This window comes from Leucobacter alluvii, from assembly GCF_039530485.1.
Taxonomy (GTDB): domain Bacteria; phylum Actinomycetota; class Actinomycetes; order Actinomycetales; family Microbacteriaceae; genus Leucobacter; species Leucobacter alluvii.
Window position 1 is genome coordinate 197,997 of the sequence record NZ_BAAAOP010000001.1, and the last position, 113,786, is coordinate 311,782.

101 protein-coding genes and 1 tRNA gene (1 of these 102 only partly in view) are annotated in these 113,786 nt (G+C 69.0%); 53 read left to right on the forward strand and 49 right to left on the reverse strand.

Annotated elements, in window-relative coordinates; genetic code table 11:
- The first annotated feature begins 69 nt into the window (after nt 1-69).
- On the forward strand, nt 70-588 hold the full coding sequence (locus ABFX18_RS00920) for an amino-acid N-acetyltransferase (protein WP_090150960.1): 519 nt from the start codon (nt 70-72) through the stop codon (nt 586-588).
- Between the two features lie 26 nt (nt 589-614).
- Nucleotides 615-1,250 carry a hypothetical protein gene (locus tag ABFX18_RS00925; protein ID WP_346057072.1) on the forward strand — a complete coding sequence of 212 codons (636 nt, stop codon included), beginning with the start codon at nt 615-617 and terminating at the stop codon, nt 1,248-1,250.
- On the opposite strand, the gene ABFX18_RS00930 is transcribed toward ABFX18_RS00925, so the two are convergent.
- Entirely contained in the window at nt 1,244-2,803 is a 1,560-nt protein-coding gene (locus ABFX18_RS00930; RefSeq protein ID WP_346057073.1) for a PucR family transcriptional regulator, read from the reverse strand. The two genes, ABFX18_RS00925 and ABFX18_RS00930, sit on opposite strands and share 7 nt — an antisense overlap.
- A 154-nt stretch (nt 2,804-2,957) precedes the next feature.
- Between ABFX18_RS00930 and ABFX18_RS00935 the strand changes: the two genes are divergently transcribed.
- From ABFX18_RS00935 to ABFX18_RS00945, 3 genes are all read left to right on the forward strand, one after another.
- Nucleotides 2,958-4,181 (forward strand): CaiB/BaiF CoA transferase family protein, encoded by a 1,224-nt coding sequence (locus ABFX18_RS00935; RefSeq protein ID WP_346057074.1) that lies wholly within the window; start codon nt 2,958-2,960, stop codon nt 4,179-4,181.
- Nucleotides 4,182-4,229: 48 nt separating this feature from the next.
- Entirely contained in the window at nt 4,230-5,393 is a 1,164-nt protein-coding gene (locus ABFX18_RS00940) for an acyl-CoA dehydrogenase family protein (RefSeq protein ID WP_090150945.1), read from the forward strand.
- A 110-nt stretch (nt 5,394-5,503) separates the two neighbouring features.
- Nucleotides 5,504-6,607 carry a CPBP family intramembrane glutamic endopeptidase gene (locus tag ABFX18_RS00945; protein ID WP_346057075.1) on the forward strand — a complete coding sequence of 368 codons (1,104 nt, stop codon included), beginning with the start codon at nt 5,504-5,506 and terminating at the stop codon, nt 6,605-6,607.
- Here the strand turns inward: ABFX18_RS00945 and ABFX18_RS00950 are convergent.
- From ABFX18_RS00950 to mtnA, 6 genes are all read right to left on the reverse strand, one after another.
- Nucleotides 6,547-7,062, reverse strand: a complete 516-nt coding sequence (locus tag ABFX18_RS00950) for a cupin domain-containing protein (protein ID WP_346057076.1) — start codon at nt 7,060-7,062, stop codon at nt 6,547-6,549. The genes ABFX18_RS00945 and ABFX18_RS00950 overlap by 61 nt on opposite strands.
- Entirely contained in the window at nt 7,059-7,973 is a 915-nt protein-coding gene (locus tag ABFX18_RS00955; protein ID WP_090150938.1) for an ABC transporter permease, read from the reverse strand. The genes ABFX18_RS00950 and ABFX18_RS00955 overlap by 4 nt, the downstream gene beginning before the upstream one ends.
- Complete coding sequence (locus ABFX18_RS00960) at nt 7,970-9,196, reverse strand: ABC transporter permease (RefSeq protein ID WP_200331361.1); 1,227 nt, start codon at nt 9,194-9,196, stop codon at nt 7,970-7,972. The genes ABFX18_RS00955 and ABFX18_RS00960 overlap by 4 nt, the downstream gene beginning before the upstream one ends.
- The gene (locus tag ABFX18_RS00965) at nt 9,193-10,794 is read right to left on the reverse strand and encodes an ABC transporter ATP-binding protein (RefSeq protein WP_346057077.1); all 1,602 of its coding nucleotides are present in this window, start codon (nt 10,792-10,794) and stop codon (nt 9,193-9,195) included. The genes ABFX18_RS00960 and ABFX18_RS00965 overlap by 4 nt, the downstream gene beginning before the upstream one ends.
- A gap of 123 nt (nt 10,795-10,917) precedes the next feature.
- A complete protein-coding gene (locus ABFX18_RS00970; RefSeq protein ID WP_090150926.1) occupies nt 10,918-11,970 on the reverse strand; it encodes a BMP family ABC transporter substrate-binding protein in 1,053 nt (350 codons plus the stop codon).
- A 35-nt stretch (nt 11,971-12,005) separates the two neighbouring features.
- Complete coding sequence (mtnA, locus tag ABFX18_RS00975) at nt 12,006-13,049, reverse strand: S-methyl-5-thioribose-1-phosphate isomerase (RefSeq protein ID WP_346057078.1); 1,044 nt, start codon at nt 13,047-13,049, stop codon at nt 12,006-12,008.
- Between the two features lie 470 nt (nt 13,050-13,519).
- On the opposite strand from mtnA, the gene phoH2 reads away from it, so the two are divergent.
- On the forward strand, nt 13,520-14,827 hold the full coding sequence (gene phoH2, locus ABFX18_RS00980; RefSeq protein WP_234037467.1) for an RNA 5'-3' helicase PhoH2: 1,308 nt from the start codon (nt 13,520-13,522) through the stop codon (nt 14,825-14,827).
- A gap of 48 nt (nt 14,828-14,875) precedes the next feature.
- Here the strand turns inward: phoH2 and ABFX18_RS00985 are convergent, their stop codons facing one another.
- The 8 genes from ABFX18_RS00985 to ABFX18_RS01020 all read right to left on the reverse strand — a co-directional run bounded on the left by ABFX18_RS00985 (nt 14,876) and on the right by ABFX18_RS01020 (nt 22,486).
- Entirely contained in the window at nt 14,876-15,634 is a 759-nt protein-coding gene (locus ABFX18_RS00985; protein ID WP_346057079.1) for an SGNH/GDSL hydrolase family protein, read from the reverse strand.
- Nucleotides 15,635-15,764: 130 nt separating this feature from the next.
- Entirely contained in the window at nt 15,765-17,192 is a 1,428-nt protein-coding gene (locus ABFX18_RS00990) for a class II fumarate hydratase (protein ID WP_336662483.1), read from the reverse strand.
- A gap of 64 nt (nt 17,193-17,256) precedes the next feature.
- Nucleotides 17,257-17,940, reverse strand: coding sequence for a carbonic anhydrase (locus ABFX18_RS00995; RefSeq protein ID WP_090150916.1), 684 nt, complete (start codon nt 17,938-17,940; stop codon nt 17,257-17,259).
- Nucleotides 17,937-18,620, reverse strand: a complete 684-nt coding sequence (locus ABFX18_RS01000; protein WP_336662484.1) for a DUF4245 family protein — start codon at nt 18,618-18,620, stop codon at nt 17,937-17,939. Before ABFX18_RS01000 ends, ABFX18_RS00995 begins: the two co-directional genes overlap by 4 nt.
- A 3-nt stretch (nt 18,621-18,623) precedes the next feature.
- Complete coding sequence (locus ABFX18_RS01005) at nt 18,624-18,863, reverse strand: exodeoxyribonuclease VII small subunit (protein WP_090150910.1); 240 nt, start codon at nt 18,861-18,863, stop codon at nt 18,624-18,626.
- A 44-nt stretch (nt 18,864-18,907) separates the two neighbouring features.
- Complete coding sequence (locus ABFX18_RS01010; protein WP_211648838.1) at nt 18,908-19,942, reverse strand: ABC transporter permease; 1,035 nt, start codon at nt 19,940-19,942, stop codon at nt 18,908-18,910.
- Nucleotides 19,943-19,953: 11 nt separating this feature from the next.
- Nucleotides 19,954-21,426: an ATP-binding cassette domain-containing protein gene (locus tag ABFX18_RS01015; RefSeq protein ID WP_346057080.1), complete on the reverse strand. Its 1,473-nt coding sequence runs from the start codon at nt 21,424-21,426 to the stop codon at nt 19,954-19,956.
- Between the two features lie 73 nt (nt 21,427-21,499).
- The gene (locus tag ABFX18_RS01020) at nt 21,500-22,486 is read right to left on the reverse strand and encodes a sugar ABC transporter substrate-binding protein (RefSeq protein WP_346057081.1); all 987 of its coding nucleotides are present in this window, start codon (nt 22,484-22,486) and stop codon (nt 21,500-21,502) included.
- 252 nt (nt 22,487-22,738) lie between these two features.
- Here ABFX18_RS01020 and ABFX18_RS01025 point away from each other — a divergent pair, with 252 nt between their 5' ends.
- Nucleotides 22,739-23,872 carry a class II histone deacetylase gene (locus ABFX18_RS01025; protein ID WP_090150898.1) on the forward strand — a complete coding sequence of 378 codons (1,134 nt, stop codon included), beginning with the start codon at nt 22,739-22,741 and terminating at the stop codon, nt 23,870-23,872.
- 57 nt (nt 23,873-23,929) lie between these two features.
- Here ABFX18_RS01025 and ABFX18_RS01030 read toward each other — a convergent pair whose 3' ends face one another.
- Together ABFX18_RS01030 and xseA are read right to left on the reverse strand one after the other, a co-directional pair.
- A complete protein-coding gene (locus ABFX18_RS01030; RefSeq protein WP_090150895.1) occupies nt 23,930-24,451 on the reverse strand; it encodes an Lrp/AsnC family transcriptional regulator in 522 nt (173 codons plus the stop codon).
- 51 nt (nt 24,452-24,502) lie between these two features.
- On the reverse strand, nt 24,503-25,738 hold the full coding sequence (xseA, locus tag ABFX18_RS01035; RefSeq protein WP_090150890.1) for an exodeoxyribonuclease VII large subunit: 1,236 nt from the start codon (nt 25,736-25,738) through the stop codon (nt 24,503-24,505).
- Between the two features lie 134 nt (nt 25,739-25,872).
- On the opposite strand from xseA, the gene ABFX18_RS01040 reads away from it, so the two are divergent.
- Nucleotides 25,873-26,904 (forward strand): 4-hydroxy-3-methylbut-2-enyl diphosphate reductase, encoded by a 1,032-nt coding sequence (locus ABFX18_RS01040; protein WP_200331899.1) that lies wholly within the window; start codon nt 25,873-25,875, stop codon nt 26,902-26,904.
- Between the two features lie 48 nt (nt 26,905-26,952).
- On the opposite strand, the gene ABFX18_RS01045 is transcribed toward ABFX18_RS01040, so the two are convergent.
- A complete protein-coding gene (locus ABFX18_RS01045; RefSeq protein WP_346057082.1) occupies nt 26,953-27,717 on the reverse strand; it encodes a DUF6264 family protein in 765 nt (254 codons plus the stop codon).
- Nucleotides 27,717-28,745: a class II fructose-bisphosphate aldolase gene (fbaA, locus tag ABFX18_RS01050; RefSeq protein ID WP_346057083.1), complete on the reverse strand. Its 1,029-nt coding sequence runs from the start codon at nt 28,743-28,745 to the stop codon at nt 27,717-27,719. Before fbaA ends, ABFX18_RS01045 begins: the two co-directional genes overlap by 1 nt.
- 64 nt (nt 28,746-28,809) lie before the next feature.
- On the opposite strand from fbaA, the gene glpX reads away from it, so the two are divergent.
- Entirely contained in the window at nt 28,810-29,793 is a 984-nt protein-coding gene (gene glpX / locus ABFX18_RS01055) for a class II fructose-bisphosphatase (protein WP_090150878.1), read from the forward strand.
- 75 nt (nt 29,794-29,868) lie between these two features.
- Here the strand turns inward: glpX and ABFX18_RS01060 are convergent, their stop codons facing one another.
- From ABFX18_RS01060 to ABFX18_RS01070, 3 genes are all read right to left on the reverse strand, one after another.
- Nucleotides 29,869-30,747 (reverse strand): HAD hydrolase family protein, encoded by an 879-nt coding sequence (locus ABFX18_RS01060; RefSeq protein ID WP_346057084.1) that lies wholly within the window; start codon nt 30,745-30,747, stop codon nt 29,869-29,871.
- 49 nt (nt 30,748-30,796) lie between these two features.
- Complete coding sequence (locus ABFX18_RS01065; protein ID WP_346057085.1) at nt 30,797-32,221, reverse strand: DNA recombination protein RmuC; 1,425 nt, start codon at nt 32,219-32,221, stop codon at nt 30,797-30,799.
- A gap of 70 nt (nt 32,222-32,291) precedes the next feature.
- The gene (locus ABFX18_RS01070; protein ID WP_346057086.1) at nt 32,292-32,876 is read right to left on the reverse strand and encodes a 3'-5' exonuclease; all 585 of its coding nucleotides are present in this window, start codon (nt 32,874-32,876) and stop codon (nt 32,292-32,294) included.
- Between the two features lie 144 nt (nt 32,877-33,020).
- Between ABFX18_RS01070 and ABFX18_RS01075 the strand changes: the two genes are divergently transcribed.
- The 3 genes from ABFX18_RS01075 (at nt 33,021) to ABFX18_RS01085 (ending at nt 36,453) form a co-directional block, all read left to right on the forward strand.
- On the forward strand, nt 33,021-33,380 hold the full coding sequence (locus ABFX18_RS01075; RefSeq protein ID WP_346057087.1) for a DUF2200 domain-containing protein: 360 nt from the start codon (nt 33,021-33,023) through the stop codon (nt 33,378-33,380).
- A gap of 95 nt (nt 33,381-33,475) precedes the next feature.
- A complete protein-coding gene (gene ychF / locus ABFX18_RS01080) occupies nt 33,476-34,549 on the forward strand; it encodes a redox-regulated ATPase YchF (protein ID WP_211648827.1) in 1,074 nt (357 codons plus the stop codon).
- 656 nt (nt 34,550-35,205) lie between these two features.
- A complete protein-coding gene (locus ABFX18_RS01085) occupies nt 35,206-36,453 on the forward strand; it encodes an AAA family ATPase (RefSeq protein ID WP_346057088.1) in 1,248 nt (415 codons plus the stop codon).
- Nucleotides 36,454-36,534: 81 nt separating this feature from the next.
- Here the strand turns inward: ABFX18_RS01085 and ABFX18_RS01090 are convergent, their stop codons facing one another.
- Nucleotides 36,535-38,013, reverse strand: a complete 1,479-nt coding sequence (locus ABFX18_RS01090) for a peptide MFS transporter (protein ID WP_090151397.1) — start codon at nt 38,011-38,013, stop codon at nt 36,535-36,537.
- 141 nt (nt 38,014-38,154) lie between these two features.
- On the opposite strand from ABFX18_RS01090, the gene ABFX18_RS01095 reads away from it, so the two are divergent.
- Together ABFX18_RS01095 and ABFX18_RS01100 are read left to right on the forward strand one after the other, a co-directional pair.
- Entirely contained in the window at nt 38,155-38,388 is a 234-nt protein-coding gene (locus ABFX18_RS01095; protein ID WP_428833611.1) for a DUF4287 domain-containing protein, read from the forward strand.
- A 76-nt stretch (nt 38,389-38,464) separates the two neighbouring features.
- The gene (locus tag ABFX18_RS01100; RefSeq protein ID WP_090150807.1) at nt 38,465-39,217 is read left to right on the forward strand and encodes a GTP pyrophosphokinase; all 753 of its coding nucleotides are present in this window, start codon (nt 38,465-38,467) and stop codon (nt 39,215-39,217) included.
- Between the two features lie 53 nt (nt 39,218-39,270).
- Here the strand turns inward: ABFX18_RS01100 and ABFX18_RS01105 are convergent, their stop codons facing one another.
- Nucleotides 39,271-40,509: a multidrug effflux MFS transporter gene (locus ABFX18_RS01105; protein WP_346057089.1), complete on the reverse strand. Its 1,239-nt coding sequence runs from the start codon at nt 40,507-40,509 to the stop codon at nt 39,271-39,273.
- A gap of 51 nt (nt 40,510-40,560) precedes the next feature.
- Between ABFX18_RS01105 and ABFX18_RS01110 the strand changes: the two genes are divergently transcribed.
- The 4 genes from ABFX18_RS01110 to ABFX18_RS01125 are packed head-to-tail and all read left to right on the forward strand — an operon-like array spanning nt 40,561 to nt 43,525.
- Nucleotides 40,561-41,016 carry a MarR family winged helix-turn-helix transcriptional regulator gene (locus ABFX18_RS01110; RefSeq protein ID WP_090150801.1) on the forward strand — a complete coding sequence of 152 codons (456 nt, stop codon included), beginning with the start codon at nt 40,561-40,563 and terminating at the stop codon, nt 41,014-41,016.
- Nucleotides 41,017-41,063: 47 nt separating this feature from the next.
- Nucleotides 41,064-41,855 carry a phosphotransferase gene (locus ABFX18_RS01115; protein WP_346057090.1) on the forward strand — a complete coding sequence of 264 codons (792 nt, stop codon included), beginning with the start codon at nt 41,064-41,066 and terminating at the stop codon, nt 41,853-41,855.
- Nucleotides 41,852-42,787 carry a homocysteine S-methyltransferase family protein gene (locus ABFX18_RS01120; RefSeq protein ID WP_346057091.1) on the forward strand — a complete coding sequence of 312 codons (936 nt, stop codon included), beginning with the start codon at nt 41,852-41,854 and terminating at the stop codon, nt 42,785-42,787. The genes ABFX18_RS01115 and ABFX18_RS01120 overlap by 4 nt, the downstream gene beginning before the upstream one ends.
- Before the next feature lie 9 nt (nt 42,788-42,796).
- On the forward strand, nt 42,797-43,525 hold the full coding sequence (locus tag ABFX18_RS01125; protein ID WP_336662494.1) for a hypothetical protein: 729 nt from the start codon (nt 42,797-42,799) through the stop codon (nt 43,523-43,525).
- A gap of 30 nt (nt 43,526-43,555) precedes the next feature.
- On the opposite strand, the gene ABFX18_RS01130 is transcribed toward ABFX18_RS01125, so the two are convergent.
- On the reverse strand, nt 43,556-44,347 hold the full coding sequence (locus ABFX18_RS01130; RefSeq protein WP_346057092.1) for a CPBP family intramembrane glutamic endopeptidase: 792 nt from the start codon (nt 44,345-44,347) through the stop codon (nt 43,556-43,558).
- A gap of 238 nt (nt 44,348-44,585) precedes the next feature.
- Between ABFX18_RS01130 and ABFX18_RS01135 the strand changes: the two genes are divergently transcribed.
- The 14 genes from ABFX18_RS01135 to ABFX18_RS01200 all read left to right on the forward strand — a co-directional run bounded on the left by ABFX18_RS01135 (nt 44,586) and on the right by ABFX18_RS01200 (nt 62,272).
- Nucleotides 44,586-46,196, forward strand: coding sequence for an ABC transporter substrate-binding protein (locus tag ABFX18_RS01135; RefSeq protein WP_176698364.1), 1,611 nt, complete (start codon nt 44,586-44,588; stop codon nt 46,194-46,196).
- A 178-nt stretch (nt 46,197-46,374) separates the two neighbouring features.
- Nucleotides 46,375-47,301: an ABC transporter permease gene (locus ABFX18_RS01140; protein WP_090150790.1), complete on the forward strand. Its 927-nt coding sequence runs from the start codon at nt 46,375-46,377 to the stop codon at nt 47,299-47,301.
- A complete protein-coding gene (locus tag ABFX18_RS01145; RefSeq protein ID WP_090150788.1) occupies nt 47,294-48,277 on the forward strand; it encodes an ABC transporter permease in 984 nt (327 codons plus the stop codon). Before ABFX18_RS01140 ends, ABFX18_RS01145 begins: the two co-directional genes overlap by 8 nt.
- A gap of 11 nt (nt 48,278-48,288) precedes the next feature.
- Entirely contained in the window at nt 48,289-50,004 is a 1,716-nt protein-coding gene (locus ABFX18_RS01150) for a dipeptide ABC transporter ATP-binding protein (protein ID WP_090150786.1), read from the forward strand.
- Nucleotides 50,005-50,143: 139 nt separating this feature from the next.
- A complete protein-coding gene (gene hutU, locus ABFX18_RS01155) occupies nt 50,144-51,841 on the forward strand; it encodes a urocanate hydratase (protein WP_346057093.1) in 1,698 nt (565 codons plus the stop codon).
- Nucleotides 51,842-51,845: 4 nt separating this feature from the next.
- Complete coding sequence (locus ABFX18_RS01160; RefSeq protein ID WP_346057094.1) at nt 51,846-53,078, forward strand: amidohydrolase family protein; 1,233 nt, start codon at nt 51,846-51,848, stop codon at nt 53,076-53,078.
- 182 nt (nt 53,079-53,260) lie between these two features.
- Nucleotides 53,261-54,862, forward strand: coding sequence for an ABC transporter substrate-binding protein (locus ABFX18_RS01165; protein WP_346057095.1), 1,602 nt, complete (start codon nt 53,261-53,263; stop codon nt 54,860-54,862).
- Nucleotides 54,863-54,935: 73 nt separating this feature from the next.
- Entirely contained in the window at nt 54,936-56,003 is a 1,068-nt protein-coding gene (locus ABFX18_RS01170; protein ID WP_090150780.1) for an ABC transporter permease subunit, read from the forward strand.
- A gap of 2 nt (nt 56,004-56,005) precedes the next feature.
- On the forward strand, nt 56,006-56,992 hold the full coding sequence (locus ABFX18_RS01175; protein WP_346057096.1) for an ABC transporter permease: 987 nt from the start codon (nt 56,006-56,008) through the stop codon (nt 56,990-56,992).
- The gene (locus ABFX18_RS01180; protein ID WP_346057097.1) at nt 56,989-58,686 is read left to right on the forward strand and encodes a dipeptide ABC transporter ATP-binding protein; all 1,698 of its coding nucleotides are present in this window, start codon (nt 56,989-56,991) and stop codon (nt 58,684-58,686) included. The genes ABFX18_RS01175 and ABFX18_RS01180 overlap by 4 nt, the downstream gene beginning before the upstream one ends.
- Nucleotides 58,687-58,894: 208 nt before the next feature.
- Nucleotides 58,895-60,799 carry a translational GTPase TypA gene (gene typA / locus ABFX18_RS01185; RefSeq protein ID WP_090150771.1) on the forward strand — a complete coding sequence of 635 codons (1,905 nt, stop codon included), beginning with the start codon at nt 58,895-58,897 and terminating at the stop codon, nt 60,797-60,799.
- Nucleotides 60,800-60,905: 106 nt separating this feature from the next.
- Nucleotides 60,906-61,541 carry a CG0192-related protein gene (locus ABFX18_RS01190; protein ID WP_346057098.1) on the forward strand — a complete coding sequence of 212 codons (636 nt, stop codon included), beginning with the start codon at nt 60,906-60,908 and terminating at the stop codon, nt 61,539-61,541.
- 218 nt (nt 61,542-61,759) lie between these two features.
- Nucleotides 61,760-61,833, forward strand: a tRNA-Pro gene (locus ABFX18_RS01195).
- Between the two features lie 94 nt (nt 61,834-61,927).
- Complete coding sequence (locus tag ABFX18_RS01200; protein ID WP_211648813.1) at nt 61,928-62,272, forward strand: TraR/DksA family transcriptional regulator; 345 nt, start codon at nt 61,928-61,930, stop codon at nt 62,270-62,272.
- A 9-nt stretch (nt 62,273-62,281) separates the two neighbouring features.
- Here the strand turns inward: ABFX18_RS01200 and ABFX18_RS01205 are convergent, their stop codons facing one another.
- The 4 genes from ABFX18_RS01205 to ABFX18_RS01220 form a co-directional block, all read right to left on the reverse strand.
- Nucleotides 62,282-64,786, reverse strand: coding sequence for a transglutaminase TgpA family protein (locus ABFX18_RS01205; protein ID WP_346057099.1), 2,505 nt, complete (start codon nt 64,784-64,786; stop codon nt 62,282-62,284).
- Nucleotides 64,783-65,904, reverse strand: coding sequence for a DUF58 domain-containing protein (locus tag ABFX18_RS01210; protein WP_346057100.1), 1,122 nt, complete (start codon nt 65,902-65,904; stop codon nt 64,783-64,785). The genes ABFX18_RS01205 and ABFX18_RS01210 overlap by 4 nt, the downstream gene beginning before the upstream one ends.
- Nucleotides 65,904-66,896, reverse strand: a complete 993-nt coding sequence (locus ABFX18_RS01215; RefSeq protein WP_346057101.1) for an AAA family ATPase — start codon at nt 66,894-66,896, stop codon at nt 65,904-65,906. The genes ABFX18_RS01210 and ABFX18_RS01215 overlap by 1 nt, the downstream gene beginning before the upstream one ends.
- 108 nt (nt 66,897-67,004) lie before the next feature.
- Complete coding sequence (locus tag ABFX18_RS01220) at nt 67,005-68,567, reverse strand: SulP family inorganic anion transporter (RefSeq protein ID WP_200331414.1); 1,563 nt, start codon at nt 68,565-68,567, stop codon at nt 67,005-67,007.
- Nucleotides 68,568-68,645: 78 nt separating this feature from the next.
- On the opposite strand from ABFX18_RS01220, the gene ABFX18_RS01225 reads away from it, so the two are divergent.
- The 5 genes from ABFX18_RS01225 (at nt 68,646) to ABFX18_RS01245 (ending at nt 74,003) form a co-directional block, all read left to right on the forward strand.
- Nucleotides 68,646-70,946 carry a bifunctional alpha,alpha-trehalose-phosphate synthase (UDP-forming)/trehalose-phosphatase gene (locus ABFX18_RS01225; RefSeq protein WP_090150749.1) on the forward strand — a complete coding sequence of 767 codons (2,301 nt, stop codon included), beginning with the start codon at nt 68,646-68,648 and terminating at the stop codon, nt 70,944-70,946.
- 179 nt (nt 70,947-71,125) lie between these two features.
- Complete coding sequence (locus tag ABFX18_RS01230; RefSeq protein ID WP_346057102.1) at nt 71,126-71,599, forward strand: SRPBCC family protein; 474 nt, start codon at nt 71,126-71,128, stop codon at nt 71,597-71,599.
- 42 nt (nt 71,600-71,641) lie between these two features.
- Entirely contained in the window at nt 71,642-71,875 is a 234-nt protein-coding gene (locus ABFX18_RS01235) for a hypothetical protein (RefSeq protein WP_090150742.1), read from the forward strand.
- Nucleotides 71,876-71,877: 2 nt separating this feature from the next.
- Nucleotides 71,878-72,990, forward strand: a complete 1,113-nt coding sequence (locus tag ABFX18_RS01240) for a carboxylate-amine ligase (protein ID WP_346057103.1) — start codon at nt 71,878-71,880, stop codon at nt 72,988-72,990.
- The gene (locus ABFX18_RS01245) at nt 72,987-74,003 is read left to right on the forward strand and encodes a DNA topoisomerase IB (protein ID WP_200331418.1); all 1,017 of its coding nucleotides are present in this window, start codon (nt 72,987-72,989) and stop codon (nt 74,001-74,003) included. The genes ABFX18_RS01240 and ABFX18_RS01245 overlap by 4 nt, the downstream gene beginning before the upstream one ends.
- Nucleotides 74,004-74,027: 24 nt before the next feature.
- Here the strand turns inward: ABFX18_RS01245 and ABFX18_RS01250 are convergent, their stop codons facing one another.
- Nucleotides 74,028-75,167 carry a DUF2795 domain-containing protein gene (locus tag ABFX18_RS01250; protein ID WP_346057104.1) on the reverse strand — a complete coding sequence of 380 codons (1,140 nt, stop codon included), beginning with the start codon at nt 75,165-75,167 and terminating at the stop codon, nt 74,028-74,030.
- A gap of 23 nt (nt 75,168-75,190) precedes the next feature.
- A complete protein-coding gene (locus ABFX18_RS01255; RefSeq protein WP_346057105.1) occupies nt 75,191-76,651 on the reverse strand; it encodes a PfkB family carbohydrate kinase in 1,461 nt (486 codons plus the stop codon).
- A gap of 122 nt (nt 76,652-76,773) precedes the next feature.
- Between ABFX18_RS01255 and ABFX18_RS01260 the strand changes: the two genes are divergently transcribed.
- Complete coding sequence (locus ABFX18_RS01260; protein ID WP_346057106.1) at nt 76,774-77,952, forward strand: glycosyltransferase family 9 protein; 1,179 nt, start codon at nt 76,774-76,776, stop codon at nt 77,950-77,952.
- A 26-nt stretch (nt 77,953-77,978) separates the two neighbouring features.
- Here ABFX18_RS01260 and ABFX18_RS01265 read toward each other — a convergent pair whose 3' ends face one another.
- From ABFX18_RS01265 to ABFX18_RS01295, 7 genes are all read right to left on the reverse strand, one after another.
- Nucleotides 77,979-78,689, reverse strand: a complete 711-nt coding sequence (locus ABFX18_RS01265; protein WP_346057107.1) for an SDR family oxidoreductase — start codon at nt 78,687-78,689, stop codon at nt 77,979-77,981.
- A gap of 66 nt (nt 78,690-78,755) precedes the next feature.
- The gene (rfaE2, locus tag ABFX18_RS01270) at nt 78,756-80,111 is read right to left on the reverse strand and encodes a D-glycero-beta-D-manno-heptose 1-phosphate adenylyltransferase (RefSeq protein WP_346057108.1); all 1,356 of its coding nucleotides are present in this window, start codon (nt 80,109-80,111) and stop codon (nt 78,756-78,758) included.
- Entirely contained in the window at nt 80,108-80,731 is a 624-nt protein-coding gene (locus ABFX18_RS01275) for a D-sedoheptulose-7-phosphate isomerase (RefSeq protein WP_200331431.1), read from the reverse strand. The genes rfaE2 and ABFX18_RS01275 overlap by 4 nt, the downstream gene beginning before the upstream one ends.
- Entirely contained in the window at nt 80,728-81,996 is a 1,269-nt protein-coding gene (locus tag ABFX18_RS01280) for a glycosyltransferase (RefSeq protein ID WP_346057109.1), read from the reverse strand. Before ABFX18_RS01280 ends, ABFX18_RS01275 begins: the two co-directional genes overlap by 4 nt.
- Complete coding sequence (locus ABFX18_RS01285) at nt 81,993-83,000, reverse strand: glycosyltransferase (RefSeq protein ID WP_346057110.1); 1,008 nt, start codon at nt 82,998-83,000, stop codon at nt 81,993-81,995. The genes ABFX18_RS01280 and ABFX18_RS01285 overlap by 4 nt, the downstream gene beginning before the upstream one ends.
- Nucleotides 82,997-84,094, reverse strand: a complete 1,098-nt coding sequence (locus ABFX18_RS01290; RefSeq protein ID WP_346057111.1) for a glycosyltransferase family 9 protein — start codon at nt 84,092-84,094, stop codon at nt 82,997-82,999. The genes ABFX18_RS01285 and ABFX18_RS01290 overlap by 4 nt, the downstream gene beginning before the upstream one ends.
- Complete coding sequence (locus ABFX18_RS01295; RefSeq protein WP_346057112.1) at nt 84,091-84,639, reverse strand: D-glycero-alpha-D-manno-heptose-1,7-bisphosphate 7-phosphatase; 549 nt, start codon at nt 84,637-84,639, stop codon at nt 84,091-84,093. Before ABFX18_RS01295 ends, ABFX18_RS01290 begins: the two co-directional genes overlap by 4 nt.
- A gap of 142 nt (nt 84,640-84,781) precedes the next feature.
- On the opposite strand from ABFX18_RS01295, the gene ABFX18_RS01300 reads away from it, so the two are divergent.
- A complete protein-coding gene (locus tag ABFX18_RS01300; protein WP_346057113.1) occupies nt 84,782-85,879 on the forward strand; it encodes a glycosyltransferase family 9 protein in 1,098 nt (365 codons plus the stop codon).
- Here the strand turns inward: ABFX18_RS01300 and ABFX18_RS01305 are convergent.
- Complete coding sequence (locus tag ABFX18_RS01305) at nt 85,811-86,653, reverse strand: sigma-70 family RNA polymerase sigma factor (RefSeq protein WP_346057114.1); 843 nt, start codon at nt 86,651-86,653, stop codon at nt 85,811-85,813. The two genes, ABFX18_RS01300 and ABFX18_RS01305, sit on opposite strands and share 69 nt — an antisense overlap.
- A gap of 259 nt (nt 86,654-86,912) precedes the next feature.
- Here ABFX18_RS01305 and ABFX18_RS01310 point away from each other — a divergent pair, with 259 nt between their 5' ends.
- The 4 genes from ABFX18_RS01310 to ABFX18_RS01325 all read left to right on the forward strand — a co-directional run bounded on the left by ABFX18_RS01310 (nt 86,913) and on the right by ABFX18_RS01325 (nt 90,363).
- A complete protein-coding gene (locus ABFX18_RS01310) occupies nt 86,913-88,436 on the forward strand; it encodes an FAD-dependent oxidoreductase (RefSeq protein WP_346057115.1) in 1,524 nt (507 codons plus the stop codon).
- 95 nt (nt 88,437-88,531) lie between these two features.
- The gene (locus tag ABFX18_RS01315; RefSeq protein ID WP_200331447.1) at nt 88,532-88,798 is read left to right on the forward strand and encodes a DUF7218 family protein; all 267 of its coding nucleotides are present in this window, start codon (nt 88,532-88,534) and stop codon (nt 88,796-88,798) included.
- A 64-nt stretch (nt 88,799-88,862) separates the two neighbouring features.
- Nucleotides 88,863-89,744: an SDR family oxidoreductase gene (locus ABFX18_RS01320; protein WP_090150698.1), complete on the forward strand. Its 882-nt coding sequence runs from the start codon at nt 88,863-88,865 to the stop codon at nt 89,742-89,744.
- Nucleotides 89,745-89,793: 49 nt separating this feature from the next.
- Nucleotides 89,794-90,363, forward strand: a complete 570-nt coding sequence (locus ABFX18_RS01325) for a TetR/AcrR family transcriptional regulator (RefSeq protein WP_200331450.1) — start codon at nt 89,794-89,796, stop codon at nt 90,361-90,363.
- On the opposite strand, the gene ABFX18_RS01330 is transcribed toward ABFX18_RS01325, so the two are convergent.
- From ABFX18_RS01330 to ABFX18_RS01345, 4 genes are all read right to left on the reverse strand, one after another.
- Nucleotides 90,360-91,826, reverse strand: coding sequence for an MFS transporter (locus ABFX18_RS01330; protein WP_346057116.1), 1,467 nt, complete (start codon nt 91,824-91,826; stop codon nt 90,360-90,362). The two genes, ABFX18_RS01325 and ABFX18_RS01330, sit on opposite strands and share 4 nt — an antisense overlap.
- Nucleotides 91,823-93,166: a M20/M25/M40 family metallo-hydrolase gene (locus ABFX18_RS01335; protein WP_346057117.1), complete on the reverse strand. Its 1,344-nt coding sequence runs from the start codon at nt 93,164-93,166 to the stop codon at nt 91,823-91,825. The genes ABFX18_RS01330 and ABFX18_RS01335 overlap by 4 nt, the downstream gene beginning before the upstream one ends.
- Nucleotides 93,167-93,175: 9 nt before the next feature.
- Nucleotides 93,176-95,203 (reverse strand): oxidoreductase, encoded by a 2,028-nt coding sequence (locus ABFX18_RS01340; RefSeq protein ID WP_346057118.1) that lies wholly within the window; start codon nt 95,201-95,203, stop codon nt 93,176-93,178.
- A gap of 131 nt (nt 95,204-95,334) precedes the next feature.
- Nucleotides 95,335-95,538, reverse strand: a complete 204-nt coding sequence (locus ABFX18_RS01345; protein WP_090150682.1) for a cold-shock protein — start codon at nt 95,536-95,538, stop codon at nt 95,335-95,337.
- Nucleotides 95,539-95,858: 320 nt separating this feature from the next.
- Between ABFX18_RS01345 and ABFX18_RS01350 the strand changes: the two genes are divergently transcribed.
- Genes ABFX18_RS01350 through ABFX18_RS01370 form a run of 5 tightly spaced genes read left to right on the forward strand, consistent with a single transcriptional unit; the run spans nt 95,859 to nt 101,887 of the window.
- The gene (locus ABFX18_RS01350) at nt 95,859-96,773 is read left to right on the forward strand and encodes an NUDIX domain-containing protein (protein WP_346057119.1); all 915 of its coding nucleotides are present in this window, start codon (nt 95,859-95,861) and stop codon (nt 96,771-96,773) included.
- Entirely contained in the window at nt 96,770-98,110 is a 1,341-nt protein-coding gene (gene nadA, locus ABFX18_RS01355) for a quinolinate synthase NadA (protein ID WP_346057120.1), read from the forward strand. The genes ABFX18_RS01350 and nadA overlap by 4 nt, the downstream gene beginning before the upstream one ends.
- Entirely contained in the window at nt 98,107-99,783 is a 1,677-nt protein-coding gene (locus tag ABFX18_RS01360) for an L-aspartate oxidase (protein WP_346057121.1), read from the forward strand. The genes nadA and ABFX18_RS01360 overlap by 4 nt, the downstream gene beginning before the upstream one ends.
- A complete protein-coding gene (gene nadC / locus ABFX18_RS01365) occupies nt 99,777-100,625 on the forward strand; it encodes a carboxylating nicotinate-nucleotide diphosphorylase (RefSeq protein WP_346057122.1) in 849 nt (282 codons plus the stop codon). The genes ABFX18_RS01360 and nadC overlap by 7 nt, the downstream gene beginning before the upstream one ends.
- A 29-nt stretch (nt 100,626-100,654) precedes the next feature.
- Nucleotides 100,655-101,887, forward strand: a complete 1,233-nt coding sequence (locus ABFX18_RS01370) for a cysteine desulfurase family protein (protein WP_346057123.1) — start codon at nt 100,655-100,657, stop codon at nt 101,885-101,887.
- Here ABFX18_RS01370 and ABFX18_RS01375 read toward each other — a convergent pair.
- Nucleotides 101,817-103,139 carry a DUF4192 family protein gene (locus tag ABFX18_RS01375; protein ID WP_346057124.1) on the reverse strand — a complete coding sequence of 441 codons (1,323 nt, stop codon included), beginning with the start codon at nt 103,137-103,139 and terminating at the stop codon, nt 101,817-101,819. The two genes, ABFX18_RS01370 and ABFX18_RS01375, sit on opposite strands and share 71 nt — an antisense overlap.
- Before the next feature lie 158 nt (nt 103,140-103,297).
- Nucleotides 103,298-105,085: an FAD-binding protein gene (locus ABFX18_RS01380; protein ID WP_346057125.1), complete on the reverse strand. Its 1,788-nt coding sequence runs from the start codon at nt 105,083-105,085 to the stop codon at nt 103,298-103,300.
- 77 nt (nt 105,086-105,162) lie between these two features.
- Between ABFX18_RS01380 and ABFX18_RS01385 the strand changes: the two genes are divergently transcribed.
- Nucleotides 105,163-106,170, forward strand: coding sequence for a LysR family transcriptional regulator (locus tag ABFX18_RS01385; protein WP_090150667.1), 1,008 nt, complete (start codon nt 105,163-105,165; stop codon nt 106,168-106,170).
- Here ABFX18_RS01385 and sufU read toward each other — a convergent pair.
- The 4 genes from sufU to ABFX18_RS01405 are packed head-to-tail and all read right to left on the reverse strand — an operon-like array spanning nt 106,142 to nt 110,382.
- Nucleotides 106,142-106,612, reverse strand: a complete 471-nt coding sequence (sufU, locus tag ABFX18_RS01390; protein ID WP_090150664.1) for a Fe-S cluster assembly sulfur transfer protein SufU — start codon at nt 106,610-106,612, stop codon at nt 106,142-106,144. The genes ABFX18_RS01385 and sufU overlap by 29 nt on opposite strands.
- Nucleotides 106,609-107,928, reverse strand: a complete 1,320-nt coding sequence (locus ABFX18_RS01395) for an aminotransferase class V-fold PLP-dependent enzyme (protein ID WP_346057126.1) — start codon at nt 107,926-107,928, stop codon at nt 106,609-106,611. Before ABFX18_RS01395 ends, sufU begins: the two co-directional genes overlap by 4 nt.
- A 58-nt stretch (nt 107,929-107,986) precedes the next feature.
- The gene (locus ABFX18_RS01400; protein WP_346057127.1) at nt 107,987-109,279 is read right to left on the reverse strand and encodes an MFS transporter; all 1,293 of its coding nucleotides are present in this window, start codon (nt 109,277-109,279) and stop codon (nt 107,987-107,989) included.
- A gap of 23 nt (nt 109,280-109,302) precedes the next feature.
- Nucleotides 109,303-110,382 carry a DsbA family protein gene (locus tag ABFX18_RS01405; RefSeq protein WP_346057128.1) on the reverse strand — a complete coding sequence of 360 codons (1,080 nt, stop codon included), beginning with the start codon at nt 110,380-110,382 and terminating at the stop codon, nt 109,303-109,305.
- A gap of 82 nt (nt 110,383-110,464) precedes the next feature.
- On the opposite strand from ABFX18_RS01405, the gene rsmI reads away from it, so the two are divergent.
- The 4 genes from rsmI to ABFX18_RS01425 form a co-directional block, all read left to right on the forward strand.
- Complete coding sequence (gene rsmI / locus ABFX18_RS01410; protein WP_211648773.1) at nt 110,465-111,283, forward strand: 16S rRNA (cytidine(1402)-2'-O)-methyltransferase; 819 nt, start codon at nt 110,465-110,467, stop codon at nt 111,281-111,283.
- 172 nt (nt 111,284-111,455) lie between these two features.
- Complete coding sequence (locus ABFX18_RS01415; protein ID WP_346057129.1) at nt 111,456-112,499, forward strand: FKBP-type peptidyl-prolyl cis-trans isomerase; 1,044 nt, start codon at nt 111,456-111,458, stop codon at nt 112,497-112,499.
- A 9-nt stretch (nt 112,500-112,508) separates the two neighbouring features.
- Complete coding sequence (gene dxr / locus ABFX18_RS01420) at nt 112,509-113,597, forward strand: 1-deoxy-D-xylulose-5-phosphate reductoisomerase (RefSeq protein ID WP_346057130.1); 1,089 nt, start codon at nt 112,509-112,511, stop codon at nt 113,595-113,597.
- Nucleotides 113,598-113,694: 97 nt separating this feature from the next.
- Nucleotides 113,695-113,786: the start of a M50 family metallopeptidase gene (locus ABFX18_RS01425; RefSeq protein ID WP_346057131.1), read on the forward strand. The gene runs 1,303 nt beyond the window's last position; 92 of the gene's 1,395 nt are visible here — the first part of the coding sequence; it begins with the start codon at nt 113,695-113,697; its stop codon lies beyond the right edge, outside the window.

A 113,786-nucleotide genomic window follows, 5' to 3' on the forward strand; every position in this document is an offset into this window, starting at 1 on the left:
CCCCTTCTGCGTCTGCGGGAGCGCACGCCGCGAGGCGGGGCGCGGGCACCCCGGGCGTAGACTGGAACGATGAGCGCCGCACCTGAGATCAGCATCCGCAGCGCGCGCACGGGAGACGTGCCGCAGATGGTCGCACTGATGGAGCCGCTCGTCGCGAGACGCATTCTTCTCGGCAAGGACCTCGTCGATCTCTACGCCGCCGTGCCGGAGTTCCTGGTCGCGGTCGACGTCGACGACGCCGTCGTGGGGTACGGAGCCGTGCACGTCATGTGGGAGCAGCTGGGCGAGGTGCGCACGCTCGGGGTGGCCGAAGCGCTGCTCGGGCGGGGGGTGGGGCATCTCCTGCTCACCGCGCTCGAAGAACGAGCACGCTCCCTCGGACTCGCGCAGCTCTTCTGCCTCACGTTCGAAACCGAGTTCTTCGGCAAGCACGGCTTCGAGCGCATGAGCGAAGACACCGAGCTCATCGCCGCCGAGGTGTACGCCGAGCTGCTGCGCTCGAGCGATGAGGGCGTCGCGGAGTTCCTGGACCTGGCGAGGGTGAAACCGAACACGCTGGGCAACACGCGCATGCTGAAGCACCTGTAGGGCGCGAACGCCGCTACGCTGACGCCATGTCGACACTGAGGGATCCGGTGGGGCCGAAAGACCGCAAGGTGTACGTCCGCCGTCGGCTGATCGTGCTGCTGGTGCTGCTCGCCGTGGTCGCGGTCGTCGTGCTGATCATCGTGCGACCGGGGTCGAGCGGGGGCGTGGCCAGCGCGGGCGAGGTCGAAGTGCCCGAAGACCTCGTCGAATCCCCGGCACCCGATTCCGACGACGCCGACGGCGCCGGAGACGGCGACGTCGCAGCCTGCAGCGCGGGCCAGTTCTCGGTGGCCCCGGCGACCGACAAGGGGGACTACGCCGCGGGTGAGCTGCCTCAGCTCTCGCTCAGCGTCGAGAACACCGGCGAGGAGCCGTGCTCCGCCGACCTCGGCAGCGCGAACCTGCAGTTCGTCATCGTCAGCGGTGATGACGAGGTGTGGCGGTCGGCGGATTGCCAGGAGAACGCGGAGCACCTCGCCGTGATCCTCGAACCCGGCAAGCCACTCGACACCGAGGCGATTCCCTGGGATCGCACCCGGTCGAGCCCCGAGACCTGCGACATCTCCCGCGATCCGGTCGCCGCTGGCGGCGCGTCGTATCACCTCCGCGCCACCGCCGCTGGAACGCAGGGCACGGGCACCGCTCAGTTCCTCCTCTACTGAGACCGCTCCGGCGCGACGGCCGCCTCGAGTCGCAGCGCGATCCAGAGCTCCGCCCGGTCGTCGGGATCGCTGACGGAGCGGGCGGTCACGCGCTCGATGCGGGCGACGCGATCGCGAAGCGTGTTGCGGTGGATCCCGAGGGTTGCCGCCGTTGGGCCTCGCTGACCGTTCGCGGCGAAGAGCGCATGGAGCGTCTCGCGGAGCATGGCGCGATCCTCGGCGCTCATCGCATCCGGGGCGAGCGCGTCGTATGACTCGGAGAGCGGGCCGAGTACCCGCTGCGACATCGGTGCGGCGCCGGATCCCGCCGCGCCCGTGCCCGCATCAGACCCTGCGGCGTCGCGGGCGTCTGCGGCGTCGAGCTCCAGGAGGGCTTCGAGAATCGGCGTATCGCGATCCGCCCAGATGACCGCTGGCACCCGCGGCGCCGTGTAGAGGGGTGCGGTGGGGGAGAGGGCGCGCAATCGGCCCGCCGCCGACCGCCGGCTCTGCACGGCGTCTGCGAGCGGTGAGGGGCGGCCGACGACGACATCGAGGTTGCACGACGCGGCGGTCGCGAGTGCAGTGTCGAGCGCTCCGGGGTGGTCGTCGACGATCTGCCAGGCGCGGCCGACGCCCGGCGCGGGGGCCGGGGCATCGTTGGGGGCGACGAGCCGGTCGAGACCCGAACGCGGCTTCCTGCGCCACGATGCCAGATCTTCCGCCGTGCCCTGCACGGCGAGCACGCGCACGCGATCCGGGGGCTCGAGACCGGGCGCGAGGATCCCGAAACCTTGGACGGCCGAGCCCCGCGCGAGGAGCGCAGCGGTCAATCGTTCCCATCGCTCCCGCTCTCGGGCATTCTCGGCTCGGTTCTCGCCCAGGGCGAGGCCGAGCACCATGGCGCCCGCTGCGACGATCGAGCGCCCCTCCGCCGAGAGCGGGGACCCGCCCGCGATGGCCAGCTGAAAACGGCCGCCGGCGTCGAGGTCGATGACCTCGGCCTCGGCCGCCTCCGCAGCGGAGGCGAATCCGGCGGTGGCCGCAAGCGTGCCGCCGTCGGATCCCAGCAGCGCGAGGTGCTTGCCGGTCGCTTGAGCGAGGCTCGCGAGCACCTCGGCGGGTTGCTGCTCCCCGCGCGCGCCCTCGAGCAGGCGCTGCTGGGCCTGCAGTGCCCCGCGCGCAGCACCGAGATCGTCAGCGCGCAACAGCTCGGCGACGGCCTTGCTCACCGCGATGAAGGGGACGGGAAGCGGGACTTCGAAGAGCGCGACCCGGTACGCACTCGCCGCCTGGACGAGGGGTTTCGGGATGCGCTCGTGATTGACTCCGATCCCGAAACCGATGGCGGCGACGCGCGCCCGATTGAGGCCGGCGACGAAGTCGCGCCACCGGCGGTCGTCGTGTGCGAGGGCGAGCCCGGTGGTCAGCACGATCTCTCCGCCTTCGAGGTACGAACCGAGGTCGAGCAGCTCGGTGTTCGACACCCACGTGATCGTGGGATCGCCCGCGCCCGATTGCACGAGGCGCAGGTGCAGGTGGGGTATCGCGAGGAGCTGCGAGAAGGCGACCATGATGCGATTCTTGCACAGGTCACCCACGTTGGGATATGCAAGCCTGCCGCGGGCAGCGGGCAGGCCTGCGCCTACACTGGCGGTACGGGAACGGCGCACCGCACCGACGTCCGCTCCGCCCCCGCACGAGCAGCAGACGATGAGGAGCGCACCGATGACGGGCACCGGGCAGCCGAGGCACGAGAACGAGTCCACCGAACGCGTGCCGCGGGGGGCCCTCCACGGCATCCGCGTCGCGGACTTCTCGCGAGTGCTGGCCGGTCCGCACGCGACGATGATCCTCGCCGATCTCGGCGCCGATGTCATCAAGATCGAGAGCCCGGAGGGCGATGGCACCCGCCAGTGGAACCCTCCGGTCAACGCGGTCGGGCAGAGCACCTACTTCGCGGGGGTCAACCGAGGCAAGCGCTCCGTCGTCTGCGATCTGCGCGACGAAGCAGGGCTCGCTCGCGCACGCGAACTCGCCCGCACGGCAGACGTCGTCATCGAGAACTTCAAGCCGGGCACGATGGAGAGATTCGGCCTCGGATACGACGCCGTCGCGGCCGAGAACCCCGGAGTGGTGTTCTGCTCGATCTCAGGATTCGGCGACACCGAGGGGCGCGACCTCCCGGGGTACGATCTGCTCGTGCAGGCCGTCGGCGGCTTGATGAGCATCACGGGCCAGGCCGACGACGCCGGGGGAGAGCCGACCAAGGTCGGCGTGGCCCTCGTCGACATCCTCACCGGGCTCAACTCCGTGATCGGGATCCAGGCGGCGCTCCGCGCTCGCGACTCCGCGGAGTCTCCCACCGCCGGTCGCGGCCAGCACGTCAAAGTCACACTGCTCGGATCGCTGCTCTCGGCGCTCGCGAACCAGGCGTCCTCCACCCTCGAGACGGGCGTCGCGCCCGGCCGAATGGGCAACGCGCATCCGTCGATCGCGCCGTACGAGACCTTCGCCGCCGCCGATCAGTCGATCGCCCTCGCCGTCGGCACTGACGGGCAGTTCGCGCGGCTCTGCGACGTACTCGGCATCGCCGAACTCGCCCGTGACGATCGCTTCGCCACGAACCCGCAGCGCGTCGCACACCGGGTCGAGCTGCGCACAGAGCTCGAGACGGCATTGAGGGAGCGATCCGCAGCCGACTGGATCGCCGCCTTCACTGCCGCCAGCATCCCCGCCGGCCGTGTCAACTCCATCGCGCAGGCACTCGACCTCGCCGAATCACTCGGCCTGGAACCGGTCGCGGCGACCGCGGCGACGGCTCCCGACGGTTCCGAGCAGACGGTGCGCTCCGTGGCGACGCCGATCTCGCTCTCGGAGACGCCGGCCCGCTACGAGGTGCCGCCGCCGGGCATCGGCGAGCACCAGGACGCCAGCTGGCTCCCGCGGTAAACGCACCCCATTCTCACCCCTTCGCCCGAACCTTCCCCGAGGAGCACCATGACCACCACCATCGATCAGCTGTTCGACGTCGCCGACTTCGTCACCGAGGAAGAGCGCGAGTGGCAGCTCAAAGCCCGTGAGTTCGCGCAGACGCGCATTCGCCCCATCATCGACCAGGCCTTCGAAGATCGCCGCCTCCCCGTGGAACTGCTGCCCGAGGTCGGCGAGTTCGGGGCGTTCGGCATGTACCTCGACGGCTACGGCCTGCGCGGCGCATCCTCCGTCGCCTACGGCCTGGTCGCCATGGAATTCGAGGCGGTCGACTCCGGCTTCCGCACCGCACTCTCCGTGCAGGGCTCGCTCGCGATGGGTGCGATCTACAAGTTCGGCTCGGAAGAGCAGAAGCAGCGCTGGCTGCCGCTCATGGGCCGCGGCGAAGCGATCGGCTTCTTCGGGCTCACCGAACCGCAGGGCGGCTCCGACCCCAACACCATGCTGACGACCGCGCGACGCGAGGGCGACGAGTGGGTGCTGAACGGCAAGAAGCGCTGGATCGGCCTCGCCACCATCGCGCAGCTCGGCGTCATCTGGGCGAAGGACGACGAGGGCATCGTGCGCGGCTTCATCGTGGAGACCGACACCCCCGGCTTCACCGCCACCGCGATCGAGAACAAGCTGTCGATGCGGGCCTCGCTGCAGACCGAGATCGTGCTCGAAGACGTGCGCATTCCGGCCGATGCGATCCTCCCCGGCTCGAAGGGGCTCTCGTCGCCGTTCAAATGCCTGAACGAGGCGCGCTACGGCATCGCGTGGGGCGTCATGGGCGCGGCCCGATCCTGCCTCGAGGTCGCAGTCGAGCGCTCGCAGACCCGCGAGGTCTTCGGTGCGCCCATCGGAGGCAAGCAGATCATCCAGGCGAAGCTCGCCGACATGTTCCTCGAGTACCAGAAGGGCCTGCTGCTCGCACTGCACCTCGGGCGTCTGAAGGATGCTGGCAACCTCACCTACGGGCAGATCTCCGTCGGCAAGCTGAACAATGTGCGCGAGGCCATCAAGATCGCCGGTGCCGCCCGCTCGATTCTCGGCGGCGACGGCATCACCTCGGAGTTCCCCGTCATGCGCCACATGGCGAACCTCGAGTCGGTGCGCACCTACGAGGGCACGGACGAGGTGCACCAGCTGGTCATCGGACGCGAGCTGACGGGTATCGCAGCCTTCTAGTCGGTCGGGCGGGCGCGGCCTCGATCCGCCCTCCTGCCTGCCCCTCCCGGTGTCGTGGCCGCGCGGATCGCCCGTGAGCTAGGGTGACTGGCGGACGGAAGGAGCACGTGGTGGATGTGAAACGGGTGAGGGCGGCGACGGCAGGCCGGGTCGGGAGCTCAGATCGGGCGGACCGCCTCGAGCGGGTGCCGTGGGCGGCGGTCGCCATGTTCGTGGTGCTGTCGTTCGGTCTCGCCTGGCTGATCGCGATGCCGCTCTGGCGCATGGGCACCGACGCCGACGCATACACGCTGTGGTTCGGCCTCCTCGCGGCAGCGATGATGTTCACCCCGGCGATCGCAACCGCGGTGGCGCTCTTCGTGATGCGTGCGCCGCGACGGGAGCGCCTCCGCTTTCTCGGCATGTGGCCCCTGCGCCCGGCGCGCCGGGTCGTCTGGTTCACGGTCGCAGCACTCGTCGCGCCGCTCATCGTCGTGCTGGCCGCCGTCGGCGTATCGGTGCTGTTCGGCTGGGCGCGCCTCGACCTCGTGAACTTCTCCGGTTTCCAGGCGACCCTCGACGCGCAGTTCGCCTCGCTCGACGCCGAGCTCGCCGAGCTCGCACAGCAGAGCATGCCGCCGCTCGGATGGCTCGTCGCTCTGCAGGTGCTGCTCGTGCCGATCGGCGGCCTCGCGAACAGCCTGCTGGCGTTCGGGGAGGAGATCGGATGGCGGGGATGGCTGCTCACGGCGCTGCGTCCGCTCGGCACTTCGCCGGCGATCGTCATCACCGGGGTGATCTGGGGGCTCTGGCACTCGCCCCTCATCCTGCTCGGGTACAACTTCGGGCTCACCGACTGGCGGGGCGTCGCTCTCATGACCGGAGGCTGCGTGGCGTGGGGCGCGCTGCTCGCCTGGTCGCGACTGCGCAGCGGGTCGGTATGGCCGGCAGTGATCGGCCACGGGGCGCTCAACGCCTCTGCCGGCATGATCGTGGTGCTCGCGGCCGCAGATGCGCCGATCGATCCCGCGCTGGCCATGCCGTTGGGGGTATCGGGGTGGATCGTGATCGCGGTCGTGGTGGCGGTGCTCGTCGCCACGGGGCAGTTCCGCGAGGATCACCAGCCCCCGCTCGCCCCGCGCGCCCGACGAGGAGGCGGAGAGGGCGGCGCGACCTATGACGCTGCAGGCTCTGAGCGCGTCAACGCGACGATGCGGTCCGAAACGTCGGGGTAGCGCGCGCGCAGCGCGTCGCGCTCGCCGAGTGCGAATCCGTTCCACGCGAACGGCGGCGACATCGTCGTGCCGACCAGGCTCCACGCTCCGAGCGATGAGGAGCCCTGCATGACGCCGGCCGGCACGACGAGCTGGGGCAGCTGGCCGGCATCCGGGTCAGGGCCCAGCAGCCGCTCCTCGGCGCGGCCGTCGGGGTGCAGGAGGAGTACTCGCATCGGGTCGCCGGCGTACCAGTGGTACACCTCGACCGAAGCGAGAGCATGCAGCGCCGAGAAGTCCGGGTCGGCCAGCAGGTAGTAGATCGCGCTCGAGTGGTCGTCGAGGTGCATGCGGCGGAAGAGGCCGCCCTCGTGCTCGAGCGGTTCGAGCGAGAGGCGCTCGACCCAGCGCGCCGCCTCCTCAGGGAGCGGAGGCGTGTCGGAGCGGTGCGCGGGGGACGCCGGCGACGCGTTCACGCGAGCGCGGCTTCGCGGGTCTTGCGGAACCGCTTGCTGAGCAGGATGAGCACAATGAGCGTCACGACGTACGGGCCGGCATCGGTCAACTGCTGCGGCAGGCCGAACGACTGCAGGCGGAATCCGATGGCGTCCGCGAAGCCGAAGAGCAGCGCGGCGCCGAGCACTCCGACGGGATGTGCGCGGGCCAGCATCACGGCGACCACGGCGATCCATCCGCGACCGGCCGACATGTTCTCGGTGAACTGCACCACATTTCCGAGGGCGAGCTGCGCTCCGCCGAGCCCGGCGAGCGCGCCGGAGACGATGACGGCACCCAGCTGGTACCGCTGCGGGTCGACGCCCATGGTGGCCGCGGCGAGCGGGCGTTCACCGACGCCGCGCAGACGGAGGCCGAGGGGGGTGCGGAAGAGCACGATCCAGAGCGTCGGCACCAGCAGCAGCGCGAGGTACCCGAGCGGTGTCAGCGCGAAGAGCTGGCCGATCCAGGGGATGTCGGCGAGCACGGGGATGCGCCACACGGGAATGCCGACGATGCCCGGATCCTGGAACACGCCCTGCACGTCGAAGATCGCGACGAGGAGGAAGCTCGTCATGCCGACGGCGAGGATGTTCATGGCGACCGCGAGAACGATCGGGTCGCCCTTGCGGTAGACCGCACCGTACCCCAGGATGAGCGAGAACAGCGCCCCGGCGATCATGGCGACGATCACTCCGAGCAGCCAACTGTGCGTGAAGAACGATGCCGCGACACCGGCGAATGCGCCGACGAGGATCATGCCCTCGAGGCCGATGTTGAAGATGCCGGCCCGTTCGGCGATCATGCCGCCGAGTGCGGCGAGCAGGATCGGGATGAGCGACCGGAGGACGGACCCGATGAGGTCCTGGTCGAAGAGTTCGAGGACGTTCATCGATCCGACTCCTTCGTCTCGGTGCCGGCACCGGGCACCGGAGCATGCGGTTCGGCGATCGCCGCCTCGTTCAACGGCGGCTCGGCCGTCGGCGGCCCCGAGGATGCTCCGTCAGCTGAGCCGCGTCTGCGGAACCGGGGAAGCGCCACGCGGAACGCGAGCAGTACGATGACGAGCGCTTGAATCACGGCGGCGATCTGCGGCGAGAGCCCGAGTTCGCGTCCCATCGCATCGCTGCCGACCATGATCGCCGCGAAGAACAGACCGGCGATGGCCGTGCCGATGGGCCGGTAGAGGGCCAGCAGCGTGACGAGCAGCGCGGTGAAGGCGTAGTTCGTCTGCACGAAGTACCCCTCGATGAGTCGGGTGCTCGGGGCCCCGATGATGAGCATGACGCCGAAGAGCCCGGCGAGGCCGCCGGAGAGCGCCATCGTGCGCGTGACGAGCGGGCCCGGCTTCACGCCTCCGTAGCGCACGAATTCCGCGTTCTGGCCGCTGAGACCCGACTCGAAGCCGAACCGGGTGCGACGATTCACGAAGACGGCGCCCGCGATGACGACGATGAGCACGATGATCGACCAGTTGACTCCGGTGAGCACCGCGGTGACCGGGCTCGTGGGCCCGAACGTCGATCGCAGCGTCTCGGCGAAGGAGGAATCCTTCGGCACGAGCATGCCGAGCTGCACCTCGGGTCGCAGCTGCTGGGTCGCGACGAGGTCCGTGCTCGGGTCGTTCAACTGGAACCGGATCAGCCACGAGGAGAAGTAGCGAGCGGGGTAGTTCAGCAGCAGCGTCGAGAGCAGGATCGGCACCCCGAGCAGATTCTGGAGGAGCGCCGAGATGAGCCCCCACGCCGCGCCGGTCGCAATCGCGACGATGAAGGCGAGCGGCACGATGAGGATCGCCGGGCCAGGGACGTAGACCGCGACGATGCCGCCGGTCAGCGCCCCCAGGCCGGCCTGTCCCTCGGTGCCGAGGTTGAGCACTCCGGCACGGAAGGCGACCGCGATCGCGATGCCGATACCGATGATGGGAACGGCGCGCTGGAGCGTGTTCGCGAGTCCCGAACCGGTGCCGAACGATCCCTGGAGCATCGCGACGTATCCGCTGATCGGATCGACGCCTGCGATGAGCATGAAGCAGGCGCCGATGAGCAGGGCGAGCACCACCGATACCGGGATGGGGCCTGCGAGCCAGCGACCCGCTGTGCGTGCGGCATTCATCGTGCGGTCCCCTTCTCGGTGACATCAGGGCGTGGAGCGTCGTCGGTGCGGTCGCGCAGCGCGTCGAACGATCCGGGTCGATGGCGCTCCTCGGGTGCGTGCCCTGCCATGTAGAGGCCGAGCAGCGCCTCGCTCGCTTCGGCTTTCGGCACCTCGGCCACGATGCGACCCTCGAACATCACGACGATACGCGACGAGAGCGACATGATCTCGCTCAGCTCGGCGGAGATCAGGAGCAGCGCGCCACCCGTGTCGCGGTACTCGCAGAGCTCGCGGTGAATCGATTCGATCGCTCCGATGTCGACGCCGCGCGTCGGCTGCTCGGCGATGAGCAGCGGAGAGCCGTAGTCGAGCTCACGAGCGACCACGACCTTCTGGAGGTTGCCGCCGGAGAGCGTGCCGACCCGCGTCGTCGGGCCGGCGATCTTGACGCCGAAACGGCTGATCAACCGTTTCGAGTGCTCGAGCATGGCCGATCGCGAGAGCAGGCCCCGCTTCAGGAGGGGGGCGCGCCGATGATGGCCGAGTGCGAGGTTGTCGATCGCGTCGGCACCGCCGGCACTGCCGACGGCATGGCGATCCTCCGGGATATAGGCGATTCCGCCGTCGCGACGCTGAGCGATCGACGAGGCGCTGAGATCGCGTCCCACGACCGACACGGTGCCCTCGTCGGCCTTGCGCATGCCGATGATCGCCTCGGCGAGTTCGACCTGGCCGTTGCCCGCGACGCCCGCGATGCCGACGACCTCGTTGCGGCGCACGAACACACTGGCATCCGAGACGGCGTCGCGCCCGCCCGACCCCGGCACGGTCAATCCGCGAACATCGAGCACCACGTCGCCCGGTGCGTGCGCGGGGGGCGGGGTGGCGAGGTTGACATCGCGACCGGTCATGTGGCGGGTGATCTCATCGGGAGAGCTGTCGGCCGTGACGAGTTGCGCCACATTGCGCCCGTCGCGCAGCACGGTGACGCGGTCTGAGATGGCCATGACCTCGCCGAGCTTGTGGGTGATGAGGATGATCGTGCGTCCATCGGCTTTGAGCGCCCGGAGCACGTCGAAGAGGCGCTCGGTCTCTTGCGGGGTGAGTACCGCGGTCGGCTCGTCGAGAATGAGCACGCGAGCCTCGCGGTAGAGCGCCTTCACGATCTCGACGCGCTGCAGCACGCCGACCGGCACGGAATCCACTCGCGCCGCGGGGTCGAGGGAGAGGCCGTAGCGCTCGGCGATCTCCGCAACGGCGCGGTTCGCCTCTGCGCGATCGATGAGCCCGCGCTTCCTCGGCTCGCTGCGGAACACGACGTTCTCCGCGATGGTGAGCGACGGGAAGAGTTTGAACGACTGGAACACCATGCCGATGCCGGCATCGATGGCGTCGAGGGGTGAGGAGAATTCTCGTCGCTCGCCCCTGATGTAGATATCGCCCTCATCGGGCTGATAGACGCCGGCGAGCTGCGACATCAAGATCGACTTGCCCGCCCCGTTCTCGCCCATGAGCGCGTGGATCTCACCGGCTTCGACCTCGAAGTCGACGCGATCGTCGGCGAGTACGCCGGGGAAGCGCTTGGTGATCCCGCGCATCGAGACTTCGGCGACCATCCGTGTTCCTTTTCTTGGTGGTGCATGAAACTCGCCGGTTGAGCGAGCGCGGGAAGACGAGACCCAGGGTACTGCGAAACGGTCTCGACTTCGGCGCGCTCGGCTCAACCGGCGATCCGGGGGTTATGCGAGCGGGTCGGTGACCTTGATCTTGCCCGAGACGATGTCGTCGCGCGCCTGGGTCACCTCATCGAGCACATCCTGGTGCTCCATGATCGTGCACTGCGAATCAGCGGCATCCTCGGTGAGGCTGACGATGGTCATGCCCTCCTCCTTGAGGCCGAAGGAGCTCGTCGCATCCTTCGAGCTCTTGCCGTCCATGATCTCGCCGACGACGGTCTCCACGACGCGGTTGACCGACTTCACCGTGCCGTCGACGACCGACCCGGGTGCGATCGGGCACTGGTTCGCGTCGACGCCGTAGGCGGAGAAGCCCTTTTCAGCTGCGGCCTCCATGATGCCGCCGTTCGAGGCAGCGCCGACGGCGAAGACCTCGTCCACGCCGCTCGCTGCGAACGCGAGGGCCTGCTCCTTGCCGCGCGCCGGATCGGCGAACGGGTTGTCGCCGCCGATGACCTGCGGAGCCACCGTGTCGACATCCTCGTTCACGCTCTTGGCGCCTTCGGCGAAGCCGTCGGAGTACTTCTTCAGCAGTTCGTTGTCGACCGAGATGACCGAGCCGACCTTGTTCGCCTCGGTGAGGAGCCCGGCTTCCATGCCGAGCAGGTACGACGGCTCCTGCTCGCGGAACGTCGCCTGGTAGAGGTTGTCGGGGGCGCCCTCGACGAACGTGTCGATGAGCATGAAGTTCTGCTGCGGGTTCTGCTCGGCGAGCTCCTTGGCGACGTCGCCGAACTGGAAGCCGAGCATCACGACGACCTCGGGAGCTTCGGCGATCGCGGCTTCCAGGTTGGAACGGCGCGTCGCATCGTCCTTCGATTCGAAGGTCTTCGCGGTGCCCTCGAAGGTCTCGGCGACCGATTCGATGCCGACCTTGCCCGACTTCAAGAACTCGTTCTGGCCGATCGGATCGCTCGTGATGTAGATGAAGCTGGGGCCGTCGCTGGCCGCCTCATCCGAGGTGCCGCCGCCGCCGGAGCAGGACGTGAGCAGCAGTGCAGCGGATGCCGCGCCTGCGACGAGAGCCGCGCGAACGCGACGCTGGGTGAAGAACATGGGTGTTCCTTTCGAACGGGAGGGTTGGGGTGAGCTTACGAACGGAGCGACTCGAGCGACACGTTTTCGAGCGTCTCGCCGCGGCTGAGCAGGATCACCCGGCGCTCGGTGACGATCGCCGTGATGAGGTCGTGCGGGGTCACGTCGAAGGCCGGGTTCACGGCATCGATGCCCGCGGGGGCGGTGCGCGTGCCGCCGAACCCCACGACCTCGTCGACGCCGCGATCCTCGATCTCGATATCGGCTCCGCTCGCGGTGCGCATGTCGATCGTGGATTCTGGCGCGACGACGATGAAGGGCACTCCGGCGTGCTGCGCGGCGAGCGCGAGCGAGAACGACCCCACCTTGTTGGCGGTGTCGCCGTTGGCCGCGATGCGGTCGGCGCCGATGAAGACCGCGTCCGCGATGCCGCGCGAGAGCAGGAACGGGCCTGCGGAGTCGATCAGGAGCCGGAAGGGGGCCCGCATGCGTTCGAGCTCCCACGCGGTGAGGCGCGCGCCCTGCAGCAGCGGGCGCGTCTCGAGGGGGAGCGCCTCGATGAGGGAGCCCTGCTCGAAGAGCGTCTCGATCACGCCGAGCGCGGTGCCGCGCTCGACCGTCGCGAGACTGCCGGTATTGCAGATGGTCATCACGCTCACGCGATCCTTCGCCGCGAGCTCTCGCGTGAGGTCGGCGCCGCGCAGGCCCATCGAGATGCAGGCCGCGATGTCCTCGTCGCGGATGAGCACGGCCTCGTCGAGGATGGCGGCGGCGCCCGCGTCGAGCTTGGTCAGCGCGCGGTCGACGCCCCACGAGAGATTCACCGCGGTGGGGCGGGCCTCGCGAAGAATCGCGGCCTGGCGACGCACTTCGTCTCGGTCGAGCTCGTCATCGCCGTGCTCCGCCTGCACAGACGCTGCGATGAGCGCGACGCCGAACGCGCCTGCCACGCCGAGTGCCGGGGCGCCTCGCACCGCGAGCCGCTGGATGTCGTCGATCAGTTGCGGCAGCTCCGTGACGCGGTGCACCTCGACCCGTTGGGGGAGCAGGGTCTGATCGATGAGTTCGATGGCTCCGTCGACCCAGTCGATCGTGCGCAAGCGGTGCTCCTTTATCCGTCACAGTTTCGCCGCAGGGAATCGCTGATTGTTCTGGGAGTGCTGACGCCCCCACCCCGGGCTGCAGTATCGCAGCTCTCAGAATACCTGACGCTGACGCTCCTTCGAGCCCGCTGTCGGGGTTCCACAACCGGGTGCGGTTCAGTGCGCGGATGCGAGCCGTTGCCGAGCCGGTCATGCATCGTTCACGGATCGATATGCGTGTCGTATCGCGGGATGCGATTCCGTCGGCGTAGCGTGTGACGCATCGGGCAGGGTGCCCGATCGAGGAGGCCGGTCGGTCACCACCTCGAAGCCACTGGCCAACTCGCTGAGTCGGGGCGCTGCCCCGGTGCAGAGGAGCCATCGTGGCTGAGATCCAACACCCCGCAACCCCCGTTCCGGCGCTCGTCGAGGCGGAGCCCATCGCGTCGGGCCGCTCGTCGGCACTCCGGACGCCGAGTTCCCCCGAGCTGTCCGACGACACCCTGCAGCAGTTGCGCACGTACGTGCTCGACACGTCCGTCCTGCTGAGCGACCCGGCGGCGCTGTTCCGCTTCGCCGAGCACTCGGTGGTGCTGCCCGTCGTCGTCGTGATGGAGCTGGAGAAGAAACGGCACGATCCCGAACTCGGATACTTCGCGCGGCGCGCGCTGCGCATCCTCGACGAACTGCGGGGCAAACACCTGCGGCTCGACATCCCGGTTCCGGTGGGCGACGCCGGGGGCACCGTGCGCGTCGAGCTCAACCACACGAGCCTCGACGGGTTGCCGAGCGGCATGCGCCTCGGCGACAACGACACGAGAATCCTCGCGGTGGCGCAGAACCTCGCCTCCGACGGTCTCGACGTCACGGTGATCTCGAAGGATCTGCCGATGCGATTGAAGGCCGCAGCGCTCGGGCTCGGATCGGAGGAGTATCGCGCCGAGCTCGCTCGCGACGACGCCTACACGGGGATCGCATCGTTCGCGCTCGACGAGGAGCAGATGCGCGTGCTGTGGGAGGACGAGCGGCTCGACGACGTCGAGGCCGCCGCCGACCTGCCGCTCGGCACGGGGCTCGTGCTCACCTCGGCGCGCGGTTCGGCGCTCGGAAGAATCGACGGGGACCGGTCGCTGCACGTGGTGCGCGGCGACCGGGAGGTGTTCGGCGTGACGGGGCGCAGCGCTGAGCAGCGCCTCGCGATCGATCTGCTGATGGACCCGAAGGTGGGCATCGTCTCGCTGGGCGGCAGTGCTGGCACCGGCAAGTCGGCGCTCGCGCTCGCCGCAGGGCTCGAAGCCGTGCTCGAGCGACGGCAGCATCGCAAAGTGATGGTGTTCCGACCGCTCTACGCCGTGGGCGGCCAGGATCTCGGCTACCTGCCTGGCGACCACCAGGAGAAGATGAATCCCTGGGCCCAGGCGGTGTTCGACACCCTCGGCTCGATCGTCTCTCAGAACGTGCTCGACGAGGTGGTGGCGCGCGACCTCGTCGAGGTGCTGCCGCTCACGCACATCCGCGGGCGCTCGCTGCACGATGCCTTCGTGATCGTGGACGAGGCGCAGTCGCTCGAGCGGGGCGTGCTGCTGACCATGCTCAGCCGCATCGGCCAGAACTCGCGCGTCGTGCTCACGCACGATGTGGCGCAGCGCGACAACCTGCGGGTCGGTCGGTACGACGGAATCGCGGCGGTCATCGAGAAGCTGAAGGGGCATCGCCTGTTCGGTCACGTGACCCTGACCCGCTCCGAGCGAAGTGAGATCGCGGCTCTCGTCACGGATCTGCTCGACACCCCGTAGACGATGAGGCGACCGGCCGGGCGCGATGACCCGGCCGGTCTGACGCCGCTACCCGACGGTGGCGATCCGCTCCTCGACGAGCGGCCAGAAGGTGTCGGCCCACACCTCGTACCCGCGGTCGTTCGGGTGGAAGGCGTCCGCAGCGAACTCGGTGAGCACGCCCGCCACTCCGCGCTCCTGCGTGGCCCGGTGCAGCGGCACGACGCGCATGCCGAGATCGCCGGCGATGGCGTGAATCATGCGGTTCGCGACCCGCACCTTCCGCTCGTTCCACGGCAGATGGAAGCAGGGGAGCTCGCTCACGATCGTGTGCCTGGGCAGCGCCCCGAGAATCTGCGTCATGTTCCGGTGGAAGCGCACCGCATCCCACTCGGCGATGTCGTTCGCGCCGATCGCGATCGTGACGAGGTCGGGCTCATACGCGAGCACCTTCTCCGCTTTCGGCAGCTGATCGCGCAGGCACAGGGCCGTCGTGGCCCCCGAAACCGCGAGATTGACGACTTTGACGGGCTCGCCGGTGCTGGCCTCGATCCGGTCGATCAGCTGCCCGACGTAGCTGCGCCCGGGCGTCGACGCTCCGATGCCCTGCGCGGTCGAGTCGCCGAGCGCGAGGTATCTGAAAGCGCCCTTCTGCTTGCGCCGCTCCCGCCACCACTGGGCGGTCACCGGCTGCATCTCCGCGAGCTCCATCAGCGGGCGATTCACGCGGTCGTAGAGTCGCTGCCACCCGAGCAGGCGAGCCGCTGACGCGGCTCCCGAGCGGGCGAGGGCGCGCGCACCGTCGCGTGGAACTCCTGCAGGCATCATGGATTCAGCGTAGCGAGGGTGGCTGTCGCGGCGCATCTCCTTCACGCTGGCGGCGACCCCGGCCGAACGCCGACGGGCCCGGGATCGACGCACTGCGATCCCGGGCCCGTCGGCGGTGCCTGCGGTGAACCTACTTCGCGACGCCCGGGTGGGTCATCGACAGCAGGTCGAGCGCCTGGTCGAGCGCCTCTTCCGAGACCTCGCCGCGCTCGACGTACCCGAGGTCGACGACCGCCTCCCGCACCGTGATGCCCTTCTTGACGGAGTGCTTCGCGATCTTCGCGGCGGCTTCGTAACCGATGAGGCGGTTGAGCGGTGTCACGGTCGACGGGCTCATGCCGGCGAGGGCGGCGGCGCGCTCGAGGTTGGCCTCCAGGCCGGCGACCGTCTTATCGGCGAGCACCGTCGAAGCGTTCGAGAGGAGACGGATCGACTCGAGCAGCGCGGTGCCCATGACCGGGATCTGCACGTTGAGCTCGAATGCTCCGGATGCGCCGGCCCACGCGATGGTCGCGTCGTTGCCGATGACCCGAGCGCACACCATGAGCACGGCTTCGGGAATCACCGGGTTGACCTTGCCCGGCATGATCGACGAGCCCGGCTGCAGGTCGGGGATGTGCAGTTCGGCGAGGCCCGTGTTGGGGCCCGAACCCATCCAGCGGATGTCGTTGTTGATCTTCGTCAGCGACACGGCGATGGTGCGCAGGGCTCCGGATGCCTCGACGAGCCCGTCGCGGTTCGCCTGCGCTTCGAAGTGGTTGCGCGCTTCGGTGATCGGCAGGCCGCTCGACTGCGCGATCTCGGCGATGACCTTCTCGGGGAACCCGAGCGGCGTGTTGATGCCCGTGCCGACGGCCGTGCCGCCCTGGGGCACCTCGGCGACGCGGGGGAGCGCAGCGTCGATGCGCTCGATGCCGTAGCGGATCTGGGCGGCGAATCCGCCGAACTCCTGTCCGAGGGTCACCGGCGTCGCGTCCATGAGGTGGGTGCGACCCGACTTCACGGCCGTCTTCCACAGCTCGGCCTTCGTCTCGAACGCCTCGGCCAGGTGCGCGAGCGCGGGCTTCAGCTGCTCGATGAGCGCTCCGGTGACCGCGATGTGCACGGACGTCGGGAAGACGTCGTTCGACGACTGCGAGGCGTTGACGTGGTCGTTCGGGTGCACGGGGGAGCCGAGGTGACGCGTGGCGAGCGTCGCGAGGACCTCGTTCATGTTCATGTTCGAGGAGGTGCCGGAGCCCGTCTGGTACGTGTCGACCGGGAACATGTCGTGGTGATCGCCCGCGATGATCTCGTCGGCCGCCGCGACGACGGCCTGAGCGACCGAGGCGTCGAGGATGCCGAGATCGCCGTTCGCGATGGCGGCGGCGCGCTTGATGCGCGCGAGCGCGACGATCTGCGCGGGCTCGAGGCCCTTGCCCGAGATCGGGAAGTTGTCGACGGCGCGCTGCGTCTGGGCGGCGTACAGGGCGTCCTTGGGAACCCGCACCTCGCCCATGGTGTCGTGCTCGATGCGGTACTCGGTCTCGGCGCCGGCGGCGCTGCGATCTTCGGTCACAATCATCCTTCGTTTCGTGGATACTGCTCGTGGGTCGGAGAAGTTCGAGAGGCCCGTGCCTGGCTCACGCCGCGGCGACCGGCTCTGCTGCGGTGATGTCGAGGTGCCCGACGGCGCTCACGGCGACTGCGCGTCCCTCCGACAACTGATACTGGCAGCCGACTATGCCCAGCCGGCCAGCGGCCACGGCATCGCTGATGATGCGCGAACTGCGCAGCAGCTGGTTGACGGTCGCGGCGAGGTGCACGCGGCCGACGGCGTCGGCGTCGATGGCCGAGACGTCGACGTACGGGGTGTCGCGGTGCTCGCGGAGCCAGAGCTCCTGCACCGAGGGCAGGATCGGCGCGAGCGTGTTCTGCACCGCGATGGGAACAGCGGTGGGCTCCTGCTCCATCTGACCGATCGCCGCAGCGACGGCGCCGCACGAATCGTGGGCGAGCACGACGATCACGGCGACGCCGAGGTTCGCGACGGCGTACTCCATGGAAGCCGTGATGGATTCCGCCACCACGTGCCCCATGTTCCGGGCGATGAAGAGATCGCCGAGGCCGGCGTCGAAGATGATCTCGGCGGCGAGCCGGGAATCCGAGCAGCCGAAGAGTGCTGCGTCTGGCACCTGCCCGTTCGTGAGCTCGTTGCGGCGCTCGACGTCTTGCCTGGGATGCTGAGGGCCGCCGTCGATGAAGCGCCGGTTGCCGGCGACCAGTGCGTCCCAGGCCTGCTGCGGGGTGACTCTCGGGGCGGTCATTCGGTTCCCTTCGGTTCGGACAGCGACTCGGCGACGTCCGTCGCCAGGTCGCGAAGCGTGGACGGTGCGTCGGTACCGTAGACGAGAATGGTGTCGTTCTCCCACTGCGCCTGAAGCGCGAAGAGCACATTGGAGTTGTCGGGATCCCGATCGCTGTGATCGTAGGTGATCCATTCGAGGCCGCCGAGCGATTCGTTGCCGGTCGGAGCCTGCTGTTCGAGCTGCTGCGCGATCCAGACGTCTTCGACGGGGGCGCCGTCCGGGGTGAACGCCTGCGTCACCGCGGCATAGGCCTCGCGGCCCGATTCCGCATCGACCGTGGTGTAGTTGATCTGCCAGGCAGTGACGCCATCGCTGCCGCGCAGTTCGGCCTGCTTCGCCTTCCACTCCTCGGGCACCTGCGGAGCGGCGAGCTCTCGGCCCGCGCTCGGAGCCGCCTCGGTCGCGAGCGACGCGACGTTCACCTCGTGTTCCGCGAACCCGCCCGTGCCGCGGGGCACCATCAAGAAGATGACGAGCACCAGCCCGAGGCTCACGAGCAATGAGAAGACGAGGTTGTTGACCGTCTTGCGCTCCCGATAGAGCCGGCTGTCCCTCGCCTTGCGCGATGCGGTCTCGGCAGGGGTCTCGGGTCGGCCGAGCTCGGCGACCACCGCTGGCGTCTTGTGCTGCTTCGCCATCGGTTACGCGTCACCTCCGACGGATCCGTCGCCCGCGTTCTTCCGCGCCGCCTCGAGTCGCTGTCGCGCGCCGAGCAGCCATTCCTCGCAGCGCGACGCCAAGCTCTCGCCGCGCTCCCAGAGCTGCAACGATTCTTCGAGGGTCGCTCCGCCCTGTTCGAGGCGGCTGACCACCTGGATGAGCTCGTCGCGCGCTTCCTCATACGAGAGGGAGGCGGGATCCGGAACCACCGTATCTGCCATGCGTACGAGTCTACCCGGCGCTCCTGACACCGATGTCGACGGAGTCAGCGTCGCGGCGGGGCCTCCTCGCGCTCAGCGCCGTCCGCCGGATCCTGGGCGACGGCGCGCTTGCCGAGCTTCGCCCAGGACGATCGGATCATGCGCTGGATGGAGCTGTCGAGGGCCACCGCGATGATCAGGGTGGCGCCGACGAGGATCGTCTGCAGGAACGGCGACGCCTGCATGAACACCAGACCGGCGCGCAGCACGCGGAAGAAGAGGAGACCCGCGACGACGCCGCTGATGCGGCCGACCCCGCCCTCGAAGGCGACCCCGCCGAGCAGCACGACGGTGAGCACCTCGAGCTCCAGGCCCGATCCGATGTTCGGGTTCGCCGACTGCACCTTGGCCGAGAGGAACAGGCCGGCGAGTGCGGCGAAGGCCCCGGTCGCGACGAAGAGGAGGAAGCGGGAGCGCTGCACGTTGACGCCCATGAGGCGCGCGGCGCGCTCGTTCCCGCCGATCGCCTTGACTGACTTGCCGAAGGTCGTGTGGTTGAGCACGTACCATCCGAGCGCGATGACCGCGACGAGCGCGATGATCTGAATGGGGATCGGGCCCACCTTCAATGTGCCGATGCTGCGAAACGCCTCGGGGAGCTCTGCGCGCGGAATGGTGCGCCCATCGGAGAGCAGGAGTGCGAGCCCGCCCCAGACGCTGAGAGCGCCGAGCGTGACGACGAAGGAGTTGAGCCGCAGGTAGGCGATCAAGAACCCGTTGAGCGCCCCGGCGGCGACCCCGGTGGCCACGGCGGCGATGAAGCCGAGCAGTGTCGAACCGGTCGCGCTCATCGCGAGGCCGCCGGTGATCGCGGATGCCGAGGCGACCGAGCCGACCGAGAGATCGATGGTGCCCGACATGATGAGGAATGCGGCGGGAATCGCGATCAATCCGAGTTCTGCTGCCTGCAGCAGGATGCTCTGCCCGTTGGCGAAGGTGAAGAAGTTGGGGCGGAGGATGGAGAAGACGGCGACGAGCACGATGAGAGCGAGGAAGATGCCGTTCTTCGCGGCGAAGATCTTGAGGCGTTCGGCGTTCATGAGGGGTCCGTTCAGGCGCGGGTCGGCTCGGCGATGGCGAGGAGCGAGGTCAGGAGGTCTTCGTTGAAGGTGCTTGATCGTGGGACGTCGACGAGCCGATCGCCCAGCATCGTGTAGGCGCGGTCGCAGAGGCTCGCGATCTCGTCGGACTCGCTCGACGCCACGAGGACTGCTGCGCCGCGGGCGGCGGCGGCTCGCGTCGCTTCGACGATGTCGAGCTTCGCGCCGACATCGACGCCCTGCGTGGGCTGCGAGAGGATCAGCAGCGCGGGTTGGGCGGGGTACAGCCACCGAGCGAGCAGATGCTTCTGCCGGTTGCCGCCTGAGAACTGCGAGATCTCGGCATCGGCCGAGGGGCCGCGGATGTCGAGGGCGCTGCGGGCGCGCTCATAGACCTCAGCACCCGATTTCGCCGATACCCACCATCCACGAGCCGCGCCTGCCGAGTGCCACGGGAGCATGACGTTGTCGAGCGCGGTTTCAGAGGCGATGAGTCCTTCGGTGTCGCGATCGGGTGGGACGAAGAAGACGCCGCGCTTGATGGCCTGCGCAGGTGAGGCGAAGCGCACGGGCGCCCCGCCCAGCGTGTAGGGCTGCGGAGTCTTGGCCGCCCCCGCGAGCTGCGCCGCGATGTCGAACTGCTCGCCGCCGGCCATGCCGAACAGGCCGACGACCTCCCCGGCGTATGCGCGAACGCCTCTGCCCGGAGTGTCGATCGCGACGACCTCATCGCCGGGTGCGACGTGGGTGAAGTCGAGCGAGCGCAAGTCGGGAACGAGCGCATCCGCGAGCTTCGCGGGCGTGAAGTCGCTCGACGGTCCGTCCACGACGAGACGCCCGCCGCGCAGCACCACGATGCGCGTGCACACCTCCATGATGTCTGGCAGGCGATGCGAGACGTAGACGACGGCGATGCCGCGCTGCGCGAAGCCTCTGATGAGGTCGTGCAGCGCATCGGTCTCGGCCCGGCCGAGCGCTGCGGTTGGCTCGTCGAGCAGGAGCACCTTCATCTCGCCCGAGAGCATGCCGCGTGCGATATCCACGAGCTGCCGTTCACCGAGTCCGAGCGCTTCGACCGGGATCTCGAGCGGAATGTCGGCCCCGACGGCCGCGAGCGCCTGGCGTGCCTGGGCCCGCCGCTCCGCGACCCGGGGAGCTCTGCGTGCGAGAAAGAGGTTCTCGAGCACCGACATGTTCGGGGCGAGCGCAGGTTCCTGATGGATGACGGTCACTCCGTGCTGGGCGGCCTCGCGCGGGGTCAGCCGCTTGTCGATGCGTGCGCCGTCGATGCTGAACACTCCGCTGCTCGCATCGATCACGCCCGTGGTCACATTGAAGAGCGTGCTCTTGCCGGCGCCGTTGTGGCCGAGCAGTCCGACGATCTCGCCGGGGGCGATCGCGAACGTGATGTCTTCGAGTGCGCGTGTCGCACCGAAGTCGACGGTCACGCCGGTGTACTCGAGCCGATACTGATGGTCGACCATGCGGGGGTCCTCTCGTCGCGCGCTACGGGGTCATCGGGGCGCACCTCGGCCTCTGGGCGCCCCGATGGGAGTACTACTGGTTCGCGAGCAGGAAGTCCTCTGCGTTCTCGCTCGTGACCTCCGTGACCGGAACGGACTGATCCTCCACGGGTTCGCCCTCCGCCGCGTCGACGAGCATCTGCGCGTTCGCTTCGGCGAGCTGTCGTGCCGGGGCGATGTACGCGTACCGCCAGAACGAATCCGGCTCCATGATGACTTCGAGCTCGGCGTCCGTCGCATCGAGGTTGAGTAGGAGCATGCTGTCGTCGGTGGGCGAGACCCCCGAGTCGGTGAGCGCCTGGTAGGCCCCGAGCGCCGGGTCGTTGGCGATGGCGAGCCAGACCTTCGTGTCGGGTGCCGCGTTGAGCTGATTCTGCACGGCGGCGTACCCGTCGTCGAGGCTCAGCACCTTGTGCTCGGTGATGTCGAGATTGAGATCGGCCGCGTCGAGGGCGTCGAGCATGCCCTGGCCGCGGAGCCGCCCGAGATCGGTGTCCGGCCAGCCGAGGAAGGCGACGTCGACTTTCTCGTCGCCGTAGGTCTCCGCGATCCATTCAGCGGCCTTCTCGCCGGCATTCTTGCCATCGGCCTCGTGATCGAGGGTGACGGCCGCCGTCACGCCATCCCACGTGCTGCCGTAGCCGAGGATCGGGATGCCGGCGTCGGTCGCCTGCGTCGTGACTGCGACCATCGCGTCCGACTGCACGGGGTACCCCATGATCGCCTTGATGTCGCCTCGAACGAGCCACGACTCCCAATCCTGCACCTGTGTCTGGGCATTCCACTTGGGGTCGTCGGTCACGAATTCGTAGCCGGCGTCGGTCACGATCGTCTCCATGAAGGGGAGCATGTCGTTCCAGATCTGGATGTCGAGGCCGGCGAAGCTCATCGCGACGGCGCCCTTCGCCTCGGACCCGGATGACGCGTCGCCTCCGGTGCTGTCTGAAGTGCATCCGCTCAGTGCGAGCGCTGCGGCAGCCGCGAGTGCGACGCCGCCGGATAGTGCACGGGTGCGTTTCATGAGTTGACTCCTTCGTCGGGGTGCTCGGAGGGTACCGGCGCCCTCCGTTGTCGAGCCGACCCTGGCCCGCAGCGTCACTATGACAACACGTTTGAATCCCTAAAGTCAACGGGAAGAGTGTTTCATTTATGTTTCGACATTCAAACGGTGCATTTGTTTGTGGATCGTGAATTCTTGAGACTATGGTGGGGGCCATCGGGACGCAGCGCCATCGGGCGCGGATCGCCGAGCGAAGCTGGAAGGACAACCGCAATGGAGCGCAGGACCGGATACGTCTGGCACGAACGATACGCATGGCACGACACCGGCACGCACGCCGGCATCTACCCCTCCGGGGGATACGTGCAGCCGTACCAGAACTTCGAGAGCCCGGAGTCGAAGGCTCGGTTCGCCGGCCTCGTCGAGGTGTCGGGCCTGCTGGAGTCGCTCGTGCGGATCCCTGCGCGCGAAGTCGATGCGGCGGATCTGCTGCGCGTGCACACTCCGGAGCACGTGGAGCGCATCCGAACGCAATCCGAGCAGGCCGGGGGAGACGCCGGCGACGGGTTCTCCCCGTTCGGTCGCGGAGGGTACGATCTGGCGCGCCTCGCGGCAGGCGGCACGCTGGTCGCGGCGGAGGCGGTGCTCGACGGCGTCGTCGACAACGCGTACGCGCTGGTGCGCCCTCCCGGCCATCATGCGGAACCGGACCAGGGGCGGGGATACTGCCTGTTCGCGAATGTGCCGGTGGCCATCGAGGCGCTGCGGGCCGCGGGGAAGGTGCAGCGGGTGGCGATCTTCGACTACGACGTGCATCACGGCAACGGTGCGCAGAAGATCTACTGGGATGATCCGAATGTGCTCACGATCTCGGTGCATCAGGATCGCCTGTTCCCGGTCGACAGCGGACTGGTCGACGAGCAGGGCGCTGGCGCGGGCGCGGGAACGAACATCAATGTGCCGCTGCCGGCGGGTTCCGGCGACGGCGCCTACTGGTCGGTCGTCGACGAGGTCGCCCGACCGGCGATCATCGCGTTCCAGCCCGATCTCATCCTCGTATCGAGCGGATTCGACCCGTCGGCGTTCGACCCCCTCGGGCGTATGAGCGTGACCTCGGAAGGCTTCCGCGGGATCGCCGAGCGGTTGCTCGCGATCGCCGATGAGGCGTGCGGCGGGAGGATCGTCTTCTCCCACGAGGGAGGCTACTCGGCAGTGCACGTCCCGTTCTGCGGCATCGCGGTGCTCGAAGTGCTGAGCGGTGTGCGCACGGGCGTCGAGGATCCGTTCGCGCTCTCGGTGGGGGGATCGCCGACCCGTGCACTCGCAGACTGGCAGACAGCCGTGATCGAACAGTCCGCGTCACTCGCGCGCGCGCTCGGACTCGTGGTCGATCGAGAGGCCGACTGACCGGGCCGGCGCCTTCGGCCGGATCGATTCGCGCACCGGCGATCGATCCGGTCGGCCTCAGCGCCCGTTCCGCAGCGGGAAGATCGGGCGATGGGTGTGCACCGAGTCGTAGAGGAACGTCTCGATGTGCGATACCCCGCGGATCTCCCGGATCTGCCGGTTGATGAGCGTGAAGAGCTCGCCGGGCGACGTCGCGTAGACCTCGACGAGGATGCTGAACCTGCCGGAGCCTAGCACGACGTAGCGAACGCCCTCGAAGGCCGCGATGCGATCGGCGACGGCGTCGATGTCGCCCGACACCTCGATCTGCAGGCTCGCGATACTGCTGAGCCCGACTGCATTCGGGCTCGTCACTCCGATCACGCGCACGACTCCGCGCTCCTGCAGCCGCTTCACGCGGGCGCGAGCGCCGCCCGGCGTGAGCCCCACCTCGTTCGCGAGGTCGGAGTAGCTCATCCGGCCGTCGCGCTCGAGCAGCACGATGAGCTGCTCGTCGAGCTCGTCGAGCACTCCGAACGGCTCGTGGGGCTCGGCCGAGTGGGCTCCATCGTCGGTCCCGGGCTTGCGCGCTTTCGCCATGACATGCAGTATCGCACGCTGAGGCTGGCGGGGATCGTGCTCCTGGTGCTCCTAGCGCTCCATCGCCTCGACGTCGAGGGCGCCACCGGCGAGCGAGAGTCTGATCGGAGCGCCAGCGACCGCTTCCGCGGGGTCGCGGAGCACGGACCCGGCAGCCCCCGAGTCGTCGATGACCTGCGCGATCGCGTAACCGCGCTCGAGCGTCGCCCGAGGAGAGAGCGCGGCGAGTCGTCCGCGCACGTCGGCGAGCGAGCGCGAGCGGTCCTCGATCGCGCGGTCGGCGAGTTCCGTGCCGCGAGCGATCCACCGGACGAGCTCCTCGGCGCGCTCGTCGATCAAGCGGTCGGGCGCCGCGAGAACGGGACGGCCGCGCAACTGCGCAATGCGATCCGTCTCGTGCGCGAGCAGCTGCCCGAGCCGCGTGGTGAGGCGGGCGCGGGCCTGATCGAGGCCGGCGAGCTCCTCGCCGACGTCGGGCACGATCCGCTTCGCAGCATCCGTCGGCGTCGATGCGCGCAGATCGGCGACCTCGTCGAGCAACGGGCGATCCGCCTCGTGGCCGATGGCACTCACGATCGGGGTCGTCGCCGCGCTCGCCGCACGGATCACGCGCTCGTCGCTGAACGGCAGCAGATTCTGGAAGTCGCCGCCGCCGCGAGCGACGACGATCACTTCGATCTCGGGATCCCGGTCGAGCGCCTCGATGCCTGCGGTGACCTCGCCGGCCGCGCGATCCCCCTGGACTGCGGCGTAGTGGATCGTGAACTGCACGCCCGGCCAGCGGAGCGTCGCGTTGCGGATGACATCTTTCTCCGCGTCGGAATCGCGCCCGGTCACCAGCCCGATGCGGCCGGGGAGGAACGGGAGGCGGCGCTTGCGGTCGGCGTCGAACAGGCCCTCGGCCTGCAGCTGCCGGCGCAGACGCTCGAGCCGTTCGAGGAGCTCGCCGATGCCGACGTGCGAGATGTCGAAGACCTGCACCGTGAGCGAGCCGCCCTTGACCCAGAAATTCGGCTTCACGAGGGCGACGACCCGGTCGCCGGGCGAGAACTCGCTCGACAAGCGCTGCGCGACCGAGCGCCAGACGGTGAAACTGATCGTCGCATCCTGGTGGAGGTCGCGCAGCTTGCCGTACACGTGACCGCCGCGCAGCTGCCACTGCGTGATCTCCCCCTCGATCCAGACCTGGCCGAGCCGGTCGATCCAGGCGGCGATCTTCTCGCTCATCTCTGCGACGGGCCAGGGGGCCTCCCTCGTCGCGGGACCGGTGGATGGTGCGTCTGCCATGGCACCAGCCTAGTTGTCGGTGCCGGCCGCCTCCCCGGCGGAGACGCGCAGGCGGCGGCGGTAGAATCTGCCTCATGAACGACACCCAGGTGCGAGACCAGCGCACGATCGGGGCGCCCGTGGTGACGCTCGCGATGCCGCGCATGCGTCGGCAGGCCGGGCGGTTGCGCGATCGGCCCGTGCTGGGCGAGAAGAAGGTCATTCTCGCGGCGCCGCGCGGATACTGCGCTGGGGTGGATCGCGCGGTCGTGGCGGTCGAGAAGGCCCTCGTGCGCTACGGGGCGCCCGTCTACGTGCGCAAGCAGATCGTGCACAACGTGCACGTGGTGAACACGCTCGAGAAGATGGGCGCCGTCTTCGTCGAGGAAGTGGACGAGGTGCCGGAGGGAGCGCACGTCGTCTTCTCCGCGCACGGCGTCTCTCCTGCGGTGGTGAACGAGGCTGCCGACCGTGGTCTGCACGCGATCGACGCCACCTGCCCGCTGGTGACGAAGGTGCACCGCGAGGCGGTGCGCTTCGCGAAGCAGGATCTCGAGATCCTGCTCATCGGCCACGACGGCCACGAGGAGGTCGAGGGCACGGCGGGAGAAGCGCCAGACCGCATCACGATCGTGAACTCGCCCGACGACGTCGACGCGCTCGAGGTGCGGGATCCCGATCGGCTCGTATGGCTCTCGCAGACGACGCTCTCAGTGGACGAGACGATGGAGACGGTACGCCGCCTGCGCGAACGATTCCCGAACCTGCAGGACCCGCCGAGCGATGACATCTGTTATGCGACGCAGAACCGTCAGGTCGCGGTCAAGCAGATCGCGCCTCAGGCGGACCTCGTGCTCGTCGTCGGGTCGGAGAACTCGTCGAATTCAGTGCGGCTCAAAGAGGTGGCGCTGGAATACGGCGCGCGCGCCGCGTACCGCGTGGACTTCGCGAGCGAGGTTCGCCAGGAATGGCTCGACGGGGTGCGGACCGTCGGTGTGACGAGCGGCGCATCGGTGCCGGAGGTGCTCGTGCAGGAGCTGCTCGACGACCTCGCCGATGCGGGATACCGCGACGTCGAAGCCGCCGTGACTGCGGAGGAGGACCTCGTGTTCTCGCTTCCCAAGGAGCTGCGCCAGGACGCGGCGGGCAACCGCGATGCCCGCGCGCTCGGCGGACGCGTGCGCTGAGCACGACTGCGGGAGTGCCCGATGCTCGATCGGGCGCTCCCGGTCACGCTACGGCTGGCTCATCTCCGCGAGCGAGTCGAGCAGCTTCTGCATCGCGTTCGGGTCGGAGGCGGCGGTCATCAGCTCCGGGACGTTGACGAGCACGACGGTCGACACGATGATCGTGCCGATCACGACGATCGCTCCAGCGGTGAGCGGCACCCAGAACGCGAGCTTGCGCGCGCGCATGCGCTGGATCGAGAAGATGAGACTCACCGCGAAGATCGCGAAGATCGCGATCGCCGTCACGGTGCCGACGGTGCCGATCCACGACGGGACCGTGAAGTCCTCGAGCTCGAACGCCGACGCCATCAGGGAGAAGCTCGCCGGAAGGCCCATCATCGAGGCCGCGAAGTTCAGCGAGCCGAACATGCCGAGCACGAGCAGGATGATCGTGATGACGCGATCCGCGGTACGAGGCTTCTGCTGCGGGGCGCCGCCCGAGTACATCGGGGCCTGCTGCTGCGGAGCGGGGTCGCCGGCAGACTGCGGTGCTGGAGCGCGGTACGGCTCGGGGTCGCGGGTCCCCGATGCGGGCGGTGCGGGAGGCACAGGCGCGACCGCTCCCGCCCCGTCGCCTCGAGCGCCCAGGTTGTGCGGTACGCCCGTCACCGGAGTGCCCGCGGGGTTGCGCGTGGGCGACGCCTCATTCGGACGTGCGTCGTCGCTCGTCTCCGGCTTCCACTCCCACCCCTCCGGGGCCAGTTCACCGTAGGCCGGGCGCGGGCGATCCGCCGGGCGCGCCTGCGGCGCTTCGTCGCGAGGGAGTGACACTACGCGCTCACCGACTTCCCTGCGGAGCCGAGCTGCTCCGCGGCGACGGCGACGCGCGCCGCCATCGCGGACTCCGTCACCTTGCCCCAGGCGCGCGGATCGTACTGCTTCTTGTTGCCGACCTCGCCGTCGATCTTGAGCACGCCGTCGTAGTTCTTGAAGAGGTAGTCGGCGAGGGCGCGCGTGAAGGCGTACTGCGTGTCCGTGTCGATGTTCATCTTGATGACGCCGTTGCGCACGGCCTCCGCAATCTCCTCGGCGGACGAGCCGGACCCGCCGTGGAAGACGAGATCCAGCGGCGTCTCGCCGAGGCCGTACTTCGCCTGCAGACCCTGCTGGATCTCGGCGAGCAGCTCTGGTCGCAGCGAGACCCCGCCCGGCTTGTACACGCCGTGCACGTTGCCGAAGGTGAGCGCGGTGAGGTAGCGGCCCTGATCGCCGAGGCCGAGGGCCTCGACGGTGGCCACTGCGTCGTCGAGGGTCGTGTAGAGCTGGTCGTTGATCTCGTGGCTGACGCCGTCTTCTTCACCGCCGACGACGCCGATCTCCACCTCGAGCACCACGTTCATCGCGGAGAGGCGGGGGAGCAGTTCGCGTGCGATCTCGAGGTTCTCAGGCAGCGGAACGGCCGAGCCGTCCCACATGTGCGACTGGAAGTAGGGCAGCCCGCCCTCGGCGACGCGCGCCTCGCTCGCAGCGACGAGCGGCAGGAGGAAGTCGTCGAGTGCGTTCTTCGGGCAGTGGTCGGTGTGCAGCGCCACCGTGACGTCGTAGGCCTTCGCGACCTCTTCCGCGTACTTGGCGAACGCGATCGCGCCGCCCGCGCGGTTCTTCACCGTGTGCCCCGCGAGATAGTCGGAGCCCCCCGTCGTCACCTGGATGATCCCATCCGACCCCGCTTCGGCGAAGCCCTGCAGGGCGGCGTTGAGGGTCTGCGAGCTCGAGACGTTGACCGCGGGGAACGCGAACGCTCCGGTCTTCGCGGTGTCGAGCATGGCGGCGTACTGTTCCGGTGTTGCAACGGGCATGTGCGCTCCTTGACTTCGTAGGGGTCCGCTTCGTCGCACCAGTCTACGCGGTAGGGTTGCAGCTATGACTGAACCTGTTTCGCTGGGCGAATGGCAGCCCGACCGCAACCTCGCAATGGAGCTCGTGCGCGCTACTGAGGCGGCCGCGATGCGTTCGACACCGTGGATCGGACGCGGCGACAAACTCGCGGCTGACGGCGCTGCGGTCGACGCGATGCGTCGTTTCCTGTCGACGGTGAACATGCGCGGCACCGTGGTCATCGGCGAAGGAGAGAAGGACGACGCTCCCTGGTTGTACAACGGCGAGGTCGTGGGCAACGGCGAAGGCGCCGAGTGCGATGTCGCGGTCGACCCGATCGACGGCACCCGTCTCACTGCAGAGGGCCGCCCGGGCGCGCTCTCGGTGATCGCGGTCGCCGATCGCGGCAGCATGTACGATCCGTCGGCGGTCTTCTACATGGACAAGCTGGTGTGCGGCCCCGTCGGCGTCGGCGTCGTCGACATCCGCCGACCCATCGGTGAGAACATCCGCGCGCTGGCCCGCGCGAAGCAGGTCGACGTGTCCGACATTCGCGTGGCGGTGCTGGATCGGCCGCGCCACGAGCAGCTCATCGCCGACATCCGCGCGGCCGGTGCCGGTACCCGCCTGCTCATGGACGGAGACGTCGCCGGTGGCGTGAACGCCGCCCGTTGGGATTCGAACATCGATCTCTGCGTCGGCATCGGCGGCACGCCAGAGGGCATCATCACGGCGTGCGCGGTGAAGGCGCTCGGCGGCGTCATTCAGGGGCGACTCTGGCCGAAGGATGATGAGGAGCGCCAGCGCGCGATCGATGCTGGCCACGACCTCGATCGCGTGCTCGAGGCGAACGATCTCGTCGCGAGCGACAACTGCTACTTCGTCGCAACCGGTATCACGGATGCCGAGTTCGTCGACGGGGTCAAGCGCAACGGCCCGTTCGTGCGCGCCGAGAGCATCGTCATGCGTGCGCACTCCGGCACCATCCGCCACGTCACGAGCGATATGGATCCCAACCGCTGGTCGTGATCGGGTGACCTCGAAGGGTCCGGGTGCAGCGCGCCCGGACCCTTCGACGTTTCGCCACGGCGCCTGCGTGCGGAGTCAGATCTCGAACGGCGCGTCGGTGGGGAAGTGCTTGCGCAGACTGAGTCCCACGCCCTCCTCATCGTTCGAGAGTGTGCGTTCGACGTGCGGTGCGACGGTCAGCGTCGAGTCTGCGTTGCCCATGAGCACGCCGATGCCGGCGGCGTCGAGCATGGGCACGTCGGCCTCGGTGTCGCCGAAGGCGATGACCTCGTGCAGGTCGATGCCGAGGTGGGCGGTCAGTGATGTCAGTGCGGTGTGCTTGCGCGATGCGGTGACTTCGAGCACGCGGGCGGAGAAGTGCGCGAATGCGCCCGGCAGTTCGCGGTCGATCGCCGCCTTGATCGGTGCGAGGGCGTCGGCGTCGCCACGGAACATGACTTTGAAGACCGGGTCCGCTGGGATGGCCGGGGGCGTGCCGTCTCCGATCGTATTCGGCCAGATCGAGGTGTTGCGCGCTTCACGCAGACCCCAGAATCCCATGTCGCTGACGTGCCACTCCGCCGCGGTGTAGAGCCCGACGTGAACGTCGGCTCCGGCGGCCGCTTCGAGCATGCGCGCGACATCTTGACGCTCGAACGGATGCTCTTCGAGCACGACGAGCCGCTCGCCTTCACGCACTCGTATCGTGCCCCCGCCGAACGCGATGTGCGACGCCGGCACCCCGAGCTTGCGCTCGATGATCATGGAGGCGGCGATGGCGCGCGCCGTGACGATCACGAGCTGCGCCCCGGTCGCGACCACCCGCGCGATCTCGTCCCGTGTGAACGGCGTGATCTGCTTCGCGCTGTTCGTGAGCGTGCCATCGATGTCGATGGCGAGCAAACGGGGAGTCACCGAGGCATCGGCGCGCGGCGGGCTGGGAAACGGGGTGCGCGGGTGCGCGTCGGATGCCATGGTCATACGCTAACGCAACCGCCCGTCTGCATCTGGCGCACTGGAATGCTCACTCGTCGTCCCACAGGCTGCGCGTGGCTGATTCGGGCTCCGCGCTCGGTACGAGATCGTCGATCGCCTCAGCCGCACTTCCGGCGGGCTCCAGTGTCTCCACTGCGCGCAATCGTTTTTCGACGGCGCGCGTGCGGCGCCCCGCCTCACTCACCGTGTTCTGCGCAGTGGCGAGCTGCTTGCCGAGTTTCGCCCAGACCTGGCCGTACTTCTGGAATTCGCCCTTGGCCGCGCTCAGCACCTGCCACACCTCGGAGCTGCGGCGCTCGATCGCGAGGGTGCGGAATCCCAATTGCAGGCTGTTGAGCAGCGACATCAGCACGGTCGGCCCGGCCACGGTGACCTGGAATTCGGACTGGAGCCTGCTGGTGAGACCGGGGCGTCGTATGACCTCGGCGAACAGGCCCTCCGTTGGCAGGTACATGATGCCGAAGTCCGTCGTGTGCGGCGGCTCGAGGTACTTGTCGCGGATGAGCTTCGCCTGCGTGATGATCACGCGCTCGACGACCTTGCTCGCGGCCTCAACCTCGGCGCGATCGCCGCGCTCCTGCGCTTCGAGGAGGCGCTCGTAATCCTCCTGCGGGAACTTGGAGTCGATCGGCAGCCAGACGGTCTCGTGATCTTCGCCGCGTCCGGGCAGTTTGACGGCGAACTCGACGCGCTCGGCAGAGCTCGGGCGCACGGCCACGTTCTCCGCGTACTGCTCGGGCGTCAGCATGTCCTCGAGCTGACGCGCGAGCTGCACCTCGCCCCAGCTGCCGCGATTCTTCACGTTGGTCAGCACGCGCTTCAGCCCTCCGACATCGGAGGCGAGCGTCTGCATCTCGCCGAGCCCTTTCTGCACCTGTTCGAGTCGATCGCTCACCAACTTGAACGATTCGCCGAGTCGGCGTTCCAGCGTTCCCTGCAGCTTCTCGTCGACGGTCTCCCGCATCTTCTCGAGCTTCGCCTCGTTTCCCTGCCGCAGCTTCTCGAGTTCCTCTCGCAGTACGTGCTGCAGTTCCGCCTGCTTCGCCACGTGCACCTCGCCGAGGGTCTGCACGCGCCGCGCGTTCTCGTCGAGCGACGCCTTCAGGCGCTGCTGCAACTGCTCGCCGACGGCGACGCGCACTTGTTCGAGCTTCGCGTCGTTGGCCTCTCTGAGGTCGTCGAAGCGCGCTTCGACGCTCGATCTCAGTGCGTTCTGCGAGGAGAGCGCCGCCTGCGCTCCGGCGTGCACGCGATCAGTGATGGCGGAGAGCGATTGCCCGATCTCGTTGCGCTGCGCGGAAAGATCCTGGCGGATCTCGCCGGAGACGCCGCGGAGATCGGCGCCGGGAGTCGACGCCGCCCCGCCCCGCCCCGTGCGTATGAGCACGGTGACGAGCACGGCGATGAGGAGCAGCAGGTTCAAGCTGAGGAGCGTGACGGTCAGAGTGTTCATGTTCTCCCGGGTTTCTGGATCGAACGTGCGTTGCCCTCACGCTGCCGCATACCACCGACATTCGCGCGCATCACAGCTTCAGGGGGATCGCCTTCAGCTGCTGAATGCGCACCCCGGTCTGCTTCGCGAGCGCTGCGACCGAGTCGACGGCGTGCCGGCGCGCGGCGTCCGAGATGATCGCGGCGCACGCCTCGGCGTCCGCCAGCGCGTCGTGATGCGCGAATTCGCCGTAGCCGGCGGCCGCCGCCGAAAGCGGGAGCCGGTGCGATGGGATCTCGTACGTCTTGCGCGATATCTGCACGCTGCAGAGGTATTTCAGGCGAGGGGTAGGGGTGACGGTCTCTGCGCATGCCGCACGGATCACGCCCATGTCGAAGCTCGCATTATGTGCGACCGCCACGTCGTCTCCGATGAACTCCCGGAGGTCGGCCAGCTGCCCGGCCCAGTCGCGGGAGTCCGCGACCATCGCCGGCGTGATCCCGTGGATTCGGATGTTGAAGGGGAGAAAGGCCTCGTGGCCGGAAGGCGGACGGATCAGCCAGTGCACGCGATCCACCACCTCGCCTGCGCGCACTCGAACGAGGCCGACGGAGCATGCTGACGAGGGGTGGCTGTTCGCGGTCTCAAAATCGATGGCGGTGAAGTCGACGGGCACGGTTCAACTCTGTCACACGCCCCTGACACTCTCGGGCGCGGCCCAGCAGGGCGAGCCCGGACCCGCGAGGCGCGACGCTCAGTGCGAGAATGGGAGCGTCAGCGCGTCGGATCATCAGAGCATCAGTCGAACCGGAGGCATCCCATGGCCGAGCACCGCATCTACTCGGCGAGTTTCGCGAGCGTCTACGTGCACTACGTCGCCAAAGCTGAGCGCAAGGGGCACACGCGAGGCGAGGTCGATCAGGTCATCAGCTGGCTCACGGGCTACGACGCGGACGATCTCGAGCGCATCGTCGCCGACGAGACGGACTTCCGCACCTTCTTCGCCGAGGCGCCACGCATGAATCCGAACGCGAGTCTGATCACCGGCCTGATCTGCGGCATCCGCGTCGAGGAGATCGAGGATCCGCTGATGCAGCAGATCCGCTACATGGACAAGCTCGTCGACGAAGTGGCTCGCGGCAAGAAGATGACCTCCATTCTGCGCGGCACTCCCGCCTGAGGCTTTCGCCTTGCCGCCGCACCGCCGAGGTTGTCGCCGGCACCGGCACCGGCACCGTCGCTCAGGGCGGCCAGAGCCGCGTAGACTCGTCTCCCGTGGCTCTAACTATCGGCATCGTAGGTCTTCCCAACGTCGGCAAATCGACCCTGTTCAATGCGTTGACGCAGAACGACGCGCTCGCGGCGAATTATCCGTTCGCGACGATCGAACCGAACATCGGCGTCGTGAACCTGCCCGACCGTCGGCTCGACGCGCTGGCCGAGATCTTCGGCTCGGAGCGCATCCTCCCGGCTCCGGTCAGCTTCGTGGACATCGCCGGCATCGTGCGCGGCGCGAGCGAGGGCGAAGGGCTCGGCAACCAGTTCCTCGCGAACATCCGCGAAGCCGATGCGATCGCCCAGGTCGTGCGCGGATTCTCCGACCCCGACGTGATTCACGTCGACGGCGCAGTGAATCCCGCGAGCGATATGGAGACGATCAACACCGAACTCATCATCGCCGATCTCCAGACCGTCGAGAAGGCGCTCGTGCGCTTCGAGAAAGAGCTGAAGAACAAGAAGATCGACCCCTCGGTCGTCGAGACGGCGAAGGCGGCTCAGGCCGCGCTGAACGAGGGCAAGGTGCTGTCGCAGGCCGGCCTCGATCTCGAGCCGATCAAGGAGCTCGGTCTCCTCACCGCGAAGCCGTTCCTCTACGTCTTCAACGTCGACGAGTCGGTGCTGCAGGATCAGGCGCAGCTCGACCAGCTGGCATCCCTCGTCGCGCCGGCGCACGCCATCTTCCTGGACGCGAAGATCGAGAGCGAACTCATCGAGCTGGACGCCGAGGACGCGGCCGAGCTGCTCGCCTCGATCGGTCAGGAGGAGAGCGGCCTCGATCAGCTCGCGCGCGTGGGCTTCGAGACGCTGGGGCTGCAGACCTACCTGACGGCTGGGCCCAAGGAAGCCCGTGCCTGGACGATCAAGCGAGGCGCCACGGCGCCGCAGGCGGCCGGCGCGATCCACACCGACTTCGAGAAGGGTTTCATCAAGGGCGAGATCATCTCGTTCGAGGACCTCGTCGAGGCCGGTTCGGTCGCAGAGGCCCGCGCCAAGGGCAAGGCGCGCATGGAGGGCAAGGACTACGTCATGCAGGACGGCGACGTCTGCGAGTGGCGCTTCAACGTCTGACAAGACGGGAGGATCCCGAGCACCCGTTCGGTGAGATCGTGGCTCCGTCTTCGCTCATAACCCCTGACGTTGCGAGTTCTCCACAGATCATCACATTCAGGCTCGGCATCTGCACGCAGGGATTGAGACTCGATCCATGGGTATCAGATATTACGCATATGCATTCGACCATGGGCTGAGGGACCGGGCTCGGGACGATCCCCGTAGCCTGATCGCAAGCGACCCGCTCGCCGACGCGTGGGGGCTTGTGCCGCACGCGACCGTCAGTCACGCCACATTTGAGCAAACGGTGCCTCAACGGGACATGCTTTATCTCGACAAGGCTTGGCGAGAGCCGCAGCTGCTTACTGGTCCATGGAGACTCGAAGGCACTGCGAGACCGGCCTTTGCGATGTTCGAGGGAGAGGTGGCGATGCGCGACCTCGGGTGGGAGGCATGGATTGCAACGTGCGCATGAGTTCGTGGCCGGGCTCGTTGCAGATGGTCGACGCATGGTCTACATGATCGGTTAAGCCTTCGCAGGTCGCCGGAAACTGTCCGGGTTCGCGCGATCATTCGATGACGGAAGATCGAGACGCGTACTACGCTCGTTTACGTGAGCGCACCGGTCGAGTTAATGTTAACAAATTTGCTTAACTGTGAGTTAACATTATCGTATGCGCGATGCGACTGATAACCCCTTCACGCTCGGGTCCGACACACTGCCCGAAGTGTGGGCGGGGCGAGCGTCGCAACTGCGCGATTGGACGGACGTCGTCAGGCCCAGACTCCTCGCCGGACTTCCGGAGCGAGGGCGCACGATCGTCGGCGAACCCGGCTTGGGGAAATCGACGCTGGTGCGCAGGATCGCTGCTCGTGCCGAAGCGGACGGGGCATGGGTCACGCCCCAGGTGCGGCTGCCCGCCGGCGCCGATCCGTTGAAGGCCGTCGCCACCGCCGTGCTGCGCCTCGCCGACTTCGCCGGACTCTCCGCATCGCGCGAGCGCCGCATCGCCGAGGTGCTCGACCGGGTGCGGCAGGTCGCCGCGAGCGGAATCTCGCTCACCATCGACCGAACAGCCGGCCCCGAACCCTACACGGCGCTCACCGACCTCTTGGTCGCGGTGGGCACCGCCGCGGTGCGGGCCCGCACCGTCGTGTTGATCCACATCGATGAGATCCAGAACGTCACCGATGGGAACGCCCTGTCGCAGTTGCTCATCAGTCTGGGCGACGCGATCACGGCCACGATCCGCACGGATCTGCCGGCCGGCGAGGTGCGCGACCGTTCGCTCCCGATCGCCGTATACCTGACGGGGCTGCCGGAGTTCGCGGAGAAAGCCTCCTCGCGCACCGGGGCGACGTTCGCTCGACGCTTTGCGACGACCACGCTCGAACCGATCTCAGACGGTGAGATCCGTCTCGCTCTCGCGCCCTTCATCGATCCGGGGTGGTCGGTGCCGGACGGGGCGGGCGCGATGACCGCCGTGCGCATGACCGCAGACGCAGTCGAAGCGCTCGTCGCCTTGTGCCACGGTGAACCGTTCCTGTTCCAGCTCGCCGGCGAGCGCGCCTGGTACGCCGGTCACAGCGCGGTGATCAGTCGCGAGGACGTGCTGATGGGCTGGGAGGCGGCGAAGCACGAGGCCGTGGCGCACGTCGAGAGGATCCTCGATCGCCTTCCTGCGAAAGAACGCGAATTTATCGAGTACATGGCAGCAGCGGAGCCCGAGCAGCGCACCGCGACGGCGATTGCGAAATCGATGGGTTACAGCCGCGCCGCGAACGTCGGTCCGTTCGCGCAGCGCCTCGACACCGTCCGGGGCATCGTTTCGCGGGGTCGACGCTACGCCTTCCGCCATCGGGCGCTCGAGGCCTACCTGACCTCCAATTGGCCGGAAGTGGGCACTCCGACGCAGCGCTGAGCGGTCAGTGAGGTGCACTGTCTCCGCGGTTCGCGCACCCGGGTGACCGCCCAGGCGAGAACCGCGAACGGGCGCGGAGACTCAGCGAACGCCGCGCATGAGGCGCAGGATCGGCGCCTTCACGGTCGCGAGCACGATGCCGACGGCGATCGACGCCAGTCCGATGGTCAGGAAGTACGGCACTTCGTCGTCCGTCGAGTACAGGCCGGACAGGGCGCCGGCGGCCGCCGACCCCAGCGCGATCGAGAGGAAGTGGAGCGCGACCATCTGGGAGTGGAACGCGTGGGGCGAGAGCTTCGTCGCCAGCGACTGGCCCACCGGGGAGATGCAGAGCTCCGCGAAGGTGAAGAGGAGCAGGATGAGCACGATGGCGTAGAAGGGCACCGAGCCGTCCGCTCCGCCGGAGAACGGGATGAACGTGAGGAACGCGAGCCCCATGATCATCGTGCCGAGTGCGAACTTGATCGGCGTGCTGGGCTGGCGCTCGCCGAGCTTCGTCCACATGGCCGCGAAGACGCCGGCGAAGATGATGATGAAGACCGGGTTGATCGAGGTGACGACGCTCGGGGGAAGCTCGAAGCCGAAGAGATTGCGGTCGAGTCGCTGATCGGAGTAGATCGCGAGCACGGTGAACTGCTGCTGGAACAGCGTCCAGAACACCGCGGAGGCGATGAAGAGCGGGATGTAGGAGAGGACCCGGCTTCGCTCGTCCGACGTGACCCGCGCACTCGCGCCGATCACCGAGAAGAGGCCGATCGCCGCGACGATAGTGAGCGCGACGACGATGATCGAGAGATTCTCGGCGCGCAGCAGGCCGAGCAGCGCCGCGACGGTGATGATTGCGATCGCCGCGACGAGGATCACGATCCACCGCAGGCGCTCGGGCCGCGTCAACGGATTGGTGGGGCGGGCGCCAGATTCGGTGACCGTGTGCCGACGCAGCAGCACGTACTGCAACAGGCCGAGCGCCATCCCGAGAGCCGCGAGGCCGAAGCCCCAGTGGAAGCCCTTCCAGCCCCAGACGAGGCTGGTGAGGAGCGGGCCGATGAAGCCGCCGATGTTGACGCCCATGTAGTAGATCGAGAACGCGGCGTCGCGCCGCACGTCGTTCGGCTCGTAGAGGTCGCCGAGCACCGTCGACGTCGTCGTCTTGAGAGACCCCGCGCCGAGCGCCACGCTGACGAGCCCGACACCGAGCCCGACGACGCCGGGGAAGACGGCGAGGGCGATGTGCCCGAACATGATGATGACCGCTGCGCTCACCAGAGTCTTCTCGGCGCCGAGCACGCGGTCGGCGACCCAGCCGCCCAGGACGGACGAGAGGTAGACGAGTCCTCCGTACGCCCCGACGATGGACGTCGCGGCGGCCTCGGACATGCCGAGGCCGCCTTCCGAGAGGGAGTAGTAGATGTAGAACGCGAGCAATCCCTGCATGCCGTAGAAGCTGAACCGCTCCCACATCTCGACGCCCGCGAGGTTCGCGAGGCCCCACGGGTGCCCGAAGAAGCCGCGATCCTGTCGGGCAGCGGCCGTGTCCACCGTGCGCTTCTGCTCGGTCATGATGTCCCCCCACGCTCCGCGGTCGAGCCGCGGGCGGTTGTCGTCGTGCAGTGCAGACATCAGCATAATGCCGACTGTTCGCTTCGATTGCCCGCCGTGCTAGCGTGGCCGTGCGGCAACCCATCGGGGTGGAGCCGCACGATGGCACTCGCGGAGGAGGCGTCCATGTCGGAGCAGGTCACCGGCCCGAAATCGTATTTCCCGTCGATCGAGCAGAAGTACGGGCTCAGCATCGATGCGTGGTTCGAACGGCTGCGACCGCTCGCCGGGCAGAAGCACATGGAGCAGGTCGCGTTCTTGAAGGAACAGGGCATGGGGCATGGACACGCCAACGCGCTCGTGCACGTGTTTCGCGCGGAGCACGACGGTGCGTGACGACGGTGCTGCGCTGCACCGCCCGACGCGATCGATCTGTCAGGTCGTTCGAGCAGCCGAGAGGTAGCCTGAATCCATGAGTAATCCGACGGCCTCTGCGCACGACGAGAACGCGCACGAAGACCCCGCTGACGATCAGATCACGATCTCGCCGAGTGCACTCCGAACGCTCGGCGATCAGATGCAGCGCTTCATGCTCGAGTACCGTTTCGCAATGGAGGAAGTCGAGACCAAGCTCGCGATTCTGCGCGAAGAGTTCCTCCACATGCACGAGTACAACCCGATCGAGCACGTCTCGAGCCGGGTGAAATCCGTCGAGAGCCTGGTAGCGAAGCTCGAGCGGCGCGGCATCGGCACCGATTTCGATGTGATTCGAACCGAGATCTACGACATCGCCGGAGTGCGCGTCACCTGCGCCTTCATCCGCGATGTCTACCAGCTCTTCGATCTGCTCACGCAGCAGGATGACATCACGGTGCTCGAGGTCGAGGACTACATCGAGACCCCGAAATCGAACGGATACAAGAGCCTCCACACGATCATCTCGGTTCCGGTCTACCTGTCGACGGGTCGCGTGGACGTTCCTGTCGAGGTGCAGTTCCGCACCATCGCGATGGATTTCTGGGCGAGCCTCGAGCACAAGATCTATTACAAGTACGAACGACAGGTGCCCGACACGCTGATCCGCGAGCTCAAGCACGCCGCCGAGACGGCAGCTGAGCTCGATACCCGTATGGAGCGGTTGCACGTGCAGATGCACGGCGAGCCCCCGCTGCACACGGCGCCGCTCGAGCTTCGCGCGGTGCGCGACCGCATCCACCGCGTCTGAAACGCCGAGCGCGCGCCCGTCGAAAGGTCGTGGCGCGCGCTCGGCGATCCGGCTCAGGAGGGTGTCGGACGCTCGCGTCCGCTGGCGAACGCGATGAGCGCGACCGCGGCGGCGGCGGCCATGATGACCGCGAGGGGCAGTGCGCTGCGCTCGCCGGCGATGCTGACGAACGGTGAGACGGCGGCGGCGAAGCCGAACTGCAGCGCGCCGAGCAGCGCGGAAGCCGTACCTGCAGCACCGGGTACCGCCGACAGCGCGAGTGCCGTGACGTTGCCCATCACGAATCCGAGCGAGCCGACCACGACGAAGACGGCGGCGGCGAGGACCCAGGGAGACGTCCCGAGGAGTGCGGCGCCGAGCATGACGAGTGAACCGACTGCGACGCCGGAGAGTCCGATAGCCGCGAGCGCGCGCGGGCCGACACGGGCGACGAGGCGGGCGGAGACGGCGCTCGTCACCACGAGTGCGAGCGCATTGAGGCCGAAGAGCAGCCCGTACTGCAGCTCGTTCGCGCCGAGCATCGACTGGTAGAGGAAGGGCGACGCCGAGATGTACGCCATCATCACGGTGAACGCTGCAGCGAAGGCGATGGTGTGGCCGAGGTACTGCCGAGAGATCAGTCGTCGTGCGGGCGAGCCCTGTGCGCGGCGAGCTTCGGCCAGCTGCGCGCGTCGGTCGGCCGGCAGGGTCTCGCGCACGCCCCAGATGACGGCGACGAGCGTGCCGAGTGCGATCACGAGCAGCACAGCGAGCACTCCGCGCCAGCCGAGCGGGTCGGCGAGCACGCCGCCGACCAGCGGTGCGATGACGGGCGCGATGCCGCTGACGATCATCATGAGGCTCATCGCACGCGCCGCAACGGCGCCGGTGGCGAGGTCGGAGATGATGGCGCGCCCGAGCACCATGCCCGCGGCGCCAGAGACCCCCTGCAGCACGCGCGCCGCGACGAGTACACCGAGGTTCGGTGCGAACACCGCGGCGGCGCTCGAAGCGATGAGCACGATCGTGCCGATCAGCAGCGGGATGCGTCGGCCGTACCGGTCGGAGAGCGGGCCGAAGACGAGCTGCCCGATCATGATGCCGACGAGAAAGCCGGTCAGTGTCAGCTGAACGCCGGTCGCGCTCGTGCCGAGTTCGCTCGCGGTCGCGGGAAACGCTGGGAGGTAGAGGTCGATGCCGAACGGGGCGACCGCGGCGAGGAGACCGAGCACGAGGAGCAGGGCGGGGCCGAGGGCGTCGCTTCGGGAGACCTCGGTCTGCGGAGCTTGGACGGAGGGGGGTGCGCTGGACATAACTAGTTATCTTACTATAAATATCTCGGGCAGGTGGCCTACGATGATCCTATGCACGATGCCGCGCCCGGAGACGACGCCTCAATCGCCGACCTGGCCGCCGCGGTCGTGGCACTTGCGAGGGAGATCGAGTCTCGGCACGAGCACGCCGATTACATTCCGTTGACGCAGACCGAGCGACTCGTGCTGGGCACCCTCGATCGCCACGGCGAGTCGGCGCCCGGCGCGCTCGCCGAACGTCTCGGCATGCAGCGATCCAATCTGAGCACCGCGCTTCGCGGACTCGAAGCGAAGGCCCTCGTGGCGCGCCGCCGCTCGAGCCCCGACGGCCGTGGCGTACTCGTGAGCTCCACTCCGCTCGCTGCGGAGAATCTGTCTCGACTCCGTGCGCGCTGGGCTGAAGTGCTCGAAGCGGTGACTCCGGAGGAGCTCGACGTCGCGAGCGTCGCCGACTCGCTCCATGAGATGACGCAGGCGCTGATCGAGCAGCGGCGGTCACGGTCGTGAGCTCGGTGCACGCCCGAGAGGACGCGGATTCCGGTACGGTGTGACGCATGGAGCGCGAGCATCTTCCGGGCGGGTCCGGCGGCGTCTGGCGCGTGCAGCAGGCGGACGGCGCGACACGCGTCCATCGCCCCACGGGTCCTTGGACGCCCGCGGTCCACGCGCTGCTCACCCATCTCGACGAGCAGGGCCTCGACGGCATCCCGCGCGTGCACGGCATCGACGAGGACGGCCAGGAGATCCTCGATTACCTGCCCGGCCGCACGCTCGACCCGGAGCGCGACAGCGTCGACGACGCGGCGCTCATCGAGGCGGCGAGCTGGTTGCGTCGATTCCACGACGCCGTGCGCCGCTTCTCACCGGGAGCACTCGAGTGGCGGCAAGGCGTGCAGCGCCTCGAACCCGGCCAGGTCATCTGCCACAACGATCCTGGGCTGTACAACTGGGTGGTTCTGGACGACGGATTCGCAGGCATGATCGACTGGGATCGCGCGGGGCCCGGCGATCCGCTCGACGACCTCGCCTTCATGTGCTGGTCGGGCGTGCCGCTCCTGCGCGAGATCGATGCCGCCGATGCGGCGCGACGGCTCGAGCGTGCGGCGAGCGCCTACGGCGGAGTGACGGCGCGCGAGCTCTTGACAGCGGTGGAGGCTCGGATGTCGCTCATCTCCGAGCGGTGGCGAGCGGGGATCGAGCGCGGCGACCCGGGTACCCTCGCGCTGAGGGATGCGGGCATCATGGATCGCCATCACTCGCGTGTGGCCGGGTTCTTGCGGCGTCGTGCCGCGATCATGGATGCGTTGAGGGGCGACGCACCGCTGGAATCAGAGGAGGCATCATGACCATCATCGTGACCGACGGCGGCATCGAGACAGCGCTCACGGATCGACTCGGGCAGGAGCTGCCCGAGTTCGCGGCGTTCGTGCTGCTCGACTCCGCAGCAGGCAGGACCGCGCTGCACGAGTACTACGCGCCGTTCCTGGCGGTCGCCCGCGAACACGACCTCTCGTTGGTGCTCGACACCCCGACCTGGCGGGCGAACGCGGATTGGGGCGGGCGTCTCGGGTACGGCGCCGACGACCTGGCTCGCGTGAACGCCGACGCCGTCGCGCTCGTGCGCGAGCTCGACGAGGGGGATCCGCAGCCCGCGCCCGAGATCATCGTGAACGGTTGCGTCGGGCCTCGCTTCGACGACTACGTCGCAGGGGAACGGATGAGCGCGGCCGAGGCGGAGGAGTACCATGCGCCTCAGGTGCGCGCCCTTGCAGAGGCGGGCGCCGACCGTGTGACCTCCGTGACGACGCTCGACGCGGCGGAGGGCATCGGCGTCGTGCGTGCCGCCGCAGCTTCCCGCGTCCCGGTCTTCGTGTCCTTCATCGTGGGGGCGAGCGGGCTGCTCGCGGACGGCAGTTCCATCACCGAGGCGATCTCGGAGGTGGATCGCGCGACCGATGCGGCGCCCGAGGGGTACCTGATCAACTGCGCGCATCCGAGCGAGGTCGCCACCGGAATCGCGAGGGACGCCGGTGCTGCCGAGCTCGACCGCATCGTCGGGTTCCGGTTGAACGCCGCGGCCTCGGGCGACGACGGCGCAGGTGATGAGCCGCGCGCTTTCGCCGAGGCGGAGCTCGCACTGCGAGACCTTCTCCCGCTCACCACCGTGTTCGGCGGCTGCTGCGGCACCGACGCGCCGCACATCGCCGCGGTGGCCGAGCGTGCGCAGCGCGACGGGGCTGCCGACGATGCGAACGAGGCTCCCATCAGACGCGGTTAGGCTGTCGGCGTGAGTAAAGATCCATTCGAGGAACTCTTCGGACCAGCAGACGCCGAGCCGCCGGCTGAGACGCGACCCGTTCCGCCGGCGGAGCCGCAGCCCGTTCCGGCGCGCGACCGTCTCTCGTACGAGCAGGCGGAGCGCGTGCGCACGGCGCAGTTGTCGACGGAGCCGCGAAGCGAGGGGACGCGTGCCGCGCCCAAGGCGCTGCCCTGGATCGTCGTCGGCGCGGTCGCCGTCATCGCGATCATCGTCTGCATCGTCCTCGTGAACCTGGCACGCGGGGGGTCGGATGACGGGAATGCCTCGAACCAGGAGCCGACCACAACGGCCGCTCCGAGCGCGACGCCGTCGCCGTCGAGCGGCGCCGATGACGCGGATGCCGACGACGCCGACGCGGAGGACACCGACCCGGATGAGGTCCCCGCGGTCGAGGTCGGACCGACCACGCCGCTCGACATCCCGGCGTGGGGCGTCACCTCGCAGCTCAGTCTGAAGTTCGGCATGACGAGCTACTCGATTCCCGACAATGTGAATCTGCAGCTGAGCAGCCCGCTGATCAATTCGCTGCCGGAGGAGTGCGCGGCCATGCGCACCCAGTGGGGGATCACGCAGGGGGCCGACGGCACCTACTCCGTACTGAAGCCCGCGGAGCGATGCGAGGCGGCGCCCGAGCTGTACGACGAGCTCTGGGGCCTGACCGACGCCTTCGCGAAGAGCATCACCCCCGCCGGCTGACGGGGAGGGCCGGAGCGAACCGGTCGGCGCTCACCCTGCCGGTGCGCTGAAGAGCGCCGGCCAGAGGGCGACCGCGAGCGGGTAGCCTGCGAAGCTTGCGATGTCGAGCGCCCAGTGCGCGACCACGAGGGGGAGGGCGCGGCCCCATCGCTGGTACACCCAGCCGAAGACGACGCCCATGATCACGTTGCCGATGAAGCCGCCGAAGCCCTGATACAGGTGATAGCTGCCGCGCAAGAGCGCACTGATGACGATCGTCGCCCAGGGCCCGACGCCGAGGCGCTTGAGTCGTTCGAAGAGGTAGGCGACGACGATGAGTTCCTCTCCGAGCGCCGCGCGCAGGGCCTGGAGTACGAGTACCGGCACCGTCCACCACGCGGCGTCGAGCGCGGTCGGCACCACGGTCGTGTTGATGCCGATCGCTTTGGCGAAGAGGTAGAACGCGATTCCCGGTATGCCGATCGCGGCGGCGAGCAGCACGCCTCCGCCCGCTTCTCTGCCCCACCACGCCCGCCCCGCGTCGAGCGGGCGACCGAGCCCGAGCCGTGAGAGATGCGGGCGCGTGCTCGACCAGAGCAGGTAGACGACCAGTGCGACGGGAGCCAGCCCGAAGGCGAACGAGAGCAGCTGGGAGATCAGGTCGAAGACCGGCCGGTCGGAGAGCGGACGGTTGATCGTCGCGGTCTGCTGCGACAGGGCCGTCTCGCGGGTGAGCCGCTCGACGATGGAGACGATCGCGTACACGGCGGATGCACCGAACGACAGCGCGAGCACGATGGCGATCTCCCAGCGGAGGCGAGTGCGCAGCGCGGCTGAAGTCATGGCGACAGCGTATCGCCGGACTCTCAGGAAAGTGTCGAGTGCCCACAGTGCCCGGGAGGCTCGGGTGGGATCTTTCTCCGAGAACCACAGATCTCTGTTACGAAGGCGTTACGCTGGGCCGAATTGCACGCATCCGGTCTGACAGGTCTGTAGGCTGTTTTCGTACTATCGAATCTGTCGGGTGCGACCGAACGCGAGTTCTGTCGGCATGCCGGGGGACATTTCAAGGAGGAAACCAGTGAAGCGATCACGGATCGGCTACACGTTCATCGCCCTGGCCGCAGCAGGCGCGCTCGCGCTTTCGGGCTGCTCGTCGAACGGTGGCGAAGGCGGCGGCGACGCGGGCTCGGGCGGCGGCATCATCACCGTCAACAACACCGAGCCGCAGAAGGGGCTCGTACCCGCCGACACGACTGAGGTCGGCGGCGGCAAGGTCGTGGACGCGCTGTGGGAGGGCCTGGTGTACTACGACATCGACGGCAAGACCCAGATGGGCGTCGCAGAGTCGATCGAGTCGGACGACAACACCACGTGGACCATCACGCTCCGCGAAGACGCGGTGTTCTCCGATGGCACCCCGGTCATGGCGAAGAACTTCGTCGACGCCTGGAACTACGCGGCCAACGTCGACAACGCGATGGGCAACCAGTACTTCTTCAGCACGATCGAGGGCTTCAGCGAGACCGAGCCGGTCGAGGAGATGTCGGGCCTCAAGATCGTCGACGACTACACCTTCACCGTGAAGGCCACCCCCGATTTCCCGGATCGCCTGGGCTACTCGGCGTACTACCCGCTTCCCGACGTCGCATTCGAAGACATGGAGGCGTTCGGCCAGAACCCGATCGGCAACGGGCTGTACCAGATGGACGGCGAGGGTGCATGGAAGCACAACGAGTCCATCAGCCTGGTGAAGAACGAGAGCTACGTCGGCCCCCGCGAGGTCGCGAACGACGGCGTCGAGTTCAAGATCTACGCCTCGCTCGACGCGGCGTACACCGATCTGCTCGGAAACAACCTCGACGTGCTCGATCAGATTCCCGACACGTCGTTCGCCGTCTTCCAGGATGAGCTCGGCGACCGGGCGATCAACCAGGCCGGCGCCCTGACGACGACGCTCGCGATCTCCGAGAACCTCGAGCACTTCTCGGGCGAAGAGGGCAAGCTGCGCCGTGCTGCGCTGTCGATGGCACTCGACCGCGAAGAGATCATCGATGTGATCTTCGAGGGAACGAACGTGCCGGCGAAGGACTTCACCTCTCCCGTGGTCGACGGCTACGCCGAGGATCTCGAAGGCGCCGAGAAGCTCGAGTTCAACGCCGACGAGGCGAAGAAGCTCTGGGCCGAAGCAGACGCCATGAGCCCGTTCGAGGGAACGCTCGAGGTCGCGACCAACTCAGACGGCCCCCACCAGGTGTGGGTCGAAGCGGTCGCCAACCAGTGGGCCAACAACCTCGACATCGAGGCCGCCCCGAAGCTCTACCCGACCTTCCAGGCGTTCCTCGACGACCGTGAAGCCGACGTCGTCGGCGGTCCCTTCCGCGCCGGCTGGCAGGGCGACTACCCGGGTGCCTACAACTACCTGCAGCCGCTCTACTACACCGGCGCGAGCTCGAACCACGGCTTCTACGCGAACCCCGAGTTCGACGCGCTGCTCGACGAGGCCGCCGCTGAGAGCGATCACGACGCGCGCATCGAGAAGCTGAACGATGCGCAGGAGATGCTGCTCGAAGACATGCCGTCGATTCCGCTGTGGTACCAGGGCACCACCGGTGGCCACAGCGAGGGCGTCGACAACGTCGCCTTCGGCTGGAACTCCGTGCCGCTGTTCAACGAGATCACCAAGAACTGATCGAGTTCCTTCAGGCCCCGAACACCGGTTCGGGGCCTGAACCTCGTTCGGGCGGCATCACCGCTCGAGCGACACCATTTCCGACGCGGCAGGGACACTGGCGTCCCGACGACGTTTCGCGCCACGATTGCGAGAGAAAACGCACGATGTCTACGACCAGTGAACGGGGGAGCGGCGCATGCTGAGATACATCCTCTTCCGAGTTCTCCAGGTGATCCCAGTCCTTCTGGGCACCACATTCCTCATCTACTTCATGGTGTTCGCCATGCCCGGCGACCCGGTCGCCGCGATGTTCGGCGACAAGGTGCCGAGCGACGCCGTGCTGGAGCGGCTCCGCGAGCAGTACAACCTCGACAAGCCGTTCTTCATCCAATATCTGCTGTACCTGCAGGGACTCTTCGTCGGCGACTTCGGCATCAGCTTCTCGGGCGAGCCGGTCTCCGAGATCCTGGCCCGCACGTTCCCCGTGACCATCAAGCTCGCGCTGATGGCCATTGCGATCTCGCTGGTGCTCGCGATCGTGATCGGGCTCTTCTCCGGTCTGCGCAAGGGGCGGTTCTTCGACAACATCAACCTCATCATCGGGCTGCTGTTCCTGAGCGTCCCGATCTTCGTGGTCGCCTTCATCGCGCAGTACGGCCTCGGGCTCAAGCTCGGGTGGTTCAATCCGACCGTCGGCGCTGGCGCACCACTGCAGGATCTGCTGCTGCCGGCGATCGTCTTGGGCGCCTCGCTCTACGCGACCAGCATGCGTCTCACCCGGGCATCCGTCATCGACACGCTGAATCAGGACTTCGTGCGCACGGCGTACGCCAAGGGGCTCAGCCGCGGGCGCGTCATCCCGGTGCACGTGCTCCGCAACTCGCTGATCCCGACGATCACCAATACGGCGACCGATTTCGGAACGCTGATGGTGGGCGCCACGGTCACCGAGGGCATCTTCAACGTGCCCGGCGTCGGCAACGTGCTCTTCAACGCCATCCTCAAGGGCGAGAACACGACCGTGGTGTCGTTCGTCACCGTGATGGTGCTGATCTACCTCGGCGTCAACCTCGCCGTCGACCTGCTGTACGCCGTACTCGATCCGAGGATCCGCTATGCCTGATGCACCCCGCTCCTCTCACGAATCGGCCGGCCGTGTGCGGCCGCCCATCACCCATTTCGTCGCGCCGATCGACGAGACTCCGGTCGTCGCCGTAGACGCGGTCCGCATCTCGGAGAAGAAGTCGACGCTGTGGCTCGACGCCTGGCGCGACATGCGCCGGCGTCCGATGTTCTGGATCTCCGCGGTGATCATCTTCGTCGTGGCCCTGATCTCGCTCTTCCCCGGCCTGTTCAGCCAGGCGGATCCGCGCGCGTGCGCGCTGACGTTCTCGAACGCCGGCCCCTCCGCCGGGCACCCGCTCGGGTACAACAAGCAGGGGTGCGACGTCTACTCGCGCATCATCCACGGCACGTCGACCTCGGTGTCCGTCGGCCTGCTCGTCATCACGATCACGTTCGTGGTCGGCACCGTCATGGGGGCGCTCGCCGGATTCTTCGGGGGCATGCTGGACACCGTGCTGTCGCGACTCGGCGACATCTTCTTCTCGATCCCGTACATCCTGGCCGCGGTCGTCGTCATGAGCGTGCTGTCGGACCACCGCAATCCGCTCGTCATCGCGCTCGCGATCGGCGGGTTCTCCTGGCCGATCACCGCGCGAATCGTCCGAAGCGAGATTCTTCGCGTGAAGAACGCCGATTTCGTCATGGCTTCGGAATCCCTCGGACTGTCGAGGTTCGCGACGCTCGTGCGGCACGTGCTGCCGAACGCGATCGCCCCGGCGATCGTCGTCACGACGCTCTCGCTCGCGTCCGCCATCGTCGCCGAGGCGACGCTGTCCTTCCTGGGCGTCGGGCTTCCGGCCGGTCAGTTCATCAGTTGGGGCAACGACATCAGCGCGGCTCAGCTCTCACTGCGAACGGATCCCATGCCGCTGATCTACCCGTCCCTGGCACTCACCATCACCGTTCTCGGATTCATCCTCCTCGGCGAATCGGTTCGGGATGCGCTTGACCCGAAGGCGAGAGCACGACGATGAACGAAGCACACATGACTGAAGCAACGCAGGAATTCATGCAGCCGCTGCTGAGCGTGCGCGACTTGAAGGTCGGGTTCACGGTCGACCGGCAGGTGAACGAGGTGCTGCACGGGATCGACTTCGACGTCTATCCGGGCGAGACGGTCGCCATCGTCGGCGAGTCGGGTTCCGGCAAGTCGACGACCATGCACGCCGTGATCAACCTGCTGCCCGGCACCGGGCGGGTGACCGCGGGGTCCGTGCAGTGGGGTGGCCGAGAACTCGTCGGGCTCGGGCGCCGCGAGATGGAGCGCATCCGCGGCCGCGAGATCGGTCTCGTTCCGCAGGACCCGATGTCGAACCTCAACCCGGTGTGGTCGGTCGGGTTCCAGGTCGAGGAAGCGGTCCGCGCGAACGGACTCGCCACCGGCAAGAAGGAGGTGCGCGAGCGCGCGATCCAGGTACTCGAACAGGCCGGATTGCAGAACGCCGCCCAGCGCATGAAGCAGTTCCCGCACCAGTTCTCCGGCGGGATGAAGCAGCGAGCGCTCATCGGCATCGGCCTCGCCGCCAGTCCGCAGCTGCTGATCGCCGACGAGCCGACCTCAGCGCTCGACGTGACCGTGCAGCGCGTCGTCCTCGATCATCTGCAGGGGCTCACGCAGCAGCTGGGCACGGCCGTCGTCTTCATCACCCACGATCTCGGGCTCGCTGCTGAGCGCGCCGAGAAGCTCATCGTGATGTACAAGGGCAACATCGTGGAGTCGGGGCCGAGCCGAGAGATCCTCGAACGCCCGCAGCACCCGTACACCAAGCGGCTCGTCTCCGCGGCGCCGAGCCTGGCATCCCGTCGCATCGGTGCGGACGCCGAGCTCCCCACCGCGCCCACGCAGACGTTCGACCTCTCGGCACTCGCCGACGAGCCGAAGCCGACCGTGAAGCACGGCGAGCCGATGATCGAGGTCTCGGATCTGGGCAAGATCTACAAGATCCGGAAGGGCAACTTCGGATCGGAGGAGTTCCACGCGGTCGCCGGCGCATCGTTCTCGGTCAACCGCGGTGAGACCCTGGCCCTGGTCGGGGAATCCGGCTCCGGCAAATCCACCATCGCGAAGATGGTGCTGCAGCTCGAGAAGCCGTCGTCGGGCTCGATACGGATCGGCGGTCAGGAGACCGCGGATCTGTCGGGGCGGGGGCTCTTCGACCTCCGCCGCACGCTGCAGCCGGTATTCCAGGACCCGTACGGATCCCTCGACCCGCTCAACAACATCGCGAGCACCATCATGGAGCCCCTCAAGATCCACGACGTGGGTGATGCCGCGAGCCGGAAGGCGCGCGTCTACGAGTTGCTCGATCAGGTCGCCCTGCCGCGGGAACTGGCGACGCGCTACCCGAACGAGCTCTCGGGAGGGCAGCGGCAGCGCGTCGCCGTCGCGCGCGGGCTCGCCCTCAAGCCCGACATCCTCGTGCTCGACGAGGCGGTGTCGGCGCTCGACGTGCTGGTGCAGGCGCAGATCCTCGACCTGCTCGCGCAGCTGCAGCGCGAACTGGGACTCACGTATCTGTTCATCACCCACGACCTCGCCGTCGTGCGCCTCATCGCGGATCGTGTCTGCGTGATGCAGCAGGGCCGCATCGTGGAGCAGGCGACCACTGATGAGGTGTTCGAGAATCCGCAGGAGGAGTACACCAAGAACCTGCTCGCCGCGATTCCGGGCGCCCACATCGAGCTCGGGCAGCAGAGGTAGCGTGTTCAGCAACGCCCGCGCCTGTCTGGCACTCCGGACAGGCGCGGGCGTTCCTGCGTTGTCGCGAGGCGGGCGAACCGCTGGGATAGGGGAAGCGGGATGAGGCCCGCGATCCAGCACTTCAGCGAAAGGTCCAATGATGGCACTTCCCGGCGCACGCCCCGTCCGTTCCCCACGAGGCAGCGGGCTCTCTGCGAAGAGCTGGCAGACGGAGGCACCGCTGCGCATGCTCATGAACAATCTCGATCCAGAGGTGGCCGAGCGCCCCGACGACCTCGTCGTGTACGGCGGCACCGGCCGAGCGGCGCGGAGCTGGGAGGCGTTCGACGCCATCGTCGATACCCTGCGCGACCTGGAGGAGGACGAGACCCTGCTCGTGCAGTCGGGCAAGCCGGTCGGTGTCTTTCGCACGAACGTCTGGGCGCCCCGCGTCCTCATCGCGAACTCGAACCTCGTGGGGGACTGGGCGAACTGGCCCGAATTCCGCAAGCTCGAAGCCGAGGGCCTCATGATGTACGGCCAGATGACCGCCGGCTCCTGGATCTACATCGGCACGCAGGGCATTCTGCAGGGCACGTTCGAGACATTCGCCGCGGTCGCGCGCAAGCGCTTCGGCGGCACGCTCGCCGGGACCATCACCCTGACCGGCGGCTGCGGGGGAATGGGCGGAGCGCAGCCCCTCGCCGTCACCCTCAACGAGGGTGCGTGCCTCATCGTCGACGTCGACCAGAGTCGACTCGAACGCCGCGTCAGCAAGCGCTACCTCGACGAGGTCGTGACCAGCGTCGACGAGGCGCTCGCGAAGGTCCAGCAGGCGAAGGAGGAGCAGCGCGGGTGGTCCGTCGGACTCGTCGGGAACGCGGCCGAAGTGTTCCCCGAGATCCTGCGCCGGCACCGCGCCGGCGAGATCACCATCGATGTGGTCACCGATCAGACGAGCGCGCACGATCCGCTGAGCTACCTGCCGATCGGCTACGAAGTGGGGGAGCGGCTGCAGCGGGCCGAGGCGGATCCCGAGCAGTTCACCCGCGATGCGCAGGCCGCGATGGCGGCCCAGGTGCGGGCGATGGTCGAATTCCAGGACGCGGGCGCCGAGGTCTTCGACTACGGCAATTCCATCCGTGACGAGGCGCGCACCGGCGGGTACGACCGAGCATTCGAGTTTCCCGGGTTCGTGCCGGCCTACATCCGTCCGCTGTTCTGCGAGGGCCTCGGCCCGTTCCGCTGGGCGGCGCTCTCGGGAGACCCCGAAGACATCCGCGTGACGGACGAGGCGATCCTCGAGCTCTTCCCGGAGAACGAGCACCTGCACCGGTGGATTCGCGCGGCTCAGGATCGCGTGGAGTTCGAGGGACTGCCCGCGCGCATCTGCTGGCTCGGCTACGGCGACCGCGCGAAGGCGGCCGTGCGCTTCAACGAGCTCGTGGCCGAGGGCAGGCTGTCTGCTCCGATCGTGATCGGACGAGATCACCTCGACTCCGGGTCGGTCGCCTCGCCCTACCGCGAGACCGAATCGATGGCGGATGGCTCCGACGCCATCTCCGACTGGCCGTTGCTCAACGCCCTGACCGCCGCTTCGTCGGGGGCCACGTGGGTCTCGCTGCACCACGGCGGCGGCGTCGGCATCGGTCGTTCGCAGCATTCCGGCCAGGTCTCGGTCGCCGACGGCACGCCGCTCGCGGCGGAGAAGCTGCAGCGATTGCTGACGAACGACCCGGGCATGGGGGTGATCCGCCACGTCGATGCCGGCTACCAGCGGGCGGTCGACGTGGCGGGCGAGCGCGGCGTGCGCATCCCGGTGGCCCCCGTGATCCGCAACACCGACCAGGCCTGGTGACGCGATGACGCGATCGGCGAGCCTGCTCATCGACAACATCGGCGAACTCACCACGAACGACGATGCCGGGGGCGGTCGCCTGCACGATGCCGCCGTGCTGATCGAGCGGGATCGCATCGCGTGGGTCGGTGCGGCGGCCGACGCCCCCGCGGCCGACGAGCGCGTCGATGCCGCTGGGCGCGCGGTGCTGCCGGGGTGGGTCGACTCGCACACCCATCTCGTCTTCGCCGGCGACCGCACCGCCGAGTTCGAGGCTCGGATGGCGGGCGAGGCCTACGCCGCCGGTGGCATCAACGTCACGGTCGAGGCGACGCGCGCCGCGACTGATGCCGCGCTCGAGGCGAACCTCGAGCGACTGGTGGCCGAGGCGCGGCGCGGCGGCACCACGACGATCGAGACGAAGACGGGGTACGGCCTCACCGTGCGCGACGAGCAGCGCGCGGCCGTCATCGCGGGCCGGCATGTGGATGCCGTGACCTTCCTCGGCGCGCACGTGGTGCCCGCCGGCGCCGACCCCGAGGGGTACCTGGATCTCGTCACCGGGCCGATGCTCGACGCCGTCGCGCCGCACGTCAGCGCCGTTGATGTCTTCTGCGAGCGCGGTGCATTCGACGAGGCCGCGACGGAGCGGGTGCTCGCGGCCGCCGGGCGCGCAGGTCTCGCAACCCGCGTGCACGGCAATCAGCTCGGGCACGGACCGGGGGTGCGGCTCGCCGTCGGCGCTGGATCGCTCAGCGTCGATCATCTCGGGTTCCTCAGCGAGGATGATGTCTCCGCGCTGGCCGATTCCTGGGCCGAGTGGAGTGGGGGATCGGGACGCCGCGGCACGGTTGCGACGGTGCTCCCCGCGTGCGACCTCTCCACGCGGATGCCGCTGGCGCCCGCGAGAGCGCTGCTCGACGCGGGGGCGGTGCTCGCGATCGCCTCGAACGCGAACCCCGGCACCTCGTACACCAGCTCCATGGCGTTCTGCGTCGCGACGGCGGTGCTGCAGATGGGGGTGACCGTGCAGGAGGCGGTGCGCGCCGCCACGCTGGGCGGAGCCATCGCGCTCGGCATGGACCGAGACGGCTGGCGGGACCCCAGTGGCGCGGAGCAGGGCGCGGTCGGCGTGGTCGCGCCCGGTGCGCGGGCCGACCTGCAGCTGCTCGACGCGCCGTCAGTCACCCATCTCGCCTACCGGCCGGGGATGCCGCTGGTGCAGGGTGTGTGGCGGGCCGGGCAACGCATCGTGTGAGACGCCGCTCCATACGAGTGCTGGAGGGGTCCAGGAGGATCTGTCAGACAGATCGTCTCCACTTTTCCCAATGGGCGAGAGAGCCCCGCTAGGCTGCGAATGTTCAAACACCGGGCGCATCGACACCGTAGTGATGCGCGTTTCCCGGGTAGTGAGAGGGAAAAAGATTGAAGAAGACGATGATGTCTGCGGCCGCTCTGATGGGCGCCGCACTGCTGTTCACCGGGTGCGCCACGAGTAGCACCAGCGGTTCAGGCGAGGGCGGCGACGAGGGCGGTGACGCCATCATGATCGGCACGACCGACAAAGTCACGTCGCTCGATCCGGCCGGATCGTACGACAACGGATCGTTCGCGGTCATGAACCAGGTGTATCCGTCCCTGCTCAACAGCGAGTACGGCACCGCCGAGGTCACGCCGGACATCGCGGAGTCGGCCGAGTTCACCTCGCCCACCGAGTACACCGTGAAGCTCAAGAAGGGGCTGACATTCGCCAACGGCAACGACCTCACGTCGAGCGACGTGAAGTTCTCCTTCGACCGTCAGGTGGCGATCAACGACCCGAACGGCCCCGCGTCGCTGCTGGGCAACCTGGACAGCGTCGAGGCTCCCGACGACACCACGGTCGTGTTCACGCTCAAGAACGGCGACGACCAGGTCTGGCCGCTGATCCTCTCGAGCCCCGCCGCGCCGATCGTCGATGAAGACGTCTTCGCCGCCGATGCGCTCACCGGCGACGACGAGATCGTGTCGGGCAAAGCCTTCGCCGGCCAGTACGAGATCACCTCGTACAAGCTGAACGAGCTCATCGCGTACGCCCCGTTCGACGGCTACCAGGGCAACCTCGGCGAACCGGCGAACAGCGGCGTGAACGTCAAGTACTACGCCGATGCTTCGAATCTGAAGCTCGACATCGCGGGCGGGGCGATCGACGTCGCCTTCCGCTCGCTGTCGGCCACCGACAACGACGAACTGTCCAAGAACGACGACGTGAAGCTCGTCGAGGGCCCCGGCGGCGAGACCCGCTACATCGTGTTCAACTTCAACACGCAGCCCTACGGTGCGACCGCGCCCGACGCAGACCCGGCGAAGGCGATGGCCGTGCGCCAGGCCGCGGCCGACCTCGTCGACCGAGCGGCGATCGCGAAAGAGGTCTACAAAGACACGTACAGCCCGCTCTACTCGTTCGTGCCGGACGGCCTTCCGGGCGCGACCGAGCCGCTGAAGGAGATGTACGGCGACGGCGCCGGCGCACCCGACGCCGCGAAGGCCAAGCAGCGCCTCGAAGATGCGGGCGTCGAGACCCCGGTGCAACTCAGCCTGCAGTACAACGGGGATCACTACGGCCCGTCCTCCGGCGACGAGTACGCCATGGTGAAGACGCAGCTGGAGCAGGACGGACTCTTCGAGGTCGACCTGCAGCAGACGGAGTGGGTGCAGTACTCCAAGGATCGCACCGCCGACGTGTACCCGGCCTACCAGCTCGGCTGGTTCCCCGACTACTCGGATGCTGACAACTACCTCTCGCCGTTCTTCCTGAAGGAGAACTTCCTCGGGAACCACTACGACAACCCCGAGGTGAACGACCTGATCGTCGAGCAGCAGACGCAGACCGACGAGGGGAAGCGCATGGACGAGATCGGCAAGATCCAGGAACTCGTCGCGAACGATCTGTCGACGCTGCCGCTCCTGCAGGGCAAGCAGGTCGCCTACACGGGCACGGACGTCGAGGGCACCACGCTCGACGCATCGTTCAAGTTCCGGTACGCGCCGATCTCCAAGTAGCGCAGGCCGTGGCAGCGGGCTCCACCCTCGGGTCGGGGCCCGCTGCCATGGACCGACGCGAACAGGCTCTCACATGACTGCTCCCGCACCTGTCGTCGCGGCGCGACGCGCCCCGACCGGAGGTGGGCTCGGACGCTACGTCCTGATCCGCCTCCTGCTCATCATCCCGACCGTGTTCATCCTCGTCACCGTCGTCTTCTTCCTCATGCGCCTCACCGGCGACCCCATCACGGCAGCCCTCGGCGGGCGGCTCCCTCCCGACCAGCTCGCCGAGCGAGTGCACGAGGCGGGATTCGACCGACCGCTGATCGTGCAGTACCTCGACTACCTCGGCGGCATCTTCCGCGGAGATTTCGGCACGTCGATCACGGACAACCGCCCCGTCATCGAGATCCTGTTCCAGTACGGCTCCGCCACGCTCGAACTCGTCTTCTACGCGCTGATCGTCGCGTTCGTCATCAGCATTCCGCTCGGGCTCATCGCCGCATACCGGCGCGACCGCTGGCAGGACGCGGTGCTCCGCATCATGGCGATCCTCGCGTACGCGACGCCGATCTTCTTCGTCGGGCTGCTCCTCAAGCTCGTGTTCTCCGTCTGGCTCGGCTGGCTCCCGGTCGCGGGCCGCGCCGGCACGCGCACCGAGCTCGTCATGGGCGGCGTGGATGCGCCGACCGGCATCTACCTGCTCGATGCGCTTCGACTCGGCGACATGCAACTGGTCGGCGACGTGCTCTGGCACGCCGTGCTCCCCTCGGTCGCCCTGGGCCTGCTCACCGCCGGGGTGTTCCTGAGGCTCATCCGCACGAACGTCATCGGCACCTTCGGGCAGCAGTTCGTCACGAGCGGTCGTTCTCGCGGCGTGAGCGAGTACCGGCTCCTCACCAAGCACGCCTTCCGGCCCGCACTGATTCCGATCATCACGGTCATGGGCATGCAAGTCGCACTGCTGCTCGCGGGAGCCGTGCTGACCGAGACGACATTCGAATGGAAGGGGCTCGGGTTCATGCTCGCCGAGTACCTCAAAGCGCGCGATTTCGTGGCGGTGCAGGGCATCGTCGTGATGATCGCGGTCATCGTCGCCGTCACGAACTTCGTCGTCGACCTCGTCGCGGCCGCCGTCGACCCGAGGGTGAGGTACTGAACATGAGTATGCAAGATCTCCCCACGCCGTCGACTGCGACGCTCGCCGTCGCCGTCCCGCAGGGCCGACGAGTGCGCGACCGTCTGCCGGTGCTCACCCAACTGCGGCAGAGCGTCGGACTGCAGCGCGGCATGCTCGTCACCGGGCTCGCGCTCACGGCGCTGTTCGTGCTGCTGGCCCTCCTCGCCCCCCTGATCGCGCCCTACGGGTGGGCGCAGCAGTCGGTCGACGGCGTCGCGTTCGGCACCCAGCAGGCTCCGAATGCGACGAACCTGCTCGGCACCACGGTCTCGGGATTCGACGTGCTGTCGCGCGTGATCTGGGGCGCCCAGACCGCGCTGTTCGTCATCGCCGCCGCGATCCTGTGCTCGATCTTCCTCGGCATCGCGCTGGGTCTCGTCTCGGGGTACTTCGGCGGCTGGCTCGACCGCATCCTCGTCGTGCTCTGCGATGCCATCTACGCATTCCCGTCGTTGCTGCTCGCGATCGTCATGTCGATCGTGATCAGCCGCGGCCAGTCGACGCTGTTCGGCGGCATCCTCGCCACGGCGCTCTCCATCACGGTCGTGTTCGTGCCGCAGTACTTCCGCGTCATCCGCGCTGAGGTGGTGCGCGTGCGCTCCGAACCCTTCGTCGAGGCCGCACGCGTGATCGGCGTGCCGACCCGCCGCATTCTCATGCGGCACGTGCTGCGCAACTCGGTGCGGTCGCTGCCCGTCGTCGTCACGCTCAACGCCTCCGAGGCGCTGCTGACGCTCGCCGGGCTCGGCTTCCTCGGCTTCGGCATCGAAGCCACCTCGGCAGCGGAGTGGGGGTACGACCTGAACCGCTCGGTCGCGGATGTCACGAGCGGCATCTGGTGGACGAGCGTCTTCCCCGGCGTCGCCATCGTGCTCGTGGTGCTCGGCATCACGCTCGTCGGTGAGAGCCTCAACGATCTGTCAGACCCGCGACTGCGTCAGCGCCGCCGGGCAAAGGGAGCATCATGAATCGCATCGCCGAGATCACCGACCTCCGGGTGCGGTTCGCGACCGACGGGGAACCGGTCGACGCGGTCAAGGGCATCAGCCTCTCGGCCAGCGCCGGCGAGGTGCTGGCGATCGTCGGCGAATCGGGGTCTGGCAAGACCGTGACCGCGAATGCGCTGCTCGGGCTGCTCCCGGAGACCGCGACGATGTCGGGCGCGGTGATCGTGCGGTCTCGCGCCGGTGACGAGACCGACGTCGTCCACGCCTCCCATGCCGCGATGCGCGATATGCGCGGGAACGCCGCGGCAATGGTGTTCCAGGAGCCCTCGACGGCGCTGAATCCGGTGTACACCGTCGGGTGGCAGATCGCCGAAGGGTTGCGCGCCCACGGCCGCATCGGCAAGAAGGCGGCGCGGGCGCAGGCCATCGACATTCTCCGCCGCGTCGGGATCCCCGATCCCGAGCGTCGGGTCGATGAGTACCCGCACCAGTTCTCCGGCGGGCAGAAGCAGCGCATCGTGATCGCCATGGCGCTCGTGCTCAACGCCGGCCTCATCGTCGCCGACGAGCCCACTACCGCGCTCGATGTCACGGTGCAGGCCGAGATCCTCGAACTGCTGCGCATCTGCCGCGATGAATTCGGTGCGACGATCGTGCTCATCACGCACAACATGGGCGTCGTCGCCGACCTCGCCGATCGCGTCATCGTGATGTACCGCGGCGAGATCATCGAGGAAGCGCCGGTCGCCGAGCTCTTCAGCGCTCCGCAGGAGCAGTACACCCGCGACCTGCTGGCGGCCGTGCCGCACGTCGGCCACGGCAAATCGCTCACCCAGGCGCGCGAGGCGGGCGACGTCGTCGCCGAGTCCTCCGAACGCGACACCACCGGGCACCTCATCGTCGCCGAGAACGCCCAGATCGGGTACCCCTCCCGCTTCGGGCGGGGCGCCGTGGTCGCGGTGCACGGCGTCGACTTCTCCGTCGCACCCGGCGAAGTGGTGGGGCTCGTCGGCGAGTCGGGATCGGGCAAGACCACGATCGGCCGCGCCGTCGTCGGCCTGACGAAGGTCGTCGACGGGTCGCTGCGAGTGCTCGGCCTCGAGATGCGCGATGTGCAGCAGCGCTCGCTCGCGCCGCTGCGGCCCGACATCGGATTCGTGTTCCAGGATCCGGCGACGAGTTTCAATCCGCTGCTCTCGATCGCCGAGTGCATCGCCGAGCCGTTGATCGTGCACGGCCGCGCGTCGAGCCAATCCGCCGCGCGGGGTCGCGTCGACGAGCTGCTCGACGCGGTGCGCCTGCCCGCGAGCTTCGGCGATCGCTTCCCGCACGAGCTCTCAGGCGGGCAGCGCCAGCGGGCCTCGCTCGCCCGGGCGCTCGCGCTCGATCCGAAGCTGCTCATCGCCGACGAGCCCACCAGCGCCCTCGACGTCTCCGTGCAGGCGACGGTGCTCGAACTGTTCGTGCAGTTGCAGGCGGAGCTCGGGTTCGCGTCGCTCTTCATCAGCCACGATCTCGCCGTCATCGACGCGGTCTCCGATCGCATCATCGTGCTGCAGCAGGGACGGATCATGGAGCAGGGAACGACGGCCCAGGTGCTGAGCCGCCCGCAGAATCAGTACACGCAGGAGCTCCTCGCCGCGATCCCGGTGCCCGATCCGGCGGAGCAGCGTCGCCGGCGCGAGGCCGCACGTGCCCGCAAGCTGCGTGCGTAACGCCCGCAGCAGGGCAGACAATCGTCGAGGCCGGGCCGTGCGGCACGCACGTACACCCGGCCTCGACTCAGTATTCGCGGGTCGTTCTCGAAGAGACCCGCTAGAATAGTGCGTCGGCGTCTTTCGGCGCCACCGCGGGGCGATCCCGCTCCGTGGCCGGCATCCCGCCGCGCCGACGCTCACTCGTCTCGTTAGGACTCTACTACTTATGGCTCTCGCCACTCGCGATGACCTCCGCAACGTCGCCATCGTCGCACACGTCGACCATGGCAAGACCACCCTCGTCGACGCCATGCTGCGTCAGACCAACTCCTTCGACGCGCACACCGAGGTCGACGATCGGGTCATGGACTCGAACGACCTCGAGCGCGAGAAGGGCATCACCATTCTGGCCAAGAACACGGCCATCACCTACGAGGGCGAGCACGCCACCGGCGGGCCCATCATCATCAACGTCGTCGATACGCCCGGCCACGCCGACTTCGGCGGCGAGGTGGAGCGCGCGCTCTCGATGGTCGACGGAGTCGTGCTCCTCGTCGACGCCTCCGAGGGCCCGCTGCCCCAGACGCGCTTCGTGCTGCGCAAGGCGCTCGAGTCGAAGCTCCCCGTGATCCTCGCGGTGAACAAGACCGACCGCCCCGACGCGCGCATCGAAGAGGTCGAGGGCGAGGCGCAGGACCTCCTGCTCGGTCTCGCATCCGACCTCTCGGAGGATCACCCTGACATCGACGTCGACGCCGTGCTCGACGTGCCGACCGTGTACCTCTCGGGTCGCGCCGGTGCCGCCTCGCACGAGCGTCCCGGCGACGGCGAACTGCCGAACAACCCGGATCTCGAGCCCCTCTTCCAGACGATCCTGGAGCGCGTGCCGGCGCCCCAGTTCGACGACACGTTCCCGCTGCAGGCGCACGTCACGAACCTCGACTCGTCGCCCTTCCTCGGCCGCATCGCGCTGCTGCGCGTGCACCACGGCTGGATCAAGAAGGGCGAGACCGTCGCCTGGGTGCGCCACGACGGCAATGTGCAGAACGTGCGCGTCACCGAGCTCATGCTCACGAAGGCGCTCACCCGTTTCCCCGCCGAGAAGGCTGGCCCCGGCGACATTGTCGCGATGGCCGGCATTCCCGAGATCACCATCGGCGAGACGATCGCCGACGCCGAAGACGTGCGACCCCTGCCCGTCATCACGGTCGACGAGCCCGCGATCTCGATGACCATCGGCGCGAACACGTCGCCGCTCGTCGGCAAGGTGAAGGGCCACAAGCTCACCGCGCGCATGATCAAGGACCGCCTCGATCGCGAGCTCATCGGCAACGTGTCGCTGCGCGTGCTCGACGTCGGTCGTCCCGACGCGTGGGAGGTGCAGGGTCGTGGAGAGCTCGCACTCGCGATCCTCGTCGAGAACATGCGCCGCGAAGGCTTCGAGCTCACCGTCGGCAAGCCCCAGGTGGTCACCAAGGAGATCGACGGCAAGAAGCACGAGCCCTACGAGCACCTCACCATCGACACCCCTGAAGAGCACCTCGGTGCGATCACGCAGCTGCTCGCAGCGCGCAAGGGGCGCATGGAGAACATGGTGAACAACGGCACCGGCTGGGTGCGCATGGAGTTCATCGTTCCCGCTCGCGGTCTCATCGGCTTCCGCTCGGAGTTCATGACCATCACTCGCGGCACCGGCATCGCGAACGCGATCTCGCACGGCTACGGCGAATGGGCCGGAACGATCACGACCCGCAACAACGGGTCGATCGTCTCCGACCGCTCGGGTGTCGTGACGCCGTTCGCGATCATCAACCTCCAGGAGCGCATGAGCTTCTTCGTGCAGCCCACCGAAGAGGTCTACGAGGGCATGGTCATCGGCGAGAACTCGCGCTCCGAAGACATGGACGTGAACATCACCAAGGAGAAGAAGCTGACGAACATGCGTTCGGCTGCTGCGGACACCTTCGAGTCGATGACGCCGCCCCGCAAGCTCACGCTGGAGGAGTGCCTGGAGTTCGCCCGCGAGGACGAGTGCGTCGAGGTGACGCCCGAGAACGTGCGCATTCGCAAGGTCGAGCTCGCAGCGACCCTGCGTGCCCGCTCGGCATCGCGTCTCAAGAACCAGAAGTAGCACGGGTTCGCCCGGAGGGCCCCGACTCGCGCAGGGGCGCGGACCGGGGCCCTCGTGCTGTTCGGGACGCTCGACGCGCTCCGAGGGCCGGTCGTAGGATCGGATCATGTCGATCATTCACCGCACCACCCTGAGCCCGTCCAAGTACGATCTGCTCGCAGCGTGGCTGCCGGCGCAGCCGTGGTTCGCGGGCGATGCCGCACGACTCGCGCCCGTCGGCGCCTACCGCTTCGACGATCCCGAAGGCGAGGTCGGCCTCGAGGGTCACGTGCTCACCGCGGGTGATGAAGTCGTGTACCACGTGCCGCTCGCCTACCGCGGGGCCGCGTTGGACGACGGTGACGACTTCGTCGTCGGAACCATGGAGCACGGGGTGCTCGGTACGCGCTGGGCGTACGACGCGATCGGCGATCCGGTCTTCCGCGCAGTGCTCTCCGGCGCGATCGTGCGCGGCGAGCACGGCAGTCGTGAGTTCACGCAGGATGCCGAGGGGAACGCGGCCGAGCGCGAACCCTCGGTGCGGGTGCGGGGCACCGGGTCCGCGGGCGAACCCGTGCCCAGCCTCGCAGCGGTGCGGGTGCTCTCGGAGGGGGCGGCGACGATCGCCGAGACGGAGTTCGCTCGGCTCGCCGTGCACCGCGCGGTGGCGGTCGACGCCGGGGACGATCCCGTGGGCACGCTGAGCCTCCGAGGCGAGTGGCCGGGCGCGGTCCACGCGCTCCTGGCGTCGCTCACCGTCTGACGCCGCTGCACCGCTCCATCGCACGCCCACCGCTCCGCCGCACGCCCACTTCTCGGAGCGGGGTCACTTCAGGAGCGTGTTGCTCATCGATGAGGCTCGACACGCTCCGAAAGTGACCCCGCTCGCAGAGGGGAGGGAGGGGCGACACGTCCGGAGCGCCCCCGTTTTCGTGATTCGCAGGGAAACCGCTAGAGTATTCCTTGCGTGAAACACGCAATCGGGATGTGGCGCAGCTTGGTAGCGCACGTCGTTCGGGACGACGGGGTCGCAGGTTCAAATCCTGTCATCCCGACGGAAACGGCCCGGAACTGCGTTGAGAAATCAACGGGGTTCCGGGCCGTTGTCGTATGCTGAGGCCCATCGGGGCAGCGGCGGGAGGAGCGCACATGGAGCACGCAGACCGTGTTCGGGCGCTGCTCGTCTCCGAGCAGGATCGCATCGGCGCGCGCGTGTCGAAGCTGGAGCACGACATCGCCGCGTTGACGAGCGCTCGACGAAGCGCGGTGGACGACGACGAGCACGATCCCGACGGCGAGCCGTTGTCGGCGAGATGGTCGCTACTCGCCGGCCTGCTCGACTCCGCTCGCGACGACGCCCGACAAGCCGCGGACGCGCTGCGGCGGCTCGACGCTGGCACGTACGGCGTGTGCGCGCAGTGCGGAGAGCCGATTCCCGTCGGCCAGCTCGAGGTGCGCCCGTTTCGCGAGCGCTGCGTCGCCTGCACACCCTAGGGCTGCGAATCAGCGTGCTGGTGCCGCTGCTGTCGAGGCGGGCGCACCGAGTCGCCCGCGCAGCACCGACCGCGGCATCCAACGGGCCCTGGCGCGGCGCGCGGGGCCGGCCCCGTCGCGCAACGCCGTGACGGTCGCGTCGAGATCGCGTTCCATATCGGAGCGGCGGTCGGATTCACGACCGGAGTCATCCGCGTCATCCGCGTCATCCGAGACATCCGAGACGTCCGAGACATCCGAGACATCCGCGCCGTCGCTCGGAGCTTCGCCTCTGGGAGAACCCGCGCCATAGCGCTCGGCCGACATCGCTGCGGCGATCCTGCGCGCCGCGAGAGCCGGCGCTCCGGTGAGTACCCCCGCGCGCTCCCAGTGCTCGAGCAGGGCGTCCGAGGTCTGCGCGCGCGGGGCAGCAGCCCCGTCGACCGCGTCGAAGCCGAGATCGGAGGCCGTATCGCGCAACTCCTCCCATGCAGCTGACGCCGGAGCAGTGGCGCTGCGCATCGCGCGCACTCGGCGTCGTCTGCGCCGGCCCCGTCGAGCGGCGGGAACGCTCAGTGCCGCACCGAGGAGCAGCAGTGCTCCGGCTGCGGTCGCGAGCATGCTCGGCAGCGTCGCCGGCGCCGAAGGGCTGCTGTCGGTTTCGGCGCCAGCTGCGGTCGCCTCCGCGGGAGCATCCGGGGTATCCTCGGTCGGTTGGGTGAGATCCGTCGGCTGGTCCGCCGGTGCGGAGGTCGGGTCCGGCGCGTCACTCGGATCCGCGCCCGACGCCCCGTCTCCGTCCGCCAGTGCCCCCGCTCCGCCCGGTGTCGGTTCGAAGGCCACCCAACCGAGGTCATCGACGTAGATCTCCGGCCAGGCATGCAGTTCGCGCCCCAGCACGACCGTCGTCTCGTCGGCCTCCGCGCGGCTCGCGTACCCCACGGCCACGCGGGTCGGTACGCCGAGCTCTCGAGCCATGACGGCGAAGGTCGCGGCGTAGTGCACGCAGAAGCCCTGTCGCGTCTCCAGAAACTCCGTCATGACGGCATAGGGATCGTCGGGGTCGGCGCCCGGCTGATACGGCGCGGCCTCGTCGTAGCTGAACGCTCCGCTGCGGAACCAGTCCTGAAGCGCCCGGCCGACCGCGATCCGGCTCGTTCGCCCGGCGGCCACATCAGCGGCCGCCGAGGACACCGCATCGGGAATCCCATCGGGAAGTGCGAGGTAGGGGGTGATCGGTGCGCCGGCCTCCGGGTCCCGGATCAGGGCGGTTGCGCTCTCCGGCATCGAGGCGAGCCCGTCCGCCGGCAACTGGCCCGCGTCGAGGGGAGCGGCCTCGGCGGTGTAGCGGTACCCGCGCCGGGTGATATCGCGTTCGGTCTGCGCCGTGTTGGACGCCGCCGACCACCACCACCGCTCGGCCTGGAACTCGTCTCCGTCACGGCTCGGATGCACGACGGTGGTGGATTGCGGCAGCGGGAGCCACGAACTCAGCAGCCCGTCGATGGTGATGGTCACCGTGCGCGCGGGCGCGGGCGGTGCCGAATCCGTAGCGGTCGGCGGCAGCTGCGCCGGTGACCGCTCCTCGCTCACGTCGGCGCGATTCGCCGCGAGTTCCTGCTGGGGTCGCCACTGCCCGCCGTCGAACTCTGCGAGCGTCGCGAGCGTGAACCGCAGCGGCCCAGGAGCCGAGCTCGTGAAACTGAACGCTGCGGCGCTGCTGCGCTCCTGGAGATCCTCCGCCAGCGCGAGCGTCACGTCGGGAACCGTTCGCGACACGGGTGAGGGGAAGAGCGAGTCGTTCCACACGCGGTCCTGCGTCGCGGGGGTGATGGCCATCGCGCCGACGGCGAGCGCTCCCGCGAGGAGGCCGGCTCCGATGCCGTGCCACCTCGGTGATCCAGAGCCGACCCACGCGAGGAGGCCCAGCATCAGGAGCGACGCGCTCCACGCGGTGATGCCGATCGAGACTCCGGTGACGGCTGCCGGGACGAGGAGCACGAGTGCGACGAGTGCTCCGGCGAGCAGCGGAGATTCGGTCAGTACGAGCAGCAGGGTCGTCGCCCCTGCGACGAGCAGCACGGTCGCGAGGAGCAGCTCGGTCAGCGGTCCGGAAACGACGAGCGGCGCCGAACCTCCGACGATGCGTACCTGCACCTGCTCGAAGACCGCGGCAGGTTCGATCCACCAGTCGACGGCCCGGCCGCTGGTGACGAGGAGCGCGGCCCATACTCCAAGGCCGGCTGCGAAGCCGGTCATGCCAGCCAGAGCGCCGCGCTTCGGCCGCCCGGCCCGCACGGCGCAGGCGGCCGCGATGGTCGCTCCGATGATGCCGACGGCGGACGGCCACCAGGATCCCCAGACGAACACGCGGGTGAGCGCCGACAGCGCTACGATCCAGAGCAGCAGCAGCAGGCCTCCGGCGATCCACAACCGAGGCGGCGACATGCGATCGTCTGCCGCGACCGTGCCAGGCGGGGCCGCACTCCGCCCGGTTGCGGCCGGCCCGCGGCCCGCGCGCCGCAGCGCACTCATGACGGCTCCCGCACCGGAAGCGCTCGCCAGGCGCCGGGCAGCGCGCCCTGCGCGGCCCCCACTGTGATGAGCGTGCCGCCGGCCCCAGACATCTCGAGAGCGCGCATGAGCCGGCGGTGCACGATCCCGGTGACCACGATCCCGGGGAGCAGCTCCGCCGTCGCCTCGTCCGCGTCGTCGTCGGCCTCGCACCGTGCTGCTGCGAGCGCTCGCAGCAGCACGTCGACGTCTCCGCTGATCGCGGCAGGCTGCCCCGCGCACCGCACCTCGACGACGTGGCCGGAGCGCGCCCAGTGGATGACGATCGCGGCGGCAGCCGAGACGGCGACCTCGAACTCTGCATCCGATCGGTAGGCGTCGGCGTCGCAGTCGACGCGGAGCGCCCGCTCGGAGCGTGTCGCAGGCTCAGGGAGGTTCACGAGCCACTCGCCCTGCCTGGCGCTCTGCTTCCAGTTGATCTGCCGGGAGGCGTCACCACGACGGTACTCGCGGAGCGCGCCTCCGCCGATGCCCCCGTCGCCGATGCCGTTCGCCGCGGTTCCCGCATCACCGCCGAACGACGCGGTCACCTCGGCTTCGAGCAGCTCGGAGAGCCCCGGGAGGGCGCGGGGAAGGACGGTCGCCGGGGCGACGGCGTGCGTCTGCGCGTCGAATCGCACGAGGCCCAGGGGGTCCACGATGCCGACGGCGGTCACGCGCACCTCCTGCGGCCCTCGCGCGCTCGCGTGCCAGTCGAAGACGCCGACGGCATCGGATCCTCGCACCCACCGCAGTGGCATGGAAGCCTGCCGGCCGGCCGCATCCCACACGAGGCGACCCGGCGCCGTCCACGGCAGCCGGTGGGAGACGGTGGCCGTGCACACCACGATCGAGCCGACGAACGGTGCGGGCTCGTCGAGTCGAACCCGCACGTCGAAGCGAGCGAGCAGACCGCTGACCAGGGCGCAGGCGAGTGCGACGACGACGAGTGCTGCGAGCAACCAGGCGAGGTACCAGACATCGCGCAGGCCGATCGCGTACCAGCTCGCCCCGAGCAGACCAGCGCCGAGTGCGCACCCCCAGCCGCGAGGCGTCAGCGTTGCCGACCAGCCCGGGGATTCCGCGCGGCTGTCGCGCATCACCGGAGCGGGGTTCGAGCGACGATCTCCTCGACGATCTCGGTCGCGGCCAGTGCGGCCTCGTCGGCGCGGGCGAACCTGCCGCGCGGCACGAGGCGGTGCGAGAGCACCGTCGTCGCGAGGGCGGCGACATCGTCGGGTGACACGAAGTCGCGCCCGAGCACGGCTGCCCTCGCCCGGCTCATCCGGCTCAGGTGCACGGAGGCGCGCGGGCTGGCGCCGAGCGCGACGCCGCCGTGGCCGCGCGTCGCATTGATGAGGTCGACGATGTAGGCTCCGACCTCCGCGGAGAGGTGCACGCTGGCGACCGCGCGCTGCGCGGCTCGCACCTCCTCCACCGATGCGATGGGCGGGACGACGTCGCGGCGATCCTGATCCGACTTCGCGAGCAGCATGCGCAGCTCGGACGCGGGATCGGGGTACCCGAGCGAGATGCGCGTCATGAAACGGTCGCGTTGCGCCTCCGGGAGCGCGAAGGTCCCCTCCATGTCCTGCGGGTTCTGCGTCGCGACGACGACGAAGAGGTCGGGGAGGCGGTGGGTGCTGCCGTCGACCGTCACCGACCGCTCCTCCATGGCTTCGAGCAGCGCGGACTGCGTTTTCGGCGTGGCCCGGTTCACCTCGTCGCCGATCACGATGTTCGCGAAGATCGGCCCGGGGTGGAACTGGAAGCGACGGCTCTCCTGGTCGTACACCGAGAGGCCGGTCACGTCGGTCGGGAGCATGTCCGATGTGAACTGGATGCGGCGCGCATCGGCGCTGATGGATCGTGCGAGGGCCGTCGCGAGCGTCGTCTTGCCCACTCCCGGAACGTCTTCGAGGAGGAGGTGGCCGCCCGCGAAAACGGTCGTGACCACCGTCTCGATCATCCCTCGCTGACCTTGGATGACCTGCGCGAGCGTATCGCCGATGCGCTGCGCGAGTACGCTCGGAGGCACTGCCTGGGCGGGTGCGGCCGGGACCGGCTCGTGCGACAGTTCGGTCATCGACATGGCGGCCGCCCCTCTTCAGTCCAGTGACAGGCAGCTTGCCACACCACCCCGGGAATTGCCGGGTTGCGCGCATTTCGGCTCGCGGGCAGCGGGAGCCGGGGGAGCGGCCTAGACGCTGCCGCCGAGTTCTCCGGTCAATCGTTCGTGCATGGTGCGGCTGTCTGGGTTCATGCCGACGAACTCGACGGCCGCCCCGTACTGCGCGTACTTGGTCTCGATCGCGTCGAGCGCGGCGACCGTCGACGCATCCCAGACATGCGCCGCGGTCAGGTCGATGACGACGCGCGGGGGGTCGCTGTGGTACTCGAAGAGCGTGGTCAGATCGTTGCTCGATGCGAAGAAGAGCTCGCCCGTGACGGTGTAGTGAGCGATCGCGCCGGCGACACCGTGCTCGTCGCGCAGCTCGCGGCGCACGTCGACCACGCGCGCGACCCTGCGGGCGAAGAGCACCGAGGCGATCAGTACGCCCCCGATCACGCCGATCGCGAGGTTGTGCGTCGCCACCACCAGTGCGACGGTCGCGACCATGACGAGCGTTTCGCTGCGCGGGAGACGGCGCAGCGTGGCCGGCGCGATCGAGTGCCAGTCGAACGCGCCGATCGAGACCATGATCATGACGGCGACGAGCGCGGCCATCGGAATCAGCGCGACGATGTCGCCGAGCGCCACGATCAGCACGAGCAGGAAGACGCCGGCGAGGAACGTCGAGATGCGGGTGCGCGCGCCCGATGCCTTGACGTTGATCATCGTCTGCCCGATGACGGCGCAGCCGCCCATGCCGCCGAAGATGCCCGACATCATGTTCGCGACCCCCTGGCCCCAGCTCTCGCGCGTCTTGTTCGAGTGGGTATCGGTGATCTCGTCCACGAGCTTCGCCGTCATCAGAGACTCCATCAGCCCGACCAGCGCCATCGCGCACGCGAACGGGGCGATGATGGTGAAGGTCTCCCACGTCAGCGGAACGTCCGGGATGAAGAGCTCGGGGAGACTCCGCGGCAGTTCGCCCTGGTCGCCGACGGTCGGGACGGCGATGCGCGCGGAGACGACGACGACGGTGACGGCGATGACCGCGATCAGCGGCGCCGGCACGACCTTCGTGATCCTCGGGAAGACGACGAGGATCGCGATGCCGAGCACGACGAGCGGGTAGACGAGCCACGGCACGCCGATGAGGTGGGGCAGCTGCGACATGAAGACGAGGATCGCCAGAGCGTTCACGAACCCCACCATCACGCTGCGGGGAATGAAGCGCATGAGCTTCGCGACGCCGCAGGCGGCGAGCACGATCTGGAAGACACCGGCGAGGATGACCGTCGCGATGAACATGTCCATGCCGTAGGTGGGAGCCACCGGAGCGATCACGAGCGCCACGGCCCCGGTCGCTGCGGTGACCATCGCCGGCCGGCCGCCCACGAAGGCGATGGTGATGGCCATGATGAACGAGGAGAAGAGGCCGACCTTCGGGTCGACGCCGGCGATGACCGAGAAGGCGATCGCCTCGGGGATCAGGGCGAGAGCGACGACCAACCCGGCGAGGGCCTCCCGCGTCAGCAGGCGCGGCGACCGCAGTGCGGTGAGCACCGAGGGATCGGCGCGGTATCGGACGCGGTCGTCAGTCACTGAGCGGTTCACCCGACCACTGTAATGCCCCGCGGGGTCGGCGGTTTCCATGCCGGCGGAACGCGCGTCAAGGGGGAGCGCGCACGGCGGGCGCTGAGTAGACTTCGGATGAAGCCGCTGGGAGGTGCGATGACCGGAATGCAGGATTTGACCGGAGGGCGCGAGCTCGTGATGGTGTCGAACCGATTGCCCGTTGACCGGGTGGTGGCGGCAGACGGGACGACGTCCTGGCGCACGTCGCCGGGCGGTCTCGTGACGGCCGTCGAGCCGATCGTGGAGCAGCTCGGCTGCGTCTGGGTCGGCTGGGCCGGGAGCGAGGACGAGCACATCGAGCCGTTCGAGATCGGCCGCATGCGGCTCGAGCCCGTCGAGCTCTCGCACGACGATGTCGAGCGCTACTACGAGGGGTTCTCGAACGGCACCCTGTGGCCGCTGTACCACGACGTGATCGCGCCGCCCGAGTATCACCGTCACTGGTGGGACCGGTACGTCAAGGTCAATCGACGCTTCGCCGAACGCGTGGCCGAGACCGCGGCTCAAGGAGCGGTCGCCTGGATCCACGACTACCAGCTGCAGCTCGTACCGGCCATGCTGCGGGAGCTGCGCCCCGATCTCACGATCGGGTTCTTCCTCCACATCCCCTTCCCGCCGCGCGGGCTCTTCGAGCAGCTGCCCTGGCGTCGCAGCATCATCCAAGGGCTGCTCGGGGCGGACGTCATCGGCTTCCAGCGCGTTCCCGACGCGATCAGCTTCCGCACGATCGCCGAGCGCTACACGCACACCCAGGCGCTCGGCAACACGATGGTGCTCCCGGCCACGCCGGATGCCCCGGGGCGCACGGTGCTCGCGCAGGAGTTCCCCATCTCGATCGATGCAGCGGCGTTCGCCGAAGTGGCGCGGCGCCCCGAGACGCAGCAGCGCGCTCGCGAGATCAGGGCCGAACTCGGCGACCCGAAGACGGTGATGCTGGGCGTCGACCGGCTCGACTACACGAAGGGCATTCGTCACCGCCTGAAGGCGTTCGACGAGTTGCTCGCCGACGACGAGATCGATGCATCGAACATCGTGCTCGTGCAGGTGGCGAGCCCGAGCCGCGAGCAGGTCGACGCGTACCGTCAGCTGCGCAACGAGGTCGAGCTCACCGTCGGCCGGCTGAACGGCGAGCGGGGCACGATCGGCCACTCTCCGCTCGTGTACCTGCATCGCGGGTATTCCCGCGAGGAGATGGTGGCGCTGTATCTCGCGGCCGACGTGCTGCTCGTCACGCCGCTGCGCGACGGGATGAACCTCGTGGCGAAGGAGTACGTCGCCTGTCGCGAGGACGAGCAGGGCGTGCTCGTCCTGAGCGAGTTCGCGGGCGCCGCCGATGAGCTGAAGGATGCGCTGCTCGTGAATCCGCACGACATCGAGGGCTTGAAGGCCGCGTTCCTCCGGGCGACGCACATGCCGCAGGAGGAGCAGCGCCGGCGCATGCAGGGGATGCGGCGCGCAGTGCACGACAACGACGTCGAGCACTGGGCCTCCGCGTTCCTCGGGTCGATGACCTCGATCTCCGAGACCCGGGCGACGGCGCAGGCGAATGGCACGGCCGAGGGAGCGACCGGACCGGTCTCGCTGGTGCCGCAGGCGTTCGTCCCGCGCAGCGTCGGTGACCGGCTCCGGCGCATCGCGACGGCGTCATCACTGCTCGTGGCGACCGACTTCGACGGCACGATCGCTCCGATCGTGCCTCGGCCGCAGGACGCGCGGATGCTGCCCAGGGCGCGGCAGGCGCTGGAGATGCTGAGTGCTGCGCCCGGCGTGCGCGTGGCCCTGCTGACCGGGCGCTCGCTGGGCGGGCTGGCCGACACCGGCACCGGCAGCGAGGGGTGGATCGTCTCCGGGTCCCACGGTTCTGAGCTCACGGGATTCGATGTCTCAGGAGTCGTCGGGACGAACGGCTCGGGGGAGCCGACCGATGAGGAATCCGATCGACTCGATCGCATCACCCGGCGTTTCGAGCGCGTGCTCGGGTCCGAGCCCGGCGTGCGCCTCGAGCGCAAGCCGTTCGGCGTCGCCGTGCACACGCGGGAAGTCGCGGACCCAGAGTACGGCCGCGAATTGCTCGCTGCGGCCGTCGAATTCGGCGTCGCGGAGGGGCTGCACGTGCGTGAGGGCAAGCAGGTCCGCGAGTTCTCGGTACGCGCTTCCGACAAGGGAACGGTGCTGCAGACCATTCGCGAGGCGCTTCCGCCGGGGCCGGTGCTCTTCATCGGCGACGACGTCACCGATGAAGACGCGTTCGCGGTGCTCGGTCCCGACGATCTGGGCATCAAAGTCGGCGAGGGGGAGACGGCCGCCACGGGCCGAGTGCCAGACCCGGCTGCCGTCGCGGCGGTGCTCGCGCGCCTCGTCGAGTTGCGCACCGGCATCGTCATCGGCTCCGACTGAGTCGCCTCTCGCCGAGCGCGTGCGAGTACGGCTCGCCTCGGACCGAGCGCGTGCGAATACTGATGGGCGCCTGCGAAATCAACCCCGCTGACAGCATCGGGCGCCGAGCAATACGCTCGTCAGTGAATCGATGATCAACCATGATCGGTTCTTCGACACGACGATAGGAGTGCACCGAGATGAATACTGTCAGCAGCGACATCGATATCGACCTTCCCATCCGCACCGTCTACAACCAGTGGACGCAGTTCGAAGACTTCCCGGCATTCATGGGCGGCGTCGAAGAGGTGAAGCAGGTGGACGAGACCACGTTGAACTGGCGCGTCAAGGTCGCAGGCGTCGAACGCGACTTCCTCGCGAAGATCACGGAGCAGGTCCCGGACGAGCGCGTCGCGTGGAACAGCATCTCCGGACCGTCGCACGCTGGTGTCGTCACCTTCCATCGACTCGATGAGAACAAGACGCGAGTGCGTCTGCAGCTCGACTGGGAGCCAGAGGGCTTCGTCGAGCACGCAGGCGCTGCACTGCAGCTCGACGACGCTCAGGTCGGCAAAGACCTGAAGGAATTCGCCCGTCTGCTCGAATCGAATGGATTCGAATCGGGTGCGTGGCGCGGCTCGGTCGCTCGACCGAGCGACGGCAACGCCGTCTGAGCCCGCACCGCAGCACAGCACCACCGAAGGAAGGGGACGGCCATGGCCGAAATCTGGGAGCCAACGGATGAGATCGACGGGGACGAGGACCTCACGGTGACCGATCACCGCGATGAGGATCGCCCGCTCGTGTCGGCAGATGACGAGCAAGCGGTGGAGGTGACGACCGACGATCCCCGAGAAGCGCTCGAAGAACTCGGCGAGGATGTCGCATCCTCTCCCGCGCGTCGCGCGGAAGACACCGAGACCGACCTCGACGCCGGAGAGGCCGTCTGAGCGTGGGAACTGCCGAGACCGAGACCCGCAGCTTCGGCGTCGAGGAGGAGTTCCTCCTGCTCGACGCCGAAACGGGCGCCCCCATCGATCGCGCAGCGCAGATCGTGGAGCGGCGGCCGGAGCTGCGCCGCGAGGCGGACCGCGAGTTCTTCTCCAGCCAACTCGAAACCGCGTCACCGGTCTGCACGGAAGCGCGCCAGGCCGACGAGGCGCTGCGCAGCTTCCGCTCCATCGCGGGCGCTGCTGCGGCGGATGTGGGGGCAGTGCTCGCGGGCACCGGCCTGCCACCGGTCGGGGGAGAGCACGAGGGCTCGGTCACCCCGAAGGCCAGATACCGCGAGATCAGATCCGAGTTGCGGGCCGCTGCGGCGCATCAGTACGTCACCGGAACGCACGTGCATGTGTCGGTGCCGTCGCGCGACGCCGGCGTAGCCGCCCTCCGGGGGCTGGCTCGCTGGGCTCCGGCACTGCTCGCGATCTCGGCGAACTCACCCATCTGGTGCGGTGAGGAGACGGGGCTCGCGAGTTGGCGCCATATCAAGAGCATGGCGTGGCCGCTCGCCGGGTACCCGCCGGAGTTCTCGTCGGGGGCTGAGTACGAGCGGACGGTCGCCAGCCTCGTCGACACGGGCATTCTGATCGATCCGGGCATCGTCACCTGGGTCGCGCGTCTCTCGGAGCGATTCCCGACGATCGAGCTGCGCATCGCCGACGCGCAGCTCGAGCCGGAAGGAGCCGTCTCGTTCGCGCTGCTCGTGCGAGGACTCGTCGACCGCATCCTCGACGACGCGGAGCACGGCCGCGAGGAGGAGCGCGTCACTCCCGGTCTGGTGAACGGAGCGATCTGGATGGCCGCGCGGGATGGACTCTCCTCCGCGATCATCGACCCGGTGCGCGGGACCGCGCATCCGGCGGCCGCGGTCCTCGACGAGATGTTCGGGTTCGCCGAGCGATCGCTGGAGCGCTTCGGCGACGCCCAGCGCGTCGAGCAGTATCTCGGCGATCTCCGCACGTTCGGCGGCCCGGCGCAGCGGCAGCTCGCGAGCTTTCGCGAGGGCGGCGTCTCCGGGCTGCTCGACCTCTACCGTGCATCCGGGGTGCAGGAGCGCCGATGAGCGGATCGGGCCGTCGCGGCGGTCGTGGGGGCCCGATCACTCGGGAAGTCGACGGGGATGGCTTCGTCTATCGGCGAGACGGTCGCCGTGTGACCGCCGCGAAGGAGATCGCCCGGATCGAGTCGCTCGCGATCCCTCCGGCGTGGACGGATGTGCGCATCGCGCGCGGGCCGTCCGCCAAGGTGCTCGCCAGAGGCATCGACGCTGCCGGGCGCACGCAGATGATCTACCACCCGCGGTTCCGACAGCGTCGCGAGCGGGAGAAGTTCGCCCGCCTGGGCAGGTTCGGCACCGCTCTTCCGAAGCTGCGCGCCCGCGTTGACCGAGATCTGCGTCGCAAACGCCTCGGAAGAGAACGCGTCGTCGCGTGCGTGATCCGGCTCATCGACCTCGAGTTCTTCCGCGTCGGCAATGAGGAGTACGCAGCGAAGCACGGCAGTTACGGCGTGACGACGCTCCGGGAGGAGCACATCGAGGCCACCGGGAGCTCGGTGCGGTTCGATTTCGTCGGCAAGAGCGGAAAACGGCATGCGCGCCGAGTGGCGGATCCGAGAATCGCGCGACTGATCGCGCGGCTCGAAGAGCTTCCCGGTGACGAGGTCTTCCGCTTCTTCGAAGACACGGGAGTGTCGCGCCAGGTGCGGAGCAAGCACGTGAACGCGTATGTGAAGCGCGTGATGGGCGAAGAGTTCACGGCGAAGGATTTTCGCACGTGGGGCGGCAGTCGGATGGCCCTCTCGTCGCTCCTCGAGCACGACGAAGATGCGTTTCGCACTCAGAAGCGCGCTGCGGCTGCCGTCAGGGACGCGGTCCGCGCCGCGGCGGAGCGGCTCGGCAACACTCCAGCGGTCACGAAATCCTCGTACATCGACCCGAGAGTGCTCGGGCTGGCGGAGGACGCCGCAGCTCGGGAGCGCTTGCGAACGGCCCGCGAGAAGATGAAGCCCCAGGCGCACTTGAGCGTCGACGAGCAGTGCCTGCTCGCCCTGCTGGCCCGCCGGGCGCCGCGCTGAGCGCGGGCCCGCCGGGACAGGCCGTCAGTCGCTCAGCGCTTCGCTCAGCGCTTCGCTGACCGCGGTGGGCGAATCGTAGGTCTGGTCGGGAAGACCCTCGAGGGCCTGCACCACCTCATCCGATGCTCCGGAGTTCCGTGCTGCGTCGACGAGTGCCGACCGGTCGGCGGGGTAGTCGACTCCTCCGAGGGATCGCTGCACCTCGATGGGGTTGTTCGATGCTGACATGTCGTCTCCTTTCTTCTGGGGCTCGGGCCGGGAGGATCCCGACTCCGGGAACAGCTCGTCGCTCGCCTCGATGCGGCGGTCGACGATGGACGTGGGCGCTTCGAGGTGCACCGCGCCGCTCGGCAGGATGCCGGCGCCGCCGCAACGCTCCATGACCCGCCATTGCGCCACGCGGTCCTCGCCCACGTGGTGCTCGGGCAGCTCGCGCCAGAAGGAGAAGCCGCCGGCTGCTCGGAGGGCCGCGGTATCGAAGAGCACGCACGCTCCGATCCACGCCACGCGGTAGGCGAGGCGGTCGTCGTCCTGCAGTTCGAGACGGGCCGCGAGATGAGCGAGATTCGCCGCGTTGTGCAGCGGCCAGCGCTCGTGCTCCGGGGTATCGGGGCGCACGTACTCGGGGCGCACGCCGGAAGGCGGCCACGGTTCGAACGCGCTCAGCTCGTCCGGCCTCGGGTCGTCGAGAAACGAGAGCCCCTGCACGGCGTACCCGACGAACCCGCAGCGCTGCTCCGAGAGGGACGCGTCGAGTCTCGACAGGGAGCCGGGCTCCAACCACACGTCATCGTCGAGATAGAGCACCCGCGGCGCGGCCGCGCAGCTCAGCAGGAAGTCGCGCTGCTCCGCCAACCCGCGGCGGGGCAGGTGGCGGTGCACCTCGACGGCGCGGCCCTGCGCCCGAAGCACGCGGATCATCGCGCTCACGGCGGGAACCTGCTCGACGGGCTCCTCGGACTGGTCGCTGACGACGACGCGGAACGCCGGGTTGTCCTGCGCCGCGAGCCCCGAGAGCGTGACGGCGAGCTCTGGCCCTCGATCGGCGGTCGGGATCAGCACGTCGATCTCGATCGTCGGCTGGGCCGCAGGGCGCGCCCAGTGCGCAGCGCCGCGCCGGCTGAGGCGCGCGCGCCTCCGGTGCGTCTGCACGTTCCGGTGCACAGCATTCCTCCGTTCCAACATGGTCATGCTTCGGCCGTCGTACGCAGCCGGTCGATGAGTTCGGTGGTCGAATGATCGGGGACGTAATCGAGGATCACGACCTCCCCGCCCATGCGACGCATCTCCGCGGCCTCCTCCAGCATCTCGGGAGTGTAATCGCCGCCTTTCGCGTACACGTCCGGACGCAGCTCGCGGATGGTCGCGCACGCCGTCTCATCGTCGAACACCGTGACGTAGTCGACGCAGGACAGCTCTGACAGCACATTCGCCCGGTCCCGGATGCCGTTCACCGGCCGCCCAGGGCCCTTCACGCGCCGCGCGGAATCGTCGCTGTTCAACGCGACGACGAGCACATCGCCGAGACGACGGGCCTGCTTCAACGACGCCGTGTGCCCACGGTGGAGCACGTCGAAGCATCCGTTCGTGAACACGATGCGCGCTCCGGCGTTGCGATGCGCGTCCAGGCGCCGTGCGAGTTCTGCGACGGAGATCTGCGGATCCGGTGCGGCCGTCGCACGGAGTTCGAGCTCGTCGAGGGAGCACCGGCAGGTGCCCGTGCGCTCGACGGCGATGTCTGCGGCGAGCTGTGCGAGGTCGACGGCGGCGGAGAGCTCGCAATCAGCTGCGCGTGCGACGGCGAGGGCGGAGACGAACACGTCGCCCGCTCCCGACGCTTGCTGCTCCGGGGCCGCGTGGGCCCGCGTTCGATGCGGCCGGGCGCCGTCCGTCAGCAGCACGGTGCCCGTTCGGTCGAGCGTGACCACCACCGACCGGGCCCCGCTCCGGCTGCGGAGAGCCTCGCCCGCATCGATGGCCGCCCCGACGCGTGCCTCACCCGAGCCCAGCGGCCTGCCGAGCAGCCGCTCGGTCTCGCCGGCGTTCGGGGTGATCACGTCGGGCCGGAGCGCGGACCAGCGCGCAGGGTCGTGCGCGTCGATGATGAGGAGCGCCGCTCGCGGCAGCTCGGCGAGTTCGGCGATCATCGCGTCGTCGAGCAGGGCCGCGCCGTAGTCGCAGATCACGAGTGCATCGCACTGGGTCACCGCCTCGCGCAACTCGGCAACGAGCCGGTGCCGCACGCGTTCCGGCCACGGTTCGCGCTGCGTGTCGTCGAGTCTGAGGAGCACATGATCCGCGACCGACACGCGCGCCTTCGTCGTGGTGCGCGCTCCGTCGACGCACTGCAGCGCGGAGACGTCGACGTGCGCGTCGCGCAGGCCCTCGCGGAGGCGATCGCCGGGCTCGTCCGCGCCGATGGCGCCGAAGGCCAGCACGTCCGCCCCGAGCGCGGCCAGATTGCGCGCCGTGTTCGCGGCGCCGCCGGGAAGGTCTCGGGCGCCGGCGAGTTCGACGACGGGCGCTGGAGCCTCGCGGGCGACGCGGTCGACGGTGCCGTGCCACCATCGATCGAGCAAGAAATCGCCGAGCACCGCGATGCGGGGCCGGCGCGCCCGAATGCGAGCGGTGCTGTCGAGCGTGTTCATCACGACCGCCTTTCCTGGGGAACGATGACCGGTCCGTTTGAAACCGGGGCGAAGCGGGCAGAAGAAGAGCAGGCGCGTTGCGCGCCGGATACCGGACACGTCATCGCGAGATGGAGGAACACATGCCGCACGACCCGTACCGCACCTCGGAGGGCGCCGACCACGCTGCAGGGCCAGCGGTGATCCCGAGGAGACCGATCGTCGGTGCGCTGCGCGAGAAGATCGACGGGGTGCGGAAGATCGCAGTGCTGCGCGGCGGCGGTATCGGGGATCTGCTGTTCGCGCTCCCGGCCATCACGGCCCTCGCGTCCGCCTACCCGGAAGCCGAGATCACGCTGCTCGGCACGCCGGCGGCGCGACTGCTCGACGGCCGCGTCGGCGCACCGCACCGCATCGTGCGACTGCCCGTGGCGGAGGGCGTTTACGAACCGAGCGGGGCAGCGGTCGACCCGGAGGCGCTGCGACGCTTCATCGCCGAGCAGCGCGGAGCCGGCTACGACCTCGCCGCTCAGGTGCACGGAGGAGGCCGCTTCTCGAATCCGTTCGTGGCCGGTCTCGGCGCCCGGTGCACGATCGGCACGCGCACCGATGATGCGCTCGCGCTCGAGCGGTCGCTGCCGTACGTCTACTACCAGCACGAGGTGATGCGATGGCTCGAGGTCGCCGCGCTGGCGGGCGCTGCCCCCGTCGATCTCGAACCGCGTGTGATCGTCGCGCCCGAAGACGTGGAGCTCGGCCGAGCCCGCCTGGGCGAAGCCGACGGCCCGATCGTGGTCGTGCACCCCGGGGCGACCGATCCGCGGCGCCGCTGGCCCGTCGAACGCTTCGGCGCGGTCGCGGCGGAGCTGTCGCGCTCCGGCGCGGGGGTCGCGGTGATCGGCGACGCCTCCGAGCAGCGGCTCGCGGACGACTTCGTCCGTGCGGCTGTCGCAGCCGGAGCTGCTGCCGCACCGCTGAATCTCGCGGGGAAGCTCTCGTTCGACGAACTTCCCGGTGTGCTCGCCTCGGCCGACCTCTGCCTGGCCAACGACAGCGGCCCCCGGCACCTCGCCCAGGCGGTCGGAACGTCGACCGCGTCCGTCTTCTGGTGCGGAAACCTGCTCAACGCCGGCCCGATGGGGCGGGGGGAGCACCGGGTGCAGCTGTCGTGGACCACGAACTGCCCGGTGTGCGGCCGCGACAGCACCCAGGTGGGATGGACGGCGCCGAGATGCGAGCACGATGACTCGTTCGTCGCCGATGTCAGCACGGAAGCGGTGCTGGCCGACGCCCGAGCACTGCTCGCGGAGCGCGCGCGCTGAGGGTCGCGCGCGCTCCGGCCACCGGGCTACGGCCATGACGGCTCGTCCTCCGGTGCGATCACGAGCTCGCGAACCTCGGATCGCGGTGGCTGCTGCAGGGCGAAGAGCACGGCTCTGGCGACGTTGGCCGGATCGTTGAGTTGCGCGTCGGCAGCCGGCCGGTACTGCTCGGGTCGATCGTCGAAGAACGACGTCTGCATCCCGGCGGGAATCAACGTGGTCACGCCGAGACGACCCGCGGTCTCTGCGGCGAGCGCTCGCGAGAAACCGAGCACCCCGAACTTCGAGGCGCAATAGGCCGTCGCCTCGGGGAGCGCGCGGAGTGCGAGCGAAGACGCGATCGTCACGACGCGGCCGTGGCCGCGCTCGAGGTGCGGCAGCGCCGCGCGGACCGTCGATACGGTGCCGAGCAGATTCACGCCGATCACGCGCTCCCACTCGGTCGCGTCCACGTCTTCGAGCCGACCGCACCGGTCGATGCCGGCGGCGGTGACGACGGCGTCGATGCCGCCGAGCTCTTCGGCGATGGCGGCGACGGCGTACTCCACCTGCGCGCGGTCGGAGACGTCGGCCGCCTGCGCGACCGCGCGATCGTGCCAGGCGCTGACGTCGAGATCGATGATGGCCGGGGTGCCTCCCGCCTCAGCGACGGCGTGCGCCACGGCGGCGCCGAGCCCGGAACTCCCGCCGGTGATGAGGACGCGGCCGAGCGGGGAGGGAGTGGTGGAGAGGGTCATCGAGGGTCCTTTCTCAGGTGGGACGAGGTGAGCAGTGCGCGACGCAGGGCCGCGCGGGGGATCGTGTCAGCCGACGCGGGCGATGGCCTCAGCAAGGGCCGTGGTCGACCGGCCGAGATGATAGGGAAGCGTGAGGACCCGCCCGCCCCAGGACTCGACGAGCGCGGCTTCGGGGAGGGCCTGGGCGCTGTAGTCGCCGCCTTTGACCCAGACGTCGGGCCGCAGGCGGTCGAGCACGGCCTGGGGGTCGTCCTCGGCGAACACCACGACGGCGTCGACGCAGCTCAGCGCCGTCAGCAGCTCCACCCGATCCTGCTCGCTGATGAGCGGACGCTCATCGCCCTTGAGACGGCGGACCGATTCGTCGGAGTTCAGGCACACGATCAGGCAGTCTCCGAGTCCGCGCGCGGCTGCGAGCGTGCGCACATGCCCCGCGTGCAGCAGATCGAAGCATCCGCCCGTCGCGACGACGGTGCCGCCCGAACTCCGCACCTGCTCGGCGATCGCGAAGGCGTCGGCGCCCGCAGTACGCGCACGTGGAAGCCCGGTTGCGCCGAGCGCTGCGACGCCTCCCGACGACAGGAAATCGCCGGCGGCGTCGACCGCGCTCCGCACCGCGTCGGGGAGGGAGTCGCCGGCGGCGAGGGCGAGGAGTGCCGAGGCGGCGAAACGATCTCCGGCTCCGCAGGCGTCGGCGGCGTCGACGGGACGTGCGGGGATGAGGGCCGGAGCGTGATCGGCGTCGAGCAGCAGCGCGCCTTCTGAGCCGAGCGTGACGACGACCGCCGCGCACCCCCAGCGCTCTCGCAGGCGCGCGGCGGCACCGGCTGCAGACGCGGCGTCGGCGGAGGTGCCGGCGGCCTTCGCGGCCTCTGAGAGGTTGGGCGTCACGAGGCTCGCAGAGGGAACCGGATCGGCGCCCCGCGGATGCGGGTCCCAGACGAGCGGTACGCGCGACCCCCGTCGATGCAGGGCGACACGGATTTCAGGGTGCGCCGTGAGCGCACGGCCGTAGTCGGAGACGATGATCGCGTCCGCCTCGCCGATGGCGCCGAGCATCTCCCGGGTGATGTGGGGCAGCACGGGATCGCCGCAGCCGTCGTCGATGCGGGCGACGGGCTGGCCAGCCGCGCGCAGTCGTGTCTTCACCGGGGTGGGGGCTGGCAGCAGCCCGGCGACCAGGTGGATGCCGTCGAGGTGGGCGCGGAGCCGCTCCGCCGGTTCGTCCGAGGAGAGCGCGGTCACGAGCGTGACGTCGTGCCCGTCGTGCTGCAGCAGGCGTGCGACGAGCCCTGCGCCCCCCGCGCGGGAGCGGCGCGTCTGCACGTCGACCACTGGGACCGGGGCGTCGGGTTGGAAGCGTTCCGCGACGCCGTCGATGTCCTCGTCGAGGAGCGTGTCTCCGACAATGACGATCTTCATGATTGGGGCTCCGTTCCCACGCAGGCGTCGAACACTTCGCACATCGCATGGATCGCCGCGAGCTGGCACTCCTGCACATGGGGTGACGCGCCGTCCAAGCAGATCGCATCGTCGCAGAGGCGCGCCAGTGGATTCGGTCCCGGCCCGGTGAGCGCCCAGCTCGTCGCGCCCGACTCCTCTGCCGCGCGCGCGGCCTCGAGCAGGTTCGGGCTGCCTCCGCTGGTCGAGAGCAGCAGCACGATGTCTCCGGCTCTTGCGTGCGCCCGCACCTGACGTGCGAACACCTGGTCGAATCCGTAGTCGTTGCCGATCGCGGTGATGCTCGACGTCTCGGCGTGCAGCGAGATCGCAGAGTAGGCGGCGCGGTCATCGCGATAGCGACCGACGAGCTCAGCGGTGAGGTGCTGAGCCTCGGCGGCCGAGCCGCCGTTGCCGCCGACCAGCAGGCGTCTGCCCGCGCGGAGTCGGGTCGCGAGCTCGACGCCCCATGCCTCGAGGTGGGTCGCGTGCCGGCGAGCCTGAGCGAGAGCTTGCGCGAGCGCGTCGAAGTGGTCGGTGACGGCGTTCGCCGTCGATCGCTCGGCGGCGATCGGCGCCTGGGTGAGCGTTGGGGTGGTCATAGTGCGGCCTCCGCGAATTGTGCGCTCGAAGCGCGGTCGGTGCGTTGTCTGGTGTGCTGCAGTGCGCGTTCGTAGATGCGCTCGGTGCGAGCGGCGACGCGCTCCCAGCTGTATCTGGCTTCGACGCGCATGCGCCCCGCCGCCCCGAGCGTCGCGGCGAAGGCGGGATCGGCACGGAGCCGGGCGAATGCATCGGCGACGGCCGGTGCGTCTTGCGGCGGCACGAGCAGCCCGGTCACTCCGTCGACCACCGTGTCTCCCAGGCCGCCGACGTTCGCGGCGACGACCGGTGTGCCGCAGGCCATGCTCTCGAGGGGAACGATGCCGAACGGCTCGTACCAGGGGGTGCAGACGACGGCGTCGGCCTCGCGGATCAGTGCCGGGACGTCATCGCGCGGCACGCGGCCCAGGAATCGCACCTGATCCGAGACGCCGAGTGATTCGGCGAGCGCCGTGAGGCGGACCGTCTCGGCGTCGGGTCCGGATTCGCCAGCGGGCGCATCCCCGGTTCCGACGATGTGCAGCTCGACGTCGTCGATTCCCTGCTCATGCAGCAGACCGACTGCGCGGATGGCGATGTCGACGCCCTTCCGCGGGACGAGACGCCCGAGACTGAGCACGCGGAAGGTCGCTCCTCGAGCGGCGGCGCGGCCGGTGTTCTGGAACATGCCGAGGTCGACGCCGCACGGAGCGATCTCGATGCGGTCTTCCGGGACGCCGAGGAGCCGCAGTTCTGCGACCTCGTCCGGGCACGTGGCGATCACTGTAGCTGCACGCTGGCCCACGAGCGGCTCGAGCCGCGCGCGTTCGGCCGGGCTCGTATCGGCAGCGCCCTGGTACCGTCGCTTCACCGAGCCGAGCGCATGGAAGGTGTGCAGCACTGGCGGATGGCCCGTGCCCCGCTCGGCTGCGGCGTCGAGGGCGGCGATGCCCGACATCCAGAAGTGACTGTGCACGACGTCGGGGCGGTCGAAGCGCCACGCAGCTGCGAGCCCAGCTGAGAGGGCCGGGAGGTGCGGGAGGAGGTCGTCCTTCGGCACGTGGCGCTGCGGGCCCGCGGTGAGATGCACGACTTCGACTCCCGGGCACAGGGGCACGCGCGTCGGGGTGGTCGGGTCATCCCTGCGCGTGAACACGGTGACCCGGTGGCCGCGCTCCGCGAGCGCCCGTGACAGCGCGGCGACGTGCACGTTCTGGCCGCCGGCATCCACGCTGCCCGGAGTGGCGAGGGGATTGGCGTGCTCGGACACCATGGCGATCTTCACGATGAAGCTCCTTCGGTGATCAGGTGGGGGGCGTCTACGCGCGCCCGGGCGCGACGGGTGTGGGCATCACGGGTGTCGGCCAGGACCGCGTCCCAGTCATCCAGGAAGCGTCGGAGGCCGTACCGCGCGATCGCGGCTTCTCGCGCGACGGCACCGCGTCGATGCGCCTCGTCGGGATCGAGGAGCAGCAGGTCGGCGGTCGCGACCAGTTCTGCCGGATCCGCCGAGCGGGCCCCGGCCTCGGGCGGCACGGCGCGCGCAGCTTCGGTGGCGTCGAGCACGAGCACCGGCATGCCGAGGAACATCGCCTCGAGCAACGAGAGTCCGAGGGACGTCCACCGCATCGGATGCACGTAGGCCCGACGCTGGGCGAGTTCCGCGTGCAGTCGCTCCGTCGGCAGATCTCCGACGACGCGGAGACGGTCCGGCCCCAGATCGAGTGCGGCCGGCAGACGGTCGGTGGCGATCCCGAAGCAGTCCAGCCGCCCGGCACTCGCGAATGCGGGCAGCAGGTCGGTGCCCGTGACTCGCCCGCGCCGCACTGGTTCGTTGATCACGACGCCGAGCGCTTCGACGGCTCCCGTGTACTGCTGACCCGGGTCGGGGATGCCGTGCTCGATGACGACCGTCGGTGCCGAGCCGCAGTCCCAGATGAGGCGGTTGAAGTGCGTGACGTGCACGACCGGGATGTCGGTGCGATCGCTCAGGAAGTGGCGCTCTGCCACCGGCGAGCGCTTCGGGGTGTTGTGCTCGACGAACACGGCCGGAACGTCTCGGACGGGGCGCCGCCCGAGCAGCGACTCGGCCCACTCGAGCTCTTCGATGCGTTGCAGCACGACGAGGTCGACGTCGACGTCGGCGAGTTCGGCCGCCTCGATTCGACGGGCGTGCGGGGGGAGCGGCGGCATGTCGCGCCCCGGCTCCGCCGGCACGAGATACTCGTGCGAACCGCTCAGGAACGCCTGCATCCAGCCGCCGTGCAGGTACCACACCAAAATCTTCATCGTCGTCCTTCCTGTACGCCCTGCGCGCGCGGAACTGCGCGCGCGGGCTGTGCGTGATGAGCGCGATCTCGGTCGCGTCCGAGTGGTTCGAGCTCCTCGATCGCCGCGAGCACCGCTGCAGGTGCCACACCGGCGAGGCAGGGGTGCCCCGCGACGGGGCAGTCACGGGCGCGCGAATCCTTGCAGGGTGCGAGCTGGTCGCCCAGCAGCCGCACGGGGACTCCGTGCGGCGCCCATTTCACGGCTGGGACCACCGGTGAGAACAGGCTCACCACGGGAGTGCCGACCGCAGCTGCCAGATGCGCCGGTCCGCTGTTTCCCGATACCAGCACGTCCGCACCCGCGAGCACGCCTGCCAGCTCCAGCGTCGAGCACGCTCCCGCGAGGTCGATCGCCTCCGGCGCCTCCGCGCGGATGCGTCCGGTGAGATCCGCCTCCCCGGCGCTCCCCGTCAGCACCACCTGACGTCCGGTCTGGCCGAGCAACTGAGCGAGGCGTGCGAAGTGGAGAACGGGCCACCGCCTGGCCGCCACCGCTGCGCCGGCATGCAGCGCGACGTACGGCGCGCCGCCTGTGAACGCCCGGGTGTCAGGCGTCGGCACGACCGCGAGACGCCCGTCGTCCATGCTCGGGTACCCGGCGGCCTCCGCGATCGCGAGAGCGCGCTCCGGCTCAGGGATGTCTTCGCGAAGATCCTCACCGGGGCGCAGTCGCACGTCGAGCAAGGACCCGGGGTGGTCGACGGAGGCGCCCGTGATGCGTTCCACTCCCGCAAGTCGCAGCAGGAGCGCCAGGGGGAGCGGCGACTGGTGGAACGAGGTGAGAATGACCGCCGCTGCGGCGCCGGTATCGCGCACGCTCGCGATGAGCTGCTCGGCGTGCTCCCGGCTCACCTCGCGCCAGGGCTCCGAGATCCACGGCGCCTCCCAGACGATGGTGCGGCTGACGCCCGGCAGCAGAGCCGCTCCGCCGGCACCCAACGGCCCGCACAGCATGACGACCTCTGCCTGGTGCGCGACAGCGCGAACCGCCGGGCCCGAGATGAGCACGTCGCCCATGCTGTCGAGCCTGGCGACGAGCACCGGCGCGCTCATCGATCCGCTCCCGACCTGTTGCCGAGCGCGATCTCCACCGCTTCCGCGATCGTCTCGGCGACCGTCGTCGCGTCGTCGCGCTCCTGCTGCAGCGTGAGACGAGTCGGTACGAGGATGCCGCGCGCACCCGCAGCTTCTGCCGCATCCACGTCGGCGCCGATATCGCCGATCATCACGACGTTCTCAGCAGCCACCCCGAGCTCAGCGGCAGCCGACACGATCATTCCCGGCCTCGGCTTGCGGCAGTCGCACGCGTCGCGCGGGGCGTGCGGGCAGATGCGCCAGACGTCGAACGGGCCGAGCAACTGCTCGACGCGTTCGTTCACGCGACGCACCTGTTCCTCGCTCAGCAGCCCGCGAGCGATGCCCGACTGATTGCTGATGACGCCGACGGGAATCCCGGCCGCCCGCACCCGATCGACCGCGGCGCGGGCCGACGGCATCGGGCGCACGGCCTCGGGGTCGCCGTTGTACGGAACGTCGACGATGAGGGTGTCATCGCGATCGAACAGCACGGCGTGCACGGGTACTGCGGGTTCAGTCATACCTCCCTCATTCCCCGAAGGAGCAGGAGTAAACGCAGAGCCCGACCCCTTGCGCCGCGCCCCGGTGTGCGGTAGTCCAGTGGTGGGTGCTCTGCGCAGACGAGGCGATCTCGGGGCGGCGCGCACGAGAGGGGAACCACATATGACTCGACGGCATCGTCCTGTGCTGCTCGTACTGCGAACGCTCAAACTGGGAGACCTGCTCGTCGCGGTTCCTGCGCTCCGCGCTCTCCGACGCGCGTTTCCGGAGCATCGGATCGTGCTCGCGGCGCCCGGCTGGCTGTCGCCGATCGTCAGACTCGTCGACGCCGTCGATGAACTCCTCCCGACACCCGGCCTCGATGATCCGCTGCCGCTCGAACCCGGCAGCGTCGATATCGCGGTGAACCTGCACGGGAACGGGCCGGAGAGCCGGGCGGTCATCGACGCGCTCGAACCGCGTCGGCGCATCGTGCACCGTTTGCCGGATGACCCCGTCATCTACGACGAGGCGGCGCCAGCCTGGGTGGACGGGATGCTCGAACGGGAGCGCTGGGTGCGCTTGGTCTCGGCCTTCGGGGCGGCGGGAGACCCGGATGAGGTGCGCATCGCGGTGCCGGAGGCGGTGCCGCCCGTGACGGGAGCGGTCGTCGTGCACGTCGGCGCGTTCTACGGTTCGCGGCAGTGGCCCGTCGACCGCTTCGCCGAGGTGGCGCGGGCCCTGCGTGCGGACGGGCGCCGCGTCGTCGTGACGGGCGATGAGCGGGACCGTCCGCGGGCCGTCGCCGTCGCCGAGGCGGCCGGGTTGACGGATGACGATGTGCTCGCCGGGAGGATCGGCCTGGCTGAATTCGCGGCAGTCATCGCGCGCGCGCCGCTCGTCGTGACGGCCGACACGGGAGCGGGTCATCTCGCCTCCGCGTACGGGGTGCCGTCGGTGGTGATCTTCGGCCCTGCGCCGCCGGAGGAGTGGGGGCCGCCTCCAGGCCCGCACGTGGTGCTGACCGACGCCGCGGTGCGCAGGGGCGAAGCATTCGCCACGGAGCCGGATCCCGCGCTCCTCGCGGTGACGGCCGGAGCCGTCGTCTCGGCGGCGCGCGGCGTCATGCTCCCGCCCGAGCCTCGGTCGACGCTCGATGCTGCGCCCTCCGCCGGTTCCGCGGCGGAACCAGGAGCCCGGCGCGCGGCGGCGTCAGGCGCGAGCGACGTCGGTGTTGAGCGCAGCGCGCAAGCGCTGCAAGATGCTCGCCAGGAGTCGTGACACCTGCATCTGGCTGACGCCGCACTCGAGCGCGATCTCGGATTGGGTGAGCTGCTCCTCGAATCGCAACCGCACGATGCGACGCTCCTCCGAGGTGAGAGTGCGCGTCGCTCGTTCCAGCGTCAGCGCGAGGTCGGTTCTCGCGTACTCGGACTCCCGATAGGGCAGGGAGTCCGCGAGCGTGAGGTCGTCCGAGCCGCCGGGGATGGGAGTGTGCAGCGAGATCGCCTGACGGGCGGAGTGGCACTGCACCGCTTCGGCCACCAGCGCCAGTGGGCGGTGCAGCACTTCGGCGAGCTCCGCCACCCGGGGCGCGCGCCCGAGTTCATGCTCGAGTACTTCGCGCACCGCAGGCACCTCGATCGCGAGCTCCTGGAGACGTCGCGGGGGCCTCACGAACCACGACGTGTCGCGCAGATACTGCTTGATCTCCCCGGCGATGGTGGGCACGGCGAACGATACGAGGTCGTCTCCGAGATCCGAGTCGAAGCGCTCGACGGCCTTCGCGAGCCCGATGCACGCGACCTGGCGGAGATCTGCCGCATCCTGCTGGCGCACGCGGTATCGGCGCGCGATGGAGTGCGCCAGATCGAGATATTCGACCACGACCCGCTGATGCAATCGCCGTCGCCCTGCAGGGTCGGCCCGCCGCGCAGCGGCGAGGAGGGCGATCGCGTGCGCGTTGCGCGCAGCGTCTGCTGCTGCTCGGTCGGCGCGTCCGCCCGGAGCGACGGGTGCAGGGGATGCTGCGAACGCCGGGTTCGGTGCGAGCATGGGCCTCCTCCAATGAGAGCGGTCGGTGGTGAGTGACCGACGCGGTGTGCCGGGCGCACGCGGTGCGGCCCGAACGGGTACAGCTACCGCTCCAGGATCGCCACGGGTCCCAGCGACGGGCAGCGCCTTGCATCCGAGCCGAACTTCACCTAACATCGGCCGCCCGCGCCTCGACGGGTGCGAGGATGCGGCGGACGGCACGGGGCCACGTCCTGTCAAGGGCCTGCCCTCCGTTCGAGGTCCTTCCTAGCTTGGAATCATGACTGCACTGTGGCACCGCACCGGCCCGACCATCTCCGTCTCCCCGTCGGAGCCGACGCCGCTCGGGCGTCGCTACGACACGGTCGTCGTCGGCGCGGGACTCACCGGCCTCGTGACGGCGGTCCTGCTCTGCAGAGCGGGTCAGCGCGTCGCCGTGCTCGAGGCCCGCGCGGTCGGAGCCGTCACGACGGGGCACACGACGGGCAAGCTCAGCCTCCTCCAGGGAAGCGTCTTCTCGCAGGTGCGGCGGCACGTCGGCGACGAGGCGCTCGTCGCCTATGCGGAGGCGAATCGTGAGGGACAGGCGTGGATGGTGCGCGAGCTCGAACGACTCGGTCTGCCGATCGATCGGCGCGATGCCGTGACGTACGCCAATGGCGAGGACCATCTCGACGCCCTGGAGCGCGAGCTCGAGGCATGCCGTGTCGCAGGAGTCGATGCGCGCTGGGCTGACGATACGGGCCTGCCGTTCGCGACCGCCGGGGCGATCACGCTCGATGACCAGGTCCAGTTGCAGCCCATCGAGGTGCTGGCGGCGCTCGCCGCCGAAGTGCTCGAGCGCGGCGGCGAGATCCATGAGCGGAGGCGCGTGCACGGGGTGGAGGAGGACGGCGACGCCCTGCAGGTGCAGACCGCGGGCGGCGTCGTGTCGGCCGACCGCTGCGTGCTCGCGACGGGTGTGCCGATCCTCGACCGAGGTCTGTTCTTCGCGCGACTGGAGCCCTCGCGCTCCTTCGTCACCGCCTATGACATGCCGGAGGACCGCATCCCACGCGGCATGCACATCTCGATCGACGCCCCGGACCGCTCCCTGCGCACCGCTCGCGGCACCGATGGGCAGACACTGGTCGTCGTCGGGGGCGGCGCGCACACGACCGGACGGGGCGGAGACACGGTGCGCACGCTGGCGGAACTCGATGCCTGGGCGCAGCAGAAGCTCGGCGCCGGGCCGCGGGTCACGTGGTGGGCCGCGCAGGATTATCAGCGGCACGCGTCGCTCCCGTTCGCGGGTCCGCTCGCAGGAGGGCACGGCCGCATCTTCACCGCGACGGGCTACGACAAGTGGGGGATGACGAATGCAGTGGCCGCGAGCCTCGCGATCGTGTCGCAGATGCTCGGCGGCCGGCTCGACTGGGCCGACACCATGCGCCACGCGGGCCCCGGTGTCGCCGGCGTCGCCGATGCGGTGCGCGTCAACGCGGAGGTCGCAGCGCATGTCGCCGTCGACTGGACCAAGGCGGTGCTGAGCGGCTCTGGCGCGGCCGACCTCGCGGAGGGGGAGGGTGCGATCGTGCGAGAGGGCGCCCGGCCGGTCGCGGTCTCACGCGTCGACGGGAAGCTCTGCCGCGTGTCGGCTGTGTGCACGCACCTCGGCGGCATCGTGAACTGGAATCCTGCAGAGCGCAGCTGGGATTGCCCGTTGCACGCCTCGCGATTCTCCGCAACGGGAGAGGTGCTCGAGGGGCCCGCCGTTCGAAACCTCGCAGCGGTCGATGACGACCGGAGCGCAGCCGAAGGCTAGCGACCCCATCGGCGACTGTCGAGGGGCTGCGAGACGGAGCATGGCTCGGTTAGCGTCGAATGCCGAGGACCACCCGACTGAGGAGAGGACGATCGATGCCGAAATCGAAGACCCCGCAGCTGAAGGATCCCGAACTGTACGACCGACTGCGCGAAGACGGGGCCTCGGCTGAGAAGGCGGCCCGAATCTCGAACGCGGCGGCGAAGGATGGCCGGTCGAACGTGGGGAAGCGCGGCGGCCACGCGGAGGACTATGACGAGCGCACCGTGCCGGAGCTGAAGAAACGGGCGAAAGAACTCGGGCTCAGCGGCTACTCGGATCTGCGCAAGCAGGAGCTCATCGACTTGCTGCGCTCGCATTGACCGCCGCTTCGGCGGCATGGAATACCCCTGAACATCGCAGTAACCGGATCACCGAGGAGGACGCATGACCCCGAACCTGGACCCGCGGACGAAGTACCCGAAGGCCCCGCTGCCGCAGCAGGAGCAGCCGTCGCAGCCCGGACTCACGGCGCCGATGCAGCCGGCGCCCGACCACGGCGAGGACACGTACACCGGCACGGGAAAGCTCGCCGGAATGCGCGCGCTCATCACCGGGGGCGATTCCGGGATCGGACGGGCCGTGGCGATCGCCTTCGCGCGCGAAGGCGCGGATGTCGCCATCGCGTACCTCCCAGAGGAGCACGAGGACGCGCAGGCGACGCTCGAACAGATCGAACTCGCGAATCGGCGCGGGGTGCTGCTGCCCGGCGATCTCCGACACGAGGCGGATTGCGTCGAGACGGTGAGCCGCACAGTCTCGGAACTCGGCGGCCTCGACATCCTCGTGCTGAACGCGGCGACCCAGCGTGAGCGCGGGCCGAACGCGGAGGTGACCCGGGACGCCGTCGAGAACGTGTTCTCGACGAATCTCGTCGCACCGATTCTGCTGTTCCGCGAAGCGGCTGAGCACCTGCAGCCCGGTTCGAGCGTCATCGTCACCGCCTCGGTGCAGGCGTACAATCCGTCGCCCGATCTGCTCGATTACGCAATGACCAAGGCGGGGCTCGTCGCGTTCACGCAGGCGCTCGCCGAGCAGCAGGGCGAACGCGGAGTGCGCGTCAACGCCGTGGCGCCCGGGCCGATCTGGACGCCGCTCATCCCGGCCACCGGCTGGGACGAGAAGCAGGTGCATTTCGGCGAGGACACGCCGCTCGGCCGCCCGGGGCAGCCGGCCGAACTCGCCGGCGCATACGTATACCTCGCTTCGGAGGACGCGTCGTACGTGTCGGGGGCCGTGCTCCCGGTGACCGGCGGCAAGCACCTCTGACGCTCAGCGGCTCACGAGGACGGGGCGTGCGTTCGCTACAGTGGTGAGCATGTCTCCGACCCGCGGGCGTCCGCATGCCTCCTCGCGAGAGATGCTTGCGGACGCCGCGTGCGAGCTCTTCCTGGAACGCGGGTACGAAGCGACGTCGGTGACCGAGATCACCAGGCGCGCAGGCGTCAGCCGTTCGAGCTTCTTCAATTACTTCTCATCGAAGGCGGAGATGCTGTGGTTCGTCTTCGACGCGAGGGTCGCCGCCCTTGAACGCGCATTGCGCGAGCACGACCGAGACGTTGGAACGGCGCTTCGCACCTTCGCCGCGGGGGAGGTCCCGGAAATCCTGGCTCTCGCCATCGCCGAGGGGCGGACGATGGACGTGGAGGGCGAGCTGGAGACTGGACGCGCGGTCCGGCAGCTCAGGATCGCCGCGGCCATCGAGGCGCGCCTGCGTCGCGACGGTCATGATGCGCGCCGGGCTGAGATCGTGGCCGCTGGGTACGCGGCGGCGCTCGTCGGAACCGTGTGGCGGTGGGCGCTGCTCGGCGCCGGACGCCACCGCCTCGACGCACTGCTCGAAGGTGCGATCGTCACGGCGGAGGAGATGCACGGGTCGGACGGCTAGCGCGGCGCCGAGCGATCGCTCGCGACAGCACGGCGATCCTCGAATGCGCGCTGCGGCACCACGAACCGGAGCGCGGCCGACGCCGCGAGAGCGGATCCCCCGCAGACGCACCAGACGATGACGTACCCGGTGAACGAGCCGGCGGTGCTGCCCCCCGAATCCGCGCCGGCTGCGCCCGCGACGCCGTGCAGGAGCGCGATGCCGAAGATCGCCGATGCGATCGCGCCGCCCACCGTCTTCGTCGAGTTGGTGAGTCCCGTCGCAACGCCGGTGAGACGGTCGGGCGCCCCGGCCGCCGCAGCCGCAGGCAGAGCCGCGACCAGGGCGCCCGAACCGAGCCCGGCGACGATCATGTTGATGATCATGTGCGGGTAAGCGGTGTGGAACGGCAGGAACATGAAGTAGCCGATCGCGACGAGGAGGGCGGCGGCTGCCAGCGCGTTCCGCGGCGTCGACCAGCGGGCCACCAGCGGATACGCGAGCGCGCCGACGACCATCGCGATGAGATAGACGCCGATGACGAGCGAGGTCAGGAAGCCGCCGATGCCGAGACCGTACCCGGCGGTGGCTGGATCCGTTCGAATGAAGGTCGACAGCGGGGCTTGTGCGCCGAGCACGCTCATGCCGAAGAGTGCCGCGGTCACGAAGACCGGCGCGAGCGCCGGTGAGCGGAAGAGGCGCACGTCGATGAGGGGATCGGGGTGTCGGAGCTCCCACCGTCCGAACGGCACGAACAGGAGGAGGCCGAGCGCGACGACGCCCCAGGCGAGGGGGCTCTCCACCCCTTCGATCCGCAGCAGACTCAGTCCGCCCGTGAATGCCAGGAGCGCGAAGGTGATGAGCATGAGCCCGACGGTGTCGAGTCGGCCGCCCAGTTTCACGGAGGATTCGCCGACGCCGAACATGATCACGAAGAAGCACGTGACGACGAGCACGCCCGGAACCAGGAGCACGCCGAAGATGGGGAACCCGTCGATGAGCCGCCCCCCGATGAGAGCGCCGGAGATCGCGCCGAGTTCGAGCGCGGCGACCAGCAGGCCTGCCGCCCGTGCGGTGAGCAACGAGCGTCCGTCACGGCCGGCCGTGCGCGACCAGATGAGCGCGATCTCGAGCGGCAGCCAGACGACGTACACCCCCTGCACTGTCCATGCGGCGAGAAAGAGCGGGAACGTATCGGCGAACGGCAGCGCGAGGGTCGCCGCTGCGGTCACCGCCGTGGACCAGAGCAGGATTCGCTTGTGCCCGATCATGTCGCCGAGTTTCGCGAGCACCGGCACGACCAGCGCGGACAGCATGAGTTGCGAACCCTCGAGCCAGTTCACGTCGGCATCCGGTACCTGCAGGTGCCGCGCGATATCGGACAGCATCGGGGTGTAATAGCCCTGGAGAAAGCCGCTCGTGAACTCGACGAACGCGAGGAACCCGACCACGCCGGCGAGCGCGCCGAGTCGTACGCGCGTCACGGGAGCTGCCGAGCGGGGAGCCGCTGGAGGAGCGAGCGGTGGAACCGGATGCCGCGTTCGAGTTCGCCGACGGCCACGCGCTCGTCGACGCCGTGGATCGTCGCCCTGAGTTCTGACGACATCGCGAGCGGCGCGAATCGGTACACCGCTGGAGCGAAGCGATGGAAGTGCCGCGAGTCGGTCGCCGCGAGCATCACGTACGGCACCGCGCTCGCTCCAGGGTGCGACGTGCGCACCGCGTCCGCGATGATCCCGAACTGCGCGTTCTCGGTCGATGATTCGGGTGAGGGGTCCTCGCCGTCGACGACGTCGATCCGGATGGCGCGGTCGGCGACTCGGCGCCGCACGCGCTGCACGGTGGAAGCCACGGTCTCTCCGAGCGCGATGCGCAGGTTGATGGTGGCGCTTGCGCGCGAGGGGAGTACGTTCGCCGCCGTGCCGCCTTCGAGCATCGTGGCCGCGATCGTCGTACGGATCATCGCGGCCGGCTCGCCTCCCATCCATGCGAAGAGGCGCGCCGTGAGACGAGGCCGCGCGGCCAGCAGCCGGTACAGCAGGCGGGCGGGTCCGTGAGTGCTCGGAACGAGGCGCTCGAGCATGCGGCTGACCCCGCGCGGAGTGCTGGTCGGAAATGTGCGGGGGCGCAGGCGGGCCACGGCGCGCGCGACACGGGTGACTGCGGTGAGGGGCGGTGGAGCTGAGGCATGGCCGCCGTCGCCCCGTGCGCTCAGCCGCAGGGTCATCGCGCCCTTCTCGCCGACGCCCACCATCGCCGCCTGCCCGCGCACGAACGGCAGCGGAGCATCGACCACCGCGCCACCCTCATCCAGCACGAGCCATGGAGTGATGCCCCGTGCCGAGAACGTCTCCGCGATGGTGCGCGCCGCATCTCCGAATGTCTCCTCGTTGCCGCCGAAGGAGAGGTACACGTCGCGTGCGGGAGCGAATCCCTCCAGCAGCAGCGTTTCGACGGCCTCGAGGATCACGAGCAGCGGCCCCTTGTCGTCGAGCGCACCGCGCCCGTGGACGAAGCCATCGGCGATGCGGCCCTCGAACGGCGGATGAGTCCAGGCGTCGCTCGCGTCGACCGGGACCACGTCGTAGTGCGCCATGAGCACAACGGGATCACTGTCCGAGTCGGCCCCGCGCCAGTGGAAGAGCAGCCCGAGTTCCGTGATGCGCTCTCGCGCGAGCCGACGATGCACGTTCGGATACAGCTCTTCGAGCAGCTCGACGAACGCCTCGAACGGTGCGCTGCCCCGTTCTTCGATCTCCGCAGAAACGGTGGGAATCCGAATCATGCGCGAGAGCCGGTCAGCAGCACCCGAGTGGTCCGTCATGGATGCACCTCACAATCTCGCTGCAAGTCGCGTGCCCTGATCGATCGCGCGTTTCGCGTCGAGCTCTGCCGCGATATCGGCTCCGCCGATGAGATGCGCGTCGATGCCGAGCCCGATGAGCTCGACGTGCAGATCGCGGGCCGGGTCCTGGCCGGTGCACAGCACGATGGTGTCGACTTCGATGGTCACCGGTTCGCCCTCGAGTCCGAGGTGCAGACCTGCATCATCGATCCTCCGGTACTCCGCCCCCGGAACCATGCGCACGCCCCGGCGGGCCAGCTCGGTCCGGTGGATCCACCCGGTGGTCTTGCCGAGCCCGGCGCCCAGCTTGCCGCCGCTGCGCTGCAGCATCACGACGGAGCGTTTCGCGGGCGCTTCGACGGCGACGGTCAGTCCGCCGGGGCGGCGGTACTCCGCGTCGACTCCCCAGTGGGAGAGGAAACCAGCGACGTCTGCGGGATCCTCTTCGGTATCCGAGGTGAGGAACTCGGCGACGTCGAAGCCGATGCCTCCGGCGCCGAGAATCGCGACGCGCCGGCCGACCGGAACGCGATCGCGCAGCACATCGAGATAGCCGACGACACTCGGATGATCGAGGCCGTCGATCACCGGTCGTCGCGGCAGCACTCCGGTGGCGAGCACGATCTCATCGAAGCCCTGTGCGGCGAGCGATGCTGCGTCGACCCGTTCGCCGAGCCGGACGGTGACGCCGGTCTCCGCGATACGCACTCCGAAGTACCGCAGTGTCTCCCGGAATTCGCTCTTGCCGGGTACCTGCAGTGCGACGTTCAGCTGGCCGCCGATACGGGTATCGGCCTCGAACAGCGTCACGTCGTGCCCGCGCGAGGCGGCGGTCGTCGCGCACGAGAGGCCGGCAGGGCCCGAACCGACCACGGCGATGCGTCGGGGGGCGGTCGTCGGCGAGATGATGAGCTCAGTCTCGTGCCCGGCTCGGGGATTCACGAGACACGATGCGACTTTCCCGGCGAATGTGTGATCGAGGCACGCTTGGTTGCACCCGATGCAGGTATTGATGCGTTCAGGGGTGCCAGCAGCCGCTTTCGCGATGAACGCTGGATCCGCCAGGAACGGGCGTGCGAGCGACACCATATCGGCGCATCCCTCGGCGAGCACGGCTTCGGCGCTCTCGGGGGTGTTGATCCGGTTCGTGGCGATGAGCGGAATCGACACGGCGCCCATCAGGCGATGCGTGACCCAGGAGAAGGCCGCGCGGGGCACCGAGCTCGCGATCGTCGGGATCCGCGCCTCATGCCAACCGATTCCGGTGTTGATCATCGAGGCGCCGGCGGCCTCGACGCGGAGCGCCAGGTCGACCACCTCGTCGAGTGTGGAGCCGTCGGGTACGAGGTCGAGCATGGAGAGGCGGTAGATGAGCATGCGCTCCTCGCCGAGCGCTGCACGCACCCGACGCACGATCTCGACCGGGAATCGTGCGCGACGCTGCGCATCGCCGCCCCACGCATCCGCGCGGTGGTTCGTGTGCGGCGCTGCGAACTCGTTGATGAGGTATCCCTCCGAGCCCATGATCTCGACACCGTCGTAGCCGGCGGCACATGCGAGCGCGGCCGTGTGCGCGAAATCGTCGATGGTGCGTTCGATGTCGGCCTCGCCGAGTTCACGCGGCGTGATCGGGGAGATCGGTGCAGGGAGGGGGCTCGGGGCGACGATATCGGGGTGCGCCCCGTAGCGTCCAGCGTGAAGGATCTGCAGGACGATGCGCCCACCCGCGTCATGCACCGCGTCGGTGATGACGCGGTGATCGGCGATGTCGTCATCACTCGTGAGCATCGCCGCTCCCGGAGTCAGTCGGCCCTCGTCGTTGGGGGAGACGCCGCCGGTGACGATGAGCCCCGTGCCGCCGACGACGCGCTCGCGATAGAACGCCGCCAGCCGGTCGAAGCCGCCCGGCGTCTCTTCGAGACCGATGTGCATCGAACCCATGATGATTCGATTCGGAAGTGTGATGGCGCCCAGCGTGAGGGGCCGGAACAGGTTCGGATACGTCAGCGTCGACATGCAGCTCCCGTGTCGGGGTCAGAATGTTCCGAATGTAGCGATGCGCCGATGCGAAGTCGAGGCGAGTGTGCGCTACATACAAAAAAACGAGGTGCAGGGCGTGAGCCCTGCACCTCGTTCAGTCGCGCGACTTAGAGTGCGCGGATGTTGCTTGCCTGCAGGCCCTTGGGGCCCTGCTCGACGTCGAACTCGACGCGCTGCTCTTCGAACAGGTCGCGACGGCCGTTACCCGAGATCGCGCTGAAGTGCGCGAAGACGTCGGATGCTCCGTCGTCGGGGGTAATGAAGCCGAAGCCCTTTTCCGAGTTGAACCATTTCACGGTGCCGGTGGCCATACTGTATTTCCTTCTTGTGTTGCTGGCCGCGAGAGCGGCCGGGGTGCCACGGCGACGGCGCCGACGTGGAGACTGGTAGCTTGCTGCATTTCAGCGGCAAATAAAACGTGCTGGAGAATCCCTACGTTCGGCATTACTGGTCTTACCCGTTGAGCCTATCCCACGGTTCGCGATCACGCGAGGCCTGGCTGCGTAATCGTTACTTTCGGCGAAGGATCTGTACTCGCATCTTGACAGCTCCCGATGTGCGCGTATGCTGCTTAAAGTCACATTGACTCTAACCTGGTCCGGTTGAGGGTATGGCGGAGAGGGAGGTCGACGTGGATTTCGCGGATGTCAGCGCGAGCGAACGCCCCTATCTCCCGCCTGCCGTTGCGGTCTCCACCGTGGCTTTCGCGCTCAACCCGCCGTCGGGCGCGTTGGTCGTCGAAGAGGGGGTGCGGCACGACGCGGCAGGGGAGACGAGCGCCACGCTCTGGATCCCGCTCGTGCGCCGCACGCGCGCACCGTATCTCGGACGCTGGGCGCTCCCGGGCGGTCCGACGCGCTGGGACGAGACCCTCGCCGACACGGCACTGCGTTCGATCCGTGCGGCGGCGCAGTGCACTCCGGGGTACCTGGAACAGCTCTACGCGTTCGGCGGAGTCGAGCGGTCGGCCGATGCGCAGCGCCTCGTCACCATCGCGTACTGGGCGATGCTCGGCGAAGACGATCTCTCGACTGCGGTGCCCGGCGGCGCCGAGGGCGGTTCCACGGGTGCATCGACCGCAGAGCAGGCGGGCGGGCGGAGATGGGATGACCCGCGCGTCGATCCTCCGCGCGCCGATCCCCCGCGCGCCGAGATCGGAGCTGCGATCGATGAGAGCGGCCGCGCCGATGCCAACGTCGCCTGGTGCTCCGCCGATGCGCTGCCCGACCTCGCCTTCGACCATTCCGCGATCACCGACTACGCGCTCGCCCGGTTGCGAAGCAAGACAGAGTATGCAGCCGTCGCCCACCGCTTTCTGGGACCCGTGTTCACCATCGGCCAGTTGCGCGCCGTGCACGAGGCCGTGCTCGGGTACGCCGTCGATCCGGCGAACTTCAGGCGACAGATCCTCGCGCGGGGCGCGCTCATCGACACCGGAGAGCGTGAGACCGGCTCACCGCACCGGCCCGCTCGACTGTACCGATTCTCGAACGAGGCGGCACCGGAGTTTCCGGATGCACGCCCGCAACCCCGGAGGCCAGCATGACCAGCGTCTACGAGCTCATCAGCGAGGCCGCAGAGCGAGAGCGCGAGATGCGGCCGGCATCAGCGCCGACGTCTCCCGCAGCCCGATCCCATCGCCGACCGATCGCTCTCCGTGCGACCGGGTCGTCGAGTTGCGATTCGGACCTCTCGCAGGATCCCTGGCAGGTCGACCGGGCGCCCGGGTACGGTCCCGGTGCGTCGACGATCGATCCGGTTCCCGAGCACTCCCCGCGCCAGGGCCCGCTTCCCGAGCGATACACCGCGGCGAGCGACGATCAGCTGGCCGACTGGATCACCGCCGCGCGCGAGGCCCTGGGTCCGCGCGTGCAGATCCTGGGACACTTCTATCAGCGCGACGAGATCGTGCAGTACGCCGACTTCGTCGGTGACTCGTTCATGCTCGCGCAAGCGGCGAAATCGAGCCCGGAGGCCGAAGCCTTCGTCTTCTGCGGAGTGCATTTCATGGCCGAGACCGCCGACATCCTCTCCGGGCGCGACCAGGCGGTGATCCTGCCGAACCTCGCAGCGGGGTGCTCGATGGCGGACATGGCCACGATCGACCAGGTCGAAGCGTGCTGGCGCGACCTGATGGCCGCCCTCGGCACGACGGCGGAGGACGGACGGCGCACCGTCATTCCCGTGACGTACATGAACTCATCGGCGGCGATCAAGGCGTTCTGCGGTCGCAACGGAGGGATCGTCTGCACGTCGTCGAACGCTCGCGCCGTGCTCGAATGGGCCTTCGAACGGGGGCAGCGGGTCGTCTTCTTCCCGGACCAGCACCTCGGCCGCAACACGGCGAAGGCCATGGGGATCGACGAGGCGGAGATGCCGCTGTGGCGGCCGCATCTGCCGCTCGGAGGCAACACGGAGCAGCAGGTGCGAGATGCGCGCGTGATCCTGTGGAACGGGTTCTGCTCCGTGCACAAGCGCTTCACCGTTGCGCAGATCGAGCGCGCGCGCGCCGAATACCCCGATGTGCGCGTCATCGTGCACCCCGAGTGCCCGGCCTCGGTCGTCGAAGCGGCCGATGGTGCCGGCTCGACGGAGTACATCAGACGGGAGATCGAGCATGCCGCTCCGGGCAGCGTGATCGCTGTCGGTACCGAGATCAACCTGGTGAACCGATTGCAGCAGCAGCGACCGGACCTGACGATCTTCTGCCTCGACCCCGTCGTGTGCCCGTGCTCCACGATGTACCGCATCCATCCGGCGTACCTCGCATGGACCCTCGAGGCGTTGCTCGACGGCTCGACGCCGAATCGCATCAGCGTGCCGGACGGCGTCGCCGATGACTCCCGCGTCGCACTCGAGCGCATGCTCGCCGCGAAGCCGTGATCCTCGTCATCGGATCGGGAGTCGCCGGTCTGTGCGCGGCGCTCGCCGCGGTGCATGCAGGAGCCGATGTGATGATCGTCGCGGCGGGGGAGCTCGGAACGGGCAACGGATCGTCCGATGGGCGCGAACGGGTGCTCGGGAACACCCCACTGGCGCAGGGCGGGATCGCCGCCGCGATCGGCATTGAGGATCGCGCGGCCGACCACCTGGCGGATACGTTGCGGGCCGGAGCGGGACTGACCGATCGTGCCGCCGCGGACGTGCTCGTGCGCGACGGGGCGCGGCTGGTGCGCGGACTGCTCGCGGAGGGCTTCGCCGCCGACCGGGGGAGCGACGGGGGCCTGGCCCTCGGCCTCGAGGCGGCGCACTCGAGAAATCGCATCGTGCACGCGGGCGGCGATCGTACCGGAGCGGTGCTGCATGCGCACCTCGTGGGTCGCGTGCTGGACTCCGTGCCCGGACGTCGGAACGGATCGCTCAACGGCGCCCTCGTCGTGCGCGAGCGAACGACCGTCACCGGGCTCCTCAGCGAGGCCGGCGCGGTGACCGGGGCGACGGTGCGCGATGCCGACGGAGCTGAAGCGAGCCTCTCCGCCGATGCCGTGGTGCTCGCAACCGGGGGCTACGCCTCGCTGTACCCGATGAGCTCGAATCACCCTGGAGCGCGCGGTTCGGGCATCGTGCTCGCCGCTCGTGCGGGGGCGGTGGTCGCCGACCTGGAGTTCGTCCAGTTCCATCCCACGGTGCTCGCAGAGGGGCAGAACGGCCGAGGCCTGCTGATCTCGGAGGCGGTCCGGGGTGCCGGGGCGGTGCTGCGCGACGCTCGGGGCGAACGGTTCATGCTCGGGCGTCACCCGCGTGCTGAGCTCGCGCCGCGTGATGTGGTCTCGCTGGAGACGCACCGCGCCATGCATCGCGCAGGTGCTGCTGAGGTGTGGCTCGACGCCACCCCGATCGAGCATCGTGAGGGCTCGGGAGCGCTGCGGCGCCGATTTCCCGCGATTTCGCGGGCGCTCGCAGCGCGTGGGCACGATTGGGCTCGTGAGCCGGTACCGGTCGCGCCTGCCGCGCACTACACGATGGGCGGGGTGGCGAGCGATACCTCGGGCCGCAGCAGTGTGCCGGGGCTGTTCGTCGCGGGCGAGGCCGCCTCGACGGGCGTGCACGGTGCGAATCGACTCGCTTCGAACTCGTTGCTCGAAGGTCTGGTGTTCGGCGGCCGCGCGGGAGCGGCTGCGGCGGGATACCGAGGTCGGCAGGACGAGTGGCTCGAAAGCGGCAGCGCTCTCGGGCGACTGGTGCTCGATGCGGACAGGTGCGTCGTCGGTGACGGCGAGCCGCGGCACACCGGGGCGCTCGAGCTGGAGGTCTCACGGGCGCTGGGCGCCCACCTGGGAATCGAGCGGAACGGCTCCGGGCTCGCGCTCGCAGCGCGGGTGTTCGAGCGCGGTGCGGGGGATGCAGCGCGGCTCGCGACCATGATCTGCTGTGCTGCGGCGGCCCGCAGGGAGACGCGCGGGGCGCACGTGCGATCGGATTTTCCAGACGTCGATCCAGCCCTCTCCCGCCGACGCGCGTTTCGCATCGAGTTCGGCACGGCACCGCCGCCGAGCCCGCCCGCACCGTCACGCCCCCGACAACTGACCCAACAGAGGAGCGTTTCCGTATGCTGACGCAGTCCATCGTCGATACCGCGGTTCGCGCCGCTCTCGCGGAAGACGCTCCGTGGGGCGACCTGACCGCCGAACTCGCGATCCCCGCCGATCTCGGCATTTCAACACGCCTGGTGGCCCGCGAATCGGGTGTGTTCGCGGGCGGGGCGATGGTGCGCGAGACCTTTCGGCAGGCGGATGCGCGCATCGAGATCACGGATCTCGTGGAGGACGGTGCGGTGTTCGCCGCCGGAGAGGTACTCGCCCGCGTTGCCGGCCCCGCCAGAGGCGTGCTGACCGGCGAGCGCGTGGCGTTGAACTTCGCTCAGCGGCTCTGCGGTGTGGCGACGCTCACCTCGCGCTTCGTGACGGCCGTCGCGCACACGTCTGCGCGCATCGCCGACACCCGCAAGACGACGCCGGGTCTGCGCGCTCTCGAGAAGCATGCGGTCCGCGCCGGGGGCGGTGTGAACCACCGCTTCAGTCTCTCCGACGCGATCATGGTGAAGGACAATCACCTTGCAGCCCTCGGCGCATTCGACACCGCGACGACGACGCGCGCGTTGCGGCTTCTGCGGGAGCGAGCCGGGCACACGACCGCGATCATCGTCGAGGTCGACCGGCTGGATCAGCTCGATGCGGTGCTCGCCGCCGACATCACGGGGGTGCTGCTCGACAACTTCCCGCTCGACGATCTGAGCATGGCGGTGCAGCGGATTGCGGGCAGCGTCGTCGCGGAGGCGAGCGGAGGGGTGTCGCTCGAGACGGTGGCCTCGATCGCGGAGACGGGAGTCGATGTCATCTCAGTCGGGCAGCTGACGCACGGTGCTCGCGCGTTGGATCTGGGTCTCGATGCGGATTGAGCGCCGCGCATGAGCTGGGAGCACCGCGCATGAGCGGGGGAGCGCCGCGCCTCGGCTCGAGTGCCGACGGGTATCTCGACGCCGCAGCGACGGCGCCGCTGCGGCCTGAGGCGCGGGCCGCGATGATCGATGCGCTCGACGACGGCGCGGCGAACGCCTCGAGCGTGCACCAGGCCGGTCATCGTGCCCGTTCACGGATCGATGCGGCACGGTCTGACATCGCGACGGCATTCGCTGCGCGTCCGTCCGAGGTGATCTTCACGTCGGGCGGTACCGAGGCCAACAACCTCGCGATCATCGGGCTCGCACTCGCGAACCCTCGCGGTCGGCACCTGGTCACCACGCCGATCGAGCATCCGTCGGTGATCGAGAGCTGCCGGTATCTGGAGCGCGTCTTCGGCTTCTCGCTCGACTTCGCAGAGGTGGACGAGGTCGGACGCGTGAGTGCCTCGTCGGTCGCAGCGCTCGTGCGCTCAGACACGGCGCTCGTGTCGGTGGGGCTCGCGAATGCGGAGGTGGGTACAGTGCAGGATCTGCCGCGGATCGCGCAGATCGTGCACGCCAGCGGGGTGCTCCTGCACACGGACGCCGTGCAGGCCGCTGCCTCCTTGCCGGTGCGCTTCGGGTCCGCGACCCTCGGCGTCTCAGGAGCCGCCTGGCCGGGACCCGGTATCGATGCGATGACGATCGCGGGCCACAAGTTCGGCGGGCCGCAGGGAACCGGGGCGCTGCTCGTGCGATCCGGTCTCGCCGTGGAACCGCTGCTCCACGGCGGCGGGCAGGAGCAGGGGCGCCGAGCCGGCACCGAGAACGGACCGGCGCTCGCGGGCTTCGCCGCTGCGGTGCGCGCAGCCAGTGCGGAGATCGGCTCGCAGGGCGTGGCGCTGATCGAGTCGCGCGAAGCGCTGATCGAACGCGTGCTCGCGGACGTGCCGGGAGCCCGTCTCACGGGCGATCGCGCAGAGCGACTGCCGGGGCACGCGTCGTTCGTCGTCGACGGGGTGAGCGGAGAGTCGCTCCTGGTGGCCCTCGACGCCGCCGGGTTCGCGGTGTCCTCTGGTTCGGCATGTGCTGCGGGATCGGATGACCCGTCTCCGGTGCTGCTCGCACTCGGATTCTCCGCCGAACTCGCGCAGACCGGCATCCGATTCACGCTCGCCGGGCCCGTGACCGCGGCCGCGATCGACCGCATCATCGAGGTGCTGCGCGCCGAGACTGCGTCTGCTGCGCACCGCCGAGGCTCGTGGAACGGGTCGCAGTGAGTCTCCGATACAGCGGTTTCGTCGTCAACCGGTGCACCATGGTGGCGAGCTCATGCCCAGCATCGATGGCGAGAGCCTCATGCGCCTGGCGGCGTGCCACCGACTGATTGCCCTGCAACCACCAGAGCCACGCGCTCAGTGCGAGCATGCCGGGTCTGAGGGGCTCCGGCGTCTCGCTCATCGTCTCTCGCAGTCGGGCGAGCACCCCGCGCAGGCGGCCGTGCTCGGTGAACTCTGGGCACGCACCGTCGAGGATGCGGAAGATGGACCAATCCGATGCGGCGACGCGTGTGCGTTCTCGCCCGGCCGAGGTGTTCGCGCGGCACTCCGTTCGGAGCCCCGCGGCCGGTTCGTCGGTGAGCGGTGGGAGATCGATCTCGAGTTCCACCGGCACGCCGGTGAATCTGCCGATGGGCAGTTCCGCGGCGAGTTCGAGAGGGAACTCAGGACGGGTGAGGAGTCCCAGTGCGATGATCAGCCAGCGATCGGAATGCGCACTGTTGCGGACCAGGCGCGCCGCAGCGTCACTGCTCAGCGGGCCGTCGGCGCACAGATCGCGGGTCGACTCCGCGGCTTCGGAGATCCAGGCGAAGTACGAATCGGAGGTGCTCCCGGACTCGGAGCGCAGCGGGGGGACGCGCTCCGAACCCGGGAAATCGGAGGGAGGATGGTGTTCGAGCGCGCGCGCCAGTGCCGCGGCACGCGCGGGATCGGCGGTCGGAATCTCTCCGAGCCGTTGGAGTTCGACCGGTGCCTCGATCTGTCGGAGCGGGCCGCGGATGACGGGGCTCTCCGCGATCTCGCTGAGGGGTCGCCCTGCCAGTGGCGGACGCGGGTCGAGGAAGCTCAGCCATCCATCTGCAGCGAGTAGGCAGAGTTCTCGGATCTCGACGCCGTCGCGACGGAGGCGGCGCTCGATGCGCCGCGCCAGTCGTTGCCATGGGGGAGGGCCCGTCACGTCGAACGACGCGTTGCTGACGATGACGACGGCCACCGCGACCGGGTGCTCGTGCATCGCGGAGAGATCGTGCGCGAGCTCGCTCATGAGATCGAGGATTGCGAGTGCATCGCCGGGATCGTCACTGCGAGGGAGGTCGATGCGGACCGCAGGGCCGGAGCGTGCGCCGATGAAACAGATCACGAACAGGCTGTCGGTGGCGGTGAACCCGGTGAGATAGGGCAGGGCCGCGAGGAAGTCTGCGGTGCCAGAGCATCGGATGACGGGGCGGGGGTCGGATTCGCGTTCGGTCATGATCCGATCCTCCGATGCTGCGCCGCACGACGAACGGTTATGCACAGAACTCGGCGCGGAGCACCGCGATTTCGTTTCCACGCGGCGGTGTGAGCGGGACTCCGCATCGCTCTGACCACCGCCGCGCGGAACTCGTGCTGCGGGACTGACCGCCCCGGCTACTCGACGAGCTTGCCCTGAACGGTGTCGTCAGTGGCGGCGAGCGCGAGATCGCGGAAGGCCGCCGGCGCCTCCGGGAGCGGCTCGAATACGGCACCGCGATCCGGCGTCCAGACGAAGTTCCCCCGCAGAGACGGATCCTGCTCGGTGTAATCGGAGCGGTTGTGGCAGCCGCGGGTCTCCCGACGCTCGCGCGCGCATTCGATCGTCGCCCGTGCGGCGAGCATCGACCCGTACAGATCGAAGGCATGAGCGAGGTCGTCGAATCCCGCGATGTCCGGATGCGCCGTGACCCGCGCCACGCGCTCCTGCAACGCTTCCAGCTTTCCGAGTGCGGTCGTGAGACCGGCCTCGCTGCGCACGACGCCGACGTGCTCGGTCATGATGTCTCGCAGAGCGCGCTGGAGCCGACGCGGGCTCTCGGTGCTCTTATCGGCGCTCCCCGCTCCCTCCAGCAGGTTCTGCATCTCCGCGCGCGCCTCGGCGACGGCGGCCGGGTCGCGGCGGATCTCGGTGAGCCCCGACACGTAGTCCGCGGCATCGGAGCCGGTAATGCGGCCGTACACGAGCAACTCGATGAGGGAGTTGCCGCCGAGGCGATTCGCGCCGTGCAGGCCGCTCGACGCCTCACCGATCGCGTAGAGTCCCGCGACCCCGGTGCTGTGCGTGTCGGGCGTGACCCACACCCCGCCCATCGAGTAATGGGCGGTGGGCGCGATCTCGATCGGCTCCTCGGTGATGTCGAGCATCTGCAGATCGATCAGCGTGCGGTACACCCGTGGCAGCTTCGAGAGGATCTGCTCGCGCGGAAGATGCGAGACGTCGAGGAAGACGCCGCCGTTGGTGGTGCCGCGGCCCTCAGAGATCTCGGTGTAGCTCGCGAGAGCGACGCGGTCCCGGGTCGAGAGCTCCATGCGTTCCGGGTCGTAGCGCTCCATGAAGCGCTCTCCGAGCGCGTTGCGCAGGATCCCGCCCTCTCCTCGAGCCGCTTCCGAGACCAGCGTCCCGGCGGCGTCGGCGGGCTCGAGGATGCCGGAGGGATGGAACTGCACGAGTTCTGCGTCGCGGATCTTTCCGCCGGCGAGCGCGGCGAGTCGGAACGAATCGCCGGTGTTCTCATCGCGCCGGGAGGAGGTGTTGCGCCAGATGCGCGTGTGGCCGCCCGCCGCCAGGATCACGGCGTCGGCGTGGATGACCACCGGGGCTCCGTCGACGATGTCGAACCCGTAGGCGCCGAAGATGCGTCCGTCGGCGACGAGCAGGCGCGTGATGTACACCGTATCCACGATCGAGACGCGCAGTTCGGCTGCGCGCCGCATCAGGGTGCGCTGAATCTCCAGGCCGGTGTAATCGCCGGCGTACGCGGTGCGGCGATACTTGTGCGCGCCGAAGAAGCGCTGGCTGATGCGGCCGTCGTCCTCGCGGGCGAACGGCATGCCCCAGCGCTCCAGATCCTCGATGCCGCGCGCGGCGTTGCGGGTGACCGTCTCGACGATCGCGGGGTCGGCGAGGAAGTACGATTCGCGGAGAGTGTCGGCGGCGTGCTGTTCCCAGCTGTCCTCGGGATCCATCGTGCCGAGGGCGGCGTTGATGCCGCCTGCGGCGAGGGTCGTGTGCGCGTCGTGCGCGCGCCGCTTCCCGACGGCGAGCACCTGGACGCCGCGCTCCGCGAGTTCGATGGACGCGCGGAGTCCGGCTCCGCCGGTGCCGATGACGAGTACCGAGGTGGAGAGGAGGCGCTCGTTGCGAGCAGCTCCCTGGGCGGGGGTGGGAGAGATGCGATTCATGCTCATCACGCTATGACCGGCCGATCGATTACTCCAATGAATAGACCTGATCACCAAGATGCGTTTACGCTATGAAAATGAACCTCGAACAGCTCCGTGGCTTCGTCGAGATCGCGCAGCTCGGGCACTTCACCCGCGCCGCCGAGCGGCTCCACCTGGCCCAACCATCGCTCAGCAGGCAGATCTCCACCCTGGAAGCGGATCTCGGCGTCGAACTGCTGCACCGCGTCCGCGGCAACGTCGCTCTGACCCCAGCAGGGGAGCGGCTCCTGCCGATCGCGCGGCGGATGCTCGCCGACGCCGAGACCGCGCGCCACGAGATGACGGATCTCGCCGAGCTGCGACGCGGGCGCATACGGCTCGGCGCGACACCGACGCTCTGCACGAGCCTCGTCGCCGATGTGCTCGCCGCGTTCCGCGACCGCTACCCGGGCATCGAGATCGAGATTCTGGAGCGGGGCTCGCGGAGCCTCATCGCCGCGCTCGTCGAGGGAGCACTCGATCTTGCATTGATCGTGACGAGCGTGTCGTCCGGAGCGGCGCGTGCGGTGCTCGAACGCGAGCAGATTCTCAGCGAGCGTCTCGTCGTGGTGTCGGATCCGACCCGGCCGGATCCGTTCGGCCGCGACGAAACCGGTTCGGAGGACCCCGACCGTCCCGTCGAACTCGAGGAGCTCGCGCGAGTACCGCAGGTCGTGTTTCCGGAGAACTACGATCTCAGGGTCACGGTGGACGCCGCGTTCCGCGCACGCGGAGTGACCCCGCTCGTCGCGGTCGAGGGAGCGGAGATGGACGCGGCGCTGAGCTTCGCCGGTCGAGGGATCGGCGTCGCCGTGGTGCCAGCGATGGTGGCGGCGGACCGCCCGATGCTGCGCACGGCTCCACTCGCTGACGCGGCGCTCTCGCGCACCGTGAGCATCGCGCGCCGCGTCGACATGGCTCCCACGCGCGCCTGCGCCGCGCTGCAGGCGGTGATCCGCGAGGTCGCCGACCGCGTCACCGCGCCCGGCGCCGAACTGTCGAATCTCGTGACGCGCGTCGGAGGAGCTGCGGAAGCTAGGAGCGCTGCGCCTCGACCTGCTTGAGGTCGGCCTCGAGAGCCACCCAGCCGAGCATCGCGCACTTGATCCGCATGACGAACTTGGAGACGCCCTGAAGCGCGACCGCGTCGCCGAGCAGTTCCTCGTCGGGATCGCCTTCGCCGCGCGCCTGGATCATCTCCCGGAATGCGTCGATGCGCGTCCGAGCCTCGTCGACGGTGAGGGCGTCGTCGCGCACGAGCTGCGACAGGATGGAGGCCGATGCCATCGAGATGGAGCACCCCTGACCCTGCCACGCCACCTGTCGGATGAGGCGGGTCTCGGGGTCGACTGAGATCGACAGATCGATCTCGTCGCCGCAGCTCGGATTGAACTCATGGTGCGACGCGGTCAACGCGGCCGCATCCGCCTCGAGTTCGCCCTTGCCGATCGGTCGCTTGGAGTGATCGAGGATCACCTCCTGGTACAACCCGTCCAGTGCACTCATGCCGAAACCTCCGCCCCGAAATACCGCTGAGCGCCGCGGAGCGCGTCGACGAAACGATCGACTTCGTCTTCGGTCGTGGTGACGTGCACGCTTGCGCGCGTACTCGACGTCAGGCCGAGCGCGCGATGCAGCGGCTGGGCGCAGTGGTGCCCGACGCGCACCCGCACCCCCTGCTCGTCGAGATACTGCCCCACATCGTGGGCATGCACGCCCTCGACCGAGACTGCGGCCAGTGTCACGCGCTGCGCCGTATCGGCCGGCCCCAGCAGGTGCAGACCCGGCGTTTCCAGGATGCCGGCGACCAGCCGCTCGACGAGTTCGTGCTCGCGTGCGGCTGCGCGGCTCATGCCGATCGCGTTCAAGAAGGAGACCGCTGCGCCCATGCCGACCGCTTGTGAAACCGGCTGCGTTCCCGGCTCGAAACGCTGCGGAGCCGGCATGAACTGCGCTGACTCCATCGTGACCTTCGTGATCGCGGAGCCGCCGGTTCGTGCCGGCGGCAGTGCGTCGAGCATCTCCGGGCGCCCGTAGAGCACTCCGATGCCGTTCGGACCGAACATCTTGTGCCCGGAGAACGCTGCGAAGTCGACGCCGAGCGCGGTGAAGTCCACGGGGATGTGGGGCACCGACTGGCAGGCGTCGAGCACGGTGACCGCCCCGACCGCGTGCGCGAGCTCGACGAGCTCCGCGACGGGTGCGACGTAGCCGGTCACATTCGAGATGTGCGCGAATGCGAACACCCTGGTGCGCTCGGTCACTGCGGCGCGCGCGTCGTCGATGGTCCAGGTGCCGTCCGCCCGCACCGGAATGTACCGCAGGCTCGCTCCCGTTCGCTTCGCGAGCCGCTGCCAGGGAATGAGGTTCGCGTGGTGCTCGGCTTCGGTGATCAGGATCTCATCACCGGGTTCGAGTCGGAAGCGCTCACTGCCGGAGACGCCGAGACCGGCGTTCGCCTCGCCGATGCCGGTGGCGACGAGGTTCAGCGCGTCGGTCGCGTTCTCCGCCCACACGATCTGCTCGGGCGCCTCCGCTCCCACGAAGGACGCCACGGCGGCGCGAGCACCCTCGAACGCCTCGGTGGCGGCTCCGACCGCGCCGCTGGTGCCGCGGTGCACGGCGGCGTTCGACGACTCGACGAACCGGCGTTCGGCGTCGAGCACCCGGCCCGGGCGCTGCGACGTGGCGGCGGAATCGAGGTAGGCGGGAGCGAACTCGAGCGCGTCTTGCGCGACGAAGTACGGGAATTCCGCGCGCAGCAGCGCGACGTCTGCGGGGGTGAGCGCGGGATGCAGCGCGAGGTCAGGCATGTTCTCCATTCTTCCACCTCTCGGGGTGGCGGTACCGGCCTGCAGTGCAACGCCGCCGGGCACTGCGCTATTCCGCGTCGAGCGTCACCGGCGCAGTGTTCGGACCGTGCCCGGCGCGATCGTCCGCTCCGCTCAGCCACCAGTTGATCGCGCCGGCCGCGAGCGCCAGCACGGCGGCCGCGAGCGGCAGCACGAGCGCCGCGCGCGTGCCGAGATCGGTCGCGACGACGCCGGTCAGGGCGGCGGCAGCCGACTGGCCCACCATGAGTCCGGAGCCGAGCATCGTCATGACGGTCGCCGAGCGGCCGATGGGACTGCGTGCGGCGCCGAAACTGTAGAGCGTCACGAGGAGCGGCCCGACGCCGATGCCCATGATCGCCAGGCTGAGCAGAATCGAGGGCACGTCGTGCGACCACTGCAGCAGCACGGCGCCAGCCACGATGCAGACCGCGAACACGGGCCACCGGGCGCGGAGCGAGAAGCGCGGGGGAAGCGCCGCGACCCCGATGGCGAAGATCGCGGAGCCCACGCCCATCGCCCCGTAGATCAGGCCGGCACTCTCGGGGTCGCCGCGATCCTGCATGAACGACGTGAGCGACGTGAGCATCGAGCCGAAGAACAACCCAACGGTCACGATGCCGAACACCGTCACGAGGAGCGCGGGTCGTGCGAGTTCCGACGCGGGAACGAGCACTGCCGCGCGCTGCTCCGGCGATTGCGCTGGCGCGCTCGTCCGGTGCAGAGCGAAGGCGGTGACGAAGAGCAGCGTGAGCACGGCAGCGCCCACGATCGGCGCCCACGCGCCGATCGTGGTGGCGAGCACGCCGACGATCACCGGGCCGAACACGAAGATGACCTCGTCGGCGGCCGACTCGTAGGCGAGCACGTTCGACAGCACCCTCGGCCGCCGCTGCGCCGGCAGATCGTGCGCGACGATCGCGACGAGCCTCGAACGCGACATCGGCGACGTCTGCGGCACCGTGGCGCCGGCGAGGAATGATCCGAGGAACAGCACCCACGTCGACAGCGGGCTGAACGCGATCCAGGCCAGGGCGCCGAGCAGTGCGCTGTTCGCGATGGCGGCGATGAGCAGTGTTGGCCGCTGCCCGTATCGGTCTGCCGCCGCGCCGATGAGGGGCCCGACGCAGGCGACGCCCAGCCCGACCATCGCGGAGTTGAGACCGCCGAGTTCAACGGAGCCGCGCGCGGAGACGACGAGGGTGAGCACGCCGATCACCATCATCGCGAACGGCAGACGCGAGACGAGGGCGAGCGGGTAGTACAGCTTCCCGGTTCGACTCAGGAGCGTGACCCCGCGGGGCGACGTGTCAGGGACCGGGTGCTCGCTCGTCTGATGCATAGCCGGCCGAGTCTAGCAGCTCGTTACGAGACGGATCCCACGGCGACTTCCTGCTCGGCGAGGAAATCGGTGAACGCCTGCGCGTCACCGGGGGAGCCCGTGAAGGGAACGCCGTCGACGACGACGAACGGCGTGCCGGTCACGGCGAGCTGCGGATCCTCAGCGCCCGGCACGGGATTGTCGAACACCCACTCGTTGAGCGCCTGGGCGAAGGGCACGAACCGCTCTGACTCGATGCATGATCGCACGTCGTCGTTCGCGCCGCCCGCCGCCTCGTCGACCGCGTCGATCAACGCACCGTTGTCGAGTCCGCCGGTCGTCTCCGCCGGCTGCACCGCCGGATCGAACAGGTGGCGGTGCACCTTCCATGCGGCTTCCGGCTGCGCTTCCGCCACGCACGCCATGGCGGCCGAGGCGCGCGACGAGTACTGGTCTGGGGAGATGCGATCGAGGAATGTCAGCGGAGTGATCTCGACCGATGCCTGGCCGCTCTCCATCAGCCGCTCGAGCGTTTCCCCGTTCGTGGTCTCGAAGACGGAGCAGGAGGGGCAGCGGTAATCGACGTACACGCGAACGGCGTGCGCCTCGGCTCCTGCCTCCTGCGGTTCGGGGGCGCCGCTGCTCGGAATCTCGGATCGGACCACGCCGTCCTGATCGAACACGATGCCTCCCGTGGCCATGTTCTCTGGCCACGACATCGGATCCTCCGAACCCTGTGGCTCGTCTGCAGCGCCGGGGGCGCCGGAATGGGAGCCGGACGGGGCGGCGATCGAGCCCGCGAGAGTCACGGCCGACACCACGCCCAGCACCAGCGCGACGAGCAGCGCGAGCGCTCCGGAGGCGAGCCCGACGACCGCCGGAGCACGGCGGCTGCGGGAGATCACACCGACGATGCCGAGCACCACCGCTGCGACGGCGAGCAGCGCTCCGAGAATCGCACCGAGACCGAAGTAGAACGCGGAGACGATCACCGTGACCAGAGCGGCGAGACCGAGCGCCATGGCTGCGATCGAGAGGTTGCCGTTGCCGCGTCGCCGCGATGCCGAGCCCGATTCGGCGTAGGGGTGGGGCGGTGCTGGCAGTGGCTGCTGTGGATCGGTCATGGATTCATTCTGTCAGCAGGCCCAGGCCAGGGCGCCGCACCCGCCGCACCCGCCAGGTGACGCGCGCGCATACGATTGAGGCATGATCCTTCTCGCGGCGACGCCGATCGGAAACCTCGGTGACGCCTCCGCGCGGCTCCGCAGCACCTTCGAGGAAGCGACCGTCGTGGCCGCGGAGGACACGCGTCACACCGCTCAGCTGCTCCGTCTCCTCGGAATCGAGAATCGACCGGAACTCATCGCGCTGCACGATCACAACGAGCACGAGCGGGCGGCAGCGCTCGTCGAACGCGCGCAGACTGAAGACATCGTGCTGGTGAGCGACGCCGGCATGCCGACCGTTTCCGACCCCGGGTTCCGAGTGGTGCAACTGGCCGCCGAGCGCGGGGTCCCCGTCAGTGCGATCCCCGGCCCGAGCGCGGTCATCACGGCGCTCGCCGTAGCCGGCCTCCCGACCGATCGTTTCGCCTTCGAAGGATTCCTGCCCCGCAAATCCGGCGAGCGGGTGCGTGCCGTCCGCGCACTCGCCGCCGAACGGCGAACGCTGGTCTTCTTCGAATCGCCCAGCCGGCTCGCGGCGTCGCTCGGCGACCTCGCCGACGCGTTCGGGGATGATCGCGCCGCGGCGGTCTGCCGCGAGCTCACGAAGCTGCACGAGGAGGTGCGGCGGGGAGGTCTGCGCGAGCTCGCCGCCTGGGCAGCAGACGGGGTGCGAGGAGAGATCGTCGTGGTGGTGAGCGGCGCGGCTTCGAGCGCTGCATCGCCCGAATCGGCGCTCGTCGAGGTGCAGGCCAGAGTGCAGGCGGGAGAGCGTCTCAAGGACGCGACACGGGCCGTGGCCGAGGCCACCGGACTCTCATCGCGGGAGCTGTACGCCGCCGCGCTCGCCAGCCGTCGGTGAAGCGCGGCGTCTGCGCGTCGGCTCGCGATCACAGGCGAAGGTCGGAAGCCTCCCAGCCGCCGGGCAGCGCAATGCGCCATACTCGAAACGCATTCATGGCCGCGCGCCCACCGCACCTCCCTGTGCATCGGAACTGACGCGGCTCCTCGCGACTCGAAGGACTCCTATCACCGTGAAACTGACGCGCGCCATCGCCCCCGCCGCCCTCGTTGGCGCACTGCTCCTGGTCGGCTGCTCGAGCGGCGGCGGATCGGCGAGCGCCGATGCTTCCGGCACCGATTGCCTCGCTTCCGGTTCGGCCAGCTCCAGTGTGAAGGTCTCCGGTTCGGTCGGCGAGGATCTCGAACTCACCTCGGACACCCCGGTGGAGGCGGACAAGATGCAGCGCTCCGTGCTGGAGGAAGGCGAGGGGGACGTCGTCGAGGAGGGGCAGTCGGTGCTCACCTCGATGACCCTCTTCAACGGTGCCGACGGGTCGGCGCTGCAGCAGCTTCCCGCGAGCGCGATCCCGGTCGAGAGATCGGGGCTCGCCGAGTGGGCGTACGACGGTCTGCGGTGCGCCACGGCCGGCGAGCAGATCGCGCTCGCCGCTCCGTACGCCGACGTCTTCGGCGAGACGCCGCCCGAGCAGACCGGTCTCGAGAACATCACCGCCGACGACTCGCTCGTCATCGTGATGGAGTTCGGGGAGATCACCGATGCGGGCGACGCTGCCGCTGCGACGGGCGAGCCGGGAACGCTGAAGAGCGATGAGCTGCTCTCCAAGGCGGAGGGCAAGAAGGTCACCGCGCCCGACGGGTTCCCGACGGTTAAGGTCGCCGAGGACGGCGAGCCGACGATCACCGTCCCGGACGGCCTCGAGGCACCCGACAAGCTCGAGATCGCCACGCTCGTCGAGGGCGATGGCGAAGAGGTGCAGCCCGGAGACCGCGTATACGTGAACTACCGCGGTGTGATCTGGCGCACCGGCGAGGAGTTCGATTCGAGCTGGAGCCGCGGAGAGCCCACCGACTTCCTCACGACCCAGGTCATCGGCGGATTCCAGAAAGCCCTCGAGGGCCAGAAGGTCGGGTCCCAGGTCATCTCCGTGGTGCCGGCTGAGGACGGCGGCTACGGTGCGGCAACGCTGGAGCAGCAGGGGCACCAGGGCGACGACGTGATGGTCTTCGTACTCGACATCCTCGGCACGGTGCACGCGGACGCGCCCGCCGAGTAGCCTGGAGCGATGAAGCGCGTCATCGTCCTCGGTTCCACCGGATCCATCGGCGAGCAGGCGCTCGACGTCATCCGCAAGCATCCTGCGAAGTATCAGGTCTCCGGCCTCATCGCAGGGACCCAGGCGGATCGCCTGCGCGAGCAGGCGGACGAGTTCAACGTCGAGCACACCGGTCTCGGCGCCGACGCCGCGGTGCAGCTCATCCGCGACGTGCAGGCGGATGTCGTGCTCAACGGCATCACCGGCTCCGTCGGGCTCGGCCCCACCATCGCCGCGCTCGAAGCGGGGCGCACGCTCGCGCTCGCGAACAAGGAATCGCTCATCGTCGGCGGCGATCTGGTGACCGGGCTCGCGGCTCCCGGGCAGATCGTTCCGGTCGATTCCGAGCACTCCGCGATCGCGCAGGCGCTGCGGTCGGGCAGCCGCGAGGAGGTGCGCCGCCTCATCCTGACCGCGTCTGGCGGGCCGTTCCGGGGTCGCACACGTGAGCAGCTGCGCGATGTGACGCCCGCCGAGGCGATGACGCACCCCACCTGGAACATGGGCCGCGTGGTGACGACGAACTCGTCGACGATGGTGAACAAGGGGCTCGAGGTGATCGAGGCTCACCTGCTCTTCGGTGTCTCCTACGGCGATATCGAGGTCGTGGTGCACCCGCAATCGGTGGTGCACTCCATGGTGGAGTTCATCGACGGGTCGACCATCGCCCAGGCCTCGCCCCCGGACATGCGGCTGCCCATCGCACTGGGGCTGTCATGGCCGGATCGCATGGGCAATGTCGGAGTTCCGCTCGACTGGCGGTCGGCGACGGCGTGGGAGTTCGAGCCGCTCGATTCGGCCGCGTTCCCAGCCGTCGACCTCGCCAAGGAGGTCGGTCGGGCCAGACTCACGTATCCGGCGGTCTACAACGCCGTGAACGAGGAGGCGGTCGACGCCTTCCACGCCGGTCGCATCGGGTTCCTGGACATCGTCGACACCGTGCGCCGGGTGGTCGAGGCGCACGAGACGCCGGCGCAGCTCACGCTCGAGTCCCTCGCCGAGGCCGAGCGCTGGGCGCGCGAGCGCGCGCAACTGGCGATCGACGCGCGCGGGCGCTGACGCGCGCCGCCGTCGAACCGCGCTGCAACCGACGGTGATCCTGAGAAGGCCTGCGGCTTCCCCGAAACTCCCCAGCGGTGCGCAGTAGCCTGAGCGGGTGACTGAGGTACTGCTCTACGTGCTCGGCATTCTGATCTTCGTGATCGGTCTCGCCGTGTCGATCGGCCTGCACGAATTCGGGCACCTCAT

Coding starts and splice junctions, on each gene's coding strand:
- ABFX18_RS00920 (WP_090150960.1), top strand. CDS start 70: ATGAGCGCCGCACCTGAGATCAGCATCCGCAGCGCGCGCACGGGAGAC.
- ABFX18_RS00925 (WP_346057072.1), top strand. CDS start 615: ATGTCGACACTGAGGGATCCGGTGGGGCCGAAAGACCGCAAGGTGTAC.
- ABFX18_RS00930 (WP_346057073.1), bottom strand. CDS start 2,803: ATGGTCGCCTTCTCGCAGCTCCTCGCGATACCCCACCTGCACCTGCGC.
- ABFX18_RS00935 (WP_346057074.1), top strand. CDS start 2,958: ATGACGGGCACCGGGCAGCCGAGGCACGAGAACGAGTCCACCGAACGC.
- ABFX18_RS00940 (WP_090150945.1), top strand. CDS start 4,230: ATGACCACCACCATCGATCAGCTGTTCGACGTCGCCGACTTCGTCACC.
- ABFX18_RS00955 (WP_090150938.1), bottom strand. CDS start 7,973: ATGAACGTCCTCGAACTCTTCGACCAGGACCTCATCGGGTCCGTCCTC.
- ABFX18_RS00960 (WP_200331361.1), bottom strand. CDS start 9,196: ATGAATGCCGCACGCACAGCGGGTCGCTGGCTCGCAGGCCCCATCCCG.
- ABFX18_RS00965 (WP_346057077.1), bottom strand. CDS start 10,794: ATGGTCGCCGAAGTCTCGATGCGCGGGATCACCAAGCGCTTCCCCGGC.
- ABFX18_RS00970 (WP_090150926.1), bottom strand. CDS start 11,970: ATGTTCTTCACCCAGCGTCGCGTTCGCGCGGCTCTCGTCGCAGGCGCG.
- ABFX18_RS00985 (WP_346057079.1), bottom strand. CDS start 15,634: ATGATGCCTGCAGGAGTTCCACGCGACGGTGCGCGCGCCCTCGCCCGC.
- ABFX18_RS00995 (WP_090150916.1), bottom strand. CDS start 17,940: ATGACCGCCCCGAGAGTCACCCCGCAGCAGGCCTGGGACGCACTGGTC.
- ABFX18_RS01000 (WP_336662484.1), bottom strand. CDS start 18,620: ATGGCGAAGCAGCACAAGACGCCAGCGGTGGTCGCCGAGCTCGGCCGA.
- ABFX18_RS01005 (WP_090150910.1), bottom strand. CDS start 18,863: ATGGCAGATACGGTGGTTCCGGATCCCGCCTCCCTCTCGTATGAGGAA.
- ABFX18_RS01010 (WP_211648838.1), bottom strand. CDS start 19,942: ATGAACGCCGAACGCCTCAAGATCTTCGCCGCGAAGAACGGCATCTTC.
- ABFX18_RS01015 (WP_346057080.1), bottom strand. CDS start 21,426: ATGGTCGACCATCAGTATCGGCTCGAGTACACCGGCGTGACCGTCGAC.
- ABFX18_RS01020 (WP_346057081.1), bottom strand. CDS start 22,486: ATGAAACGCACCCGTGCACTATCCGGCGGCGTCGCACTCGCGGCTGCC.
- ABFX18_RS01025 (WP_090150898.1), top strand. CDS start 22,739: ATGGAGCGCAGGACCGGATACGTCTGGCACGAACGATACGCATGGCAC.
- ABFX18_RS01030 (WP_090150895.1), bottom strand. CDS start 24,451: ATGGCGAAAGCGCGCAAGCCCGGGACCGACGATGGAGCCCACTCGGCC.
- xseA (WP_090150890.1), bottom strand. CDS start 25,738: ATGGCAGACGCACCATCCACCGGTCCCGCGACGAGGGAGGCCCCCTGG.
- ABFX18_RS01040 (WP_200331899.1), top strand. CDS start 25,873: ATGCCGCGCATGCGTCGGCAGGCCGGGCGGTTGCGCGATCGGCCCGTG.
- fbaA (WP_346057083.1), bottom strand. CDS start 28,745: ATGCCCGTTGCAACACCGGAACAGTACGCCGCCATGCTCGACACCGCG.
- glpX (WP_090150878.1), top strand. CDS start 28,810: ATGACTGAACCTGTTTCGCTGGGCGAATGGCAGCCCGACCGCAACCTC.
- ABFX18_RS01060 (WP_346057084.1), bottom strand. CDS start 30,747: ATGGCATCCGACGCGCACCCGCGCACCCCGTTTCCCAGCCCGCCGCGC.
- ABFX18_RS01065 (WP_346057085.1), bottom strand. CDS start 32,221: ATGAACACTCTGACCGTCACGCTCCTCAGCTTGAACCTGCTGCTCCTC.
- ABFX18_RS01075 (WP_346057087.1), top strand. CDS start 33,021: ATGGCCGAGCACCGCATCTACTCGGCGAGTTTCGCGAGCGTCTACGTG.
- ABFX18_RS01085 (WP_346057088.1), top strand. CDS start 35,206: ATGCGCGATGCGACTGATAACCCCTTCACGCTCGGGTCCGACACACTG.
- ABFX18_RS01090 (WP_090151397.1), bottom strand. CDS start 38,013: ATGACCGAGCAGAAGCGCACGGTGGACACGGCCGCTGCCCGACAGGAT.
- ABFX18_RS01095 (WP_428833611.1), top strand. CDS start 38,155: ATGGCACTCGCGGAGGAGGCGTCCATGTCGGAGCAGGTCACCGGCCCG.
- ABFX18_RS01100 (WP_090150807.1), top strand. CDS start 38,465: ATGAGTAATCCGACGGCCTCTGCGCACGACGAGAACGCGCACGAAGAC.
- ABFX18_RS01105 (WP_346057089.1), bottom strand. CDS start 40,509: ATGTCCAGCGCACCCCCCTCCGTCCAAGCTCCGCAGACCGAGGTCTCC.
- ABFX18_RS01110 (WP_090150801.1), top strand. CDS start 40,561: ATGCACGATGCCGCGCCCGGAGACGACGCCTCAATCGCCGACCTGGCC.
- ABFX18_RS01115 (WP_346057090.1), top strand. CDS start 41,064: ATGGAGCGCGAGCATCTTCCGGGCGGGTCCGGCGGCGTCTGGCGCGTG.
- ABFX18_RS01120 (WP_346057091.1), top strand. CDS start 41,852: ATGACCATCATCGTGACCGACGGCGGCATCGAGACAGCGCTCACGGAT.
- ABFX18_RS01130 (WP_346057092.1), bottom strand. CDS start 44,347: ATGACTTCAGCCGCGCTGCGCACTCGCCTCCGCTGGGAGATCGCCATC.
- ABFX18_RS01140 (WP_090150790.1), top strand. CDS start 46,375: ATGCTGAGATACATCCTCTTCCGAGTTCTCCAGGTGATCCCAGTCCTT.
- ABFX18_RS01145 (WP_090150788.1), top strand. CDS start 47,294: ATGCCTGATGCACCCCGCTCCTCTCACGAATCGGCCGGCCGTGTGCGG.
- ABFX18_RS01150 (WP_090150786.1), top strand. CDS start 48,289: ATGACTGAAGCAACGCAGGAATTCATGCAGCCGCTGCTGAGCGTGCGC.
- hutU (WP_346057093.1), top strand. CDS start 50,144: ATGGCACTTCCCGGCGCACGCCCCGTCCGTTCCCCACGAGGCAGCGGG.
- ABFX18_RS01160 (WP_346057094.1), top strand. CDS start 51,846: ATGACGCGATCGGCGAGCCTGCTCATCGACAACATCGGCGAACTCACC.
- ABFX18_RS01165 (WP_346057095.1), top strand. CDS start 53,261: ATGTCTGCGGCCGCTCTGATGGGCGCCGCACTGCTGTTCACCGGGTGC.
- ABFX18_RS01170 (WP_090150780.1), top strand. CDS start 54,936: ATGACTGCTCCCGCACCTGTCGTCGCGGCGCGACGCGCCCCGACCGGA.
- ABFX18_RS01175 (WP_346057096.1), top strand. CDS start 56,006: ATGAGTATGCAAGATCTCCCCACGCCGTCGACTGCGACGCTCGCCGTC.
- ABFX18_RS01180 (WP_346057097.1), top strand. CDS start 56,989: ATGAATCGCATCGCCGAGATCACCGACCTCCGGGTGCGGTTCGCGACC.
- typA (WP_090150771.1), top strand. CDS start 58,895: ATGGCTCTCGCCACTCGCGATGACCTCCGCAACGTCGCCATCGTCGCA.
- ABFX18_RS01190 (WP_346057098.1), top strand. CDS start 60,906: ATGTCGATCATTCACCGCACCACCCTGAGCCCGTCCAAGTACGATCTG.
- ABFX18_RS01200 (WP_211648813.1), top strand. CDS start 61,928: ATGGAGCACGCAGACCGTGTTCGGGCGCTGCTCGTCTCCGAGCAGGAT.
- ABFX18_RS01205 (WP_346057099.1), bottom strand. CDS start 64,786: ATGAGTGCGCTGCGGCGCGCGGGCCGCGGGCCGGCCGCAACCGGGCGG.
- ABFX18_RS01210 (WP_346057100.1), bottom strand. CDS start 65,904: ATGCGCGACAGCCGCGCGGAATCCCCGGGCTGGTCGGCAACGCTGACG.
- ABFX18_RS01215 (WP_346057101.1), bottom strand. CDS start 66,896: ATGTCGATGACCGAACTGTCGCACGAGCCGGTCCCGGCCGCACCCGCC.
- ABFX18_RS01220 (WP_200331414.1), bottom strand. CDS start 68,567: ATGGAAACCGCCGACCCCGCGGGGCATTACAGTGGTCGGGTGAACCGC.
- ABFX18_RS01225 (WP_090150749.1), top strand. CDS start 68,646: ATGACCGGAATGCAGGATTTGACCGGAGGGCGCGAGCTCGTGATGGTG.
- ABFX18_RS01230 (WP_346057102.1), top strand. CDS start 71,126: ATGAATACTGTCAGCAGCGACATCGATATCGACCTTCCCATCCGCACC.
- ABFX18_RS01235 (WP_090150742.1), top strand. CDS start 71,642: ATGGCCGAAATCTGGGAGCCAACGGATGAGATCGACGGGGACGAGGAC.
- ABFX18_RS01245 (WP_200331418.1), top strand. CDS start 72,987: ATGAGCGGATCGGGCCGTCGCGGCGGTCGTGGGGGCCCGATCACTCGG.
- ABFX18_RS01255 (WP_346057105.1), bottom strand. CDS start 76,651: ATGAACACGCTCGACAGCACCGCTCGCATTCGGGCGCGCCGGCCCCGC.
- ABFX18_RS01260 (WP_346057106.1), top strand. CDS start 76,774: ATGCCGCACGACCCGTACCGCACCTCGGAGGGCGCCGACCACGCTGCA.
- ABFX18_RS01265 (WP_346057107.1), bottom strand. CDS start 78,689: ATGACCCTCTCCACCACTCCCTCCCCGCTCGGCCGCGTCCTCATCACC.
- rfaE2 (WP_346057108.1), bottom strand. CDS start 80,111: ATGAAGATCGTCATTGTCGGAGACACGCTCCTCGACGAGGACATCGAC.
- ABFX18_RS01275 (WP_200331431.1), bottom strand. CDS start 80,731: ATGACCACCCCAACGCTCACCCAGGCGCCGATCGCCGCCGAGCGATCG.
- ABFX18_RS01285 (WP_346057110.1), bottom strand. CDS start 83,000: ATGAAGATTTTGGTGTGGTACCTGCACGGCGGCTGGATGCAGGCGTTC.
- ABFX18_RS01290 (WP_346057111.1), bottom strand. CDS start 84,094: ATGAGCGCGCCGGTGCTCGTCGCCAGGCTCGACAGCATGGGCGACGTG.
- ABFX18_RS01295 (WP_346057112.1), bottom strand. CDS start 84,639: ATGACTGAACCCGCAGTACCCGTGCACGCCGTGCTGTTCGATCGCGAT.
- ABFX18_RS01300 (WP_346057113.1), top strand. CDS start 84,782: ATGACTCGACGGCATCGTCCTGTGCTGCTCGTACTGCGAACGCTCAAA.
- ABFX18_RS01305 (WP_346057114.1), bottom strand. CDS start 86,653: ATGCTCGCACCGAACCCGGCGTTCGCAGCATCCCCTGCACCCGTCGCT.
- ABFX18_RS01310 (WP_346057115.1), top strand. CDS start 86,913: ATGACTGCACTGTGGCACCGCACCGGCCCGACCATCTCCGTCTCCCCG.
- ABFX18_RS01315 (WP_200331447.1), top strand. CDS start 88,532: ATGCCGAAATCGAAGACCCCGCAGCTGAAGGATCCCGAACTGTACGAC.
- ABFX18_RS01320 (WP_090150698.1), top strand. CDS start 88,863: ATGACCCCGAACCTGGACCCGCGGACGAAGTACCCGAAGGCCCCGCTG.
- ABFX18_RS01325 (WP_200331450.1), top strand. CDS start 89,794: ATGTCTCCGACCCGCGGGCGTCCGCATGCCTCCTCGCGAGAGATGCTT.
- ABFX18_RS01335 (WP_346057117.1), bottom strand. CDS start 93,166: ATGACGGACCACTCGGGTGCTGCTGACCGGCTCTCGCGCATGATTCGG.
- ABFX18_RS01340 (WP_346057118.1), bottom strand. CDS start 95,203: ATGTCGACGCTGACGTATCCGAACCTGTTCCGGCCCCTCACGCTGGGC.
- ABFX18_RS01345 (WP_090150682.1), bottom strand. CDS start 95,538: ATGGCCACCGGCACCGTGAAATGGTTCAACTCGGAAAAGGGCTTCGGC.
- nadA (WP_346057120.1), top strand. CDS start 96,770: ATGACCAGCGTCTACGAGCTCATCAGCGAGGCCGCAGAGCGAGAGCGC.
- nadC (WP_346057122.1), top strand. CDS start 99,777: ATGCTGACGCAGTCCATCGTCGATACCGCGGTTCGCGCCGCTCTCGCG.
- ABFX18_RS01370 (WP_346057123.1), top strand. CDS start 100,655: ATGAGCGGGGGAGCGCCGCGCCTCGGCTCGAGTGCCGACGGGTATCTC.
- ABFX18_RS01375 (WP_346057124.1), bottom strand. CDS start 103,139: ATGACCGAACGCGAATCCGACCCCCGCCCCGTCATCCGATGCTCTGGC.
- ABFX18_RS01380 (WP_346057125.1), bottom strand. CDS start 105,085: ATGAATCGCATCTCTCCCACCCCCGCCCAGGGAGCTGCTCGCAACGAG.
- ABFX18_RS01385 (WP_090150667.1), top strand. CDS start 105,163: ATGAACCTCGAACAGCTCCGTGGCTTCGTCGAGATCGCGCAGCTCGGG.
- sufU (WP_090150664.1), bottom strand. CDS start 106,612: ATGAGTGCACTGGACGGGTTGTACCAGGAGGTGATCCTCGATCACTCC.
- ABFX18_RS01395 (WP_346057126.1), bottom strand. CDS start 107,928: ATGGAGAACATGCCTGACCTCGCGCTGCATCCCGCGCTCACCCCCGCA.
- ABFX18_RS01400 (WP_346057127.1), bottom strand. CDS start 109,279: ATGCATCAGACGAGCGAGCACCCGGTCCCTGACACGTCGCCCCGCGGG.
- ABFX18_RS01405 (WP_346057128.1), bottom strand. CDS start 110,382: ATGACCGATCCACAGCAGCCACTGCCAGCACCGCCCCACCCCTACGCC.
- rsmI (WP_211648773.1), top strand. CDS start 110,465: ATGATCCTTCTCGCGGCGACGCCGATCGGAAACCTCGGTGACGCCTCC.
- dxr (WP_346057130.1), top strand. CDS start 112,509: ATGAAGCGCGTCATCGTCCTCGGTTCCACCGGATCCATCGGCGAGCAG.